Source organism: Reichenbachiella sp. (assembly GCF_039969095.1).
GTDB lineage: Bacteria > Bacteroidota > Bacteroidia > Cytophagales > Cyclobacteriaceae > Reichenbachiella.
In genome coordinates, this window is sequence record NZ_JBDVOL010000010.1 from 403,699 (window position 1) to 519,041 (window position 115,343).

Sequence of the window (115,343 nt, forward strand, 5' to 3'; positions counted from 1 at the left end):
GTAGGTTGGTGTTGTAGGAGTATGCAGGATTTGGGAAGATGGATACTTCGATTCCTTGCTGAAAGGAATCGTTGTTGACGTTGACTGGCTTAAATACCGCTCTAGTACCATCAAAATCTACTTGAGCAAGTCGATAATAAGAGATCCCAAAATAAGGTTGGTCATCCACGAAATCATAATCGATCCTTTCGTTTACTGTACCTTGACCAGCTACTTTCCCGATTACTTCATATTCGATGCCATCTGTAGACCTTTCTATTTCAAAATAATCATTATTGAGTTCTGACGAAGTAGTCCAATACAGTTCTACTTTTTTATCATTTAATGAAGCAGTGAACTCAACTAATTCTACTGGAAGGGCAGTTTCGGATTGTCCACCGAGAGTGAAAAAGCTGAGACTGATTGTAGTTGGGTTTGTAGTAATAATCCCTCCTGAAGCTGAAGCTCCTGATGAGAGGCCTTCACGTCCAGCATCAAACCAGTTGTCGTCATCATCGACACCATTGCCTCCACCCACATTGTCCTCAATCTGAACTACAGTAGTTTCATCAGGAGTTACTACTCCTGATTGGGAGCCATAGGTTAAACTAATGTTTGCAGATTGGTTTATAGAAGAGGGGTAGATCACCCAAAATTCGCTTGCAGAAACTTCCGTTTCTCCAAGATTGTCATAGTTATTACTTAGATAAGTAGTAGGGTTGGTTCTTTGATATCTAGCGGTCCAGTTTACGCCGCCAGTGTTGTCTTCTTGTATATTCACTGGTGCATATGTAGACTCATCTCCTGTGGGGAATGTAAAACTGGTATTAGCTGGCAGATTGTTTTTTGTAACTACTCCGTCAATGAAACTGGCAGAGCTTCCTCCAGTATATGTGGCTGCTGAACTAAAAACTAACTCGTTGGAGATCGTAAATGAACCGCTCCTGAAATCCGTGTTATCTGAAAGAATTACACCATCGAGTAGTTGAATGTTGTTACTTATCTCTAATTGGGTTCCACCAGTTAAATTAATCGCTGGATTAGCTGCTGTATTATTGATGACTACATTTTCTAAAACAATATCTCCAGTGATGTCTTGGGTGGTACTACCAATAAAACTGATCTGACCAGGACTACCAGCGGATGGAACTATCGTGGTGCTAGTTTTTGTCAAATTACCCAATAATTCCACATCACTATTGTCAGCACCAGTAAAGGTGCCTCCTAATAGACTTGTATTTCCTTCTATTCTAATCACTCCATCATTAGCCATATTGAAAGCTCCGTCATTCAGCGTCATGTCATTACCCACGGTAAGTTGACGTTCATCTGCCAGATCTAACGTTCCAGCATTGATGATTAAATTTTCACAAACATCAATATCACTATTAGATACAAAAGCTTTTGCTCCGTTTCCGCTGAGCGTAAGTTGCCTTACCTCATTAGACTCCACCATGATTGTATAGTCGCCATCACCTCCGTATTCCAGAGCCCCTCCTGAGCAGTCGAAGAAGTTTAAATAATCACCTGCAGGTAGTGCAGCAGTACTTCCGTCACTGTTTATTCGAATAGTTCCAGTTCCGCTCACCTGACCTAATATGTGTCCATTTGAGCCATCTATTTCCAGTACTCCGTCAGAAGGAATAATCAATCTACTGAAACTGACATTATTGACGTTCAGCGACATCGTAGTAGAGGAGGCTATTTCGATGGCACCTCCAATCACTGAATTCAAATCTGATTGTCTAATATCGCCACCTGAAAAGTCACCACTATCGTCATTGTCATAATAATAGTTATTGGCGTGGTCATAGTTGTTATTGTCAATTCCATCAAATATTAAGGCCTCAAAAGAATCAGGAATGCTTAGAGGATCTCCGGCGAAATATTCACCTGAGAAGTCACTTTCTCCAGGGATAGGGAAGGTAATGGTATTGTTTACATCATCGACAAAATCACCTGCACTTGGAAAAGGATTTTCCACAGCTAGATCAGGGTCAGAAAAAATAGCTCTTGCTCCCCGATATGTGCTTTCTGAATCTGTCCCAATTACATCATCGTCATAACTAGCAATTAGGTCAGCGTCGAATGAAGTAAATCCTGTTCCGTTGACCAACCAATGATATTGTAGTATGGCATCTTGGGTAGATTGATCTTCACTGAGCATGATTGGAGCTACTGCATTTCTTGGTCTGATTCTTAATCTACCAACGGTGGAACCAGAGTTTCCAGAACTAAAATCAACTTTGACTGGGGTGTAGCGATTTCCTTCTCCAACAGGGAATACAAAGTCCGAAGTCTCACTTATCGAAAACTCTTTCTCCATTCCAAAATCAATAATGGAACTGTTCGTCTGAATCTGATTCTCTTCTCCGAAATGTGTCAGTTCCGAGCCGTTTCCGTCGCCGTTGGTAATCGTTCCAGTAGAAGTAAATAATAGGAGAGCGGGACCAATATCTAAAATACCCTCTTCCAGTGTCAGGTTGTTGACTATTTGAAATTCTTGATTAGCGTCTGGTAATGATACTCCGTCATTGTTGTTGATGGTAAGGTTGCCAAAAACTCCTTCTGCGGCTGTTGATAACACCTGCTCACCATTGGTTCTATTGAATCTGATGCCGGCATCAACCAGATTACTTGTGGATGAGTGAGTGGCATTATTAGTCATACTCTGTCCTAAAAAGTCAATGAGATTGTCATTGTCAGCAAGGGTGCCTTCGGATAATTTAAATGTAGCACCTGCGATTTCAATATCTTTGCTAATACTCAAGGTTCCTTCATCTGACTTTTCAAAATTATAGAATTCAATAGCATCCGTATTGGTGCCATTTAAAAGAGCGGTTTCGCTATTGGGCACCTCAAAAGTTGTCGTATTGATACCTGCACTGTATGATGCATTATCATTGATCGTCATATCACCATTTAGGGTCAGGTCTAAATTGTTAGATCTAAACTCTACGTCGTTGCTCAGGATCAGATCACCACCAATGGTGAGATCTCGTGTTTTTAAACTAACTACTTCGCTTTCTACGCCAGAAGTACTTTGTATAGTGAGGTTATTTATAGCTATAGCAGAATTGATGCTAAAATTATCGTCATCTGCTTCATTGAGGTCGATCTCAATTGTTGACCCTGTTAAATCATAAGTTTCTGGCTCCAAAAGGAGAGATGCTTTGAGTGCATCTGTTGCTGAAGCTCCATTTTGATTCAAGAATCTAAGCGTACCTCCAGTATGGATAAAATTACTTCCTGTGTTGGTTACTTCGAGCATTCCTCTTCTGTAGTCACCATTGGTAGAAGCTCCAATTTCAACTGTTCCATCTGTGATCGATAGATCTAATATCCCTGATTCAGAGTAAAAGCCTCTTCTAATCTGTGAGCCTACTGACAGGGTAGAGGAGGCATTGTTTACTTCTATGATCGCATAGCCTGTAGCGGAGTATTCGATAAAATTGTTGCCGTTGCCAGCGCCAGAAGACATATCTAGATTACCCCCGCTTAAAATCAATGAACCGTCTAAAATCAACGCTGTATCATCACCTTCTATTTTTACAGTCCCCTGCATGAGTTCAAGACCAGCAGAGCCTGAGGAAGCGTCTGTGTAATTGAAATTTGGAATGCTAAAATCTCCAGTGTTCGCATCTGCCATCATTAAGTCGATTCCAGCATTGTCAAGTATCAATAAGCCTCGAACTAAATCAATGGGGTGCTCGATCGAAATGGTGATGTCTGGAAATGTGATTTCATCCTGTACAGTGACTGAATAGGTCTGATTGTCTTCTTTATCAATGATTAATTTGTTTAAAGTAATGTTTGTATTGAAGTCAGGAATAGAAGAATTTACCTCACCAACAAAAGTTAAATCAGCTTTTGTATTGGTATCCGAGTTATAAAAATTGATGACAGAGGCATTGGTATTGTTGACAACACTACCTGATAAGATTAAACTGTGTTCAAGGGAGCTAGCAGCATTTTCTACTCTGAGTTGATTGGAAGATGAATTGTCTCTAAAATCTATATTTCCTTCAACGGTGAGGGTTCTAGAAGTTCCAGTAGCCTGAAATTCAATAACATTAGTGCCACTACTGAATTCTAAATCACCTTTAATAAGCACATCTCCACCACTGGCGGAGGTGTTGAATTTTATACTGTTGGAGCCAATAAAATGCCTAATATCACCATTTACTACAATATCCACATCAGGGAGAGTGATATATCTATTGGTTCCACCAATACTACTTCCGCTGGCGTCGAATTGCAAGTTTGGATATTCGGTGACTGAATTGCTTATGGTATATCCATCGAAGTTGACGTTCCCAACGTTTCCACCAGCCATATCACTAATATTTACTGTGGTGCCTGGGAATTGTCTTGCATAGGTCCATATTGTGTTTGGAGCACTGACAAATTCACCAAAATCTCCATCAGGTAGCCCAGCTCCTACAAATTTAAGCTTTGATCCATGACCGCTTGTACTTGTAGGATCGCCAGCATCTGGGTCTTGGTTGGTTACGAAGCCCAAATTATGTAGTGATCTTTGTGCTTCACTATCTCCAAAAGTTACTAGCGAACTTTCTCCTGAATGATATCTCAGCACAACTAATTGTGCAATATTTATTACTCCATAGTTGGTATTGTCAGGGTCAACGGCAACAAGTCTGTTTGCTCCACCTGCACTTGAGCCCAGAATTACGATGTCTCCTTCTTGTGGCAATTCAGAAGCTAAAGTGAGTGCTGGTGAACCATTTGAATTTTCCGACCAAGTGTTTGGATCATGCCATTGTCCATTTTTCCGAGCATAAATTCTTCGTGGCGTGCCAGTAAATCGAGCAGCATCTCCAGCAGTAAAGTTGTAGTCACCCAAGGTGAGCCCGCCACCATCACCATTAAAGAGAATGGAATAATCGGTCGTTTCAAAATCTGGACTGGCTGTAGTAGCTACTGTATTGGCTTCAGAGCTTCTGGTGAAAGCTCCCCCGTCGAGCACTTTTCCAGATACATAAGTAGCTAGATTGGCTCCGCTGGAAGGATCATCATCATCATTTCCAAAAAATGTAATAGAGTTTATTTCTGGCTCTGTGTCGAATCCTTCGGTGCGTACTCTCCAATAAAAATCCAATACTTCAGTCGCTCCTACGTTGGTGGTTTGAAGAGCACCTTGCACAGGGTTTATAGTAATATAAGCTTCACCATCCGCTCCCAGATCCCCTACATCAGAAATACTTAGTAGGGCAGGCGTATATTTTGACGTGGCATCATCCAATCCAGTTAAACCTATTCCTATTGGAAACAAGAAATCATCATCATCCAAATTGTCAATGATTGTATTGCCGTTTAGGTTATTGGCTGAGCCGCCAGTAGGATTAGTTGCACTGGTTATTTTAAGGGTAAGACCTCCGTCAGAGCTATTGCCGTCAGTTACGATCATGTCTTCTACAGAAAAACAGCCATTACAATTCGAAAAATCGGCCTGTCCATTAAGCGATACATCTAATTCATCTACGGTTAGATTATGTGATCCGATATATAATCTTCCGTGTAAAATTTGTAGTCTTCGAATGACAACATCATTATCGAGTGAAATGATTTGATCTTGACAGTTCAATCTGAAGTTTCCAAATTCCGACCCTGGTTCAGTTTCAATCGTAAATGTGACAGGTCTAAATTTTAATAAAGCACCTATGTCAGTCACACCTGGTTCGAAAACCCCCAATTTTGCTGCGTTGTATACATTTCCGTAAAACCGAATAGTCCTTCTTCCTTGATCCAGCGTGCCTGATTCCATTCTGAAATTACTATTGTCTCCAGTTCTGAGAGAGTTCGAAACATTATTGTCTCCTGTATCTACATCTTTATTTGGAGCGTCTAGTAATAAGGTAGATTCATTCTCTTTCGCTACAGTGATATTGAAGAATACCTGTTCATTATTTTCTGTTCCATTACCTACAGAAGCTAAACTTACATTTAAGTTGGCCATAGTCAAAGTACCATCAATAGTGCCATCAAATATGGTTGTATTTTGATGTGATACTGGAACTGGAGTAGTATTCGAATTGGTAATATTTTCAGGTAATAAATTTTCATCTCCAAAAAAGTATTCGCCATCAAGGTTAATGGTGAAATTTCTACCAATAGTCACATCTTGTCCCAAATGATCAAACCGGACGGGGTTTGTACCATCTCCAATGGTCAAGTCATTTAATACGACTAAAGGTTGTGCAGTCATGATTTTATCAGCGCCAGATCCATCACCTGATTGTCCTCCTGCCAAGAATACAATATTGTCATCAGTGGTTTGAATGTTCACGGTAGTTTGGCCATCACCATCACTAATAGCAGCTCCAGCAGAGTTGGTCATTATCACATCATAAAATGGTGCTCTGGAAGTGACTTTGAAAGGAACCGTATTGTCCATATTCATAATCACTGTTCCTCCAGTTACTTCTATGTTTTGTGGATCCGAGTTAATGAAAATACCACCACCTAAATCATCTGTCGCGTCTTCATCGTTTGGCGTGCCAGTTGAGCTTGTTGTATTATAATTAGACCTTTGGATTTCGAGGGTTCCTCCAGACATTCTAAATACATTTTCTTCTTCTGGTAGGCAAAAAACGAAATAATCCTGTTGAGTACCACCTCCAAAAGTTCCGCTTGGACCTGTACCGCTACCACCATTCACGTACACATAACCGCCTGACTGTATATAACTTCCAATGTCATCTGTGGCTTGAATAGAGGTTCGAATTTGATTTGCATATAAGCTTCCACCTAATACTTCTATGACTCCAGCGTCTCTAATTGTTATTCCACTTGAAACCAGAAACTCAGCAATTCCAGAAGAAATTTTAAACGTACCATATGGCACTAATGCAGAGCCATTAGATTTAATTATTTCACCACCGTCAACCCACAATTGTGCAAGGGATGATATAGAATAGTTTCCACCATGGTTTAAAGTGAATTTCACATTGCTACCAAGCTTGGCTGTACCAGTTACCAGGGCAAAAGCATTGTTGTTGGTGCCACCATACCCTAGGTCAGAATCAATGGTATAATTAGCTCGTCCATATAGGTTGAAATTCCCATCCGAACTGGCGTCAATCGATAATGTATAGGCAGAAGATTCTTTGTCAATTTTAATTCTGTAAAAATTAGCTTGTGCATTACAACTTAATGTTTGGTCGGAAGTAGTATTTAAAAAATTCAGGTCTATAATTCCATCTGTCGCATCAGCGGTGAGGTTTGCTGCTACACGTTGTGTAAAGTTTGCTGTACCATTAATTGTAAAGTTTCCATAACTATTGAATTGATGCCTTTGATTTTCAGTTCCTGTGACTAGACTAGCATTTGCGGAGATGGTTACATTATTCACCACTTCAATAGTTAAATCGCTATTTACGAATGTGATATCGCTGTATGTTTCTAGATTATTACCATGAACTTGGAGTAGACCTTGTGTGATGTTTAAGTTTCTTGTAAGGAATAGATTTCTATGAAGAATAACCTTATCATCTGTATCACCCATGTTGATGGTCATATTCCTTGATATGGCTCCATTTGGGTCTGTAATGATATTACCACTTAGGTCTTGATTTAATACTAAAGGCACATCATTAGTGGCGGTATTGACTGTTAGTGTTCCTCCTAATAATTGATCCGCAAAGTCTGAGTAATCACCATCAGGAATATTTTCTATATAGGCAGTATTGCCAGTATTGGGATATCCTTGGATGGCCAAAGTCCCTGCACCTGAAATGTTGCCTAAATCATGCCCTATTGAGGTTAGCAGATTGAGTCTGCCTGAAGTTCTAATAGTCAAGTCTTGTATAATTACATCATCAAGAATTGTTGAATTATCGGATTCGTACATATTAACTGTACGTCCTGAGGTTATGACTACATTATCTCCTGCTCCTGGAATTTCGCTATCATCATTATCAAAAAGGGGTGTAGTAGCGCCGTCTAAGGTCCAAGTATTGGGGTCAGCCCACGATCCAGCCTGAAAAGAATACCAAGTTTGTTGAATGTCACCAAGAGGGCTTACACCATTGTCTAATGTAGCGAGTGTATAAAATTCACCGTCAGTTACAGAAATGTTAGCAAACGATATGGTATTCTCAGTGTCGTTAATAGTTGGGACAGTGGCTTCAACTGTCCAAGTGCCATTAGATGCAGTTGATCGTCTGATTAGCTTGTAGTTTGAGGCAGTTGCTAATGAAGCATCCTGCAATTCAGCATCATCCAAATCAAACGTAATATTAGTAGTTAGTGCTGTAGATGCGTCAGTTTGATCCAAAAACCACATGCGTTTCATTCTTGCCGGTTCAGTACCTGTTATTCCTGTGATATCATTATCTATAACAGCGTTATTAATATATCTGTGTCCAGCAAACAGATAATCTCCATCGTCAAGTCCTGCACTAGCCTCAAGTTGAATACCTTCATTGTTCGCAATGCTCACGAATTCGGTTCCCGAAAATTGACCAATGCCGAAAACTCCTTCAATGTGATTTTGATTGATATCCAAATCACCGGCATAAAAATCGTTTGGGGTGCTGAGTCCATATCTTGCGTTGAAATAATTTTGAATAATGATGTACTGTGCACTATCTATTTCTGTGTTGAAGACAAACATTTCTGCTATTTCTCCATCGTAGTACTGCCCTGACCCGTTACTACCTAGTCTGGAAACTTCGTCTCCATCCTCACCTTCGTAAGAAATTTGATTGCCAATTGTAACAGATTCAATTTCTTCATTATTATCAAATAACCAAAAATGTTCCGTGGTGGGATTGAAGCCAAATCGAGCCAAGTGAAAATTATCTACAGTAAAATTATCAGTCTTAGTACCTTCAGAAGATAATTTAGACCATGCAGGAGTAGATTCTCTGATAAATAGTTGAATGTCATTTAGTTGACCATTATCAGCGGGTGTGCCATTCCCTGCATTGGATACCATTGTAAGGAATGAACTATTTCCAGATACTCGTGGAAACTGAACAACATACCCAGAGTTAGATAAAGGTTGTTTGAAGACAACGAATATATCTCCTGTTATGGTAGGCTCACTCGCAGTATTTCCAAAGAAATCTTGGGTGGTTGCGCCAGTCAGGAATGTGCTTGAAGAAGAAACGAAGTCAATAGAAGGTTGTTCATTGATGTCCGTAGAAGCTGAATTGAAAGAAGGTCTGTTATTGGCATTTGACTGGGTCATGTCTCTACCATTTCCACTTAAATCTGACCAAGTTTGAACCTTATTATCTATTGTTGAAACACCTTGATCGGCTCTCAACCAAAGTTCAAGAGATGAAAGGCCATCTGTAGATCCAATCCCAGCTGGTCCACTTTGGCCGTATGTACTAACTCCATGACAAACTGCTATGCAGATTGCAATAATCAATTTTTTGCTGCTCATTATTCTTATCAAGTAATTCTCCTCACAAAACAAATCAATATTTTGTTCTATAACATCAGTAAAGTGTCCTAACTGCAAAAAAACAGGTATTCCCCTAAGTCTTAGGGGTATTTCCTAATTATGAATCAGGTTCTCCAGTTTGGAATTGTGAAAATTGAATTTTATTAAGAAAGAATAATTAAAAAAGGCTCAATTATTGGATTGTTAGATTATAGCCGTACTGAAGAAAAATTGATTTATTCTTTGGGTCTACTAGAAAATCCTGAAAAATATTGGATGTTTGATTTTCATTTTTAATTCTACTTAGGGTGTGAATCAAATCAGAATCATATTCAATTGAATACCAATATTGAGGAACAGAAGATTCAAGAATAAATTGAGAACTAAGAGAGGTGATTACAATATTGGCTCCACGTGTATGAATGTATTGGTTAGCGATGGATACATTCAAGGCATAGACTAGCTTAGTTTTAATATGATTCAATATTCCGATATCAGTTAGAAAGGCTTCTGCCGCATCTCCATAGGGTGCTAGGTTGGGTTGAGCCATGGCAATTGTCTGCACTCTAGGCTTTTGTAGATATTCTATTAGGCTTTTGAAATTATCTGAAGATGAAATATCCAATGGAGTGTCTGACCATATGACTAGTGAACCCTTGATAAAATTTATTGGCTGACCTGTTAGCAGTCCTTTCTCAAACAAAAGTTGACTGTATTTTTTATTGGCTGAAATAAACACATCAAAGGGTGCCCCATGCATGATCTGATTAGTTAGTGTGCCTGAAGCTCCAGGAATTAGTTCAAGGTTGATATCATATTTTGATTCGAATGAATTTTGAATTTCTTGCATTGCAGGCAAGAGGCTAGAAGCAAAGGCCACTCGTAGTTTTTGATTTTGAGCAGTGACAGATGAACCATAAAATAAAAGAATGCAAAGAAGAATACGAAGTGGAAATCCCATAGGGATAAACATAAAAAAAAACGAGGAAAACCAAAACCTCGTTTTTTTTATTATGAGAAAAATTACTGATTGAATTTCGTTTAACCCAATCATGTAATGGATGCTAGATTTTCTCAAATGTTAGCAATAGAAAAACTAGCAAATTGGATGTTAAATGTTTGGATTCTTTCTTTGTAAGACTGCGACACTTATAAGCTCGCGTGGCTATTGTCAGATACATCTTCTATGTATCAACAAATCGAGAATTTAACCTTTAACACACCCAAAACAGTCGATGGAAATAATCCCCCTACTATTTTATTTACCCTTATTTTTACATTTTTAGGCTGTTTTTGATCGTGCTGTTCGATTTGCCAATTAAATATTATGAGTTTTGAAATAGGCAAAATATTATTGCTGAAAAGAGATGGATTGCGAATCAATTCGGCATTAAATATTGAAAAATAATAGTGTCTTTTTCCCGACAAATTCAAGTTAATTTTTAAAACAAAATTATATTTTGCGAATTGAGTAAAACACAACTTTAAATCTGATGAAAATGGGTTGGATTTTCATTCATCTTATTAGGTTATTCTTTGATATCGGCTTGGGCTGGGATTATTTTCTGAGTTTTTAGTTTTTATGATATGGATCATTCCGATACAATGAGTTCATGATTAGTTTTGCCCAACTTGAACGAAAAATTATGTATTGGGAAAAGTATAGCAGACAAAAAATTAGAGATGTAGTCTTTAATGCCTTAGGAAAAAATTTGAATTACCGAGATTCTCCACCCATAGGTTTACCCGCTTCTTACTTAGATCCAAAGGTTTTTTATTCTGATGCACCATTTCTTAGCGAAGCACCATTTATGAGTACGATGGTTGCAAATCCAAATCATATTGGATGTCACACCTTAGGGGATTCGGAGCCTGTTTTTGGTGGTACACAAGAGTTGGAACGAGAGCTTATCGAATTGTGCGCTACTCAAATTTTTGATGCTTCTCCAGATTCTGTAGATGGATATGTGGCGTCAGGTGGAACAGAGGCTAATATTCAAGCGTTTTGGGTGATGAGAAATTACTTCATTGAAGAGCATCATGCGGATCATGAAGAAATCGCAATGGTGTATTCACAGGATGCACATTATTCTATGCCGAAGGGTGTCAACCTATTGAATATAAAATCCATAACTGCAGAAGTTCACGGTGAAAATCGGCAAATAGACCTGGATGGTTTAGAGAAGAAGCTGATCGAAGCAAAAAAAGAAGGGATTAAATATTTTATTGTTGTCATGAATATGTCTACTACCATGTTTGGTTCCGTAGATGATATGGCAGCGAGCATTGCATTATTTGAATCTTTGGAGTTGAATTTTAAGATCCATGTGGATGGGGCTTATGGAGGATTTATTTACCCATTTTCGGCGCGAGACCCCTTGTATTCCTTTAAGAATGAAGATGTATTTTCATTTTCTCTTGATGCGCACAAGATGCTATTGTCTCCTTATGGCACTGGAATAGCTTTAATCAGAAAGGGCTTTATTAAATATGCAATGACTAAAGAGGCTAACTACGTAAAAGGGAAGGATTATACGTTGGTTGGGAGTCGTTCTGGTGCCAATGCAGTTGCTATTTGGATGATTTTGAGAGCTTATGGTTCGAAAGGATGGACTTCCAAAATTCAAGAACTCTTGGATAGAACAGACTGGCTTTGTGAACAACTCAAGAAGCGGGGTATACAATTTTTCAGACATCCAAAAATGAATATTATCACGCTCAAACCCGATCGAATAGATCATGAATTGGCTGATAAATACTTTTTAGTTCCTGATGATCATGAGTCACCTTCTTGGTGGAAAATTGTAGTGATGGATCATGTGACGGAAGGTGTTCTTGATCGCTTCCTTTTAGACTTGGACAAATCTTTAGAAAATGAATAGAAATGCGTTGCTTTTGGGAGCGGGATTAGGAATGTTATCTGTGATGATAGGTGCATTCGGAGCTCATGGATTGAAAGATATTCTGATTGCAAATGAAAGGGTGGAAGTTTTTGAAACTGCTGTCAAGTACCAGTTTTATCACGCATTTGCTTTGTTGATAGCTGGGATACTTGCCGGAAATTTGCAAGGCCAATGGATGAAAAAGGCTGTTTATTGTTTTTCAATTGGTGTTTTCATATTCAGTGGCTCACTCTATATTTTGAGCTTGACTAATATAGGTTGGTTAGGCGCAATTACGCCGATAGGGGGAATATTTCTGATTGGAGGTTGGGTCTCACTGCTGATTGGTGTCTATAAACAAAAAGAGTCAGAGCTTTAGCCCTGACTCTTTTAAGATGCATAAGCAGATTATACATCCACATTCGCATATTTAGCATTCTTTTCTATAAACTCTCTTCGAGGTGCCACTTCATCACCCATCAATACTGAGAACAAGTGATCCGCTTCGGCAGCAGATTCAATAGTTACTTGTTTCAAACTTCTATGTTCTGGATTCATGGTAGTAGTCCAAAGCTGTTCGGGGTTCATTTCACCAAGACCTTTATATCGTTGTAGTCCTACAGATTCTTCTTTGCCATCACCAGCCAATTCCTTGGTCACTCTTTCTCTATCATCTTCCGACCAGGCATAACGTTCTTGCTTTCCTTTTTTCAATAAATAAAGAGGAGGAAGAGCAATGTATAAATAGCCATTGTCAATCAAATCTCTCATATACCTGAAAAAGAAAGTCAAAATCAAAGTACGAATGTGACTTCCGTCGATATCAGCATCCGTCATGATGATAATTTTGTGATATCTCAATTTCTCCATGTTCAATGCCTTTGGGTCTTCTTCGGTACCGAATTTCACTCCAAGTGCAGTGATCATATTTTTGATTTCTTCGTTTTCGTAGATTCTGTGCTCTTGTGCTTTTTCTACATTGAGGATTTTTCCTCTTAGTGGTAGAATTGCTTGGAACTTTCTGTCACGACCTTGTTTTGCTGATCCTCCAGCAGAATCTCCCTCAACCAAATAAAGCTCACATTCAGCAGCATCTCTAGAAGAGCAATCAGCTAGTTTTCCTGGTAATCCAGATCCAGACATCACGTTTTTACGCTGAACCATCTCCCGAGCTTTTCGAGCCGCTTGTCTGGCTTGCGCAGCCAGAATCACCTTTTGTACTATGGCTCGAGCTTCTTTTGGGTTCTCCTCTAAGTAATTGTTTAATATTTCACTTACACTAGTATCAACAGCACCCATGGCGTCAGAATTGCCCAGTTTTGTTTTGGTCTGTCCCTCAAATTGTGGCTCTTGTACTTTCACAGAAATGATAGCCGTCAGTCCTTCTCTAAAGTCATCCCCAACGATTTCCACTTTCGCTTTTTCGAGCAAGCCAGATTTGTCGGCGTAAGATTTCAAAGTTCGAGTCAAAGCTCTTCTAAACCCAGCTACATGAGTACCACCTTCTATGGTGTTGATATTGTTCACATAAGAAACTACATTCTCCGTGTATGAAGTGTTGTATGTAAGCGCAACCTGGACAGGAATGTCTCCTTTTTCCCCTTCCATATATACAGGCTCAGGAATTAATTTTTCACGAGAGCCGTCCAGGTAATTAACAAACTCTATCAAACCGCCCTCAGAAAAGAATTCTTCTCCAATGAAGTTTCCTTCTTCGTCTTTTTCTCTTTTGTCGGTAAGCTGAATTGTGATTCCAGCATTCAAGAACGAAAGTTCTCTTAATCTTGAAGCAACTGTTTCGTATTTGTATTCACTAACAGTAAAAATTTCGGTATCTGGTAAGAAATGAACGAAAGTACCTGTGATATCTGTTTTACCAGTTTCTTTTACAGAATACTTTGGAATACCCTTTGAATATTCTTGTTTAAATATTTTGCCGCCTCTATGAACGTTTACTTCGAGCATCGAAGACAAGGCGTTTACACAAGATACGCCTACACCATGAAGTCCACCTGAAACTTTGTATGTGTCTTTGTCAAATTTTCCACCAGCGTGAAGAACAGTCATGACAACCTCCAACGCAGATCGTTTCTCTTTCTCATGCATGTCCGTTGGAATACCACGACCATTATCTGATACAGAGATCGAATTGTCTTCGTTGATGGTAACTGTAATGGTATCACAGTGGCCAGCTAAAGCTTCATCAATGGAATTGTCTACTACTTCCCAGACCATGTGGTGAAGCCCTTTGAATCCAACATCGCCAATGTACATGGCTGGTCGTTTTCTTACTGCTTCTAATCCCTCAAGTACGGTGATATTACTGGCTGAGTAGTCGCCTTTTTGTGCTCCGCTCGTTTTCTTCTTTTCTTCGCTCATTTCACGTGTTTATTAATCTTTTTTCAGGAATTTATGAGAATAAAAAAAGCTACTTTTTTGTAGCCGAGTCAATCCCCGAAATGGGGACACAAATTACCCGAATAAAATCTGCCAAAAATACAAAAAATTACCTCCCCAAACCGTTGTATTTGGAACATTTTTAAGAGAATTTGTGAGATAAATTTTTTGGTTAGGTAAATTACGCGAGTGAAATATTTTTTTCTGGCTTAGCAATCATTCATGCCCCACATTTTAAAGCAGACATCACTAAAAAAATTCAACACTTTTGGAATAGATTCAGTTGCTAGCCAATTGGTTGAAGTATCTAATAATCAGGAAATTAAAGAAGCAATTAGGCTAGGGAGGGAGTTGAATTTAACCCCGTTTATTTTAGGAGGGGGTTCTAATGTTTTGCTCACTCTACCCTCTTATCCTTTTGTCATTTTGAATAAACTCAAAGGAATCAAAAAAATAGCCGAAGATGATGATTTTGTTTGGATTAAGGTTGGTGCAGGTGAGGTATGGCATGACATGGTGCTGCATTGTATAGATCGAGGATGGGGAGGAGTTGAAAATTTATCATTGATACCTGGTACAGTAGGGGCAGCACCCATGCAAAATATAGGAGCTTATGGTGTGGAAATTAAGGATATTTTTGAGTCACTAGAGGCTATCGATTTGGAGTCATTGGAAGAAAAAGATTTTTCTAATTCGGATTGTAAGTTTGGATATAGAGAAAGTGTCTTTAAAAATGAATTAAAAGGAAAGTACTTTATTACTTCAGTGCAGTTGAAATTAGCTAAAAAGCATGTAGTTAATACAAATTATGGTGCCATATCAGAGGTGCTAAATTCGGAAGGCATTGGTATCCCCACAATCAAACAAGTAAGTGATGCAGTCATTAAAATCCGACAATCCAAGTTGCCAGATCCAAAGGATATTGGAAATGCGGGTAGTTTTTTTAAGAATCCTGTGATTGATGTAGACCACTTCGTTGAATTGAAAAAAAGCTATCCAGATTTGCCAAGTTACGCGCAACCAGATGGAAGAGTAAAGGTGCCTGCTGGCTGGTTGATCGAACAGTGCGGATGGAAAGGCTGTAAGGAAGGAGAAATTGGGGTGCACAAGAATCAGGCACTTGTGTTGGTCAATTACGGACAAGCTACGGGTGATGAAATTGCCAATTTGTCAAGTCGAGTCAAGGCTTCTGTGATGGAGAAATTCAAAATTGAAATTTCTGCTGAAGTAAATATCATTTGATTTATAATAATTTTTGAACCTTACAATCATCGCTCCGTATAGTGACTGAGTAATCACTCAGTATGTCAAAGAAAGAAAAAATTATTCGGTCGGCCATTCATCTATTTTGTTCACTTGGCTTTCAGAATACCTCTACAACTAAAATTACAAAAGAGGCTGGGGTAGGTACAGGTACCTTGTTTTTGTATTTTAAGTCGAAGGACGAATTGGTTAATTCCATTTATAAAGAAATCAAAAGAGAAATGATGGTCTTTCATCAGGTTTTTGCTGATAATTCTCTTTCGTTTCAAGATCAGTTAAATGCTTTTTGGGTAGATGTGGTGAATTGGGGAGTGAAAAACCCTGATAAGTTTAAATTTTTAATGCAGTTTAAAAACTCGCCTTACATCTCTCAAATCACAGTGCAAGAACTTCAAGAGGAGCATCGATTTGTAGAAATGGTCATGAATAGAGCCATTCAGGAGAAAATCATTATTGATCAACCTTTCGAATTTTTAATTACAGTGTTTACCAGTCAATTCAGTGCCATCATTCAGTACCTAACTACGCAAGATCTTGGATCGCATGACGAGTTGATTCGTGCTTCTTTTGATGTGTTGTGGAATGGGATAAAAAATAATTGAAATGTTTAAAATATTAAAAATGACCTTATTAACTATTGTATTGGCTGTTTTAGCCATCGTAATATTAGTGGTAGTATTCTTTAAGACTGCTCCTCAAATTGGAGAATCTCCGACTGGAAAGCGCTTGGATGAAGTGAAAGTTTCTCCTCAGCATAGGGATGGAAAATTTTATAATTCCGTACCAACTGATACAGAATTTCCAATCTCCAAATACATTGAAATGATGTACAAATTTGCGACCAATACTAAAGGAAGGGAACCTGAAGAAAAAATTGAAACCTTCGCTTTTGACACCCAAAAATGGGAAACTCGAAACGAAGACGAAATCATGTTGAGTTGGTTTGGACATTCTTCTATGATGGTCAAAATGGATGGAAAGACTATTTTGGCTGACCCCGTTTTTGGGGAACGTGCATCTATGTTTTCATTTATGGGGCCAAAAAAATTTGATTACAGTCATCACATGAATGTAGATCAGTTGCCAGAAGTGGACTTAGTGATCATATCACACGATCATTATGATCATTTGGACTATTCTACGATTTCACAATTAAAAGACAGAGTCAAATTGTTCTATGTTCCATTAGGCGTGGCTTCCCATTTGGAAAGCTGGGGGGTGCCTGCTGAAAATATTAAGACATTTGATTGGTGGGATGAGTCTAACCTTGATGATAATATTAAACTGACTTTTGCTCCTACTCGACATTTTTCAGGAAGAGGGTTGACGGATAAATTCACCACTTTATGGGGTTCTTGGGTGATAGAAGGCCAATCTCAGAAAGTGTATTTTAGTGGAGATTCTGGTTATTTTCCAGGCTTCAAAGAAATTGGAGATAAATTCGGTGAGTTTGATTTGGCTTTAATAGAGTGCGGAGCTTATAACAAAGAAAATTGGCCTGATATTCACATGATGCCGGAACAATCTGTTCAAGCCGCAATAGATGTAAATGCAAAGATTGCTATGCCAATTCACTGGGGTAAGTTTAATTTAGGATTGCATCTTTGGAAGGATCCCATTCAGCGGTTTGTAAAAGCAGCTTCCAACAATAATTTACCAACACACACGCCAATAGTTGGAGATGTATTGATTATTCCTACTGAAACTAAAAATGCTCATTGGTGGAAATATTATAAATAGGTGTGAAATAATTCTTCAGATCAATTGAGCCCAAAAAAATATAAGGGTAAGCCGATTGGATAGTCAAATTTTACACTTTTTTTGAGTAATTTTTAGACTATAAATTATTTACCCTAGCTATGAGATTGAGCAGCCTGCTGTTGATTGTATTTTGTGTATTGTTTGCTAATCCCAGTTCTGGGAGCGTGATTATTCTATCCCAGTCCGATTATCTCGAACAAGCGGATTCATGTGCTAAGAAACTGAATTATGATTGTGCTATTGATTTGTACACTAAGGCTTTGTCTTTCCAGCAGGGAGACAGTACGCTCAATACTTTCCTTTCCATTCATAATCAAATTGGTGATATATATTACAAGCAGGGATATTTCAATAAGGCCAATAGAAGTTATCAATTAGTTCTGAGATATGCTCAGCAGTATGGGGAATTCAATGAAAAAGCTCAAGCACTCATGGGTCAATCTCATATCTTGTGGAGGTATGGGGATAATGTAAATTCTATTCAAAACATTCTTGAAAGTATTGATCTTTTTAGATCCTTGGAGGATACATCGGATTTGGTTAGTGCATCAAATATCTTAGCTGGAATTTATGTGAGTACAGGCGAGCTCAAAAAAGCAAGTAATATATATGAAGAAACTCTGACGATCGCCATAGCTGGAAAAGACTCCATAGGTATGGCAAGTTCTTATGAATATAAAGGAGTTGTTAAGTCATTTAAGGGTCAATATTCAGATGCTATTAAGTTTTATCTCAAGTCATTATCAATTAATCTAAAAATTGGAAATGAATTGGATGCTGGTATTACATATGCAAATATTGGAGAGGCCTATTTGAGACTCTCAGATTACAAAAATGCTTTGGAATACCTTTCAATATCCGAAGAAATACTAAGAAGACATAACTTTAATTCAGGACTTATTTTTGTCAATTATTGCGGAGGTGAAAGTTATATGAGACTGGAGCAATTTTCCCGTGCTCACAACCATTTCGATGAAAGTCTTGATCTTATAGAACTGACGGGGGAATCCAGAGAAAAGCCAACAGTGTTGGCTTTAAAAGCTGAATGCTATGCACTCGAAGGTAAATTCAAGGATGCATATAGTATGCATAGAATATATGCTAGTGCCAAAGATTCATTAAATACATCTAATCAGAATGATCAACTCATGCAAATCATGGGGCAATATGAATTTGAAAAACAAGAACAAGAAAACCTTTTTCTTCAACAGGAAAATGAAATAAAAGAGAAGGAACTGGAATCACAACAATCTATCATCCAATTACAATATGTGATAGGTGGGATTATGTTTCTTTTTTTAGCCGTGGTAATCTATCTATTCGTCAAATTATATAAGAATAAGGTGCTCTTAGATTATGCCAATCAGGCTAAAAACAGACTCTTTGGTTTTGTAGCTCATGATATCAAATCGCCACTGGGCAATCTTCAAATGCTTGTCCACATGTTGAATGAAAATTTTTTTAAGGATAAAAAAGAACAAACTCGACTACTTTCTGAGTTAAGCAATTGTGCGTATTCAGTAGAGCAACTAACAGATGATTTAATCGCCTGGTCTGTGGCTCAACAAAGTGGATTACATTTTAACCCAGAAAACGTATTAATCGGCGAAGTGGTCAAAGATTGCTTAGAACTATTCCACTATCAAATAGATTTCAAAAAAGTAGTGATAGAAGATAAAGTCCCGCCCTATCTGGAGGTTTATGCTGATCGAAAGGCATTGATGTCAATTGTTAGAAATATAATTTCAAATGCCATCAAATTTTCTGATACAGGTGGATTTATCGAATTGAATGCCAATGAGTCTAAAGAAAAAAAATCGGGCAAAGCAATGATCGAATTGAAATGTAAAGACGAAGGGATTGGGATGACCAAAGAAAAGTCTTTGTCATTAGTATCAAAAAGAGAAGTTGAGACTACAAGAGGTACGGCAAACGAAAAAGGAAATGGCTTAGGGTTGAATTTGGTTAAGGAATTTGTGAAAAAATCTCATGGTTACATCAAAATCAAAAGCAAGCCTAATGTGGGCACAAAATTTTCAGTTTTTCTTCCTGCAGCTGTTCATTAAAATCAAATGAAGATCAATCTTGTAATACATTGCTGACAAAAGTCGATTTCAGCATCATCCAGAGTAAAAAGAAAACAATGGCCCATTTCAGATAAATAGGATAGAAGTCCGTAGTATCTCGAAAGCGATTTTCTTTGATCTCTGCTTTCTCGTATTTATCAATTAATTTAAAAACACTTTCCAAAGCCTTATTATCCGACACACGATAAAATTCACCATGACCAATTTCTGCAATTTTGCGCAGTGTAGTTTCGTCTAGCGTATTCTCTACATATCGAGTACGACCGAAAAAGTCCTTGCCGAAAGGTACTTTACCTTCTTTGCCAATGGCGATTGTATAGATTTTGATGTCATAGGCGCTGGCTAATTCTGCAGCTGTGATTGGGTCTATATTTCCTGCGGTATTATCTCCATCACTAAGCAAGATCATAACCTTTGATTTAGAATCGGACTCTCTCATTCTATTGGTTGCTACTGCAAGCGAGCTGCCGATAGCAGTACCACCTTTTTCGATCAAATCAAATGAAATACCGTCGATATACTCGCCTAACAAATCATAATCTGAAGTTAAAGGAGAACGAGAGTAGGCTTCTCCTGAAAATACGACCAATCCAATTCTGTCCTGAAACCTTCCAGCGATGAATTTTCTTGCCACGTCCTTAGCTGCTTCCAATCGGTTGGGTTTGAAATCTTCAATTTGCATGGATTCTGAAATATCTATCACCAGCATGATGTCAATTCCTTCTGTCCATTGTTCTACTTTTTCATTGGTCTTTTGTGGTCTGGCCAATGCGACGATGATCAACGAAACAAAAATTAAAAAAATAAAACTCGGAATATGTCTGAGTAGGGAAGATGGACTCCACTTAATATCTTTTTTGATCAAGGCAATAGCCAAATTCTTCTTTTTGCTCAGACTCCAAACCCACCAGACCAAAACGAACAATGGAATCAGTACAAAGGCATAAAAGAGAATAGGATTTTCCCATTGAAAATTAGAAAAGGTCGCAGGTTTGAACCAATTCCACGAAAACCAATCAGCCATATTTCCTTGTTGCTCACCCATGCTTCACCTCCTTAATTTTGGTTTGATATCGTTCTAAAGTGAAGTCTTCCAAAGCTTCAAAATTCTTGTGCATTTCTTCATCACCAATCGCTCCATAGATGGACCTATCGATGGTTTGCAGTACGGTTTTTAGTTCTTTTTCGAATCCAACCCTCAGTATTTCTTTTGAAGTATATTTTGTGAATGGTCGATCTTCGATTTTTTCCATGTATTTTTTCCAAGTCACTAGTATTTCCTCAATCAACTGAGCATTCGTCTCGCTTTGTTTGATTTTGATGATACCTCTTTCAAATTCAAGAGAAAACTTTTCGTATGCCTTGCGCATGCGGTACAACTTGATCTTTCTACGGATTGTATTTCCAAAAATGAAGTAATTACCAATCAATAATACTAGAAACACACCCAATCCTATCATCAGGTAAGGATAATTGAACGCATAATGCACTTCTTGATAGTCTACATTTTCTATGAATTGTAGGGAATCTGGCATCACAGTAACTAATTCTTTCAAAAAGACAGAATCAGGATTAGCAAGTATGGTAGTACTATCTTTTCCATTTAGTAAATAGATAGGGGCTTGAAGCCGTTGTACCAAGTCTACTTCGAAGGAGGAGAATGTATATACTGCACTGTCAAATGCATGTGTACTGTCCGTTCTGGTAGGAAAAAATGTTTTGTTATAATATTCAAATGGACCAAAATTGTTGGTGGAGTCTGGGAATACCACATACCAGTCCAACGGATACTTTACAGAAAGTGAATATTGCACTTCTTCTCCAACCATAATGCTATCCTTAAGGAATTTCCCGTATGGGGAAATTTCCTGGGCAGATGCAATCGAAAATATAAAGCTTATTAGTATGCCGAAAGAAATGCTTTTACCCACTTTTTCTCATTTTATTTCTGACTTTAAACAATCTGATGAGTTTAGGTACATAGTCCTCATCGGTACGGATATTGGTATAGTTTGCTTGATTTCTTAGGCAGAATTTTTCAAGTTCATTTTGTCGCTCTCCATAAGTTTGATTCAATAGTTTTCTGAAGGTTCCAGATGAAGTGTTTTTCCAAACGGTTCTACCACTTTCTTGATCTTGCAATGGGATAATCCCCAAGTTTGGAAAAGAAGTCTCTCTTTTGTCAGAAATCTGAATAGCAACGAGGTCGTGGGCTCGAGCCAGCGCCTTGAGATTATGCTCGTAATTTTCATCTACAAAATCAGAAATCAGTATAACAACACTTTTTCGTTTGAGAAGATTTAGAGTAAAATGAATCCCCTTGGCCAAATCAGTTTGCTTTGATTTAGGTTTTAAATCGAAAACATTCGAAATGATATTGAAAGAATGTTTTAAGCCTTTCCCAGGTTTGACATATTTTTCTTTTTGGTCAGAGAAGCAAATTAGCCCTACCTGACTATTTTCTTTGATGGCTGATATAGAAAGCAAAGCGCAAATTTCCTTTCCGATGTCTATTTTTTGCTGACCTTCTTTCCCTATGTTTTGAGAAGCACTTACATCCAAAATGAAAAATACATTTTGCTCCTTTTCTTCTTTGAAGGTTTTAACAAAAGTGCCATGACCTTTTGCCGAAACATTCCAATCAATGGTTCGTACATCATCACCATATTGGTAGGAACGAACATCGTCAAATTCTAATCCTGATCCTTTGAAAATAGAATGAAAATCACCTTGCATCTGGGAGTTGATGGCCTTCCTGATTCTGATTTCGTATTTTCTAAGCTTCTTGAGGATGTCCTTCATTCATTGTACTTTTGAGGCGCTAAAATTAAGCCATTACTTAATAATTTGGGTTTGTGAAAAAATATTTTTTGTTAATAAATGTTATCGTAGGATTTAGCTGTACTACTTCGGTTGAACAGAAGAAGCTGATTCCATCATCACAGATGGTGGAACTGTTGATAGATATTCATATACTCGAAGCCAGAGTGGATAAGCTGAGGATAAATAATGACTCTTCCTATACTGTATATAATACATTGGAAAAGGAAATATTTGATAAATATGGAGTCACAAAGAGTCTCTATGAAGATAGTTACCAATATTATCTAACCAATTCTAAAAAGCTTGATCACATTTATAGCATAGTAGTGGACAGTCTAAATGTGATTCAAAAAAGAGGTTATCAAAAAAAATCTGAGCTGGTAGAACTGGATAGTGCAATTGTCAATAGTGAGGTGAAAAAAAATAAGTCTCAGGATGTAGTTAATTCAGAACAGGAGGGTGGATCAAAGTCTACAATTAAAAGGAATATAAAAAAGGAGGAGATTGAAGCCAGTCAAAAAAGACCAGATGCCGAAATTGAAAGCATTTCACTTCCAGAAAAAAGAGTCAGATCTTTATCCAAAGATTCATTGCGATTCAGAAAAGAAACTATTGAAATAAAGAAGAATAGAAAAGACTCTCTCAAATAAATTGAATTATTACCCTAAAGATATAGAAGTCAAATTAGGTTTTGACAAAGTCCGACAGTTAGTCAAAGATCGATGTTTGAGTACATTGGGAGAAGATTTTGTAGATAAACTATCTCTGATCACAAATACCTCCAAGATCAATGATTGGATGGATCAAACCCGAGAATTCACTCATATTTTAACGAGTGGCTCCTCATTTCCTCAATCCAACTATACCGATATTTCCCCCGCACTCAAAAGGTCGGAAGTCCCAGGGAGCTTTTTGGATGAAGAAGATTTTTTTGACGTCAAATTGGTGTTGGATACCTTGTTGAAAATGCTGGATTTTTTTGAGCAGCACAAAGAAGACTATCCGGTGTTGGTAAGCCGAGTATCACACATAGTATTGGATGATGCGCTATACCTTTCGTTGGATAGGAAGATAGATGAAAAGGGACAGCTGAGGGATGACGCGAGTCAAGAATTGATGTCTATTCGTAGTAGTATTTCCAAAAGTCAGGTTAGAGCAAGAACTTCCGTAAATAAAATACTAAAAGAAGCCAATAAGAACGGCTATTGCCCCGAATCAGCAGCATTGACCATCAGAGAAGGTAGAATGGTGATACCAGTGCTCGCCGAACATAAGCGTCACATCAAAGGCTTTGTTCATGATGAATCTGCGACAGGTCAAACGGTCTTTTTGGAGCCTGCAGAAGCACTTGAGATTAACAATGAAATTCGGGAATTGAAGTATGCTGAACGACGAGAAATAGTTAAGATTTTGACTGTGCTTACGGATCAGCTCCGTGAGAATTTGCCTGAAGTCCGAAAAGCCATTAAGGTGCTGGGTGTTATGGATTTTATACGTGCCAAAGCACGATTTGGGATTGATTTCAATTGTACTTGTCCAGAGCTTTCTAAGTCACAAAAGATCAATTGGCAGCAAGCACGCCATCCGATATTGGAAGCAGCACTAAAAGATCAGAACAAGAAAATCATACCGTTGAACCTTTCTCTTTCTAGAGACAAAAGAATCATGCTGATTTCAGGTCCGAATGCTGGCGGTAAATCAGTCTGTATCAAAACCATCGGATTGCTGCAATATATGGCCCAGTGTGGTCTACCCGTTTCAGTTTCAGAAAGCTCAGAGTTTGGCACTTTTTCTTCTATTTTCATTGATATTGGTGATGAGCAGTCTATCGAAAATGACTTGAGTACTTACAGTTCGCATCTGACGAACATGAAGCACTTTCTAGAGCAATCGTCTAGAAATACACTATTTCTTATAGATGAATTTGGGACAGGCACAGAGCCACAGTTTGGTGGAGCTATTGCGGAGGTTGTATTGCTGGAGCTGAACAAGGCACAAGCCTTCGGAGCCATCACCACACATTATGGCAATCTCAAAAAAGTGGCCGATAAAGAGAAGGGCATTGTAAATGCCGCAATGAAATTCGATGTCAAAAAACTCGAACCGATGTATGAACTTGAAATCGGTAAACCGGGTAGTTCTTTCGCATTGGAGATTGCTGGCAAAATTGGTTTGAATCCTGAAATGCTCAATCGTGCAAAAAAGAAAGCAGGAATCTCTCATGTGCAATTCGATCGATTGCTAAGTGAATTGGAATCTGAGAAGAATCAAATAGCCAAAGAAAAGAAATCTTTAGATGCTAAAAATGCTAGACTTACAGAAGCCATTAAAGATTACGATGATTTAAAAAAATACCTGGAAAAGGAAAAAACAAAAGTCATCAAAGAGGCAAAAGAAGAAGCCGCAAGAGTCATTCAGTCGTCAAATAAGAAAATTGAAGCGACGATTAAAGCTATCAAAGAATCTAAAGCTGATCAAAAGCGAACGGCACAAGCAAGAGAAGCATTGAAAGATCATGCGGATAAGGTGGTAAAACCCAAAACCGAAAAAGTGACTCAAAAAACGGTTGATACCAGTCCTATTGAAGTGGGAGATAAAGTACAGCTGAAATCGGGCGCAGTGGGCGAAGTAGAAAGCATCAAAGGAAAGCAAGTTGAATTGCTGCTCGGAGGGTTGAAATCAAGAGTCAAACTTAACGATATTACTAAGATCTCTTCGAAGGAGTTCAAAAAGTCGACAGATCAGCGGGTGAAACAAATGACAGGCATCAATCTGAATGATAAAATGGCTGGATTTAGCACCACACTGGATATCCGAGGAGTGAGGGCCGAAGAGGCCATTGGAAAAGTGGAATATTATATCGACGATGCGCTGATGTTGGGACAAATAGAAGTGAAGATTTTGCATGGTAAAGGACACGGGATATTGCGAGAACTCGTCCGTAACGTGCTTCGCGAAAACCCAAAAGTCACCAGTGCAAAAGACGAACACGTAGAACACGGTGGAGCAGGTATTACCGTAGTCACACTAGACAACTAATGAGTCTGCCCAATTACACTCGTCAACAACTCGCCCTACGAAACGGTCAGGACCGAGATGAAATCTGGGTGGCATTCGAAGGCAACATCTATGACGTATCCAAGTCCCGACTTTGGAGGGATGGCAAGCACTACGAACACTGGGCAGGACAAGATCTCACTCCTGAACTAGTGGACGCCCCGCATACCGCTAAAGTTTTTGAAAAATTTGAAGTAATTGGGCGATTGGTTGAATAAATATTCAATAATTGACCACTTACTCAGCGAATCTTCAATTATTTGTTATTTTCGAATCTGGCATTAGAGAGAAAGGTGCCTCAAGATCAGGAAAAGTATGATTCTAATAGCAGAAAGCGGCTCTACTAAGACAGAATGGAGAATCATTGATTCTAAACAGAATGTTTTCCATGCTCGTTCTGGCGGAATCAATCCCTATTATTTGGATGCCTCAGGCATTTTGGAAGTGATGCGAATGGGGTTGATAGAGTACATTGAGACACCATTCACAGAAGTGTATTTCTATGGAGCTGGCTGTTCGTCTGCCAGAAACAAACAGACCATTCGAGATTGTTTCATGCAATTGTTTCCTAAGGCCAAGATTGAAATCAATCATGATATGTTGGCCGCTGCACGTTCGCTCTGTGGAATCGAATATGGCATTGCTTGTATTCTCGGTACTGGCTCTAATTCTTGTTTGTACGACGGCATTGGTATCATCGAAAATGTACGATCTCTAGGTTATATTTTGGGAGATGAGGGTAGTGGCAATTATTTAGGTAAACAATTTCTCAAGCATTATTTCAAGAAAGAATTACCCCAAGAGATCAGAAATCAATTTGATGAAGAGTTTGGCTTGGAAGCACCGGATATTTTGAACAATATCTACCATCACCACATGCCTATTTTATACTTATCTAGTTTTTCAAAATTCATCCATAAGTTCTTAAAGGATAAAATGATCTATCAGATGGTTTATGACGCTTTTAAAAAGTTTCTCGAACTCAATGTGATGAAGTACACGAATTATCAAAATGTACCCGTGCATTTTACTGGTTCAGTGGCTTTTTATTATGAAGATATTCTTCGTAAAGTAGGAGCAGACTTAGGTATCAATATCAAAGATATTGTTGTTGGCCCCATAGATGGTTTGACGCAGTATCATCAGCCGAAGAAATAGACTCAAAAGAATAAAGTCAAATTCCTTCCCATTCACGTACGAATCCTTCAATTTTGAAGCATGAGCAGTACCACGGAATCCCCATCGAATTATAACGATCTACAGCACATGTCGGTCTCCGAGTTGTTGACTAACATCAACAAAGAAGATCAAACGGTACCCCAAGCGGTAGAAAAAGTGATTCCCAACATTGAAGCCTTGGTTGTTCAGGTAGTGAATAAAATGTCAGCTGGTGGTCGATTGTTTTATATCGGAGCAGGCACCAGTGGGAGACTCGGTGTAGTAGATGCCTCTGAAATCCCACCCACTTATGGATTGCCTCACGGTCATGTAGTTGGCGTGATTGCGGGTGGGGATGGTGCCATTCGGAAATCAGTAGAGCATGCAGAAGATGATCCGGATCAAGCTTGGAAAGATCTGAAGGAGTTTAACATCTCAAGTCAAGATGTTTTAATAGGAATTGCCGCTTCTGGACGAACGCCTTACGTGATTGGCGGTTTAGCTAAAGCAAATGAAGAAGGGCTGGTTACCGGATGTATCACCTGCAATGCAAGCAGTCAACTAGCTGAGACTGCACAGTTCCCCATCGAAGTGGTGGTAGGCCCAGAATTCGTAACGGGCAGTACGCGCATGAAGGCAGGAACCGCGCAGAAATTGGTGCTGAACATGATCTCCACAGCGGTCATGATTCAACTAGGACATGTGCAGGGCAACAAAATGGTGGATATGCAGCTGAGTAATGAAAAGCTGGTAGACCGTGCCGTCCGAATGGTTATGGAGGAAACGGGAGTGAACAGGGAAAAGGCCGAGACTTTGGTCGCTTCGCAAGGCTCTGTACGAAGAGCGATAGATCACCACAACAACGAAGATGCATAACATCGAACCTTATAGCGGTTGGTTGAAATACTATGACTCAGCGAGTGATACATTGTCGCCATTTCATGGCAAAGAGTACAACTATGATTTGTATTCTGATACTATTTATGGCTATTACATCGATCCAGGATGGGATTTTATAGGTTCAGAGACTTTGTATGTGAAGATGTTATACGTGGACTATGATCATGGCTATGCCGTGCTCGAATTCATAGGTGAGTGGAATGATGCGGTGCACAACGACGTCATGTTTCTCAAAAGAAATTTGGTAGACGAAATCCAGCTCGAAGGGATCAACAAATACATTCTGATAGGTGAAAATGTCTTAAATTTTCACGGCTCAGATGACAGCTACTATGAAGAATGGCTCGAAGATGTAGAGGATGGCTGGATTGTAGGCATGGGCTTTCGTGATTTTGTCATAGAAGAAATGAACAACTACAATGTAGACGGCTACATTAATTTTGGTGGGCCATTAGAAATCACCAACTGGCGTACACTAAAGCCATTGACACTTTGCCAAAGAGTGGATGAATTGGTAGTTAGACGACTGGGGATTTGACGTCCCATATACGGCACGTACTTATTATTTGTGAAACATAGACAATCACTGAGAATTACGGAAACTAGTTAAGCTATTAGATACTGCTTTTCCATCACTTATTGCGATTTAAACGTTTTAATACTAAAGTTATTTAGTAAAGGAGATAGTCTTGCAGCCAAATATGGGACAGTCAATACATTAGGAGTCTTTCCAATGTCCTTCAATAGGGAATCACAATACGGTTTAAATTGTGAGCTTATGGAGTGTTGTAATTCAAGCTCCTCAATTTGCAAATCAATTTCGGAATGAATCCGAGCTAAATATCCTTGTTCTAATTTTCTATCTACTTTATCTGAGTTCCAGGAATCAATCTGAAGTGCATCAAAATCCCAACAATTACCAGCAGAGTTTCACCAAAAACGTATGAAAAATATTTGCGTGTTTTACCCATCTGGAGAAGGCTATTTCGCTTTTTTCTTAAAAAATTGCTCATACATTCTGAATTTAAGTCAGCACCACAATTAAAAAGAAATTTTCCTATAGGTCGCTCGCCTCATGCACCATGTAATTGCCGGTCTTATTTCTTTTCTTCTCGCAAGATCTTCTCCATTTTACGACCTTTTGCCAATTCATCTATTAGCTTATCCATTTGTCTACATTGCTTATACAATTCAAATTCTTCGTCTATTTCTTCAATTCGATATCCACAAACCACTCCTTTAATTAGGTGTGCATTGGGATGAATTTTTGCTTTTTCAAAAAACGTTCTAAATGTTACTTTCTCAGCAATAAGTGTTTGTAGTTGATCTTCATCAAATCCAGTTAACCACTCTATTACTTGATGGAATTCTTCTTTTGTTCTACCATTTTTCTCCAATCTATCCCAATACAAAGGATAAATAGATGCAAAGATCATATTGGCAACTTTCTCATTTTTTTCAGCTGTAACCTTCATTTTTGTGATTTTGTAGTGAAGCAACGCCACTATATTAATTGTGGCTATTTTAAAGTTACTAAAGTTTGCAGTTTGTTTCTTAACTAATCCTATAGATTGGCTCGTAAATTTCTCATTCGAAAAATTCGTTGGGCATTCAACTTGAAGGGAGTTTATTCCACTAATAGGGAAGATTAAAGCGCACTATGCAAACCGAAGTTTGTAGTAATTAGAAGCAAAGCCATCTGTTCAATTGAATAGAGAAAAAAAATTACTATATTGAATTAGTACCATTCGTATGCCAGCATGAGATTATTGAAGCATTTGAGTATTGCCTTCTTAATTATTATTCCGTTTTTTAATTCTCATTCCCAAACTCCAGAGTTGGATAGCCTCGAGCAAAAGTTATCCACTTCCAATATTCAAAACATAGAAAAAGTCGACTTACTCTTAGAAATCTCGCTAAAATCCAATAGGTACGATCTTGAAAAAACTTATGTATATAGCAAAAATGCGCTTGAAATTGCTGATTCTTTGGATTATACCAATGGTCAAGCAGAAAGCTTGAGAATGATTGCCGAATACTATATGAGAAGATCCGAGTCTGATAAGGACACAGCCCTGGTATTATTAAATGATGCACTGGTTCGATATCAGTCAGTGGATAACCAAAGAGGAATAGGTAAGGTGTATCGTAGCTTAGGTACTTGCTATTTTTTCATGAATAAATATCCTCAATCTTTGGAGTATTCTCATCTCTCTTTGGAGATTCTAGAGAGTCTAGAGTTGCAAGAAGAGATCGCCAATATTTTGACAAATATAGGCTCGATGCATTTGATTCAGCACAATTATAATCAGGCGCTCAAATACTATCTGCGAGCCTTGCCCATTTTTGAAGAACTGAAGGATAAGTTTAAGTTGGCCGTGTGTACTTACAATATCGCAGACGCCTATCTCACAATCGAAAATGATGAAAAAGCATTGGATTATTTGTCTCAATCCATGGAGCTCCTACGTGAATTGAATCTTATCACTATGATCCCAAGTGGTTTGACTAGCATGGGAAAAATATATACCATGCAATCAGACTATAAAAAAGCGCTAAACTTTTACATGGATTCAATGGAGCAATGTGAAGCACAGGGGCTACTTTCTACGCAATGCGATAATTTGATAGGGCTGGCAGAAGTGTATTTTAGAATGGGTCAGCTAAGCCAGGCGAGTAAGTATGGGGAAGAAGCTGTAGCGCTTGCTGGCAAAGTGAATATTGCTGAAAGACGGCGATTGATTTATGAACTGATGTCGAAAATATATGAGGGCCAAGGGCAGTATGAAAAAGCATATCAATATCATGTTGGATTTAAAACCATAAGCGACAGTTTGTTCAATGAAAAAAGTGTGACTAAAATCGCTGGATTGGAATATCAATATGAGTTTGACAAGGAAAAGCAAGCATTGCTTTTAGCACAGAAAGAAAAAGATTCCATTCAGCAAGCTGCCATTCACAGAGGTGTAATTATAAGGAATGTTTGGATTGCTGGTTTTGTATTAGTATTGATATTTGGGTTAGTCCTATATCGTAACCTGAAAGAAAAGAGAGCAGCCAACCGGGAGTTGAAAGCGATCAATAAATCCAAAGATGATATTTTTGCCATTATTTCGCATGACCTTAAAGCTCCTGTAGGAAATATCAAATCGTTTCTAGAGTTGATCGTGTCTAACCCTTCACAATTTGATCAGAAAGAAATCATCAAGGTGCTAGAGAAACTGGGTTCTCAAAGTGCGCTGGTATTCAATATCCTTGAGAATTTATTGATATGGGCAAAAAGTCAGAGACAAGGCATTGTCCTTGATTTAGAAAATCATCCTATTCATGCCGTTATTGTTGACAATATCTTGCTGCTTCAGGAAACAGCAAAAGCGAAACAAATTGAGATAGAGAATGAGGTCAAAGAGGATTTGAATATTAAATTTGACCAGACACTTATTTCCACGGTTATTCGGAATTTATTAACAAACGCAATCAAATTTTCTCGAGAAAATGGCAAAATATTAATCAGTGCAAAGACAATAGAAAATGGAGTGCAAATATCGGTTTTGGACCAAGGAGTAGGAATGGAATCTGACCAGCTAGAACATCTGTTTGACAACCAATCTTATAACTCTTCTATTGGAACTCACGAAGAACAAGGGTCTGGTTTAGGATTAAAACTTTGCAAGGATTTTATAGAAATGCACGATGGAACTATTTGGATGGAAAGTGAAAAAGGAGAGGGGAGTACATGCCATTTTACGCTTTTGGAGAAGAGTTAGTTTACAATTCTTGTTTGTATTGCTCCATTCTTAATGACAGTTTCTATTGACAAGCTGTTGCTGATAGATGTCAAAGGGTTCTTTTCAAGCACTACCATATCGGCCAATTTACCCACTTCTATAGAACCCAATTCTTTGTCAGCTTTCATCATTTTAGCTGCATTTAATGTTCCCATTTTGATGATCTCTAGTGGAGTCATACCGCCTAGTTCAAGCAGTTGCATTTCCTCATGAAGCGCATAACCGGGCAAAATAAAGGCATTCCCTGTGTCTGTACCTAAAACCATGTTTACGCCATTGGCGCTCAGCGTTAAAATGTCTTCTACCTGAAATTCCACTGATTGCTGTAGGGTCAGGTTATCGATACCCAAATAGTCCTTCATATAATTAATGTAATCATGGGCTCTGAATAGATAACCAGGATGGTCCATACCGCTATAGTCTGTAGAGTCGAAAACACCGTTGACGGCCGCGGTTTGTGTCCACTCCGGATTTAGAGGATACTGAAAGCTTTTGTCCAACATCAAGGTCGTTACCCAGTTGATGTTGTTCGCATATATTTTGGATAGGAGGCTAGAATCGTGTTCAAAATCCAGCTCAACTCCTGTGAAATGAACTAGGTTTTTGATATTCGCATTTAGCACCATTTCTAGCTCTATGTTGTCACTTACGTGCGCATAAACTTCGATTCCGTTCTTGTCGGCTTCAACTTGTACTTTGTTGATATAGGCCTGAGGCATGCGTTCTACCATGGGTGGGTGAGGGCCATCTTCTACAGTGAGCTTTATACCCAAAATGGGCTGTGAAGCCACTTCTTTGACTAGGTTTTCGATCTGGAGGGTGTCACGCAGAAAATAGACCGTTTTGCCTTCTACCCATCTGGATGAACCATAGGTCTTGACCGGGTGACGGCCTTCCATGGTAAAGTGCTGACTGGTATGAAAAACTCTAGGTGCTGGAATGGAATCTTGATTTCCAAGAGCTCTCATCTCAGCGAAGTATTCATTTGTACACGACCCGCCTCCCGTCACAAATATAGAAGTAACCCCAAAATGGGTAAACTTAGGGAAGTCTACTTTATATTCTGTGTGAACATGACAATCAAATAACCCTGGAATCACGTATTTTCCAGTGCCGTCTATAATCTGACCTGCTTGACCGACCTTGACACTATCAATCTTAGAAATTTTAGAATCCTTGACATAAATATTCACGCCTTGTTGAAGATCCGATCCGGTTCCATCGATCAGGTTTACATTGGTTATGATCAGATCATAAACGATTGTTTCTTTATCTGAACAGCCTAGAAACAAGCATAAAACCAAGAAGTAGGGGGATAATTTATTCATCGCAATAGGTTTTTGTTGGGTAGAAAGTTGAATGCGTGCATGCGCAAGTCTTCATCCTACTATTACGAATTTAATTAATCAGAGGGACATTTCATTTGTTTAAGTGTGATTCTCAGGTAGTAGAAGGGCCTGTCACTTTAACCCTACTTATACCTGAGATACTTTCATTACCGAAATAGACTGTTCTTAGTTTTTATCGAATTCAATACTCGAAAGCCCGTTTTTGAATTTTATATCAGTCCAAGAGACGTTGATCCACGGGTCGTCACTCACTTCTGCCTCCCAAGTGGATTTTTTGTATTGTCGTTTGCTGGGTATCATGAGGCCATCTATTGATTCATATTTTACCTGCATGAGCAATGGGGTCTCCACCATATTGAAATCTACCACTGTAAATAGAAACTGATCTATAAGTGCCGTTTCCTGGTTGATATAAACTTGATAAATATCCGTTGGCTTGCCATCGGGAGATTCAAAAGTGACTTTTACGATGTCGTAATTTTTGTCTTCCATTGTTTTTTCGCCAAGGTGTTCGTAGTTCAAACCTGGATCAAGCAGCTTTTGGAACATGGCAAACCAGTAGAAGTTGGTTTTTCTATTGAATTGAGTTCTTTTTAGATAATCTTCATTATCCAAATATTCGCCATTGTGCTTAAACCAAAAGTCTGTTCCATTGAATCCTTGGGTAAATGAGCCATCCAATTGAGCCAAAGTTCTTTCGTGCTTGAGGTAGGTGCCTTTGGATAACTCGCCATCAAAAATGTATTGCTCTGTAGAAACATCAGTTTTGCCATCGGGTGTTTGATACGTGTAGGTATACACCACATCTTTCTTATTCAACAGGTCTTGATAGCTACCAGCTTTCTGGACCATATTATAAATCAATTCATGTCCTTTGTTTTGAAATTGCTCAGATGTTTCTTCATCAGTGTTTGATGGTTTGTTTTGTTGACAAGAAAACAAAGTACTTGCAAAAAGGAGGAAAATGTAAATGGTGTATTTCATTGTATAATTTTATGCTTAGTTGAATAGTTACAAACCATATTGATCCAGATAAGTTCCAGATATTCTGTCAATAAAAAAATATTTTGCAGAAGGATAGTTTGGTCATTTACTACAAGTGAGTCTCAGAGGAGAATTCTAACGCCTGGCTAAGAAACGTAGGGGAGTTTGAAATGCTGCCCTTTCGGTTTGCTCATTAGCCAAGCCAAATATTTTTATAATTTACTTTACTTTTTTCATTATCAAAATTTTGGATTGGCGGACTATCGAAAAGCTCTGAACTTCCGAATACCACCGAACCCCTATGTTTTCTTAGCCCTTGTTGTATGCCTGTGCTATTTTCTTTTTCTCGCAGGCCGTTTCGGTTTACCACCGTGCGTTCGGCAGACATACTCTTTGACAAGTTTTGGCATGTGTGGTTGGTTTTTGAGCGACTTGGCAATGTGTATGGTTGCTTGGGTTGGCAATTAATACCTATACCTTCCATCATTTCCCTTTTCTGATTTTCTCCGCTACCTCTTTATCATATCCAATTTGCCAAAAATACATATCCAGTATTTTCATGACCGGATAGTGGCTCTTTGTCTTATCCTTTATTAGCTTTTGAGCATCTATGATTTCGGTTTTGTTATCCTCAATAAAATTGTACAGCTGATTTAATGAATCTTGATTAAAACTTTTATGCTTCATTTTCATTTCCTTCAATCCATCAATGAAGTATCTATCGTATGCCGGAACACAACCCAATGTGCCTAGCATGATTTTACTCAGTAGCGTATCAGTTGGTGAAATGGGCTTGGATTCGCCTGAACCTTTGGTGAAGGAGATGCTTTTGTAATGCTTTGCCAGTTTTGATTTCAGTTCGAGGACTGCCTCAATGTTTGCCTTTGAGATTTCCCTATTCTTGCTGCATCTCAATTTTTGGCTGGAAAGTATGATGTCAACCGCTCCCTGATGTATCAAATGATTCTTTTGAAGTAATCCACTTGAACCACGATACATACCCCAACTGGCTAGATAAAAAGCTAGTTCCAGAGTCTTGGTATCTGTAGAGTTAGAGGTACTGAATGCTTTATAGCAATTGTCCCATGACTTATATCTATGGAATTCATCTGAAGTGATTTCAGAGATGTATTTTTCAATTACGGCTGTTATACTCTTTTGCATAACTATGTTATTAAGGAGGAGAGAGGTTGGTTATTTTCTTCTTGGTATAAATCACTCCAGAAGGTAGACATGGGTACTTTATTTTCATCTCCCTGTCCCAATAAATGGTTCAATTTATTATTATAAAAACTTATAATTCTTAAAGGATTAGTTCCGTTTAGAGCCCAATTAACTTGTCGGATTTTGCCATTCTGCGTCCATTCGTAGCACTGAATAGCTGCATTTAGCAACAGGTTCCCATCAACAGACTTTATCCATCTCAGGTTTTCCTGAAGCTCAATTTTGTATTCCCTTGTTTGTCCTGAACCATCGTCAAATCGGAATAAGAGTTTTCCCCCAGCTTCCAAAAGCACATTAAATTGAAAATCCTCCAGCTTATAAACAAGCGATTTAGCTAAATCCAATTCTCGCTTAAAAATTGGTGTTCCGATATTGTCATGAGAAAATGGGTTGAAATACCAATCTTTTAAGTTCTTAAGATCCTCTAACTCCGAAGCATTAATTCCATGCTCGTCACAGTATGAAATGAATTTCTCCAAGTACTGATTTAAAGTTCTCAATTTTTTAATTTCAGTTACACCAGTTTCATGATCTGGGTATTCAGCATAGTGTCTATTTGATGGTAATAAGTCCTTTAGTCGTTGTTCTATTGCTTTTCGTAAATGATTTGCACAAGATGTATGATCATGTTTTTTGTAATAGAGTTCTGCCTTTTGCAGATAATTCAGAGAGGAGTAGAGAAGAGGGGTATTGAATGAGAGGGTTGATTTTCGGTTGGCAAACAACTCTAAAAAACACCACTTCTCTTTGGATTTGGTCTCTAGGAAATTCCTTGCCACACTAAACCAAAACCTGTCATAGGTTGAAATGAATATTTGGTAGGTTTTGAAAAATGGCTCGGGTTCAGTCTGAACTATACCACCAACAACCGATACTCTTTCTACAATAGCATTATCATTTTGATCATCAACAAATTGCTCAATAATAGGCTTCTTGAAATTTTTCAATATTTCGAGTAGAGGCAACCTATTACTCATGTCTAGTCCAATGAAAATATCATCTAGGAAGAGAATCTTAAAATCAAAGTTGTCTTGTGGAGTATTTATTAAAGATGCTAGATAGATAGAAATAGCTAAGGCTGATAACCGAGCTTCATTTAGGACAGTTAGATGGTTTTCTTCATCATTATCCGTGTTTGCTCCAAATAATGATACTTCAAGATCAATTTCACAGGCTGGATACTTACCCCATCTATCCATTCTGGGAGAATGATATTTTTCAATTTCACTCTTACTTACAACAATTTGAGTCTGAAAATCTGATTCAAAATATTGTAGAATTGTGGGAAGTAATAGGTTGATCTTCTGTACCTCTGAATTAAGACCAAGGTTGAATTTTTCAAGAGTATCTTCTTTATACCATGCTCTTGGGATGTGAAGATCTTCCCAAGAACGTTGAAAGGTTCTTTGAGTAACAGTATTTATCTGTTTTGATAGAATTACTTCAATGAGCAATTGAGCAAACTTTAATCGAAATTCTTTCCGATCCTTAGGGTTCTCCATTAGGTAGGTTCTCAAAAGTTCTCGATATGAAAGAAAACCATTAAGGAGATTTGACTTTGAAATGTAGTTTACACCTTGTGTGTTGGATGTTGGTACTCCAAATACTTTGGTTTCACTTCCTGCAGTATCCGTAAAAGTGACTTTTACTGAAACTTCATTTGATACCTCAGTTCCATTATCATCCCGTGTTTTCGCAACGGCAAGGTGCCGTGATGGAGCCACATCAGCGGTGCTGTCTGAGCTACTGATGAATTGCTTTAACCCTTCGTAAATACTGGACTTACCACTACCATTTTCTCCATAAAGCAAGACGCTTTTCCCATCAGGAATGGTAATCTTATTATCACTGCCAGTATCATAAAAGGCTTTGTAGTTCACGAATTCTATCTTAGTGATCCGCTTCATGGCAAGTCACTATTCATGATTAATTCAATCTGTGGAATAGCTAACATGCTAAACGTTCCTTGTTTTAATGGATGATGTTGTTGATTGATGCCAACATAAATCTTACGGAGCTGAGGTAATGCCTTTTCATTTTTATCCAAGTCGGGCAATTCAGAAACGTGCTTGGCAATCACCAGTTCTTTTGACAGGAATTCTTCCTGAAAATAGAGCTCGAAAACCAAAGCATTTGCAATCTGTTCGAAGTACACATACATCAATTGATCATTTGGCTCTGTAGATTTCTCCTTCTTCAGCGCTACGAGATAATCGACAATTTTGGTGAAAGGTATTTCTTCCTTATCCGTTATTCGCTTCACTGGGATTTTCTCAATGAAAACCTTTCTCAGTTCTCTTGATCCACCTTGCAGTTCGGGAAAATTATCTAGAAAGCAATACTTGAAAATTTTAGAATTTAAGAAGCACGTGAGATACTTTAACCTCTCGCCTGATAAAATGAAGTTTTTATTGTTTGCATAAAAGTGATCCTCCTCGTCATAAATAAAAGGAATGTATTTGGTGATCTCAGGATATAAAATTTTTGGCTTATCGAAATCCTCTAAATATGCACAGTTTCTTAGGTTAGTCCAGTGATCTCCTTTATCCCTTCTTTTTATTAATTGAGATTTAAAATTGCTAAGCCATTCATATATAGCAGGATAATCTATTTCTATATTTAGACGATTAATATTCTTCTGCTTGACTCCATTATGGGCATTGATTAACCAAAGATTTTTGTAATCTGGATACCATGCTGTTAGATCTTTCCCTCTCAACAGTGGCATAATAATTTCTGCACTATTCCGATCTTTTTCTATTAACAGCTCTCTCGTATCGTCTGTAATAATGAAAGCTTCATTTAGTCCTGTTTTTAATCCGTAGTTAATAACTATATTCCAATTCCCCAATGGTTCTCCTTGCTGTTCAACAACCTCTTTTATATTATAAATATCCCTTTCACCTATTACCCATGCATTATGACTTAGAGAGGTGAGATCATATCCATTATCGTGAACATATTCTTGTAAACTCTGCTCATCTATATTGAAATCATTAGTAATACGAACAGCATATGTAGCTTTTATTTCGTGCCTCCATGCCTTTGGCTTGTTCTGTAAAATAAGAATGTTGGTATCTACTGTTGCCGTATCAAATACCTGAACATTGCCAAAATCTATGACCAACAGCGGATGAGTTTTTTCTGCAAAAAACTGTCGCGTACTAGTACCATAGTTAGCTCTCATCCATTTGTTGGAAGTTATATAGCAGAGTACTCCTTTCTCTTTGAGCAATTCTACACCTCGCTCATAAAAGATCGAATAGATATCGCCTGTTCGCTCAAAAGTGTCATAATTATGAGGTTGATATAGTTTCGCCAACTTACCCCCATCTTTTTGTAACTGCCTGTAGGGAGGATTCCCAATTACAATATCAAAACCATCCTTAACCCCAAACATCCACCACGAATCAAACCATGAACAAGGAGCAGCTTCAAAATCGAAAGGGTTGAAGCCGTATAGCTTGGTATAAATTTCATAGTTTTCTTTAGTGGTTAATTCCCGAAGATTCAATAGGTCATTCTGTATTTTCTTGAATTGCCGTTCTAGCTTTAGTTTGTTATCGCTGCTCACTTTAAAAAAGTCATGACGCAGTTTTTCCAATTCCTTTACGGCCAGACTTGCTTTAGCTTCCATATCGAATCCACTCAGTTCTCCTAATGGAATCAATGTGTTGGCACATATTATTTTGAAATCCAGATTAGGCAAGGGCTGTGGTTCTGGTTCGTCCACCACTAGGCTTAACCAAAATCGTAAGCGGGCAATATCCACAGCTCCAGCATCTATATCTACTCCGTAAATGCTTTCCTCAATGATGTGCTTTTTGATATCAGCATCTGACACACCTTTTTTGAAGCCTTTCAGTTCTTGCAAAAAGATTTGTGCATTAAATATTTCCTGAAGTAAGCCCATTGGGAAGGCCCCTGAGCCAATGGCAGGATCACAAATCTTTACTTGATCAAGTGCATCGATGATTTTGTAAGCATGCTTCTCCGCAAATTGCTTTTCTGTACTGGTTAGTTCAAGTTGATGAATAATCTTATCCAGCGTTGAATTCCCTAGATCATCAACTGCAAAAAGCTGCTCGTCATGTGCAATCAAGTAGGCTTTCAGACTTTCTTTGCTCATGTAGTGAACGATCTCTTTAGGAGTGTAGAAGGCTCCTTTGTCTTGGTTATCCTCCAAGAGATTTTCGAAAATGTGACCCAACATCTCCGGATCTACAGCCACCGTGTGTTCATCCGGTGCATCCTCGTACACAGTGAAGTTGAAATTGTTGAACGTTTCAAATAGGTTCTCAAAAACTTCTTCTGGTAAATGCAGTTTGTGAAAGTTTCGGTCGTGGCTGTCATCGAACAGACCTCCATTCAAATAGGGAAATCGTTCCGCTCTAGCCTCATTTTCAGAGTCTTCATTATTAAGCCGGTTGAAAAACAAGGGAACAAGTTCACTAGCGTAGAAGTCGTCTTTAGCTTTTGACCTTTTAAAAAGATCAAACAAATAGTCTGGATTGCCTTCACCCCATTTTTTGTCTTGTGTCACAGAGAGCCAGCCTTTCTTTTGGATGAAATATAAGAACACAATGCGTCCCATCATTCGTTTACAAAAATCGCGAGCTTGTTTTTCGTCTTTGCCAAATAAAGCAGTGAGTTGCCAATCAGGCTCATGGATTACCTGCTCAGTATATTTATTACCTTTTTTGGCATAGCGTTTTCCTGTAAGGAATTGAACAAAATCTTCGTAGCTGTCTTTGTAGTTTTTGAAAAATTCTTTACCAAGTTTCTCAACCGAGAAAGCCTCTTCAAAATCATCGAGATTTAGAAACTGAAAGATGTTTTCTTTCTGCTTTTGAATAAGTTTATCAAATCGGATAGCAGCAGTTAGTGCTTTTTCATTTTTACCGAATAAGTACGTGTAACGTTTAGGAGCGGTTTCTTTGTCTTCTATTTCATTGGTGTCCTTATTCTTTACTTTTCTTTTACTGATGTAACTAAAACGCCATTTGTCACCTTGTACAAATACCACCATGGCACCTGCTACCTGTTTAGTTATATCCTTCGTAAGATTTCTAAGTGCAACACGGTTACGAGTGATGTTGACTTTTTCGTTCAGCTCTACTTCGAAGATTCCAATCTTAGTGTATTCGTTGATCTCGTAATTACCAAGACTCAAACAATGCTTGCTGATGGTATTATCAGAAAGTGATAGCTTTTGTTCGCTACCATACATTTTATTGTTAGTGAACTGTGTTTGAATGAAGTTTGACCAAACCTTACGGTCATATGGGCTTTCAAGGATATTTCTTATTTCTGTTATCGTCATTCGTCAGTTCGTTTAGGAAACAAAAGTTTCAGAGATGATAATTTTTGGTTCCAATGGTTCCAATGGTTCCACTTCCTTTTTTACCTTACGCTTTATTTTGGAAGTATACTTTCTAGAAAGCCGGATAAGTTCTATTTCTAGCTTTGTAGGGTTAGTCTCATTTCTCAATTTGTACACTTCATTAGTCAAATTGGTATATGTACCATACTTAAGCAAAGGCATTAGATTTGAGCCCGCTTCGATAGCTTCCGGAGAAGAGATCACCTGATTCGCCATCCAGTTATTCAAATCATTCAAAGCCTTGTTTGATCTCACATCAAGCTTATCCTCTGATCCACCGATCATTTCTGGAGTGGTGATGTCACTTTCAAATTGGTCAACAATGTTGTTGATATGATTATAATGCACATCAGGAACAGGTAAAATACCTTCTTCTGATTTTGAAGCTTCAAATATTTTTACAGCTTGTTCAAATGGAATGGCAGATGATTTTTTTCCATCGAACAAATAGATATTCTTGTATTCACCATTTTTCACAAAGGCTAGACTAGATTCTGCGTTCGTAGTTTTTCTGATACAGCGAACTTTAAGTGGCATTTTGCGAATGGTATTGAAATGTTCAGGGTTTTGTTCGCGGAACTTTCGTAACCATTCCAAATATTCAGTTCTTAAGTCCTTATCATTCTCCTTTTCCTCAAACATTTGGAACTGGTCAATGATTTCTTCTAATGTATAGATCTTATTATCTTCTCCAAAAGCACTGTGGCTACTTTGTAGTTTTACCAAAGACTTTTGACGAAGGTTAATTCGATTGTCTCCGTGCTCAGAAGGGTAGAAGTTATAATTATAGATATATTGAGCTTTTGTACCAATTCGATTGATACGACCCAAGCGCTGAATGAGTTTAGTAGGGTTCCAGGGTGTATCGTAGTTTACGATCACATTGGCTCTATGGAGGTTAATACCCTCAGCCAATACATCTGTGGTAAGAATGATGTCATAATCGTTTCTGAAAGTTCCTTCAAAGTTGGCGTCAAAATTTTCGCGAATGGTTTCAAAGGATTTGTTCCTGTTTTTAGATGTAATACTTAAAACCTTATAGTTAGTTTCTTTACTTAATCGATCAGTTAGGTAACTTAAAGTATCGGCTGATTCAGTGAAGATGACAAGTTTACCCAACTCATTTTTGTCCTTATCAAAGTACTCATTTTTGAGTAAATCAATGAATACATTCCATTTCGGATCATTGTGTTCTTCCACAGCTTGCCATCTTTCATTAAGGGCAAACAAATGCTCATAGTCGTTTCTAAGTCCTTGTATGAATCCTTTTTTGAATTCGGACTGTTTGAATTTCTTATTCTTGGGTTTTTCATCGTCAATTTTCAAGATCTCGATTTCAATCTCTTCGTCTGTATAACCCTTGTTAATCAAATCAGAAATGTCCAAATCCGGGGCAATGAAAACACTGTCCCTTTCATACATTTCAATCATTTGCTTAGTTGATGCGGTTATCTTCCCTAATGAGTTCTTAAAAGCATGAAAACTACTTTCCAAACGCTTGATTAATTGCGTTTGCATGATGAAGGCAAGTGAACGTGAAATTGTCTGAGCACTTTGGTATAGCCCGTTATTGGCTTCATCTGTTAGATATGCAATAGCTTGATAACGGAAAAAGTCAATTTTGTCCTTATCAATAATGCTGTTTGCTGTATCCATAAAAAGACTTGCCAAGTCATTCGGTAATTCATATTCATTCGCAAAAGGGTCTGCTACATCTGGAAAAGAAATTCCTTGCTCTTTTAAGTCTTTCTGATAGCGTTCATTTTTTACTAAATCAGTTCTTGTTCTTCGGATGGTAATGTCTTTGATGACTTTGTCTTTGATATCAGTGAAAATATCTTGAATCGCCTGTAAATCAAGAGGTGATTGTTTAATAAGCATTTTGTACTGAATAATATGGGGGTAGAAATATTTCTGCAAATTCGGTTCGTTCAGGTTACTGTTTCTGATGTCCTGAAATAACGAAATCAAATAGTAAAGATCCTCTGGCTTATTATTTAAAGGAGTGGCTGATATAAGTACCACCTTTTTTTCAAAGCCTTCAACACCTCCAATATACTCTCGGCCTGATTTACAGATGATTTGCAAATTCTCGAATTGCTGACTTCTATGATTTCTGAACTTATGTGCTTCATCAACCAGAATCAAATCATAGCGTTCTTTATCTGCATAATTATGGTCGCCATCTACAATCTTTAGAAGACTACCGTTAGAAATGAAATCGCACTTCTCTTCAATCCTGAATTCTTTAAATGTGCTTTTCCAGTTCTTCTCTATTGCTGGAGGATAAACGATTAGAATTCTGGTTTTCGGGCCATTATTAATAATGAATTTCTTAGCGAGTAAAGCTGCCATGACTGTTTTGCCAGTACCAACCACATCAGCCAAAAAGAAGCCATTGTGCTTTTGTAGTAATTCATACCCTTGATTTACAGCATCAATCTGATAACTCAATTTCTTGAATTTTTTCAGAGGTATGTCACTAATGCTGTCTGGGTCATATTCAATATTTTTCCCGAAAAATTCTATTAGGAATTTCACATATAATTCAAATGGCGTGGGAGTAGCATCGAGGTAGGTTTTCTTAAGTAATGATGGCGCATCAACTGGAAGAATAGGTGTGCTGTGCTCCCAAAGTTTTTCGAATTCTGTGTTAGCATATTTTACATTATCATAATCTCGTAGTTCAACATTCATTTCATAGTTGAACTGCACGGCTTCTAGCCCCAAACCTTGAGCAGATAGGTTTGATGACCCCATAATCACCATTCCGTTAGGATTGTGCTCATTGAAGTTGGGTGATAGAAAAATATAGAATTTGGAATGCAGCTTTTTTGAATTGTGAGCTCTTATTTCAATTCGCCCTTCAGCTATATCACTTATTAACTGTAAAATTCCCTCTTCGATATTCTTACCGTATTTGGCATTAATTATATCTTCTTGAATGGATTGAATAAATGTTTCTTTGGTATCTTTGGCATTGAGATTAAATAGAAGTCCTTGTTTCTGAGCCAATGCAATAAAAGGGTCAACATTTATTCCTGCAATGATTTTTACTTTTAGATCTTCTGGAAAATGTTGACGAATAGCGAAATACCCTGAAGCTCTAAAATAGCCTATGACTGACTTGAAATATTCAATGTTTTGCATGTGCTCAAATACGCCTACAAATTTTTTGTAGAGTGTATTCTCGCCTTGGTTTGTAAAGAAGTTTGTTGCCATTTCTATTTCACTTTTCAGCTCCGTCCGATTTTAAAAGTTCCTTTGGATCAACACCAAGAATTTTGGCTATATCAAAGAGGATTTCCAACCTTGGTTGCTGTCTGTTTTGCACATATCCATTCACCATATTGTAACTCTTACCTAGCTTTTCAGCCAGCCAAGTCTGCTTAATTCCCTTCTCGTCAAGTACTTCCTTTATTCGGTTCATATCCGTCTAAAATTATCCAGCCAAGATAGTATTTAAATTTTATATATCTCGTTTTTCAATATAAAAATAGTTCGGATTACTATCGTCCACCGAGCGCGGGCTGATTTTAGCTCTTTTGGTTTTTTTGGGTGGGTTTTGTGCGGTGGCAAAAACCAAATGTGCTAAAATGTGCGGTGGGTTTTTACTCTACACTCATGGCATACAACGTAGTGATATGTAGACAAAGGTGACTATATATCTATTATGTCTTGCTCAAATCTAAGTTATCTGCAATTACTTTCTGTTATTCCACTTCAGATCCTTCCACTTTTTTTGTTGTTCTTTCGATAGGAAAGTCCATGTCACGATGCGGCTGGACTTGTTGCCTTGTCCCATAGGGATGGTGTGGACGATCGTGGCTTTGGCTTTGTCGAGGGCTTCATAAATGCTTTTGAGATTGCTCTGTTTGGATACGAGCGAGGAGTACCAAAAGCAGGATTCGGGGAAGTTGCTGCTCTGGCGAACCATCTCTCTGATGAATTTATTTTCTCCACCGTCGCACCAGAGTTCGTTGCTTTGTCCGCCAAAGTTGAGTGTTGCTTTTTTGGATTTTTCTTTATTGAGATGGTTTACTTTTCGGAGTGAACCTTTTTGAGCTTCTTCCGCGGAAGCGTGAAAAGGAGGGTTGCAAATAGACAAGTCCACTCTATCTTCTTTGGACAGAATACCATAGATGATGTCTTTGGGGTCGGGTTGCCGTCTGAATGCTATTTTGCCCTTGAGGCTGGGGTTCTGATCTACAATCTTTTGTGAGGAGGCCAGTGACTTTTCGTCGATATCCGAGGCGATAAACTGCCAACCATATTCCTTCTGACCAATGATCGGATAGATGCAGCTGGCACCCACACCAATGTCCAAACAAGTGATCTTTTGGCCAGTAGGAATCCGACCGTAGTTATGACTACAAAGCCAATCTGCCATGTGATGGATGTAATCCGCTCGCCCAGGAATCGGTGGGCACAGATAGCCTTCTGGTAGGTCCCAGCTATCTATCTGATATTGGAGCTTGAGTAGTGCTTTGTTGAGCACTTTCACACTTTCTGGATTAGCGAAGTCGACAGAATCGTCGCCATGCAGGTTGGGGCGGACATGCTCCACAAGTGCTGGAAGTGCTGCTTTCAGTGCCTCGAAATCGTACCTTCCTGTGTGTTTGTTTCGAACATGCAGCGTAGGCCTTGATTTTTCTTGTTTCTTTTTGCCTCCCATTTTTTTATAAGCTTTTGTTTGTCATTTCGCAGCGCAGCGGAGAAATTTCATTAGCGTCTTGTAGGTATGTTAAGATTTCTCCCTTCAGTCGAAATGACAACTGAATGGTGTTTACCCCTGCTGCTCTCTAAGGTACGTCGCCAACAACTTCTCTAGTAGTTCTTCTTTCGACAAATGATTCAATTGATTTTTGAATTCTTGTTTCGTCGCTGCATCCAGTTTATCGCCGACGGGTTTTGATTTGGCTATTTTTTGTGCCCAAACCATCGCTTTACCGACCAGTTGATCCTTGTGGCTCGGTACCGGCATGGTTTTGAATTTCAAACTTAGCCCTTTTTGAATTTCATCCCACTTTTCTCTTTCCTCTGGGAAAATGAAAGTTAAACTGATGCCAGTTTTTCCGGCACGTGAAGTTCTACCACTGCGGTGAGTGTAGGATTCTTTTGTGTCAGGCACGTGGTATTGAAAAACAATACCCACACTTTCGATATCCACGCCACGAGAAGCCACATCCGTCGCAATCAAAGTTTTGATACTGCCGGCCTTGAATTGTTCCATGACTTTGTTTCGAAGACCCTGTGGTAAATCACCGTGGATGGCTCCGCAGCTAAATTTATTGGCCGAAAGCTGCTTGTAAAGTTTCTGTACGCCAGATTTGGTTCTGCAAAAAATGATACACTTCTCAGCACTGTATCGCTGTAGATATTGTAATAGGGCATCCAGTTTTTGTTCCGCCGCTAATTCAATGAGCTGATGTTGAATGCCTGCATTTGGAGTTTCCGCTTTACCTACCAAGACTTTGATTAAGTCTTTATGCAAATACTTCTTGATCAAACTGTTGACTTCATCTGGCATGGTAGCCGAAAACAACCAAGTAGAATACGTTCGATTGGCGGTAGCCAAAATCTTATCTATATCAGTTTGAAATCCTTTGAATAGCATCTCGTCAGCTTCATCAAAAACCACGTATTTCAAAGTTTCGAGATGCACGACTTTTCTATTGACTAAATCCATCAATCGCCCTGGCGTAGCGACTACGATATGGGTGCCATTGCTTAAATCATGGATTTGAGTTTTTAATGAAACGCCACCATAGATAGATTCTGTTTTGAGGTTGGGTATGTATTTGGACAAAAAAGATAATTCCTTGCCGACCTGCTCACAGAGCTCACGAGTGGGCACGAGTACTACGGCTTGTACCTTGCCCATGGCAGGGTCTATTTTGGACAAAAGGGGTGCACCGTAAGCATAGGTTTTGCCAGTGCCAGTAGCTGATCGTCCTATGAAATCACCTTCGTGCGTCATCAAAACGGGGATTGTTTTGGCTTGAATCTCACTGGGTATTTCGATGCCTTTTTCTGCTAAGGCTTTTTTTATGTTGAGATGCAGATTACTTGAAGAGAACTTTTCCATGGGTGTTGAAATTTGAGGTGCAAAGCTAGCGATATAATTGGTAGAACCACTGACAGCGTATCAGGTACTTAGGAATTGTATTTTATAAAAATTAAGTGCCATTTATGGTTCATTTCGGCAGATGAACTTTTCCAAAGTTTCACCTACAGTCATTTCCTAAAACGTCAAAACATTTGAGGTCATTGAATATAATAACTTTGGAAAAGCTGGAGGCTGTTCTAAATTCTGTTGCTTTGAAAATCAGCCATGACTAGTTGGCTATTTTTTGCGACAAGAACAAAGAAAAAGTTATCTTGTCGAGTTTTAAGATTTGGGTGATCCCGCAACTATTAACCATCGCTAAATGGAAGGATTTATTATACTGCTTTTAGTTATTCTCTTGATCATGATTGTCCGACTGATGGACCGTGTAGATAAAATTGATAGAAGAGTCAAACAGATACATGATGATGTAATTGGTGAAGAGAAGGTTAAATCCATAGCACCAGTCAAAAGAGCGGTAGTAGAAAAACCAAAACCAGCTCCAGAACCTCCAAAAGAAGAAGTGAAAGAGCAAGTGCCTGATCATGTCAAGGAATTGATTGCGCAATCTCAAAAACCAAAAGCGACGCCAGTTGCGCCTAAAAAGAAAGTAGTAAGCAAACCGCCTCGTCCATCTTTTATGGAACGAAATCCCGATTTGGAGAAGTTCATTGGTGAAAACCTTCTGAGTAAAGTCGGTATCGTAATTTTCGTTATTGGGATGGGATTTCTGGTGAAGCTGGGAATCGACAATGAAGTGATCACTGAAGCGATGCGCGTAGCCATTGGCGTGTTGATTGGAGGAGGGATGATCGGATTGGCGCATTATATGCGAACCTCGTTTGCCAAGTTCAGTTCCATCTTAGTTGGTGGTGCTTTAGCTGTGCTGTATTTCACGATAGCACTGGCCTTTCACGAATACGCGTTGATTCCTCAGACGGCGGCTTTCGTAATAATGGTTTTTATTACCGCTTTCGGTGTGCTATTGTCTATCGCTTATGATAGAAAAGAATTGGCGGTATTGGCGATCATTGGTGGATTTGGGACTCCGTTTTTTGTGAGCACGGGCTCGGGCAATTTCAGCGTATTGCTTACTTATATATTAATTCTGGATATTGGAATGCTGACTTTGGTCTATTTCAAAAAATGGAATGTGATCAATTACCTGGCGTATGGATTTACTTATTTGCTCTTTCTCGGGGTTTACTTTACCAAGTTTATAGACAATCAGGACGAGACGAGACTGCCTTTGTTTTTATTCCTTACCGCTTTCTATTTGATCTTCTATTTGATGACGATCATCTACAATGTCAAAAATTCAAGGAAGTTCAAATATCCAGAAATTATGATGTTGTTGACTAATTCGAGTTTGTACTTTGGTCTTGGGCTAGGGTTGGTTCAAGGATATAGCGAAGGCTTGTTGAGCGGATTATTTGCAGGGCTCGTAGCTCTATTCAATTTTGGATTTGTTTTTGCGCTTTATAAGCGTAAGGACATTGACAAGAATCTACTGTTCTTGTTGATCGGACTGGTACTGACTTTTGTGAGTTTGATTGCGCCTATCCAGTTAGATGGCAATTATATTACTCTATTCTGGTCGTTGGAGGCTGTATTGTTGTTATGGCTTTCGCAAAAATCTGGTATCCAGCTGATGAAAGCAGCTTCAGTGATCATTACCTTATTAATGCTGATTAGTCTATCTATCGATTGGCAACAAAACTACTATCCTAAGTATGATTACATCGTTCTTAGTTTGTTTATGAACAAAGCTTTTATGGCTTCTTTCGTAGCCATTGTCTCTTTGATTGGTTCTATGACTTTAATGAAAATGGACGAGACTTTTGAATTCAGAGGAATCAAAATCACTTGGAAGAAGTCCAATTTCAGTGTGCTTTTTGCCATCGTGTTTTACTTGGGTTTTCTTTTAGAACTCAATTATCAGTTTCTTCGATTCGATTTTGAATATTCAAGAAGGATGATTCTTTTGGGCGTGTACAATTATGTCTATGTATTATTAATAGCTGCAGCTTCTAAAATCAGACCAAACGAGATGGTTAAGAAAGCAAGTTTTGCCCTTTCTGTTCTTGCCATTGGGTCATATCTCACCTTTTATCTGAATGAAATCACCTTCTCAAGGAGCTATTATTTGCTAGAAGAAGGGGTAAATACAGGATTTTACTGGCATTATGTGATGTTGATACTTTTTGTATTCATTGTGATACATTGTTACCAGTATATTCAAAAGACGCATGGCTTTCAGTCCAAATTCGGAAATATCTCCTTATGGGTTTTGGCCTTTATTGGAGTTTTCGTGAGTTCGGTAGAGGTGGGGCATTTGTCTATGCTCTACCAGTTTGGTTCAGGTAAGGAAGAGTATGAAGCATTTGATGGCGCAGTCAGATCGGTTTATCCAGTGGTTTGGGCTTTGTCTGCATTGGTTTTGATGATCGTCGGAATGAAACTCAGAATGAAACCTTTGAGATTGGCCTCATTGGTGGTGTTTTCTGTCACTATTGTTAAGTTGTTTTTCTATGATTTGGCTGGCAACTCAACGGGTAAAATCATCTCTTTTATCTTATTAGGTGTAATTTTATTATTGATTTCGTTCCTGTACCAAAAATTAAAATTTATTATTCAAGATGATGAAAAGTAAGATCGTTGGCGTAGTTGTCTTGCTTTGGAGCACTTTAGCTTTTGGACAAGAATTTAAATTTACAGCAGACTTACCAGTTGTTGCTGATTCTGGATACTATCGCGTGCTACTTTCTCCAGAATTACTTGGTCGAACAGCCAACGATTGGAGCGATCTCAGAGTGTTTGATAATGAAGGAGAAGAGCAAGCTTATATCAAAAGAAACGAATCAAAAGCTTCTACCCGTTCCTTATTTAAGGAATATGAGATCACGGATAAGGCCTACAAGCAAGATGCGATTTCTCATTTGATTTTTAGCAACCCCACTAAGGAGCCTATTGACAATATAAGCTTCTTGGTGAAAAACACAGATGTAAAAAAACGAGCCAGGTTAAGCGGAAGCGATGATTTGGAGAATTGGTATGTGATTAAGGATAATTACTTGTTGCATGCCATGCAAAGCGAAGAGAAGACTTCTGAAATGAAAATGCTGAACTTTCCATTAAGCGATTATGGCTATTTCAAATTAGAGATCAATGACAATTGGAAGCTGCCTATAAACATCCTGAAAGTGGGCTATTATGATACGCAACAAGTCAAAGGCCTCTCTACCCGTTTCAATTGCCCAATTATTTCCCAAAGGGATAGTTTGAAGCAGTCGACTATTCACATCAAATTTCCTGAGCCTAGATATCTCGAAGAGCTTCAATTGGTATTGAGTGGAGAAGAGTTTTATTTAAGACAGGCTCATGTTTTAGTGAAAAGAGAAGGAGTGGATCGTAAGAAAAATAAGTATGAATACTTTCATTCCATTGGTTTGTTTGAATTGAATTCGAATAGTGAAAATAAAATGGCTTTTAGAGGTACAGTAGCTCAAGAGCTACAAATTCAAATTGACAATCGAGACAATCATCCGCTCAAAGTGGAATCTGTTTCTGCTTCCTATCTGAACAAGTATTTGGTGGTAGAATTATTGCCGTCCATGACTTATTCGATGAAATTGGGGGATAAGTCTTTGGTGAAACCAGATTATGATCTCAAAGCATTTGCAAGTCAGATACCAGCCAATATCCCATTAATCAGCCATGGTGTAATAGAAAATATAGCTTCAATAGAAGACCCTGTTCAAAAGGGCTTTTGGAATAATAAGTATTTGGTCTGGTTTGTCATTGCAGTGGTAGGCTTCGCGTTGATCTATATTTCTTTGAAAATGGTGAAGGAGATTGGGAAATAAGTACTCAGAGTTCTCTTCGAGTAACTCTGAGTGAAATTGAACCGATAATATTAATTTTTCCCTTTTCGTTCTGGTCCTTTGTGCGCTTTGAATTCTTCCAAGCTCACAAAACCATCGTTGTCCACATCCATTTTCTCAAATAACTCATCTGGAGAAGGAGGTGCTGGTCTTTCACTTCTTGCGTTACTCATTTTTTCAAATTCATCAAACTCGATAGCCCCACTTTTATCTGAGTCCATTTTATCAAAGGCTTTTCTGGGGTCACGAGAATCTTTTTTCTCCTCTCTGAGCTTCTTGCCTCCAGATTTGAATTCGTTTTTGTCTAGTTGACCATCTTTGCTCACATCCAATTTGGCAAAGATCTCTTCCTTGTCTGGTCGATCTTGTTTTGCTTGGATTTGAAAACTGATAAGTACTGCAAGTGCTACAGCGCTCATCTTTAACATTAATACTTTCATTTTATTAGAATTTTTGATTTAAAGCCTATTAGACTTTAGAAGGATCAAAAGGTTTATTCTTAATGAAAAAAATGTATTGATTAATCTTAAATTTCGAGCATTCCTTGAAGAACTATTTTAGCATTGCTTCTGACTTCAAGGGTTGAGTCATCAATGATTTTGAGGTTTAAGTATCCACCTCGATCAGAAAGTTGAAAAGCTGATAATTCTTGCTTATTCAGTTTTTGACCCCAGTATTTGGCCAAAACTGAATGTGAAGCACCGGTCACAGGATCTTCATCGATTCCGATCCAAGGGCAAAAGCATCGGGAATAGAAATTGTAATTTTGATCGTCAGATTTAGCTGTAATTACTAATTCTTTAATCTTATTCGAACTCTTGATTGCTTCGTGAAAGTCTGGTTTGATTGCCAGTAGGGCTTCTTTGCTTTCGACTTCAATTACTAGCATATCGAGTGATTCGGCAAATTGAACAGAAATTGGTTTACTAATACCAAAAGCATTCAGTAATCTTTGATTAGGTTGATCTTCAATGGTGTCGTATAATGGAAACTGCATTACAACTGATTCACCTTCTTTCATTGCGTTAAGTTCTAAGTCTTTATATGTTGTAAAGGATACGATGTCTTGATTAGACTCTTTCAATAGAACTTTAGAAGCAGCTAATGTAGCATGTCCACAAAAATCAACTTCCACAGTAGGAGTAAAATATCTGATATGATAGTGGTTGTCTTTCTGATTTGACCTCTGAACAAATGCCGTTTCTGAAAGGTTGAATTCAGTAGCGACAGCCTGCATAAGACTTTCATCTAATGAATGATCTAGAATACATACCCCTGCAGGGTTTCCTTTAAAGAGTTCATTCGTGAAAGAATCGACAATAAATGCTTTGAGCCCCATAGTATTCTTGCTAATATGTTTAAGCTAAATTAAAAAACCGCCTTCGCGATCTTTTGAACACTAGAAGATTTGCCCATGGAGTAATAGTGCAATACAGGAACACCATGATCTTTCAACTCCTGAGATTGTTTAATTCCCCATTCAATTCCCACTTGCTGAACCTCTTTGTTGTCTTTACACTTTTCAACCGCATCTACCAGATCATCCGGTAAGTCTATTTTAAAGAAACTTGGCAGTACGCTCAATTGGTTTTTGGTTTTGAATGGCTTCAGACCCGGAATAATTGGGACATTAATCCCGATCTCCCTGCATTTTTTTTCGAAATCAAAAAACTTCTGATTGTCGAAGAACATCTGAGTAACAATGTATTCGGCACCAGCATCCACTTTTTGCTTCAGATATTTCAAGTCTGAATTTAAACTTGGTGCTTCGAAGTGCTTTTCTGGATAACCAGCCACGCCAATACAAAAATCAGTAGGGTTGGCATTTTCCATTTCATCATCCAAATAATTCCCTTCATTCATGCCTTTTACCTGATGAAGTAGGTCGATGGCATAGTCGTTGCCTTCAGGTTCAGGAGTGAATTTAGATTCAGATTTGATGGCATCTCCGCGAAGCACTAATACATTGTCAATTCCCAAGAAATTCAGATCAATCAATGCATTTTCAGTCTCTTCCTTATTGAATCCACCACAAATGATATGAGGCACAGGATCTACATTGTACCTATGTTTTAATGCCGCACAAATCCCTACTGTCCCTGGTCTTTTCCGAGTCGTCTTTTTTTCTAAAAGTCCGTTCGGATGTTTTTTATAAACGTACTCCTCACGATGATAGGTCACATCAATAAACGGCGGTTTGAATTCCATCAAAGGATCGAGGTGATCAAATATGTTCTGAATATTTTCCCCTTTCCTTGGCGGAATGATTTCCAATGAGAAAAGGGTATTACCCTTGGCGTTTGTGATATGTTCGGTTACTTTCATTTGTCTCTTTTAGTCTATGGACCAATAGCCTATAGTGTTTGCCTTTTATTTCAGGTTTTTTGTAAAGCAAGGAAAAGAGATGGACAAAGCTGTCCATCTCTTTTGTTCTTTTAATTCAAATTTGGTTGAGGAGTCAGTCTCAAATAAGGTTTTACTTCCTTGTGACCTTTCGGGAATAAAGATGGAATATCTTCATTGGCCACTGCTGGTACAATCACACAATCGTCGCCATTGTTCCAGTTGGCTGGTGTGGCTACTTTGTGGTAGGCAGTCAACTGTAGTGAGTCGATTACCCTCAGCAGCTCGTCGAAATTTCTGCCAGTAGAAGCAGGGTAGGTGATGATCAATTTGACCTTTTTGTCAGCTCCAATTACGAATACAGACCTTACGGTTAATTTGTCATTTGCATTTGGGTGAATCATGTCGTACAGCGTAGACACGTTTCTGTCTTCATCTGCAATAATTGGAAAATTGACTGTAGTGTCCTGTGTTTCGTTGATGTCTTTCACCCATCCGTTATGAGATTCTAATCCATCCACACTTAGCGCTGCTACTTTTACATTTCTTTTGTCAAACTCAGGTTTGTACTTAGCCACGGTACCTAGTTCAGTGGTGCACACTGGTGTATAGTCTGCAGGGTGCGAAAATAAGATCCCCCAACTGTCCCCCAGCCATTCGTGAAAATTGATATCTCCTGCAGTGGATTGTGCCGTAAAGTTTGGTGCTTCGTCACCTAATCGTATCGTACTCATGATATTAATGTTTAAGTATATAAGTTTATTTGGTTATGTCTGTTATATTCAAACTCAACCATGCTATTAATTATAATTCAAGTTTGGAGAGAGCCACTTTTCAGTTTCTTCCAATGTCATTCCTTTTCTTCGGGCGTATTCTTCTACTTGGTCTTTTGCTATTTTGCCTAATCCAAAGTACTTGGATTCAGCATTCGCGAAATAGAAACCACTGACGGAAGCAGCAGGATACATGGCATTCGACTCAGTGAGTATAATACCCGTTTCATTTTCTGCATCCAGTAGGTTGAATAAGATCGGCTTCTCGGTATGATCTGGACAGGCTGGATAACCTGGTGCTGGTCTGATACCGGCATATTTTTCACTGATTAGATGTTCATTGTCAAAAGTTTCATCCGAAGCATAGCCCCAAAGTTCTTTTCTGACTTTTTCATGCATCAGTTCAGCAAAAGCTTCCGCCAACCGATCAGCTATTGCCTTGATCATTATCGCATGGTAATCATCATGTTCTTTTTCGTATTTTTCAATCAATTTTTCAATACCGAGGCCTGCGGTTACGGCGAACCCACCCATGTAGTCTTGCTTGCTCGATGACTCAGGTGCTACAAAATCGGCTAAAGACATATTGGCGATGTTGGTTCCTTTTTTTCCTTGTTGACGAAGGAAATGGAAGGTGGTCAATTCCTTGCCTGAACGGTCTGAAATTTTGATGTCATCCCCATTTGTATTGTTGGCAGGGTAGATGCCAATGACGCCATTGGCCTGAAGGCTTCTTTTGGCGATCACTTCATCCAGCATTTTGTTGGCATCGTTGTATAGCTCCGTGGCTTGTTCGCCAATGACTTCATCCTGTAGGATCTTGGGGTATTTGCCTTTGAGCATCCAAGTCTGAAAAAACGGCGTCCAATCAATATACTTTCTAATTTCTTCCAGAGGGAAGTTGTTGAAAGTCTTGTTACCTATGAAATTTGGCTTTTTGATTTCACTAGTTCCCCAGTCTATTTTAAATGAGTTGGCTTTCGCTTCTTCAAAAGGGATGTAATTTTTTGCTTTAGTCCTGCCAGCGTGATTTTCTCTTGCTTCCTGATACTCTTTCTTAGTCTTTGCCACGAAGGCATCCTTTTTAGAATTCAATAAATCACCAGCTACGGGCACACTTCTCGAAGCATCCAATACATGGATGACAGGCCCACTGTAGCACGGATCGACTTTCACTGCCGTATGAATTCTTGAAGTGGTAGCTCCACCTATGAGCAAAGGAAAAGTGGCTTTTTCTTTTTCCAATAATTTGGCGAAATCTACCATTTCGTCCAACGAAGGTGTGATCAATCCACTGAGACCGATAACATCTGCATTTACCTCTCTGGCTTTTTCTAATATTTTCTCATTGGGCACCATCACGCCCATATCAACTATTTCGTAGTTATTACATGCCATTACTACGCCCACGATATTTTTCCCAATATCATGTACGTCACCTTTCACAGTAGCTAATAGTACGGTGCCTGCATTCTGAGCTGCGCCTTCGGATTTTTCTGCTTCGAGATAGGGCGTCAGGTAAGCCACCGCCTTTTTCATCACTCGGGCACTTTTTACTACTTGTGGCAAGAACATTTTGCCTTCCCCAAATAGGTCTCCAACGACATTCATGCCGTCCATCAGCGGACCTTCTATGACATGAAGTGGCCTTTCAAAACTTTGTCGTGCTTCTTCTGTGTCCTCATCTATAAATTCTACAATGCCTTTTACTAAAGCATGTTCTATCCTTTTAGCAACAGGAAGTGCTCTCCACTCATCGTTTTTCTTTTCAACTTTACCGCTACCTTTTACAGTTTCCGCAAAGTCCAGCAAACGTTCGGTGGCGTCGTCTCTGCGGTCGAACAATACATCTTCCACATGCTCCAACAGGTCTTTAGGAATGTCGTCATACACTTCCAGCATAGCAGGATTTACGATGCCCATGTCCATGCCTTGACCAATGGCGTGATACAAGAAAGCAGAGTGCATCGCTTCCCTTACTGGATTGTTTCCTCTGAAAGAGAAAGACACATTACTTACGCCGCCGCTCACGTGTGCAGCTGGTAGGTTTTCGCGCACCCATCGGGTAGCCTGGAAGAAGTCAAGTGCATTTTTTCTATGCTCTTCCATTCCTGTGGCCACCGGAAAAATGTTCAAATCGAAGATGATGTCTTCTGGTTTGAAATTGATTTTAGGACCTGTCATAAGCTCATAGGAGCGCTTGACGATTTCTATTCTTCTTTCGTAGTTGTCGGCTTGGCCATCTTCATCAAATGCCATCACGATTACTGCTGCGCCGTATTGTTTGATGAGTTTGGCTTGTCGTATGAATTCTTCTTCGCCCACTTTCAAACTGATGGAATTGACTACTGACTTTCCTTGTGTGCATTTGAGCCCTGCCTCAATGATTTCCCATTTGGATGAATCTATCATCACAGGAATTCTGGCAATGTCTGGTTCAGCTGCCATCAAATTGAGGAACTTGGTCATGGTTTCAACACCATCGAGCATGCCCTCATCCATATTCACATCAATGATTTGTGCTCCACCTTCCACTTGATTTCTAGCTACTTCAAGTGCTTCCTCATGCTTTTCTTCTTTGATCAGTCTAAGGAATTTTCTTGACCCAGTGACATTGGTTCTTTCACCGACATTGATAAAGTTCATGTCTGGCGTTACTATCAGTGGTTCTAATCCACTTAATTTCATTGGATCATGAGCATGCCACTTGTATTCGTATCTTCCTGGATATTCTGGATGTATATTCATGATTTAGGCTACTCGAGGTTTGTAATTGGACGCCAGCTCAGCAATGGCCTTGATATGATCTGGAGTAGTACCACAGCACCCTCCAATGATGTTGATCAATCCATCATCTAAAAATTCTTTGATCTGATCTACCATGTCTTCAGGAGTTTCATCATACTCACCAAATTCGTTGGGTAAGCCTGCATTCGGATGGGCACTAATATTGAATTTCGACTTGTTCGAAAGCGTACTTAGATACGGTTTCAATTCTCTTGCTCCCAATGCACAATTCAAACCGATACTCATTAATTCTAAATGAGACACAGAGATCAGGAAGGCTTCCGTATTTTGTCCAGACAATATTCTTCCACTGGCATCAGTGATCGTACCGGATACCATAATTGGTATGCGGATACCTCTTTCTTCAGCGATTTGGTCGATGGCCATTAAGGCTGCTTTCGAATTCAGTGTATCTGTGATGGTTTCTACCAACAAAATGTCAGCACCGCCATCGAGTAGAGCTTTGGCCTGATTGCCAAAAGCTTCAAGCAACTGATCAAAAGTGATGGCTCTGTAGCCAGGGTCATTTACGTTGGGGGACATGGAAGCCAAACGGTTAGTCGGACCCATAGATCCAGCTACAAATCGTGGCTTATCAGGGTTTTGACTTGTAAATTCCTCAGCTACTTCTTTAGCAATTTTTGCTGATTCGTAGTTAATTCTGTAGACCCAGTCTTCCAGTTTATAATCAGCTTGAGCCACCCACGTACTGCCAAAAGTATTCGTTTCAATGATGTCTGCTCCAGCTGTGAAGTAAGCCGCATGGATTTCTTTAATTACATCAGGACGTGTAACGGAAAGCAAATCATTATTCCCTTTTAATGGAATTTCGTGATCTTTCAATTCTTCATTTCTGAAGTCTTTTTCTTCCAATCCATATCGTTGGATCATGGTTCCCATGGCACCGTCCAAGACTAATATTCTCTCCTTTAGAATATCTAGAATATTCATATTCTTCAAATATTTAAAATTTGAATAGCGAATGCTTTTGAGCCAAATGCTATTTCTGTCTGTATGGGAATTTTTCCTACACAGTACTTATCAAAAAAGAAATCTTATAGAGATAACCTATCTTTTTCTAAATGATGATTCATTCAGAATGGGAGTTGGCACAACATCCAGTATTGCGGCTTTGGATATGTTGCCAAGACGTCAACGGGCCCAGTCCCTCGGTCTTTCTTGATAAGTGAAGCAAAGATAGCTGAATCTTAGGTGTGAACAAGATTTTAGCGAATATTTAGAAATTTGTTAGTGAATACAGGAGTTTGTTGAAAAATTCGAACTGTATGGAAAGATGAGAATCTTATAATGTATTACGTCTGAAGTTAAATACTTCGGTTTTTACACTGCCATCTTTCTGTTTCAATTTCAAAGAGACTTTCAAGTAGTTTGGATCTACCAATTCGTAGGTGAGTCCTTTGAAAACAGCCTTATTTGGTTCAATAGATTGCAAGGTAAAAGTCACATACTTGTCTTTTTCTTCCCACCCAGTCATATCTGGATTGAAATGCTTTAACCGTAATCTGATGGTATCGTTGACAGTAGAAATATCCATAAACTCCATAAAAGTGGTTTGGTCATCTGTCATGTGTTTATAGATGCCATTCATGCGACCGAGTGAAGCGGGCATCCAGACTTCTTCAGAAACCCCACCAAATCCATCACCGACCCAGTATCCCCGCATAAAGTTCAAATCTTCTATGGTTGGTTTTTGATCTTGGGCGTTCAGCTGAATACTGAGGACAAAAAGAAAGGGAATGAGTAGTTTTTTCATTCCCTTAATTTACCTAATAAATACGGTTTCCAGATAGATTTAATCTTCGATTTTATAGGAAATGAAGACTTGGTCGGTGATTGTCAAATCTTTGGCCTCGAAATTAGAAACATCACTTTCTGCGAAACTTTTCATCATGCCCATACTAGCTGATTGAGGGCGAGGGGTATGAGTAGAGCCTCCATAATTGATTTCATTGATTCCCATTAAGGTGTATCCCGTGGCTTCAGCTAGAATTTCTGCTTTCGCTTTGGCATCGGCTACTGCCATTTTCATGAGTTGCTTCTTTACCATTTCTTCCTGCTCATCAGACATGCCAAAAGTAATAGAAACTGAAGGTGCGGATTCGTCCGAAGCTGTTTTATTCAACACCTCGAGTAAACGTTTGGTTGAATGATCAAACCTAACCTCAAGCGTTTGGGATGCAACATATTCTTCTCCTTTAGGTTCTCCCTGTCGGTATTTTCGATTTTGACGGATATTGAAATTGGCCGTTTTAATATCTTCTTTTTTGAAACCAATTTTAGTAAGAGAAGCAGTCAATGCATCTATTCTTTTGGTCATCAATGATATGGCTTCGTCATAGCTGTCTTTCGTTTCATTAATGGAATAGGTAATTATGGTACGCTCTGGCTGTACTGAAATGGAAGCATTTCCAACCACATTAAGTTGTGCGGATGCCGTAACAACAGCAAGAAAGTAAATAGGAATTAGGATTAACTTTTTCATGTGTATTTCATTTTAATTTATTGAGCATTTGCAAAAATTAGCCCAAAGTTGATTTAGATCATAAGTTTTATTTCTGAAGGACTTCAAACGGGCTAAAAAAATTTACCGATCTTTGTCACAAAAAATAGGGTAATCTTGTCCTAAGAGTAACAAACAATTGTATTAGTATTTTATGAGTGACATTGAAATAAAAGCATTTGCGAAGGAGATGATGACGACGCTGCAGAAATACAAGCAGACGTCTTACAGGAAGGCAATATGGCAAATTTGCAATTCGATGATTCCATTCGTGGCGATTTGGATTGCTATGTATTGGGCGTTTTCTTACAACCTGTTCTTGTTTTTTGGTTTAGGTGTGATCAACGCTTTTTTCCTGGTAAGAATATTCATTATTCAGCATGACTGCGGCCATCATTCCTTTGTGAAATCAAAAAAGTGGAGAGATGCCATCGGTTTTGTATGCAGTATTTTTAGCGCCATGCCCTACAAATATTGGGCAGATGCTCATGCCTTTCACCACAATCACAACGGCAAATTAGAGACTAGAGATATAGGTGATATCAACACTTTGACTGTCAAAGAATATCAGGAGATGGGTACATGGGATAGAGTGAAATATCAAATATTCAGATTCCCAGTGGTGACTTTTATGATTGGTCCTATCATCTATTTTATTAGAAATATGAGATTGCCTTTGGTGGTACTTGAGAACAAAAAAAGTCGAGCTTTCTGGAGTGTCATGATCAATAATGTGGTCGTGATCGGCGGGGTCGTAGCGCTTTGTTTGATATTCGAATGGCAAGCCATTCTAGCAACTTATTTGACTGTGCTGTATTTGTTTTCGATTATAGCTATTTGGTTTTTCTTTGTACAGCATCAGCATGAAGATGGATATAAAAGATGGGAAAATAATTGGGATCACTTCGTGTCAGCAGTGAAAGGTAGTACATACTACAAATTACCTGGTTTGGTCAACTGGCTTACGGGTAACATTGGCGTACATCATATCCATCATTTGTATTCGGCTATTCCGAATTACAACTTGGTAAAATGCATCAAAGAAAATCCTCAGTTCAGCAAGTACACGACGGTCATTGGCTTTTGGGAAAGTCTGAAATACATGAATCACAAATTGTGGGATGAAGATACACAGCGAATGATCACTTTTGGTGAATATAAGCGACTCTATAAAGTGGCAGCTTAAATAGTGCTACTTAATTTGAACAGAGGCTATCTCACAAGCTGACCGTCATTGTGAACTTCTTGAAGCAATCTTAAAATAAGATTTGCAATCAAACTTTAAGATCACTTCGTTTCACTCGTGATGACGAATTGAGGGCTTGTGAGATAGTCTTTTTTGATTCTGTTATATCCTACAAATCCCTTTTCTTCAGTATCCAGTAGCTCAAACTGATATTGGCTACTAGCCAGCCCAAAGCAATTGAAAATTCTCTCCATGATACATAATCCTGGATCTCCTGAAAGAAATACTTCATATAAGGAATGTGAATCAGATTGTTCATGGCTGTGACCGGGAGATAATCTTTCAAAAAGCGAATTTCATCCCAAAGCGGAGGAAAGTGCTCGAGCAATTTCGAAGCTACTGGGTCAAATATCAAAGTGTACATTAATAGCCCAACGATGACCAGTCCAGCTTTTCTCACGAATAAAGCAATCATCATTGCAAAAGTGAGATAACAAAAAACCTCAAATCCATAAGCAAACAAAAACTGTAAGTCGGAGAATACATATTTCCATCCCCAAACGTGCGAATATAGGCTTCCAGTAGTTAGACCAATGAAAAACAGCAACAGCATGGCTCCGAGAGAGAGGATACCAATGATTAATAGTTTGGTCATCAGGAATTCTTTTTTACTCAATCCATCGATGATGTTTTGACGCATGGTTCGGTAGGAGGCCTCGTTGGCGATAGAAATAACCATAATGAATCCCAGTAGCACCTTGAAAAAGGTGGCCATGTAAGCGATGTTGTGCCATACATCCGGAAAGTCGTAGAACGGGATGATCGTGGGGTCGATGCCATTGAAATCTGCGCCTTTGCTTTTTAAGTATTGCAGTGCGATCATGACGCTTGAGCAAATGATGATTACCCCTGCAGTATACATGCCGATCAGTATCCAAAAGGCTCGGTTGTAGCGTAATTTGAGCCATTCTATTTGTAAGAGTCTAGTCATTTTCGTTGAGTATTTTGAGAAATTGTTTTTCAAGGCTGCCGCCTTTTTTGACCAGGTGAGTGGCGGTCATGCCTTTTTCAAAAAGGAAGGTGTTGATGGCTTCTGGTGAGATTCCATTGTCTGTCGTCAGGGATAAAGCGTCGGGCATTATTTCGATCTTAGAAACGCCTTCCAATCCTTGAAGGGTTTCTTCTAGCTTAGACATATTAGATGCCGCTACCTCGATTGTTTTTTGGTCAGACAATGCTTCTTCTACACTTCCCTGATAGAGTTTTTCACCTTTTCGCAATACGCAGAAATGGGTGCATACTTTTTGCACTTCGTCGAGCAAATGACTCGCTAATATGATCGTTTTGCCTGAAGAGGCAATCTGCTGAATGATCTCTCTAATTTCTACGATGCCTTGCGGATCTAGTCCATTGGTAGGCTCATCCAAAATCAATACCGGAGGATCCGCCAAGAGGGCAGAGGCTATGGCCAATCGCTGTTTCATGCCGAGTGAATAGGTTTTGAAAGAATCATCTTTGCGCTCATACAAGCCGACTTGCTTTATCACTTCATCGATTCTTGATTCTGGGCACTCTTTGATTTTGGCTATGATTCTCAAGTTTCTTACCGCTGATAGATAGGGGTAGAAGCAAGGCGTTTCCAATATGGCACCTATTCTTTTTCGACTATCCGCACTAGGTGCTTCATCAAACCAGGAGTAACTACCGCTGGTAGGTTTGGTGACGTCGAGAATCATGCCTAGGGTAGTGGTTTTGCCACTGCCATTAGGTCCCAATAGTCCGAAGACCATGCCTGGTTCTATGGTTAGATTGAGTTGATCTAACGCAGTGAGCTTGCCATACTTTTTGGTGAGCCCTTTGGTTTCGAGTATGTATTTCAATGTTTGAGTTTTTTAGTCCGCTATGTCATCGCCCATTTCCATCAGTCCTAGAATGGATGAAAACTTATTTTGAAACGTAGAGTCATTTTCCGATATGTATTGATACAACTTAGGAAGCTCTTTGAGTTCGAGACTGCCAGCCACGTCGAATACATAATGCTCATTGTCCAATAAAGCAATGCCTACCGTTTCCGTAGGTTTTTCTCTGCCCAACAGATAGAATTTTTTCGTGGGACCCTCCACGACTACATATTCTTCGAAATCTTCGTTCGACTGGAGTTGATTCACCAAATTGTATAGGTCAATATTCTCGAACTTACCATTCATCTTGAAGAAAATGAGTTTTTCGATATCCTGAATGAGTCGGTTAAACTCTTCATTGTTGTCGAGATTGACCATGCGGAGTGTACTTGGATAAAAATGCAAATCCATGCTGGTCAGTCTTTCCTTTTTCAAGTCTGTGATTGTGCTACTCTGTGCATAAGAGATGATAGACATGAACAGCAGCGCAAGAGAGAGCAGTAAAACTCTGCCCTTTGGATAAAGAGCAGAGTAATTGAGTATTTGACCTATGTTGATATCAATCATTATCGTTGTCTAATGCTTTGAGATGATCCATGCCTTTCATTTTCATGACTCTAGAGAGCTTAGCGATTTGTTTCAAATCGATTTCTCCAAAGAGACTCATGATTAAAAATTCATCATCGCCCGATACGATCATGAGCAATTCGTTGATGACACTGCCTTGGTCTCGAACCATGAACTTGATGTTCTCATCGCTGCCTTCTACCGACATCAGTACTTCGTAACTTTTGTCTTTGTCGATAGATTTGATCGCATTAGCGTAAAGTGCTTTGGAATCTTTGGGGTCTTCATTGATCAATGCCTTGATTCCTTTCAATTTGCTCAATGCTTCAAGTACTTCTTTTTCCGCCTCGTCTTCTCCTTCAATTTCTGTGAATAGCGAGAACATTTTACTGGTCACAGTCACTTTCGTGAATGAGGTATCAGCGGAAAAACTTGTGAAGTATTTGCTTATTGCATTGTCTTGCGCCATGCTGGAAAAACTCCCCGCTACCGCTATCATGATGATTATTAACTTTTTCATATTCTTAATTGTTGAAATTCTGAGTTTTAATTTTCTGATGGGTTTCTTCAAATTTCTTCAAGCCATCTATTGTGTATTGATTGCCTTGATTCATTTTATCAGAAACCATAAAAAGGGCACTTTTTGCTATTTCGAAAGCGGCTCTTGCTTCTTGCTGACGAGCTAACTGTTTGGTTTTATAAGTATGAAAACCTCCAGCCATGCCAATCAGTAGTACCACGGATGCCGCTAGTTGAAACCATTTTTGATGAAAGAATGGAATCGTTTGACGTTCCGATTCAATGTTTTTAAAAAACTGATCATCAAAGTTGTCATCGAGTTTTACCGAAGAGAACTGCTCCAAAGTCTTGAAATACTCGACCTCCTGCGGATCCAAAGGATCGTTGGAGGATGTGATGTTTTTTCTGAGTTGTTTTTCCTCTTCTATTGTCGTGTCAGCTTTCCAATACTTATCAGACAGCTGCTTGATTTGTTTCCACTCCATAGTTCAATATTTTACTCAATGATGCCCTTACTTTTTGTCTTGCCCTGAACAAGTACACTTTCACCTGAGTGTCGTCCAAGCCCATGATCTCTTCGATCTCCTGATTGGAGTAGCCCAGTAATTCCCGCAGCCGAAAAATCTCTCTTTGTTTTTCGGGTAGCAGCTCCAGCGTAGATTCGATTTTTTCCATCAAATCATTGTTGATGCTGAGGTGGTCTGAAATATCATGACCAGATATTTGATATTTGGCCTCTGATAGATCCACCACATGCATTTTCTTTTTCCTCAATTTGTCTAAACACTGATTTCGGGTAATCGTCATACTCCATGCTTCAATGTTTTTGATGTCCTTGAGTTTTTCTCGCTGGTTCCAAAGCTTCATGAACACTTCTTGTACGATATCTTCTGCCAACTCCATTTCGCACACAATACTCAGGGCGTATCGATACAGCTTGTTTTTGACTGTTAAGACTTCGGTTTTAAATTGTTCTGTGGTCATGTTGCTTAGGAGACGCGGGGTTATACGCTCGGTTACAATGAGTTTAAAATATTTTTCATATTGGTGAGTCAAATGGAATATTTATTACAAGGTAAGAGAGAATGCAACCTTAGAATCCGTTAGGTGTCTTCTAGGAAGATTTGATTTTTTGTCATTATTCTTGTCTTATACATGTCGATATCGAGAGACACATATAATCAAAATCGGGCCATCAAAGCAGTATTGATAGTAGCGACACTTTGTTTGGTATTCTTTTCCAACTTTCTGGATGTAGGAGCAGTTCTTGGGGGGGTGATTGTCAGCAGAGTTTGGTTCAATCAATTCATAAATTTTAAGGTTAGAAAGGTGTGGTACCCTTTCAAACTTCTGTTGTTAATTACGCTAGTTAGTTTACTGTCAGGAGTTTTATATCTATTTTTTGTTCTAATCTCTGAACCAGATATAAGAGAACCATTTTCTTATTTATATCTGGGGCGATTAATTCTCTTTGCTGTCATTGGGGCAATGGTATTGATTGGTATAAAGTACCGAAGTGATACTGGCGAATCACGCAATTTTTGTAAGCAGTCCTTTGTTGCGATTTTTTTGATTGTATTTTTATTTTATTTCGGAAGTCCAGATCGATTTCAGTACGTCAGCTTTCCTTTCGACGACTTAATGGACTTGATGTATTATGTTTTTACCATTCTTTTTTATTGGACGTTATACTTAATCATTTCTTTTTGGGTCAATAGGTTTTCGAGCAAATATGATCACATGGTTTTTGTGATGGGCCGAACACTTCTGTTGATCGTGGTCTTCTTGCCGTTGGATTATTTGTTGCTAAACGTGTATCTGCAAAGTTTGTATCAAACCACCGTTTATGCGGATTATTGGGTGTTAGAGATGCCTTTGAAATTGATTTTGATTGTAATTGTTGGTTATTTCTCTAGTCGGAGAAAACAAGAAAACCTGGAGCCTGAAACAATCAAATTTCAGGTAAAAGCTGGAAAAGCTACCAAGCTCATCTCCGTAAATGAAGTTTTGTTTTTTCAAGTTCAATATCAAAACACCTATGCGATTACCACCGATCACGAAAAGGTAGTGATGGAAGAGTCTCTTTCAGATTTAGAAAATGTTCTTGATTCTTCAGATTTTTTCAGATTGAATAGGCAGGTGTTAGTAAAAAAAGAAGTGGTTAAAAGCTATGAGCCTTTAGCCAATAAAAAACTAAAAGTACAACTAACTCAAGTACTTGATCTCCCTCAATTTTATGAAATCAGTAGATTGAAAGCACCAGACTTTAGACGCTGGTACACGCAGTAGTTGACTCATTTCAACCTGATTTTTGGTACACTTCAGCATCAATCCTGCTCGATTTTCTGCCGGATGTAGCTTGTCAGCGTAGTATAGCGATAGAATTTAAAATTGCTATGAAAAGAATTGTATATCTAAGTTGTTGGATTATAGTCATGCAAATGACGTTTGGTTGTGCATCAAAAACCGAATCGAAGCGCGAGACCGTATCGATTGACAGTTTAGCGCTGAGCTCTGATTTAAGTCAATATGTTGGACGCCTGATGGAAGCGTATCAAATTGGAGGTGCCATAGCTATTGGCATTGTGAAGGATGGGGAGGTTGTTGCTGAGGAAGTTTATGGTTATGCAGATTATGAAAATCAAAAGAAGGCGGATTTAGAGACCACATTTTATATCGCTTCTATGACTAAGTCATTTGTGGGTACGCTGATGAAGTTGATGGAAGAACGAGGAGCATTGGATTTGAAATCTCCAATGAACGATCATCTTAATTTAAATTTTCCAACTGGTGTTGAAGCAAACAATATTACCCTTGAGGATTTGCTCATTCATACCTCCGGACTCAACAATCCTACTGTTGCGATTAAGACCGCATATACCGGAAATTTTTCCGCTCAAGAACTCATCAGCGATTTTGAAACCTCCTCTCACCAAATGGGACAAGGAAGTTACGACTACACCAATCTAGGTTATATTCTTAGTGGCTTGGTGCTGGAGAACCTGACTCATAAAAGTTGGAAGGAGCTGTTGGAGAAGGAAATATTCTTGCCTTTGGATATGAAACATACCAGTGCTTATTTAAATCCACAAGGAAAAGCTGAGTTAGCCAGTCAGCTGGCATTACCTCATTCCTTTGGTGGTGATAGTATCAGAACTGGCAGCTTCATGAAACGAAATGATACCATGCATGCAGCCGGGGGATTGATTACTACTGTTTCTGATATGAATAAATGGCTGATGGCACATTTGGATACGTCGTCGAACGCCTATTTATCTCAGGAGACATTAGATGAAATCCACACCGATCGAATTGATTTTTATGATAAGCAGGCAGGGATAAATAATTATGGCTATGGATTGGGCTGGGAGCAGGGCGATTGGCATGAGTATGACATCTCCTGGCACGGTGGAGGTTACCCCGGGTATGTGTCTGTTCATGCCTTGGTGCGAGAAGAGAATCTGGGCGTAGTGATCATGATGAGCCAGCAAAGTCGAGTGATTGAATTGATCTTGAATTATATCCTATCGGATCAACTAGATATAGATATGACCAACGAATTAGTTGAAATGGAGTCTGCCGTTCAAACGAGAATAGAACGATTTCGTCACTATAAGGACAGTATTTTTCAATTGAGTAAAACAGATGGAGAGGAAAATGTAGCATTGGAGAAGTATACCGGTAATTATCAGGGTGATCAATTCAATCAATTGGTAGTAAAGGCAGAAAAAGATCAGCTCGTGCTGCAATTGGGGAACCTGCTTTTCTTTGGAGAATATATTGGAGATGATAAATTTCTAATCAAATCTGAAGTAGATGACACCTTTGATACGGTGGATTTTTACCATCTCCATTCAGCCAATCGGAAACCCTATGTGGAAATGTTCGGTGAAAAATTTTATAAAGGTTAAAACAATTAATTACTCAAATTTCAAAAACTTATGAAACTCAAAATAATAGTATTTATATCCTGCTTTTTTCTTGTCCAGCATGCTTGGTCGCAGTCGGATGAATATCTTTCTATTTCAAGTAAAATTCAAAATGAACAAGGACAGCCCGTCTCATTTGCTCACCTAGCTGTGAAAGGAAAAAATCTGGGAGGCATCACCAATGAAAACGGGTTTTTCAGCTACAAAATTCCAGCTGAGTATATGGAGGATACGCTGGTAGTTTCCTCAGTAGGATTGGCTTCGCTGGAGCTACTGATCTCAAACTTAACCAGCGCAGAAACGCCTGTACACGTGATGGTCGAACAGGCCATAGAACTAGAAGGGATTACCATATATGCTCCGGCCAAATTGCTTCAACAGGCATTTGAGAACTTTTCTTCCAACATGCCTGAAACACCCTATTACAAATGCTCAGGTATTTATACACTTACTTCTGAGGAAAACGAACAATATACCCTATTCGAGCAACTAGCTTTTGAGGCCTATTATCGAGGGGAGCAGGATGAACCAGGTGTTGATATTTTAGGCCATCGGAGGAGTGTGGACTATAGCCAGTTTCCTGCGCTATATTCTCAAAAAGCACAATCGCATCATTTTGGTGTATCCCGTGAAATACTCGGATCGACAGTATATAAAATGGTGGAGCGCAATCAGAATCGACTGGAAGAGCTAGAGTTGAAGATTACCGATATAGAAGAGATAGATGGCAAGAAAATATATGTGATTACAGAATTGCGCCGCTCGGCGAATGACTTTGTAAGTAAGTACTACAACTACTATGTCTCTGAGGAAGATTATGAGTTGATTAAAATTTCTGAGCAGATTAGCAATTTTTCTCTAAGACCCAATGAGCGAATGACCAACGCCGGGAAGTATAATACGGACCTCTTCGAAATTAGTCATGCGTACACGATATCGACAATAGAAGGTCAAATTCGGGTGACTCAGGCAGAACGCGTGTTCAAATCCCTCAATGTTGAACGACTGACCGGTCACTTGCTGAAAGTGCATAAACAGACTGCTAGTGCCAGATTATTTGACTTTCAAAATTTAACCGAGCAGCCTGAGAAGTTTCCTTCCAGATTGAAGCTACCAGATGATACACCTTACGATGAGGCCTTCTGGAATCAGTGGGAAGCAAATGATCAGACCAACGAGAAAATAATTAAAGACATGACACGGACTAGTCCGCTCAAAACTCAGTTTGCCACCACCAATGGTTTGATCGTTTTGAAAAATAGTATCAGGGAAGAGACCTTTGATAAAAAAGACCAAAGACGGCAGTCAAAGGTCACGGATGTGGATGTGTTTATTGAAAAACTAATCTCCAATAACTACAACTCTGACTTCGCCCCCAATTTGTCCTGGGAAGATATTCCAGCTTTGATCGAAATCGCCAATTCGAAAAGGATACTCACCAATTTCCCGAGAAATATCTTAGGCAGGTATTACATTGATCAATGCCAAGCTGGAATTATTGCCATGTGGCTGATAGACTCCATTCGAAAAAATGAAGGGAAGAAACCAAGAAAGGCGTGGTACATATCTCCATTCCCAATCCTTCAAAGCGATGAAGATACCAGGCAAATCAAGGAAATGAGAAGCCAAGGAAGCAACGCCAATGTAATGATCAAAAACACAGATGAAAAACTCGCTAAAGCCTATGAATCCTTCGAAGACTGGTGGAGTGTGGCTCAGCAGATGAATTCCAACAAAGCCAAAAGAATGAACCCTTTGGCTGATACAGATTTGAAATGGATGGGGCTGTAACGTTTAGTATATGAAAAGTAGGCGATTAAAAAGCTCCAAACTTTCGGTTAAGCACAAAGTTTGATTCGAGCCAAAAGCCTTGAATTTACTACTGTTTCGCCTATTTTTTGTATACATTGTTACCTGCTGGCTTTTCTAATTTTTCATTCACTATATATTCGATTTTACCTTTCCCAATTAATGTCGAACCTTCCCTTAATTCAAACTCCATTCCTTCAGTCAAGGTATACGCAAAATGGTCTGGTGAAAAAATCTTTATTTTCGCTATTACATTCTCTCCTGGATTTACCAATTCTTTATTAATAAAAGTCTGTTGACCCGAAGTCTGCATTTCATCAAAATCGAATTTCACTTGTGGTCTGAAACCTGATTTCGCGGGTGTTTTTCGTCCGCCTTGTTCAGTCGTCAAATATTGAATTTCGGCAATAAAGTCAACCTTGTTAAATTCCTTGTTATAATAGTTGAGAATATTATCTATGATTTTATCAAACTCCGATTCATTACAAAACTGGGTAGAAATGTCTATCAAGTCGGCAATTGAACTTCCTGCCTCCAATTGCCAAGCATTTTGTCCGTTGAATTTATTGGAGTCTAACTTCTCAATGGTCAACGGTTCACCAAAATAGTTTTTAAGTTCTCCTATAAAATCTGAAATCAGAGTTTGATTCATAGTTGGCCAATCATTCATTGCATTTAAAAACAAAGTCGTAATGTCCTTAACCTTATGATTTTCTGCGTCAAGGTCAACTAAACTCCAAAGAGTGTTATATGTTTCTATTTTATCATCCACTTCGTTTTTTCAGTATGCACCTATCTGATGTTATATACCTGTTCCCCACTGTTTTTTTAATGAGTTATTAATGGCCTTACTTGCTTCTATAAGTTCTATCCTGAGATTCTGTGTATTAAATGCACATGTCTTTATAGAATCTGAAAGTTGTATTAAGTCTTGAACAGATATATCTTCAAATTTAAAATCAAGGCCTTTTTTCTCCTTTGCTGTTGTTTTTATTCTCGTTATATGTTCCTTAGTTTTTCCAACTGCCCAAACGGAATGAATAATGTTATTCCTAGTAGCTTCAAGTTCTCCCGATTCATTCATGAGCTTTTTTAACTTTTCGTAATCAGAATCTTTACCATGGCGTTCAATGTAAAGGCTAAGTAAAAGGGCTCTTAGATTTCTAAATGATAATTCTGCCGTAATAATTTGTCCTATCCGTTGATGTTCTATAATCATGGAGCCAATTAATGACTGTATATTCATTTCAAGAACAGCAAAAGAAACAGTAATCTCACCAATCTGAGTTAAGTGTGCTTTAGGTACAGGATGTTGATGTTTCATATGGTATATCGTCCATGTATGAGGCGTGTGCTCACACTTTGTGGACAGCACTAAAATAGTGAAGGCTGTCGGTGCTCACAACTTTTCAGATACCGCCACGCCTTGCAAATCAAAATCTCCCGCGAGCTGAAGTCTCCAAACAGCTCAAAACTTTCTTGGCGGCAGACTCACGGGCGAGTTCCGATGCTGCGTGTAGAAAGCACTTATGCACATGCCTTATACATATTGTTATGTGTTTTATGATTTCAGTACTTATTCTGCAAATATTGAAAATTCAAATATTCTGGTTTCTCCAGCAGTTATTTGGAAGAAGCCAATGTTACTACCTCCATTATACCAAGTGTAATTACCTGGGTTAAGGTTAGAAACGATAACTTCTCCATTATCAGCTGCGAGATTTCGAATTAATGGTTGTGCTCTAATTAGTTCACTTACTGTGAAAACTGTTTCTGGATAAATATCTATTTCTAAATTTTCTATATTTCCAGCGAAGACTAGCGTTGCGTTACCAGTTAAATCCTCTTCCTTACAAGCGTTTAATAAAAGTATTAGAAGAAGTAAAAATGAATACTTAGTGATTTTTTTCATAGCTTCAATTACACATAACGCACAGCTATGATGAGTGGGGATTAGAAAGCACTAACCTCTCGTCTCGCACATAGCCACGCCTTGATTTAAATTTAAAACTTGTGGCGGACTTTCCAATCCCCGCGAAAATATCTTGACCAATAAAAACCCCATTCATTCATAGCATTTGTTACCAGCTTTATTTGATCCAGTTATATTTTACCATGGATTTGTATTCATCCCCACAATAGTTGATTGTTGACTTGATTCTGCCATCCTCAAAATATTGAGTTGTGTATCGATCATAACAGACAAAATCATAGCTGTAACCATACCCATCATAGCCAGTTTGTGTAATAGTTCTTTCGATTTCCCTGTTTTGAGAGTCGTATTTAAATTTTTCGGTTAGAAGGGGTTCTCCATTAACATTACTAATAGTTCGCTTGATGATATTGTTGTTTCTATCAAATATCTGGGTTTCCATTCCAGTAAGCCTTCCATTAATGTAATATGAAATTGAGCAATTCTCTTGTTCGTATTTGTAGAGCTTTTCTCTAACTGAATTGCCCATTTCAGTAATAGAATCTTTGAAATTTGCAGAATTTGGTTCAAAAGCACTGAATGATATAACTCCTGGTTGTTCAAATTCTCGTACTTCTTCTCTTATTATTCTATTCTGCTGATCATAAGAGTAGTCAATCTGCATGGAAAGAAAATCTCCATCATCAAGCCAAGATAGACGGCTCACCTTGTCATCTTGTACTTGGTAGGTTATTTTGTAGGTTAGAGAGGTACTATCCCAAGCATATGGATCAAATCCGTAAGTGGAATATCTTGTTAGTGTATCAAGCCTTTCATTCGTATATGAAAAAAGGACTCTACCTCTTACTCTTCCAAGAGAGTCTAACCCTTCATTTTTATAATTTCTTCCTTCTGCGTCAAAAGAGTATTTGTAGAAAGGGGTTTCTTTTTCGTTCGTTAGAAGAACATATTTGACACCATAAATTCTGGTCAAAGTATCGGGAACAATATTGTGCTGTGCAAATGCTGTATTTGTGAAAATTATTACTGTTAGAAGTGTTAGGATCTTGTTCATCAAATTTTATGCTTCAGTTTACTTCTATCAATCCATTAAGACCTTAAAAGTCACAATTCAACTTGCAGAAATTGCTGGTAACGTAGTGATATAGTGACAAAGGTGACTATATATCCCTTATGTCAATCCTATTTTATTGATTTTATCAAAATACTGAAAGGTCTATTGGGTGCTGATGCCAATAGTTGCCCGAATATAGCGTCAATTGACATATTATACAATTGCGCTCGTATAGATTCTTGACATTTTCGGAATCAATTGGCGACCTTTGCTGTTGTAGTCGAAAAGTAAAAAGAACAAATGATAGAAGACCCAATGAACTGTGAAGATGGTGCTTGCGAAGTGCCAGCAGTAGAAAGTAAGGAAATTGCAGCTGCGCCGGAGAAGAACGGTGATCGATTGATTTATGTGGGAGATCCCATGTGCTCCTGGTGCTGGGGGATCACCAATCATTTGGAAAAGTTGAAACTAGAGTATGCTAATCAGTTTGATTTCGAGTTGATACTAGGTGGATTGAGACCTGGTGGAGGGGAAGAGTGGACCGAAGACTTTCGTGCGATGATCCGTTCGCACTGGGAGCATGTGCAGGAAGCCTCTGGTCAGCCTTTTGATTACAGCTTTTTCGATCGCGAACAGTTCAACTATGACACCGAACCGTCCGCTAGAGCGGTTAGAGTGATTCGCGATGTAGATGCTTCGAAGGAGTGGGAGTTTTATAAGAGACTGCAACAGGCGTTTTATGCCGAGAATAAAGATGTGCATGACCTGGAGACGTATAAAAAACTCTGTGAGGAGCTGGATTTGAATTATTCGACATTCGAATCGCTATTTCTTTCGCAAGGCTACAAGCAGCTGGTGTATCAGGATTTTGCGAAGGCTCAGCAATTAGGAGTCCGTGGTTTTCCAGCGGTGGTACTCAAAAAAGGAGAGGAGTATTTTGCAGTGAGCATGGGCTACTCAGATTATGATAAAATGAAAGCCACACTTAAAAGCATACTTGCGTAATTGATTATATTATTAAAAAATTGTACAGATGAAGAATCAAGTCTTTTCCATACTACTTGCTTTGCTGTTGGTCGGTAGTTGTAGCCAAGCATCCAATCAATCAGAAAAGCAAACACTCGAAAATCTAAGACAAGACCCTAAATTGAAGAAAGCCTATTTTGCTTCGGGTTGTTTTTGGTGTGTGGAAGCCATTTATGAAAGTGTAAAAGGAGTGGAGGAATCGATTTCCGGCTATGCTGGTGGACACACCAAGAATCCCACCTATGAGGCTTCGAATACGGGCAGAACTGGTCATGCGGAAGCAGTGGAGATATACTATGATCCAGAGATCGTGAGTTTTGCTACATTGGTAGAGGTGTATTTCGGCTCACAAAATGTGACTCAGGTCAATGGACAAGGCCCTGATCATGGGTCTCAATATCGATCGATCATTTTCTATCAATCCCCTGAAGAAAAACAGATTATTGACGCTAAAATCAAGGCGCTCAATGCTGAGTTGGCCCCACAAAAAGTAGCCGCTGAGGTGATGTCATTTGAGAAATTCTGGGTAGGAGAGGACTATCATCAGAACTATGAAAGATTGCACCCCAATCAGGGTTATATCAGAGCGGTTTCTATTCCTCGTTTAAACAGATTCAAAGAAAAATTCCCTGAATTGATCAAAGTAGATCATTGAGATCTGATCGACTTATAAGTCGATCACCATACCCTCGTTCACAACATTAAAACCCTTTTTCAAAACCTGATTGCGTTCAGGCGAATCGAAAAGTGCAGGATTGGTATGGTTGAAATGAATGAAGTGCACTTTAGATTTTTCCTTGGTTGGTAGGCCTTTAAGCAATTCCATCGTTTCTGTGGTGAATGGATGAGGAATCTTACTCATGTCTCGTCCCGGCAATTCGCCATCTGCAAAGAAAGCAGCATCCAATAAGGCATAATTCACCTGACTGATTTCACTGGCTAAATTCTTATTCCACGTTTCCCATTTGTTGATGTCTGGAATGAATAGGATCGTTTGATTGGGTCCAGCAATATGATAGCCCACTGTTTCCGAGTATTCATCCCGATGGGGCACCAGAATAGGGGTGACCTTGGCCATGCCATTCAGCATAATGGCTTCTTCGTTTTTCAATTCTTTCAGTGCAATATTATTGAGTGAAACCAACTGACTCCAGGGGCCATTCGCCTCCAAAAAGTTTTTCATTTTCGGCATGACATAAACGGGGATGTTGTTGGTGCCCATCACTTCTCGTCCCAGATGGATCAAACCAGCGTAGTGACCAATATGCGCATGGGTCAAAAAAATGCCAGCCACTTGATAACCTAAGGTATCCAAGGCATGCCATTGTGCTTTGATGTCAGGCGTAGCTTCGAATAACCAAGCTTCTTTGGATTGGTTGTTCAATAGTGCCAGACAGGTAGCATGTTGCTTTGGGTTTTCACCTGTCCAATAGGCTTCGCAACAGGACTTCTTACAGCCAGCTTGTGGGTATCCTGCGTCCTGTGCCATGCCTAGCACGATGACTTGCCAATCCGCTTTTTGAGCCTGAGAACTTGAGTAGATTAGAATAATTACGAAAAGTGTTACCAAACCTTTCATATCTTAATTATTTTCTAACGGTAGGATGATTTTGAATGTTGATCCTTTGCCTTCTTCAGAGACAACATCAACAGTTGCATCTATTTTTTGCAACGTTTCTTTGACTACATAAAGACCTAGGCCTGAACCTATGCTATTGTCATTGGCTCTGAAAAACATGTCGAATACACGATCTAATACATTTCTGGAAATACCTTGGCCATTATCAATAACTGATAATTCAAGATTGTTATTGTTATGACGAAGCATTATTTTAACAAACGGAGTTCGCTTGTTTATATCGAAAAAAATCACAGCATTATGAATTAAATTTCTTAGAATAACTTTAATTCTGGTCTCATCTCCAAGTATTTTGTCATTATTGGACATGTCCTGTTCAAGTGTAATGAAATTTCTTCCGACTAAGTCTTGTCCTGGTTCTTACTGTGGAATCGTTTGAAACTCTACGGGTGTTTCGTTGTCTTTGAAAGACGCTCTTGGCTTCAGGTTCAATGTCTGGAACATTTGTTTGTCCATGTCTTCTTCTGGATTAGGAGTAGTCAATAATTTGTCACCAGCGAATATGGAATTGGCACCGGCTAAGAAACAAAGTGCCTGTTCTTCGATATTCATTCTTACTCTACCAGCAGATAGTCGTACCATAGCATTTGGCATGATGATTCTGGCGGTGGCGATCATTCGGATCATCTCCCAAATAGAAACTCTAGGCTGGTCTTCTAGCGGTGTTCCTTCTACTGGCACCAAGGCATTGACAGGAACTGACTCTGGGTGCTCTTCCAATGTCGCCAAAGTATGAAGCATTCCTACTCTGTCGTTATGGCTTTCGCCCATGCCAATGATACCACCCGAACAAACCGAAATCTTTGCTTTTCTTACGTTGTTCAAGGTATCTAAACGATCATCATAAGTTCTGGTAGAGATAATCTCATCGTAATGCTCCTCACTGGTGTCCAGGTTGTGGTTGTAGGCATACAATCCAGCGTCTTTCAATTTGTCAGCTTGCTCTTCAGAAAGCATGCCTAGCGTACAGCATACTTCCATGCCCATGCCATTCACACCCTTTACCATTTCGAGCACTTTATCAAAATCTTTATTGTCACGAACTTCTCTCCACGCTGCACCCATACAAAACCTGGTGCTCCCATTTTCTTTGGCTGATTTTGCAGAATCCAATACTTCATCGACTTCCATCAATTTATGTACTTTGACATCTGTATGATATCTGGCCGCTTGTGGGCAATATGCACAGTCTTCCGGACAACCACCAGTTTTAACAGAAAGCAAGGTACAAACCTGGACTTCATTAGGATCGTGGTAGGCGCGGTGCACGGTAGCTGCGCGATAGACCAAATCCATGACGGGTGTATTGTATATTTCAGTAATCTCTTCTCTGGTCCAGTCGTTTCGAATGATCATGCTCTAAAATCTTTTATTAAGGAGTTAATATTTTGGAATCGCTAAATTAGAATATTTTGGTAATTTCAACCCACACCAAGCAGGATTCATTCTGAACAATTGTGTGCATTTAGAGAGCTTCGATTCTATCAAAATCCATAAATTGCCATCATGATAGCAACTTTTGGAGAGATACTTTTAAGACTGACTCCGCCGGACAATGGCATGATTCAGCAAATGGGTTCATATGACGCTAACTTTGGTGGATCAGAAGCTAATGTTGCCATTTCCCTAGCCAATTTTAAAATTCCAACCAGATTCATATCGGCTTTACCAGATAATGATTTGGGAAAGGCCGCCATATTTGAATTATCAAAATACAAGGTCGACACCAATCATGTGAAAATCAAAGGCCAGAAGATGGGACTCTATTTTGTTGAGAAGGGTTCTTCTATCCGCGGAAGCAAGGTGATTTATGATCGGGAAAATTCTTCATTCGCAAGGATGCAGTCATCAGACTTGGATTGGGATAAAGTATTTGAAGGCGTGGAGAGATTCCATTGGTCTGGAATTGCACCAGCCGTTTCTCAAAACTGTGCTGCTGTGACTTTGGAAGCAGTGAGACAAGCAGCCAAAGCAGGTATAGAAATATCCACAGACCTCAACTTTAGATCGTCACTTTGGGGATATGGCAAACAGGCGGGCGAGATTATGCCACAACTGCTTGAGCATACGTCACTCATGCTGGGAGACCCAAAATCCTTGGAGATTATGACTGGCATAAAGAATCCATTTGAGGGAGATATCAAACAGCAGTTGGATGAACTGCCAGCGTATTATGATACGGTGTTTGCCAAATTTCCGAATTTGAAATGGATTGCTACTTCATTGCGTACCATCGTGAACGATACGCATCATCGCTGGATGGGCGTGATTTATGATGGAAACACTTTGTATCAATCAGTGGAGTATGATTTGTATCCACTGGTAGATCGAGTAGGGGGTGGCGATGCTTTTATGGCGGGGCTCATATATGGTAGAGCCATATATAACGACCCTCAAAAAACAATCGATTTTGCTACAGCAGCTTCAGGTATCAAGCACACCATTTCAGGTGATTTCAATCTGGTTTCAGTGGATGATATCAATGCCCTGTTGGCTCGCGGAGGAGCTGGGAATATTAGTAGGTAGAAAGTGAGATATGCAGATATGCTGTTTTATACCAATTCAATAACTGCGGTGAGAATAATTCTTTAATCACTTTGCTAAGTCTGTACTTTTTGGTTAACATAAAGATTGAAGCTCTTTTTTTAGTTTTTCCATGGTAATAGGTTTGATTAAATAATTATTTACTTTTTTGTAGTTGCGAGCCCTTTTGATATCCACTGGATTGTTTGAGCTTGAAACCAGATAAATGATGATTTCTTTGTCTATTGGGATCTGAGTAAACTCATCTAGAAAGTCCCATCCATCCCAAATAGGCATATTGATATCAAGTAAAATTAAGTCGGGTAAATTTTCTTTAGAAAGTATGCATACTTTGAGTTTTTCATAAGTTTCCTTACCATTTTCGAAATGCCAAACGGTTTTGCTCCAACTGGCCGATTCAAGGGCTTTTTTTGTGACGAACACATAAATGGGATCATCGTCAATTATGCAAATAATATCAATCCTTTTCATATTGAAAATAGATGCTAAATGTGGTGCCAATATTGACTTTGCTTGCCACTTCAATAAGTCCTCCCATAGACTCTACTTGATTTTTTGTAATGAACAAGCCGACTCCACGAGCATCATCATGTTCATGAAAAGTCTTATACATGCCAAATAATCTGTGGCCATGTTTCTCCAAATCTATTCCTTGACCGTTGTCTTCCACATGCAAGACTAAAAACCCTTGATCATAACTTGTCGACAGCTTAATAAAGGAATTTCTTTCTTCGGACCGATACTTTATACCATTGGTAAGAAAGTTAAGTACAACGCTCTCTATATAGGCCGGTATTCCAAGTACTCGGGTAGAATCGGGTACTTGATTAATTATGCTTAGGTCGGCTTTTTGAGATAAAGCTGATACATTTTCGATTGCCTTTTTAACCACTTTTGAGAGATCAATTGAAGATAAATTCTTTTGTTCATTAGTATTGAGCATAGCTACTTCAGACAAGTGCTCTATGGTCTCTTTTAAGTTCTCGGCTGCTTTTTTCATGAGTTGCGGTACTTGCAAATCTTTTAACTGAGGTTGCTCTTCAAACAAGAAGGTCAACAAGCTGTTGAGGTTGCTGGAGTGGCTTCTCAAATTGTGTGAAACAATATGCGCAAAATTATTAAGCCTTTGGTTTTGATTTTTGGTCAAATCCAGTACCAATTTCAACTCTTCTTGAGCCTTTTTTAGTGGACGAATATCTGTGGCTAGTCCCAAATATCCTGATATTTCGTTGCCTGTGAAAATTGGGGTTACAATCAGCAATACAGGAAAATGTTCGCCATTTTTATGAATGTAAGTCCACTCTCTTAATTCACCTCCTTCTTTCCTAGCTTTTGCAATAAACGTTTCAAAACCTTCGATGGGTTTGCCTAATTCAGTGGTGAGCTCTTTACTGCGTGTTTCAATTTCTGCTGGGAAATGAATGATCTGTGGCGTATGCTTAAAAACTACTTCTTCCGATTTATATCCAAGTAGATTTTCTGCTCCTTTATTGAAGGTTTGGATGATACCCTTGAGATCTGTTTCTATAATAGCTACCTGCGTACTAGCATCTAATATGGCTTGGTTTTTTGATAGTGTATGCGCGAGTTTTAATTCTGCTTCTTTACGAAGTGTGATATCAATTATTTGAGAAATGAAATGCAAAATTATTCCATTGACATCTTTCACAGTTGATACAGACAAAATGGTAAAGACAATTTTTCCATTTTTATGGATATATCTTTTTTCCATTTGGTAATGAGATATTTTACCTTCTTTCAACTCATTTAAATATCTTAAATCTTGTTCTAAATCATCTGGATGGGTAACATCTTGAAAAGTTAGTTTTAACATTTCTTTTTCAGTATAACCGAGCTTCAGGCAAAGTCTTTGATTTACTTTGAGCCACTCTCCATTCAAACCTACCAAGGCCATGCCTATACCTGCATATTCGAAATTGCCTCTAAAAGCTCTTTCGCTTATCATCAGTTTCTCTTCAATTCTCTTTTTTGAAGTGATGTCTTCTGAAAACATAAGTAGTCCACCAATTTGACCAGTTTCATTGTACCAGGGTTTTACTTCCCATTTGAGCCAATGGGTTCCTCCATGAGAAGTTTGAAAACTATCTTCATCCTTTTTTATCGTCTCTCCTTTTAGGCACCTTTGATGGATTATTTTCCAATCCATACTTATATTGGGAAATATATCATAATGTGACCGTCCAATAATATCGACATTACTTAAATGGTAATCATCAATCCATTTTTGAGAGGCAGCTATATATTGAACTTCATTGTCAAACATAGCCATGGAAGAGGGGGCTTGAGCAATAAAATGTTCTTGCTGCTGCGTTGCTGATTTGCTTTTCGTTATATCCTGTAAAGTACCATAGAGTCGGGTATATTGGCCATTGTTGAATTCTGCTTTGCCCATGGCTCTTACCCACAGTTCATTTCCTTTAGCTGTAATAAACTGCACTTCTACGTCATAAGGCTCTCCTTTTTCTATGGCTAGATTGACAAGTCTTGCGATGGTTTCGCGACTTTCTCCTTCTTTAAAAAAGTTAATTCCAGATTCGAGGTCTGGTGAGTAATCCATTGGTACTTCATGGATTTCTTTGGTGACTTCAGACCAATCAATGGTATGGTTTATCAAATCTACTTCCCACGCACCAACACGAGACATTTCGCCCGCCTGCACGAGCAAATCCTGAGTTTTAATCAGTTGTTTTTCTACTTCCTTTCTTTCGGTAATTAGGTATCGAATGGCGATATACTTATCTATTTTACCTTTTTCATTTAGTATAGGGTGGATCACTGTGTCTACCCAATAGAGTGCGCCATCCTTGGAAACATTACAAACTTCATCTCTCCAAAGGTTCCCTTTGGTAATCGTTTTCCACATGTTGACCCAAAAAGACTTAGGGTGATATCCAGAGTTGATAATGCTGTGATTTTTACCTATAAGTTCGTCTTCTGTATAGCCGGATACCTGACAGAATACGCTATTTGCGTGTACAATATTTCCTTTAAGATCGGCAGTCGAAACAATGGTGTTTTTATTCAAAGATGCCATGATCGCTTCATTTCGTGCAGCTAAATCATGGAACTGCCTTCTTTCATTGAGAATATCTGTAAGATCACGACCTGAGGCATATACGATGCCCTCATCTGGGTAAGCACGCCATTCGATGGTTTTTGGAATTCCACTTTTGGTAAGAAATCGATTTTTGAAATTTGAAATTTCTTCATTTGATGCGAGATTAGATAACGCCTCTTGTGATGCGTGGACGTCATCTGGATGAATAAATGCTATCACATTTCTTCCTAGTATTTCTTCGGCATTGTATTCAAACAAATCCAACCAACGATCATTGGCTTTAAGTAAACTTCCGTCGGTCTTAACTATAAGTGAAAGGTCAAGGTTTTTTTCAAAGAACTTTTCAGCTTGATCTTTGTGTTTAGCAGATTCAAATTTACTTTTTCGGAGCTCAAGAAGATTGACCACCTGTCTGCTTAGTGCCTTCAGAGATGCGATTTGATTAGGCTTCAGTGTCTGGGGTTTATTGTCGATGGCACAGAGGGTACCTATCGCATAGCCTGAGTTTGTGACCAAAGGTACGCCGGCATAGAAAATCACATTTGGTTTATTTTTGACGATAGGGTTGTCTTTGAAGCGAACATCTTTGGTCGCATCGGGGATCAGCATCACTTCATTGGGAGTCTGGATGGCGTGCGCACAAAAAGCATATTTGCGATGCGTTTCACGTACATTCAAACCGTGGTGTGATTTAAACCACTGACGATCCTGGTCGACAAGACTGATCAGAGAAATTTTAGTATTACAAATTTCAGAAGCCATTCGGGTAATGAAATCGTAGTCTTCTTCTTCTATGGTATCTAGTATTTCGAAAGACTCCAACTCCTTGATTCTCTCTTCTTCGCTTTTGGAAATATTTTCTTTGTTCATCTTGAATGCGGCAATAAGCTAGGTTTTTGAAAGGCATAGCTGTTCTATGATAAACAACGCTGCTTATTAAATTTAACCAACTTTTTCTCAAGATGTTAATTGGTAATACACAACTATCCCTCAAAGGAAAGTTCCAAATAAATTTGTGACGGGGTGAATTACTAGAAATGATTCCTTTCAGATAAGCAATTGATTCGCCTGAATGGAATAATTTACAATGATAACAACGAAATTTTGAAATCGTTCATGTTAGGCATTGTTTTTTTGACGCACTAGTGATTCTTTTGAATTGAAGTAGCAATTTTTAATTACTACTTCAATTTTTTGATAGCTATATTAATGGGGGCGGATTTAAAATCTGCACTAGGTTAGGGAGTCCAAGAATAGCTATGCTTTGAACTCAGTATCACAATCATTACAAGTGAAATTAACAATCAAATTACCTATCGGTGCTGCCAGGAAAATTCCGATAAAGAAGATTTTAACACTCTCCAAAAATGATTTATTCTTATTGGTAATGTTTTCAGATTCGCAATTAGGACACTTTAACCTGCCATCCGAAATTTGTAAAACTTCCTTGGCTTGCTCAGAAAACTCATCTGGAATCATTACTCTGACTCCACTGCCTAGGAGGTTGTAATAATGAGGCATGAGATTAGTGAAGTTTTCATTGTTTAGAAAACAAGGTATACCTTCATGTTCTAACTTGATTCTAATCAGATTGGCGTCTATCGAATTGTCGCAGGTTGTAAGTAAGACTACTTTCATGCGGATGGTTTATTATTGGCTTAGCATGAGTAACCTAGTTAATGAATTTTATCTAATTTCCACTTCAAAAGGCATTCTCGCTTGTACGCCCTGATATTTCTCTAACTCTTTGATGGCGTCGATGTATTTGGCCATTTCTCCATAGTTGGCGTGGAAGATTCGGGTTTCGGTTTCTTCAAGTACCGTACTGAAGATTTCTTCCCATTTGGATTTCAAATCAGGATAATATTTCACTGCATAGTCATCTGATATACCAGCTTTTTCAGCGGCTAGAGACACGGCGTCATTGTAAGTGCCTAAGATGTCTACCAATCCTCTTTCTTTGGCTTGACTGCCTGTCCAGACTCGACCAGAAGCAATTTCTTTGATGTCGTCTTGTGTCATGCCTCGACCTTCTGCCGCTTTACTAGTGAAGGTTTCATATCCTCGCTCCACAGAAGTCTGGATGATAGCTTTCTCTTGTGGATTCAGTGCGCTGGATACTCTGTAGAGATCAGAGAATTGCCCGGTGCTTACCCCGTCGTTTGTGATGCCTAGCTTGTTTTCTAAGAAGCCACCCAAGTTTGGAATCATGCCGAAAATACCTATCGAGCCTGTGATGGTCATCGGCTGTGCAACTATCGTATCACATGGCATCGCCATGTAGTAGCCTCCAGAAGCTGCCATATTCGACATAGATGCTATCACGGGTTTTTCCTTCTTGGTCAACATGATTTCATTCCACATCACATCTGAGGCAACCATAGAACCGCCTGGAGAGTTGATGCGAATCACGACTGCTTTTACTCTTTTGCTCTCTCTCGCGGTTTTGATAGCTTTCATAAATTTCTCCGAACCGACAGATTCTAAGTCACCATTGCCTGACACGATTTCGCCATCAGCTACGATTACTGCTACTTTGTTGGAAGAGTAATCAGAATCGACGGTCTTCATATAGCTTCTCAAGTTGATAAACTTGATTTTGTCATCTTGAGCCAGATCCATTCTGGTTCGGATCATATCCTTCACCTGATTTTCATAAGCGACCTTAGTGATCAACCCAAACTCAGCTGCGTCTTCGGCTTTTCTCACCAACATCTGATCTGAGATTTCGCGTAAGCGACTCAATTCTATGTCTCTGGATACACTTACATTTTTTAGAATGTTGTCATATATGTCATTCACAAATGAAGTCATCTGCTCTTTGTTGGCTTCACTCATATCTTTTCTAAAGAAAGGCTCTACGGCGCTTTTGTAAGTTCCTACTCGAAAGATCTGCGCTTCTATGTCCAATTTCTCAAATAATCCTTTGAAGAAAGTAACGCTGGCATTCAATCCATTAAATTCCAAGGATCCAATTGGATTCAAAATAATCTCATCTGCTACGGAAGCCACATAATAATTCCCTTCTGAAATGAATTCACCATACGTGTAAATGAACTTCCCTGAACTTTTGAAGTCTTCTAGTGCCAGTCTGATTTCATCCAGAGCGGCATATCCGCCACTGATGTATCCATGTTCCATATAGATGCCTTCTATATTGCTGTCGTACTTGGCAGCTTCAATTGTGGCCAAAGTTTTCAAGAGTGGAAGTTGAGTGTCTCCTTCGTCTGGAAAAATTTCTGCAAACGGGTCTTCTGCCACACGCTCGGATATTAAACCGCTCAGGTTGATGTAGAGCACGGAATTTTCTTCTACAACAGGTGCGTCTTCTGCTCCAATGGCTGCGAATACGCCAATAATGGCTGGAATAAAGATGAATAAAAAGATGACACAGAAAATGATCAGTGCAGTGATTGTCGATAAGACAGATTTAAAGAAGGACATAGACTTAGATTTCTTTTATTTTCTATTATTGCAAAACTATTAATTTCAGCTATAGGCTGACTCAGTTTCAAATTTATTTTATGAGCCAATGCTACTTGCTTTTGGGTACCAACATAGGTGACAAAAAGCGCAATTTATTACAAGCAAGGGACGCGATTGTTGAACGCATTGGTAAAATCACTAATCCGTCGGCTATCTATCAAACTTCTGCCTGGGGGAAAGAAGATCAGGATGACTTCTTGAATCAGGTGTTGGAGGTAGAAACGGCTCTAAATCCAGAGCAATTATTAGCAATTTGCCTTGAGATAGAAAAGGATTTGGGTAGGGTACGATTCGAACACTGGGGAGAGCGACTGATTGATATTGACATCTTGTATTATGAAGATCAAGTGATCACGAGCCAGCGATTGACAGTGCCACATCCTGAAATTCAAAATAGAAAATTTACATTGATACCTTTGGTGGAATTGGCACCAGACTTCATACACCCAAAAATGAACCAAACCAACAAGGACTTGTTGGGGCTTTGTACTGATCCACTGGAAGTGGTAAAAATCGAATAGAAATGGAGTATTACGAATACTTATTGATCTTTGGTTCTGGGTTGATCGCCGGTTTTATCAACGTAGTAGCGGGAGGAGGCTCTTTGCTCACTTTACCGATTTTAATTTTCTTAGGCTTGCCACCTGCCATGGCCAATGGGACTAATCGGGTTGGTATTTTTCTTCAGAATATTTTTGCTGTTAGTGGCTTCAAAAGTAAAGGAGTCTCTTCATTTCGATTTTCTATTTGGTTGTCGATATCAGCGCTGATTGGTGCGATTTTAGGAGCGAAAATAGCCGTGGATATTAGTGGCGAGCTGTTCAATCGAATTTTGGCTATCGTGATGATGATGGTGATTTTGCTTACGGTTTTCAAACGAAAAAATAAAAATGCGGACGGCGTAGAACGGATGAGCAAAGGCAGGCAGACAACCAGTATTATAGCTTTTTTCTTTGTAGGAATTTATGGTGGATTTATTCAGGCGGGAGTGGGCTTTATCATCATTGCTGCACTTACGGGGATCAATCATTTGTCATTGGTGAAAACCAATAGTATCAAAGTTTTTGTGGCATTGATCTACACACTTTTCGCTTTGGCCGTATTCACTTGGGAAGGCCAAGTGGATTGGGTGCTTGGCTTGACATTGGCAGCTGGCACCTCTATAGGGGGGTGGTTTGCGAGTCGATGGTCAGTAGACAAAGGCGACCAATGGATCCGTTATTTCTTGATCGTTACGGTTTCGATTATGGCGGTGAAGCTTTGGTTTTTCTAATCACCAATTAGTTGTTTTATAATGACTGGTTCTTCTTCGAGTAAAATAGGAGCAGTTCCTGTACCCTTGATTTCCCAATGATGCTCATAAACGGATGAGTAACGAATGACAACTGTCGCATCTTCAGACCAAAAAAGTTTGGTGATCGGATGATTTCTTACGGAGTCTGTGCTAATATTTATTGGCCAAATATTAATACCAGGTTCTACGACTCTTCCAGCCTTTAGAGAAGAGGTACTTAAAGGAAGAATGTCTTGAATCGTATCTTTATAAATTTTAGCAAAGCTTGCTGGATCCATATCATAGATAGAATCTTTGAATTCCACTTGAATACTTTCTAGAATAGCGGGACCCATTCCCGTATTTTTTAATTCCAATTGATAACGCGAGTCTCCGATATTGTGCCATAATTCCAATTTTGGAAATGAAGTTTTCTCTTGATGCTCACGCATAATTTTGGATTGATATACCAAAGTCGCTAGAGTGGCTACACTGATAATAAAAGCCGAAACACTAAATATTTTATCGCTATCCCATTTAGACATGACTCAGAGTATTTTTAGTTTTCGTGAAATTAACTAATTCTTTAAAAACCGACTGAGCTATTTCAGCAGCGCCAAATCCTTAGGCGTATCTATATCCACTTGCGCTTCTGGGTAAGAAATGATTTGAGTGTTTTTGAAGTGTTTTTGAATGATCTTTTTGGCTCCTTGCTCACCATGGAGGTTGAGTAAATCGAGAAATGTCTTTCTATTGAAAATGGCAGGCACGCCGTATGATTTGTCATATCCAGAGGCCGTGATTATATGATCTGATTCTTCGTGAAAGAAGATCAACTCAGTTAACATCTGTTTGGTCACGTGAAGCTGATCGCATAATAGAATCAAAACGTCCTTTGTGTATCTGTTCTTGTTCAGGATTTGCTGAATCCCGAAGGAAATGGAGCTTCCCATGCCCTGTTGCCATTCTTCAAAATAGGCTATGGTTGCTGAGGTGTGTGGAATGACAGGTGCAATTTGCTCATGGTTGCTACCGAGGATGACAAAAACGTTATCGGATAGTGCAGATGCTGTCTTTACTACATTTTCGATTAAAGTTTTTCCTTTATAGTGCAGCAGTTGTTTGGGTTGTCCTAATCGACTAGAACTACCTGCGGCTAAGATCAATATTGTTGGACAGTTGCTAATTGGATTTTTGTTTGGGGAAGAAGTTTTTTAGATATACTTGTCGGAATACCTGATCCTCTTTGCCATCTCTATGATGAATGGGACCTGTTCTGTATTTGATGAATCCCCCAGATCGATTAGAAAATTTGGCTTGAATTTCACTGATGATCGATACTGCTATTTCGTCTGGCGTCTCAGCACCAATATCCAGTCCAATGGGTGCATGGATACGATCCATCTGTTCTGAGGTAATTTCAATATGGTATTTGTCTTTCAGTGTTTTAAATATTTTATCCGCTCTTTTCTTTGGGCCAAGGATGCCAATGTAAGGCGTTTGACTTCCAATGATTTGACGCATCACTTCTACGTCATATTTCAAATTGTGAGACATCAAAACTACTGCTGTGAATGGTGTGATTTTGATTTCCTTCTCTACAAATTCTCTTTTGCAGGACTTTAGTTCATTAGCCAAAGGGAAGTTGATTGGGACTAGATGAGCCACGCATTCATCCGTTACTCTCACATTCCAACCCAAAACATGCGCCAGCTCAGTGACTGGCTTGGCATCGAAACCGCCACCGAAAATCAGAAGGTCAATGCCCGGTTGAATCAGTTCTAAAAATACTTTGAAAGACTCATTGTCAATGTTGTATTCTTTGATAATTGGTTTCCGATTTTCGACCACAGTTTTTAGGTCTGTTGTTAATTGTTTAGGAATTTCATTGATATCACTGACCCACTCATTTTTGTTATTGAAGCTAATCTTCGTACCTACTGGGATATTCTTGGCTGAAGATTCGAAAACGATCGCATGGGCACCTGCATTCTCGTACTTCAAAAATGTTTCTAACTGTGCAATAGGATTGAATTCACTTTCTGGAAGGATAGGTTCGATGAGTATATCAATAATTCCATTACAGCCTAATCCAATACCGAGTTGATTGTCATCGTCATTGGAGGTATCATAAGTTACTGTTCTGGGCTTACCATTAAGTATCACCTGACGAGCTTTTCTGAGCGCATCTCCTTCCAAACATCCACCGCTGATAGAACCGACCCATCTTCCATTGTCCAACATGAGCATGCGTGCACCTGGACTACGGTAAGAAGAACCTTTTACTTGAACAACCGTAGCGAGTGCTGCTTTTCGTTCAGTGAAATCTATCTTTTGATAGGCTTCTAGTATGGTTTTGAATTCTTTCAATGTATTAACGGTTTTTGAATTACTAATAACTTTTCTAAAGTTTCAAACTTTAGAAAAGTTGGTTTTATTGACTCTTTTTTTTCATTGCTTGAATTTCTGCAGCTTTGAGCTCTTCAGCTTTTCCGCCCCAACTATTTCGAATGTAGTTCAAAACATCTGCCACTTCCTGATCGGATAAAGATACAGGATCCATGACGCCATAATAGGTCATTTCATTGACTTCTAATTCTCCTTCAAGACCATTTAAAATCGCGACGACTGCTTTAGACACATCATTTTGAAAGTAGTCAGAATTTGCAAGTGGAGGGAAGGCACCTGCTATGCCCTCACCATTTTCCATGTGGCAAGTCATGCACTCGTTCGTATAAATTTGTTTTCCTCTTACCATACTATCTTGTAAGGATTGGCCATGGGTTTGTATGGCCAATAAGCAAAAAGAGATGACTGCAAAACAAAGTTTCAAAACTCCTTCTCTAAATTGTTTTTCCAAGTTTATTGATCTTGATCATGAATAATTATCAACATAAATATAAGGAAAAGAGGAGGTAAATTTATTCCTTCGTGATAGACGACCGTATCGACCATATCAACGGCAATTGAATGCTTCTAAAAAACTAAATACAAATGACCATAAACTGGAACCAAATAAGAGCCAATTATCAGTTAGCTAGAGAAAAAGTTTATTTTGAAACCCCATATTTTGGGGCCATGTCAGATGCAACTGTGGAAGCACAAGTGCAATGTTTAAATAACCTCCAGTCTATGGGTAGCACAAAGTATAGTGAAACAATAAGGAAGGCAGAGGAAATCAGGCAAAAGCTGCTTGAAATCACCAATGCTCAAGATCACCAGGCTGCCTTAATAAGTGATGTGAGTACGGCCATGACACATTTAGCCGAAATGCTATCAGATAAAAAGATAGCTCTACTTGACCATGATTTTCCGTCTGTTACCGCTCCTTGGATAGGGCGAAAATGTGAAATTCATTGGGTTGAACGATCTGGTTTGAATTATTCATTGGAGAAAATTGAGGAACAGCTAAAAAATGGAGCACAGGTTTTGGCTCTGAGTTGGGTGATGTACAATTCAGGATTGAAATTGGACTTGAAAGTAATTAGTGAAATGTGCCAAAAGCATGGAGTTCTATTGATTGTAGATGCCACACAAGGATTAGGTGCTCACTCCATAGATCTAACAGAGATTCCCATTGATGTGCTGATAGCAACAGGATACAAATGGTTTCTTGCAGGCTATGGAACGGGTATAGCCATTGCCAGAAAGGATTTTGAGGAAAAATATGAATTTCAGATGGCTGGTCAATCTTCCATCATTGATGGAAAAAAGAACATCGAGGATCTAAATAATTACGTTTCTGGAATCAAACGTTTTGAGCTTGGTCATATCAAAACACAGCAAGTCTTCGCCTTTCATCAGTCACTTTCAGAATTGTCGACTATAGGGTTTGAGAATATTCAAAAAAGAACAAAAGAATTGCACACTTTATTGGTCGATGAATTGAATAAAATCAATATAGAAATCTTAACACCAAGCCCAATGAGTTCAAATATTCTGATGATTGATGGGTCTGAATCTAGATTCAAATCTCTCACAGCCGCAAATGTGGCTTTTACTCATCGGCATGGATTGATTCGACTAGGTGTTTATTTTTATAATAATGAAAAGGATATTGAACGATTAATTCATGCCTTGAAATAGGATTTAAATACATTTGAGCTAATATTACCTTCAGAAAATTCAAGAACCCAGCACTTCACCAGATTTATGCTAAACCTCAATTTTAAGAATGACTTTTTGCCACATGCAGTAGCGATCGCTATTTTTTGTCTGGCCACTGTTTTATTTTTTGCACCGGTATTTTTCGAAGGAAAAACTTTGCCACAACATGACATTACACAATGGGAGGGTGGTGCTAAAGAGCTGATTGACTTCAGGGAAAAAACTGGTGAAGAAGGTCTCTGGACTAATTCTATGTTTAGCGGAATGCCTGGTTATCTCATTAACGTTAGGTTCTCTGGAGATTTGATGAAGTATGTTCATAGAGCTTATGGATTATTCCTGACCTATCCAATGTCAACCATTTTCGTGAGTTGTCTTTCCTGCTACATATTATTATTGGTGATGGGAGTGAGGTCTTGGCTAGCAATTGCCGGGGGACTCGCTTATGGTTTTACGGCGTTTTCAATCATTGGTCTCATGGCTGGCCATAATTCCAAAATATCTGCGGTGTCCACCATGCCTTTGGTATTGGCGGGAATTCATTTGGCTTTCAAAGGAAATAGAATTTGGGGCTTTGTTGTGACTTCTATTGGACTAGCCATACACTTACGCCCGAATCATTTGCAGATCACTTATTATTTACTCCTCATAGTGGTAGCTTATGGAATCATGCAGTTAATTTCGGCCATAAAAGAAAAGGCATTTCCTGAATTTGCGAAGACTAGTGCGGTATTAATTGTGGCTGCATTATTAGCTGTTGGAGCTAATTTCGGGTCGTTGATTACCACAATAGAATATAGTAAATACTCGATTCGAGGCAAATCTGAGTTGACAGAGGTAGGAGGAGCTGAAGCTAAAGCTGGCTTAGATACGGACTACGCTTTTCAGTACAGCAACGGGATTTTAGAGCCGCTTTTTCTCTTTATTCCTAATTTTTATGGAGGATCGGCCAGAGAGGATTTAGGAAAAGATTCTAATCTTGAACAAGCACTCAAAAAAAATGGAGCGAACAGACAACAAATCAAACAGCAAGTGTCCGCTGCACCAGCATATTGGGGAGATCAACCCTTGACAGCACCTTACTATGCAGGTGCGATTGTGGTATTTCTTTTTGTGTTGGGTATGATTTTGCTTGACAACAAGTATAGAATTTGGTTGGGCGGATTGGTGCTATTTGCACTTGTTTTAAGCTGGGGTAGTAACTTCAGTCTCAACTATTTTATTTTTGATTATTTACCAGGGTACAGCAAATTCAGATCAGTGACTTTTGCTATTATCATTGTTGTATTTGCAATGATTTTAGGTGGTTTTATGGGATTGGAAAAACTTTTGTCTTCCGACTTCAATAAACAAACACAGAAGAAATTATTAATGGCGATTGGAGGCGTAGCAGGTTTCGCTCTACTATGTGTGCTTTTTGCAGGTATGGGGAGCTATAGAGGTGCTATAGATGCACAATTGGCTAATTACCCCGATTGGTATTTGAATGCTTTACGAGCGGATAGAGCTACCTTGTTGAGAATGGACGCCTTGCGTAGTTTGGTTTTTGTACTTCTGTTTGTGGGTGTAGTTTGGGCACTGATAAAACAGAAGTTATCAAAAGGCATAGCGTACAGCTTACTCATTCTTTTTGTTTTCATTGACCTGTTTGGAATTTCCAAGCGATTTATCAACTCAGATTCTTTTGTGAGAAAATCCCGTCAATCAGAGTTTCAGCTGACAGAAGCGGATAAAAAGGTTTTGCAGGATGATGATCCAAACTATCGTGTAATGAATCTAATGAATCCATTTAATGATGCAAAGACTTCTTATCATCATAAATCCATAGGCGGATATCATGGTGCAAAATTGGGCCGCTATCAGGAATTGATCGAGCGCTGCATTGCACCCGAACAATCCAAAGTCATTACTGCATTGCAGGCTGGATCTTTTGAATTTGGAAACATCGGAGTGCTCAATATGCTCAATACCAAATATTTTTTAGCCGGTTCATCAGCAAATGCAGTTTTGCCTAACATTAAAGCCAATGGCGGTGCCTGGTTTGTGAGTGATCTAATAGAAGTGACTAGTGCAGATGAGGAGATCAGCGAATTGACTAAAATTGACACGAAAACTACTGCGGTCATTGATGAGTCTAAATTTACTATTTCAGATCAGGTTTCTTCAATAGATGGACAAATCGAGTTGATGGAGTACAAACCGAATTATCTAAAATATACTTCGAGTAATTTGGGTTACGGACTTGGGGTATTTTCAGAAATTTATTATCCAGAAGGTTGGGTGGCAACAATCGATGGAAATGAAGCAACAATTTTGAGGGTCAATTATGTATTGAGGGCTTTGGAAATACCTGAAGGAGATCATATTATTGAATTCAAGTTTGAGCCGAAGTCTTATACCATCGGCAATACGGTGACCCTGATATCTAGCAGTCTTTTGATTTTACTTTTGATTGGAACAATTGGTTATTCTTTAATGAGTAAGCCAAAATTGGCATCAGCATAAAGTATTGTAAAAGGTCTTCCCAAAATCACTGGAATTGTAATTGTATTTTTCTTGTATGGATTTTTCACCATTCAATCCAAGTCGAGTTCGTAGTTCGGTGTCAGCATACAGCTTCTTCAATTGTTTTGCAAAATCGGCTGAATCATTTGCTTGATGAATAAGTCCCCAAGATTCACTTTCAATAAGGTTTTTCTGCGCCGTGCTGTCACTTGCCAGAATAGGTTTGCCTAGCATGGCGTATTGAAAAAGCTTGTTGGCATAAGTGGTATCATGATGGAGATTCCTCAATAAGGGACAAATACCAACATCGCAGAGGTGTACATAATCAGGTAGGATATTTTCTGATTGCCACCCTTCTAGTGAGACGTAGTTTTCAACACCTTCATTTTTAATGAGTTTGATAAGTTCGTTGTCGTTGCTGCTGGATCCGACAATGATTAGGTTAAGATTGGGGACGTTATCGGTCAATTTAGGAATGGCTTTAATGACAGACTCTAAACCTCTTCTAACTCCAGTATCTCCAATGTATAGGACATTGAATTTGTCTGTAAAACGTTCAGCGAGTGTTTTATCGTATGTTGGTTTCTTAAATGAATCATTGGTGAAATTGGGTAATACCAAAATCTTGTCTGAAGCAATACCTACACGCGATTCAATTTCTTCTTTTGCATCATTTGTGACAACAATGACTCGATCTGACTTTCGAATAAAATCTTCTTCCTTTTTTTTCCATTGGGATGGCTTGATGAGAAGTTTACCTAGGCCACTTTGGAGATGAGGATAAAACTTCATGATTTCAGGCACATTTTCATGCAGGTCGAGAACAATCGGCAGATTGTATTTTTTATTCAGATGAAAAACAGCTTGAGCCAAATTCATATTATGAACGTGAAGAATGTCTGCTTGGCTGGATGCAATAAAAGATTTCAAATGTGATTGCATCAACCAATGATAAAACGGAATTGTATAAGCCAATGCAGATAATTTATACATCCATCTCGGAAGGTAATATCGATGAATATGGATGCCTTTATAATTTTCTTCCAGCGTATCCATCTGGTTGTAGGTTACACAAAATAGATGTATTTCCATGCCTTCGGAGATCAAATGCAAAGCTTGATTTTCGATTCGGGGGTGTGTTGGATACTCCCCATGAAAGACCATACCTATAACGGGCTTTTTCATTGGATTAAGCTACAGAAGAATTTCCTTTATTGAACTTTTTGTGGGACTGAATATAATTCAAAACCCTTTCAGAAGACTTGCCATCTTGATATTGATGGAATTTATCTCTAGTAGCGTTTCTGTGGTTTTTGTACTTATCAGTTCCGTTGATCAAATTTTCAATCTCTTTCATGAAATGAGCCGTGTCATACACTTTGGCTCCTGGGGTGTTTTCTTCATAGTCAAATAAGAAACCAGGTTTTTCACCAAATTGATCTATGTCATATGGTGCGAAAATCATGGGTCTGTCCAGAAGTAAAAAATCAAAGTAGATCCCGGAGTAGTCTGTCATTAAGATATCAATATGGGGAAGGAGCTCCTGCACTTCTTCATATTCACCTTGCCCCGCTTTGAAGATTCGATTGCAGTTGGCCAGCTCATCATATCCCATGGCTTTTTGATAATACCATTCTCGGTGATGTTTTCTAATTAATAGATTGGTGTCATTTTTTTCCAAAAAAGCATCAAGTGCTACAAGATCAAAGTCGTTAAATGGTAGAAGATTCGTTATGCCTTTGTTTCTGAAAGTTGGACAATAGAGAATGGTTCTTTTTTTGAGTTCAGGATTTTTTATAGCCAAATTTTCATTTGGTATTTCTTTGATCAAATAGTCGTTTCTTGGAGTGCCAGAGACGAGGATTTTTTCTGAACTAAGACCAAAACAATCAAATAATGAATGGCCTTCAATTTCAGAGCTTGCCACAAAAGCATCGATAAGCTCCATTTCTTTTTTCAACTTCAGCTGATGAATTTTGCTCATTCCAGCAGCGAGACCCAATTTTTTGATAGAAATACTATGCCATAAGTTGATCACCAATTTACTGCGCTCTACTTGATAGGGGTGAAAGTCCCAGTCTGCATAGGCATAAACAAGGCATGAAGATTTTAAATATTGTACAAACGCACGCAACGAATAGGCAAATAATATTTTTGAACCATAAATCTGTTGCAGTTGATCAAATACATCTTTTCTATTGACCATGTAATAGCAATTGATATTTTGCTCATACATGTACTGGAATAAAAATCTCGAATTATCTGCAAAGCGAAAACCTTGAGGAGCTGCTATGAAAATGGCGTCAGTTTTTTTGATATATAAACCTCCCAGTTTCTGTAAAAGAAACATTAAGGACCTTAATACATAACCGACACCTGGCTTTCTAAACCAACTAATTGGACTCATAAATCAAAAAGGATCTGAAGGTATTGAGTGATATCTTTAAATTATTGGGTATCAAAGATAGAAATTGACTTAAGTAATAACTAATAGATTGATATCTTCGCCACTTTAATTATTGATCTATGAGTGATAAAGAATTTTGGGAGGACTTTTATTCAAATAAAAAGGGCACACTTGAACCATCTCCATTTGCAACATTTGTTTTTTATGAAATAGGAATCAAAGGAACCATAGTAGAATTAGGTTGTGGCAATGGAAGAGATAGTTTGTTCTTTTCAGATGAAGGCTTGAATGTATTTGGTATTGATCAATGCCAAACCACCATCTCAAGACTCAATGATTTAGGGCGAAAAAATAGCCGGTTTGAAGTTAAAGACTTTACTTCCTTGGGTGATCTTGGGCAATTTGATAATGTCTATTCTCGATTCACGCTTCACTCAGTTTCCAAGAATCAAGCTACTGATACACTAAACTGGGCATATAGTGCTTTAAAGGTTGGTGGTAAATTTTGCATAGAAGTTAGAAGTATAAATGACGAGCTTTTTGGTCAAGGGACTGAAGTTGAAAAGGACGCCTTCGTTACTGATCATTATAGAAGATTTGTCAGACTAGACGAAATGGTCGATGAGCTGAACAGTATAGGCTTCAAAATTGAGTTTTCCACTGAATCAAAAGGTCTCGCCGTATATAAAGACGAGGACCCTTCAGTCATTAGAATAATTGCGAGTAAGTAATATCACTCACTTCTTATAGCATCCACAGGATTAGAAGTAGCGGCGAGAAAACTGTGGTAGAACACAGTAACAAATCCAATAGCCATAGCTCCAAATCCAGTAATGACAAAAATATCCCACCCGATGGAAATGGTGTAAGCATAATTTTGCAACCATTTACTGAAAGCGATATAAGCGATAGGTGTAATGATGATATTAGCGATTAGGATCAAACTGACAAATTTCCATGACAGATTTCTAACAATCTGACTGACGTCGGCACCCAAAATTTTTCGAATACCAATTTCCTTGTATTTTCTTTCTACCAAAAAGGCAGTAAGGCCGAGTAAACCCAAGCATCCAATAATGATACTCAGTCCAGTAAATAAAAGTAGTAAGTCCGCCGTGCGTTTTTCGCTTTGATATAATCGGTCCAGTTCATTTACTAAAAATGTAGGCTCGATAGAGCTTCCAGGTACGATTTGTTCAAAAGTATTGTAGATATGCTCCATGGCAGCAGATGCTTGGTTTTCATTGACTCTCACATACAGATTGCTGATTTCATGGTCGATATAGGTTAATACCACGGGTCCTATTTTTTGGTGAAGAGAAGTAAAATGAAAGTCTTCTACCACACCAATCAATTTACCAAATGGCATAGGTGTCATTCTGAAATCTTTGCCAATGGCTTCTTCTGGAGTCCAACCTAAATTGCTGATTAGCTTGCGATTGACAATGTAATGCCAGACCGAGTCATTTTCAGACGTTTTAGTGAAATCTGAGCCAGCGATCAATTCAAGTCCCATGGTGGAAATACCATTTCTATCTATAGAAAACCCGGTGCAATTGTTATTCTCTTTGTTGATTAGACCTTCAGCATCAAATCCATAACCTGCTCGTACATTGCCTAATACCTCCGAAGCTTTGGCAGTTTTCTGAATAGTTGGATGATTGATGAGAGCGGCTTCGATGGCGTCCACTTTGTCAAAAGAGGCTTGATCCGCCAATGGAATGACAATGATTTGTTCTTGGTCGAATCCTAGTTTCTTTTCGCTACCGTACATCACTTGCTTGTAGATAATGACTGTTCCCAGAATTAAGAATATAGAAATGGAGAATTGAAAGACAACTAAAGCTTTTCTGAACTTATCACCAGATTGTGCGGAAAGAAAAGAGCCTTTCAGAACTGAAACAGGTTGAAAAGAAGATAGATACAAGGCAGGATAACTTCCCGCTAATGCTGTGATGATTACACCTAGCCCTATTAAAAAGACGAGCCATCGCCAACTATTCGTGACTTCAAATGGAATGTCAGAACCTATCACCTGATTGATGTAGGGTGTTGAGATTTCCGCGATGACAACAGCCAAAATAATAGATAGAAATGTGAGCACTGCAGTCTCCCCTAAAAATCTATTGATCAGTGATTTTCTACTGCTTCCTAGTACTTTTCGTATACCGACTTCTTTAGATTTTTTCTCAGATTGAGCAGTAGTGAGGTTGATGTAATTGATACAGGCGATGACTAAAATGAACATACCAATAAATACAAAGGCGAGTGTGTTATTCTTGTCTCCTCGTTTTCCTACATCGGAGTTGATGCCTTCTTGCATGTGTATTTCAGACAAGGGTTGTAAACTAAAATCAACATTGGCGGCTTCTGTGGCTAATTCACCAGTGAATTCCGTCTTCACTTTGTCAAGAAAAACGTTCTTCACTTTTTTGGTGTCGGCGCCTTTTGTTAGCTGTAGAAAAGTGATAAAGTTCATTGGAAACCATTCTACCCCATATCGACTTTCCAGTCGTTTAAATGATGCCAACGCTCCAATAGGAAAGGATGAATTTCGGGGCGGATTAATCATGACACCTGTAACTAGCATCTCGACGTCGCCATTCACAGTGATAGTTTTACCCATTGGGTCGTCATCCCCAAAATATTTTGCCGCTATCTCTTCGGTTAAAATGATTGTATTTGGCTCATTTAAGGCTGTATTTGAGTCTCCTGATTTGAGTTTAAAATCAAAAATTTTAAGAAAGGAAGGGTCGGCATATGCAAAGTCAGTTTCCTGAAATACTTTATCTCCCACTTTCATGGAAAAATGTACTCTAGAACCTATCGGAAAGTATTTGGCAACTTCTTGTACTTCAGGTATTTCGTTGCCAGCAATGTGCGAAATTTTAGTTCCCGTCACCACCAGCTTTTCCATGCGATCACTACCAGACCAGTGTGTCAATACACGATAAATATTATCTCTCTTAGTATGAAAATTATCAAAACTAAATTCGAAAATAGAATATGAAATGATAACAATAGTGGTGGCAATGCCAAGTGAAAGTCCAAGGATGTTAAGGAGAGTGAAAAATTTATCCTTTTTGAATCTACGAAGACTAATGAGCAGAAATTGATATAGCATAGTAGTTGGGATTTAGGTTTACAATATATTGAATTGCCAAGATTAATGCCAAAGTAAAAATCTATGACTGATGTGAATAGGAGCGGTTTGGATATAAGTTCTATGTTCGATATTGTAACAAATTGTGTCGATTATGTACAATTAAACCCATTGACGTATCTTTAATTTATGGATTTCAGTATCATCATCCCAACGCTTAATGAAGCCAATTATATTGAGGAAACAGTTGCGAAAATAAGAACTTGTCAATCTGGTACATTAGCGCTAGAAATAATCATTATTGATGCTGGGAGTAAAGACGATACAGTAGAATTGATCGATGAAAAAGTAGATGTAGTTTATCGGGATTCAACATTGACTGGTGCTAAGTATAAATCGCTGAACAAAGGAGCTCAAATGGCTAAAGGTGAGATCCTTCTTTTTTTGGATGCGGATACCCTTTTGCCTTCCAATTTTGATTTACTTATTAAAAATGCATTATTGAAAAAAGGCGTAGTGGGTGGTGCATTTGAGTTTCAAATAGATGGAAATGGCATAATTTATAGACTCATTGAATGGATCAATAGAGTTCGATATCGAGTAGATCGGCGATATTTTGGCGATCAGGCTATGTTTTGTAGCAAAAAGTCTTTTGAGCAGGTGGGTGGTTATCCTAAAGAACCTATAATGGAAGCGGCATATTTCTGTCAAACTTTGCGGAAAATCGGAAAACTCGCCTTGATTACCTCCCCAATTCTCACCTCTGCTCGTAGATTCGAACAAGGTAAAGTCTTAAAAGTGTTTTTTAAAGACACCTGGATTTGGATTCAGTTTACCTTGGGATTGAATATCAAAAGGTATGCTTTGGCCTATTGGAAAGAAAATGAAAGTGGGGATAACTTCTCATGAATTATTTTTGAAAGCTTTTGAAAATTGTAGTACTTGTGCCTGTAAAAAATTTACTATCCACCGATCCCAATATGGAAGTGAATTTTCAATCAACTATGCAAAATTAATGAGTGAGGAGACGATCAAAGAAGTTTTTGATATCATCGTCAATATGGAAGTGGTAAAGGCACAAAAGGAGCTGCCTGAATTTGATGAAGAAGATGCCAGCGCTTCCATTGTAGATGCACTTAATATTGTAACTGTCGCACTCGAAGACAGACAAGCCGAGGTAGACAATCTAAAAGAAACCAATAAGGAACTCTTGCTCTCTTTGCAAGAAGTTAGTCGCTATCAATCTGCGCTAGACATTTCTTCTATAGTCAGTATTGGTGATGAAAAAGGAAATATCATTTATGTAAATGATATGTTTTGTCAATTGTCTGGATATGAAAAGGACGAACTCATTGGTAAAAATCACAACATTTTAAAGTCTGATCAGCATAAAAGAATTTTCTGGGATGGTATGTGGCAGATCATTAGCCAAGGCAATATTTGGCATAATGAAATTATGAATCTCAACAAGGAGGGGATAGGCTATTGGGTGGATACTACGATCGTTCCTTTTTTTAATAGCAAGGGTGAAATCGTCAGCTATTTGTCCATGGGACACGACATTACCAAAAGGAAGCTACAAGAAGAAGAAGCCAAGGAATATCATTTGCAATTAGAAAGTATCAACAAAAACTTAGAAGATTTTGCGCATACGGTTTCCCATGATTTGAAATCACCACTTAATAATGCAAAAGGTTTAGTGTCGATCATTGAAGCTTCGCTTGGGGATGATCAACCAGCAGAAGTGAGCGAATATCTCTCTTTACTCAATCAGACGAATGACAAAATGCGGTCGTTGATTGATGGAATCTTGCAGTATTCCAAAGCTAGTGGTAGAGACGCTAAATTGGATAGAATCCTCCTTGAGCCTTTTATTCAAGAAGTATCAGATACATTGACTGAAAAGGGTAAGGCCAAGTTGATATTCAAAAATACGTTGCCAGAAATCAGCTACAACGAAACGGTATTGAGGCAGGTAGTTTCAAACTTAATGAGTAATGCGATTAAGTTCAATGATAAAGAACAGTGCGTGATTGAGTTTGCTAGCAGCATGGATGACAATTATTATCACATCAGCATTTCGGATAACGGACCAGGGGTAGCCAAAGAATATCAAGAAGATATGTTCAAGTTGTTCAATAAAGTGAATAAGGATGAATCTAAAGATAGCTCAGGGGTAGGATTGGCTACGGTCAAGAAAATTATCAATGAAGCAGGTGGTAATATTTGGGTGGATTCTGCCCTTGGTCAAGGGACTAAATTCACTTTTACTGTACGAATCAAACCAAAGGTTCATTGGTAAAATTTCACATCGTCGATCCAGAATCGGCGTGTGCCACCGCCAGTCTGGTAGTCTACCCAGCCGATCATGAGTGCTTCAAAAACGGGAAAGATCCATTTGTCATCTAAATCATGCGATACACAACCTTGACCTTCTCCTAAGACGGTTAGGTCTTTAATTAACTCATCATTAAGCCAAAATTTCATTATTTGATTCGTGCCGTCAAATTGCCAACCGATTTTAACCCATTCTTTCTCTGGTATGGCAGTAGCCGAATGATGCCAACAGTCTGTCTTCTTTCCTTTGGTATCGTAGTTGGCCATGAAACGCTTTTCGTGCTGACCGCCGTATCGAATTTCACTTTGAAAGCCTTGATTCGGTACAGGTCCAGCTGCTTGGACCATTGTCCAATGAATACCATCAGGCGAAGCTTCATCAAGCCATATAAAAAATGAGCCTGTAATTCGATTGTACATGAATGGAAAAAGTGGTGTGCCTTCTAGTCTCAGAAAAGCTCGGTTTTTAAACCCTTCACCCGATTCAAAATAGACCGATTGATTTCCTGTATGGCTTTTAGTAGTGTCTACTCTTACGATTCCATCGCCAGCCGTGCTCCAGGGTCCAAGAGGTGCAACTCCCTTGTCGTAGAATTCAAAACTATCGTGAAATGTCAAGTCTCCATCAGACTTACAACTCATAAATAAAACTAGTGTGAAGCAAAGTCCTATGGAAAGGATCTTGAATCCAGAGACTTGAGTCTTAAATCTGAGACTCATCCTTTCTTACTTGCGTTGAACAACTTTTGCTTTTCTTCCTTGCTCAAGCTTTCGTAGCCGGATTGTGATATTTTGTCCAATATTTTATCGATCTCTGCCTGATCTGCAATGTTACTTGCCGTGGAGGATGATTTAGTACTGCTGGCCGTAGAATAGCTCTTGGTTCTTTTCTGATTGCTACTTACTTTCATTTTAGGCTGTGAGACAAAAAAGCTCTTAAAGAATCGCATCACAGCACCAACCCAAGCCCCCCAATCTGTTCCTGATTGGAGTTGTTTGATATATACATAACCCATCAATGCTCCACCAAGGTGGGCAATATTGCCACCAGCATTTCCACCTACAGAGCCAAGGAATGAAATTACAATATAGAATCCAGCAATATATTTTATTTTGACAGGCCCAAAAAACAAAAGGAAGAAAGTGTAATTAGGTGCTAATGTTGCTGCAGCTACTGTGATAGCGTACACTGCAGCGGAGGCTCCAACCATGCCATGAAAATTCGAGTTTTCGGCATAAAAAGGAACAAAATTGTAAACGAATAAATACAATAGTCCACCCGCCAAAGCACCTACAACATATAGATTGATCAATTTTTGATTGCCGATGTATTCAACAATAAGTTTTCCAAACCAATAGAGCACTAACATGTTAAAAAGAATGTGGAAGATACTACTCAAGCTATGTGCAAATGCATAAGTGATCAGTGTCCAAGGTCTCAGAATAAAATCTGCAAATAAGGGTGGAATGGAAAATTGATCATATACAAAATCTGAAATAACAGAGAACCCAAAGATTTTACCGAAGACGTTAAGAACGGCTAATACCAAGAAAACGATCACATTAATGATAATGATCTGTGGTAGTGCATTGTTTGGTCTGCGCCAAGCATCTTTAAACTCATGTAAAAAATTGTCCATCATATATACTGCTGTCTTTAAAGTTAGTTTACAACTTCTGAATTATGAATTAATTACTTTCAATGATTTCAAATTGGCCAGGAGACACCTTGATTGGCCCAGGAAAACCTTTACCCAACACTTTCATCTCATCATCATTCAGGCCATCAGAGTTCTTAAAACCTTCATTTACCACTTGTTCAAAAGCTTCCTTAGAAGCCCAAACTACAATATTGACAAAATTAAATTGGTTGTCTGGGTTTATAGACTTATAGAAAGTAGAACTAACGTAACCAGGTTTAGACTTAAAATATTCAATGTACTTGTTTCGAATTAATATGGCTGTATTTTCCCAGCCTTTTGGGGCTTCAATAGAATTGATTACCGTTATGGTTTTATTTGTATCCATATGAATTAATAAAAATTACCGCGTTGTCTTTGCCAATATTTGAGAATGATAAAAGCAATAAGCATACCACTCAAATGAGTGAAGTGAGCCACGTTGTCACCTCCAGTTCTATTGATCTCTGAATAGAGCTCATATGCACCATAGAAAAACACCAGATACTTGGCCTTAATAGGTATCGGTGGAAACAGCAGCATCAATTCTGTATTGGGGAAAAGCATCGCAAAGGCCAGTAGCACACCAAAGACTGCACCTGAAGCACCGATCATTGGGATATTACTGATGTCATTGTAAATCGTTTTTACCACATCTACTGCTTGGCTGGCATAGCTAGGATTGTCATAATACTCATCATTGAAATCTTCAATTCTGAGCATGTCAAATCTTCTAGATTTATAAGTATGTGTATAAATGTAGAAATCGTCGGGGTTTGGATTGGCAATGAAAGCTTCAGTGTCTTCACTCAAGTTGCCTTTTCCAATAGTATCTACAACCCCATACAATACACCTGCGCCAATTCCAGTAATCAAGTAGAAGGTCAAAAACCGCTTAGAACCCCAGACTCGCTCAAGCATTGGGCCAAAGACAAGGACTGCAAACATATTGCTCAGTAAATGCCAAAATCCACCATGCAGCCACATATAAGTGACATATTGGAAAATATAAAAATGGTCAGAAAACAAATAATGCACTCCAAATATAGGAGACAGATTTACATTCAAAAATGTTTCAATAGCCAGAAGTACGGCATTGATGATTAGTATATTCTTGACGATAGGTGTCAGTTGAAACATGTGCTATTGATTAAAAAACTCTGCAATTTTTTCAAGTCCCAATATAATAAATGTTGGGGTGCCGTTTGGCGTATAGTTCGGTTGGTGACAAGCAAACAGTCGGTCTATCAAAGTCCTTAGTTCTATACTGTCATTTGAAATTTTTGTTTTGCTCGCTGATCTTTTTGCAATCGATCGAGCCATATTTTCTTGGGTACTTAGTGAAAGTTCAGATTTATTGAACTTGAATTGTTCTAATAAGCCTTCGAACAATTCTCTCTCATTGATGTTTTTGATATCAGCAGGTATACCATTGATGGCGATAGTGTTTTTACCAAATTCTTCAAACTCAAAACCCAAAGCACTGATTTCTTCTTGTAAATCCATGACCAGTGAGTAGTCAGCAGGGTTCATTTCAAAAGTGACTGGAAACAGGCTTCGTTGTGAAGCACCTGATTTTTTATGTAAGGTTTCTAGATATTTTTCATATAAAATACGCTCGTGGGCTAATATCACATCCACGATCATGACACCCTTTTTTACTTGTTTGAGCACGTACTTGTCGTGCATCAATATCGGTTTGGCGTTGGATTCTTCTACTTCCAGATCTACAGATTGCTGGGAATTTACTTCACTCTGAAAGATCATTTGTGGTGTATCTAAACCTGCCAATTCCTCCTGTCTAATCTCAGCAGGAGAGGGTCTGGATTCGTCGATGGCTTGCTCATACATTTCGTCCCATCGGGTGCTCTTGCCCTGCTTGTCCAAAGATTTAAAGCTGCCGTAGTTGCCTTCGTTTCGTGTGGGTGCATTGAAGTGTGAATTGTCAATGGCCAAATTTTTAAAATTCACATCCGACCCAAAATCCAAGCTTGGGGTCACATTATGCGTGCCTAATGCTTGTTTTACTGCTGCTTTGATAATGCCATAGACACTGCGCTCGTCATCGAATTTTACTTCCGTTTTAGTCGGATGTACGTTGATGTCAATATGCACTGGATCCATTTCAATAAACAAAGCATAGAAAGGAAATTGACCTTCTTGAATCATACTCTCGTACGCACCTTGAATGGCATGGTTGAGGTAACTGCTTTTGATAAAACGGTTGTTGATAAAGAAGAACTGTTCTCCTCTGGTTTTTTTACAAAACTCTGGAGTGCCAATATAACCTTCTACTTTCAGCCAATGGGTTTCTTCCTGACAAGTGATCAACTGTTTCTGATAATTTTTCCCGAATAGAGAAACGATTCTTTGACTCAATTTACCAGCCGGCAATTGATAAATCTCCTTATCGTTTTGTAAGAGCAAAAAACTAATGGTAGGGTTAGATAAGGCCACTCGATGAAATTCATCTAAGATATGACGCATCTCCACAGGGTTGCTTTTCAAGAAATTTCGTCTCGCTGGAACATTGTAGAATAAGTTTTTAACTGCTATGGAGGTTCCTTGATTGGCCGAAACAGGTTCTTGTTTTTTGAATTCGGAGGCTTCGATATGTATGAAAGTAGCCAATTCAGCCTCTGCTGTTTTGGATTTTAGTTCTACTCTTGCCACGGCAGCAATAGAGGCTAGTGCTTCTCCACGGAAGCCCATTGTTTTGATTTTGAATAGATCTTCGGAAGTAGAAATTTTGGAAGTAGCATGCCGTTCGAAGCACATGCGTGCATCAGTCTCTGACATACCCATTCCGTTGTCAATAACTTGAATCAATACTTTGCCAGCGTCATTGATAAGGAGCTGAATATGAGTTGCGCCAGCATCCACACTGTTTTCTAGCAATTCTTTGACTACTGAAGCGGGTCGTTGTACTACTTCGCCTGCTGCTATTTGATTGGCGATAGCATCTGGTAGCAGATTGATAATGTCTGGCATTAATCTTTAGATTTATTTCTTCCTTTTAATCTAAAATAGAAGTAGAGTGGAGAAAGTAATAAATAGATATAAAAGACGTCATTGCCATAAAATACCCAACCCACAAATGTGACTAGCATGACAGCTGCTATTAGCATTTGCATCACTGATGCCTGGCTAGACTTTCTTTCTCTTTTACGAAAAGCCGCACTAATGCTAGACGTATATTCGTTTGAGTTAGAATCCTTGTTTTGGTTGGCTCTAGCGGCTTTCAATTTGCCTTCAATTTCCTCTTTGATGGGATCGTAGTAGCGGGGTTCGTAATGAAACTGACTAAATTTACTTGTACGGATCAATGAGGGAAATTTCATTTTTTTGTATTTTGAAAACTCAACAAATCAAATCATAATTTACCATTGATGAAAAAAAATGGCACTCTTTATGTATGCTATGCGTTGGATAAATAATATATGAATAATTTTCAGCTTAACTACTTCCATCCACCTGTAGTAATACTTTGATTATTCTGTATGCAAACTTACTTAGTTTCTATTTTATTACGGACAATTACAGGTAGAGTTGGCCTTCTTTTTTGCCTGGTGTTGACAGTTTTTACTTGTTCGGGGGCTATTAGCAATTCTATGAACCCTGTCGAGAAAGACAGTTTGTATGCTCAGTGGAGCAAGTCCAAAACCACTTTGCCCACACTTTTTTATTCGTTGAGTGATTTTAATGACTTTTCTGATCGTGTAGAAGCAGAAAGCTTAATACGGATGTATGGTGTTGGAGGAGTTATTGTCCCAAATGGAAATTCCCAAGAGGTTGGAGCGTGGATTAATAAAAATAAAAATTGGCGCTCAGAGCCTTTGATACATGTCGCGTCCATCAAAAATATATTTGAATTCCCTTTTGAAACGGAAACAAAATACCCAAGTCAGTTATCAGTGGAATGTTTCAACTATGACAGTTTAGCTTATTGGTTAGGGCAAGCACATGCTTATGATTTTAAAAAATTGGGGATTGGGCTTGTTCAAATTCGAACTTTACCCTCGAATTATTCAAAACATGAATTGAAAAAAGTAGACCTGTATCTTCAGGGACTTGAATCAGGTCATATAGCTTTCTTTTTCGGAGATGAAGCCACTTTGTTGGCAATGAAACAACCACTTTTAGATCTTACAAAATCTGAGTTTATAACTATTAATCAAATTGATCAAAAGGACTTTTTAGAAAAGAAAACGCTAAAAAAATATAGAAAAGAAACAAGAGATAAAAGAATAGTTTGGAGCCTATCTAATCAGATTGAAAATGATGTGCAGCAAATTGAACGAGGCGTTGGGATTATGATGGTATCAAGACAAGCCAAGCCTCAGTCGCTGATAAATACTATTTTGAATGAAAAACTACCAACTAAAGGAGCTTATAAACAACAAGCCAAAGATTATTTTAGGCTATTGAGTGACATTGAGACAAACCTAGCGCTACCAATGGATGAGAAAAAAAATTGGGCGAGGATCAAAGGTGATTATGAATTTCAAGAGATAACCTTAATTCAGAATCCTAATGATTTAGTGCCAGTCAGTCACTTGGAGCAGAAACGAATTTTTACCATCTCCGAAAATGAAGAGTTTAGATTTCGAATCGATAAATATTTGGCCAGCACTCATTTATCAATTCAAACGATTGATCAGGGTTTCGATTCTTTAATGAAAAAACTCCCCTCTGACGCTTTGGTGATAGCTGACTTGACGGCGTTAAAAAATTCTCAGGCATTAGAATCAGCTTTGATTTTATTTGATTCATTGAGTCAAAACCGATCTGTGATCGTCATGCTGCATGGAAATGAAGAAATTATTAAAAACCGAAAGGGGCGAAGTGCTATGATATGGAACCCTAATCCATCTGATCTGAATATGGATGTGATGGTCGAAATGGTTTTTGGGGCTAGAAGTATTTCTGGCGCATTACCTGGATATTATAGTCAAGAAGGTAGTAGGAAAGGAATCAGTGTATGGTCAAATGGTCGATTATCTTATATGCCCAAAAAAGAACTACAAATCGATCAAAATATCTTAAACCAAATAGATACATTGATTGAACATGCAATTCGAGAAGAAATGATGCCTGGATGCCAGATCATGATGGTGAAAGATGGACAAGTGGTTTACGATAAAAATTTTGGTTTTCTAACTTACGATAGCCTAACACCTGTGCAGTGGGATCATGTCTATGACATTGCTTCTGTCACAAAAACAGTTGCCACCGTGCCCGCACTCATGCATAGAATGGACAAAGGAAAGGTGAAACTCAATGGGTCTTTAGGTGAGTATTTATCCAATATAGATACGACCAAAGCTCAACTGGTTGTAGATGATATATTGACACATCAATCAGGTTTAAAATCTTATATCCCTTTTTGGAGAAACGCTAAATATTTTACAGATAGCGCTAAATTCTTATATAAGAAACGCAAATGGAGGAGAAGTTACACTTATCATCCAATCAATTGGAATGATTCCATACAGTCTTGGATCTCGAAGTCTTCTTACAACAGTTTATCTAATCAGGATGGAACATATAGATACCTCTATAGCGATTTGGGTTTTATATTGATGAAGGATTTGGTTGAAGAAAATTGTGATTGTGCATTTGATCAATCCTTAGATGATTTAGTCTACAAACCCATGGGAATGAATTTTACCACTTTCAATCCGTTAACAAGAATGAGCAAAGAACGGATTGCTCCTACAGAAAAAGACAAGTACTTTAGGTCTGAACTCTTGAGAGGAGTGGTGCATGACAAAAATGCGGCCCTATTGGGTGGAGTAAGTGGTCATGCAGGATTATTTTCCAACGCTAACGATTTGGCTAAGTACATGCAAATGTTACTACAGGGCGGGTATTATGGAGGTGTAAGATATTTCTCTGATTCTGTAGTTCGAATATTCACCACAAAAAAGAACATCAATGATAGAAGAGCGATGGGGTGGGACAAACCCTATCACTCCGTGGGAAATGCGTCCAAATACGCATCAGAGGAGTCTTTTGGGCACTCTGGTTTCACAGGGACATTGGTTTGGGCAGATCCTAAATATAATCTAGTGTATATATTCCTTTCAAACAGGATTTATCCCGACCCTCAAAATTATAAACTTATAGAAAGTAATACTCGTACTAAAATCCACGACCTAATGTATGAGTCGTTTTTGAATTTAGCAAAGGAATCGAACTCAGGGAGCTAATATTCTGTTGGGATGTGAGTTTGGTAATGATGAGCAACCTATTTTCGCAAAACCAGAGCCTAACATGAACAAAATTTTAAGTAATACATGAATATAGGAGTTGTTTGTTATCCGACCTATGGCGGATCAGGAGTAGTTGCGACCGAGCTGGGTAAGGCCATGGCGGCAGAAGGCCATAAGGTTCATTTTATCACCTATTCACAGCCGACTCGACTGGATTTTTTTAGTGAAAATCTATTTTACCACGAAGTTGATATCAAACCGTATCCACTTTTTCAGTATCCTCCATACGAGATTGCATTAGCGAGTAAAATGGTGGATGTAGCCAAAAAGGAGAAATTAGACCTTTTTCATGTGCACTATGCGGTTCCTCATGCTTCAGCTGCATACATGGCTAGGGAGATATTAAAGGTGGAAGATTTGCATATTCCATTTATCACAACACTGCATGGTACGGATATTACGATAGTGGGTAAAGATGCCTCTTTAGAGCCAGTAGTTACTTTTTCTATCAATCAGTCTGACGGTATTACATCGGTTTCTAGTGATCTGAGCAAGGATACTTACGACCATTTTAAGATTACCAAAGAGATTAAAGTCATACCTAATTTTATTGATTTAGGCCGATTTAAGAAACAAAAGAAGGATCATTTCAAAAAGGCGATTTGTCCGAATGGAGAAATGCTCATCGTGCACACTTCCAATTTCAGAAAGGTAAAAAGGGTGCAAGATGTCGTCAAAGTTTTTAATGAGGTTAGAAAGACCGTGCCAGCTAAATTACTTTTGGTAGGCGATGGGCCTGAACGATCAGCTATTGAAAAATTGGCTGAACAGTCTTGTAGTATGGACGATGTCCGTTTTTTAGGAAAACTAGAAGCAGTTGAAGAAGTATTGAGTGTTTCGGATTTATTTTTGATGACTTCTGAAAAAGAAAGCTTTGGATTGGCTGCCTTAGAAGCAATGGCATGCGAAGTGCCTTTGATATCGACTAATGCAGGAGGTCTTCCTGAATTAAATATTGATGGAGAAACTGGTTATTTGTGTGATGTCGGAGATATATCGGATATGGCAGCAAAAGCGTTACAAATTTTAGACAAGGACAATTTGCCTAGATTTAAAGCAGCTGCTTTAAAAAGAGCCAAAGAATTTGAATTGTCTAACATACTACCTATGTATGAAAATTTTTATCGACAGGTAGTAGCTGAATTCAAAGAAAAAATTACCGTAAATTAGTTTGATGACATTTGTCATCTTAAAATGAATTGCTCGTTATTGCATTTATTTTAGGTTTATGGATATGTTTGCAGTACAAAACTTGATTTAAATTGTTATTCTAATTGCTTCATGGAGAACAAAGCAAAAAATTCTGGATCTGGGCAAGTTTTTAAGAACCCAATCTTAGAAAAATTGACCAAAACTCACATTTCAATGCCCTTAATCGCTTTTTCAGCGGTTTCCTCGTATTTAATTTATACAGGTTCAACGGAATATGGTTTAAATGCAGTAACCATTGTTTTATTGTTTTTGGCAGGAACGCTTGCATTTACATTTGTTGAATACCTGATGCATAGATTTTTGTTTCACATGCCTGAAACTACTCCGGCTAGAAAGAAAGTTGTTTATACTATGCATGGTGTGCACCATGATCACCCTAAAGACAAAGACAGATTGGCTATGCCAGTACCTCTGAGCTTGACCATTTCATTTTTGTTTTTTTGGTTGTTTAGATTTTTAATGGGTGAAATGGTATGGGGATTTCTGCCAGGATTTTTAATGGGTTATGCAGGATATCTTTGGATTCATTTTATGATTCATGCCTTCCAGCCACCAAAGAACTTTTTTAAATTTTTCTGGGTACACCACGGAATCCATCATTATAAACAGCCCGAGCGAGCTTTTGGTGTTACTACTCCGATTTGGGATTTGGTATTCAGAACCATGCCTAATAAATAAATTAGGCTATTCTCGTTTTTTATCTTTCTTCGGTTTTTTGGGCTTAGGTTCCAGAATCATTTTGAACGTAGCGTCTCTGATGAAGAGAATCGTGTCCTGCACTAGAGTGGCTAATATGGGTCTACGTCCCGGCATTTGTCTTTGCTAAATTTTAGTTGGAAGCAAGCCTCATTAAATTTATTAAAATTATACCAACATTAAGTGGTTTATCCAGTTTAATGTTACGAGTTTTAATAAGAAAAAAAGGAGGATGATAGGCTATAGGTTTACTGAATATATACCAGAAAAAAAGGAGTCTAGTGACACCTTTGACAATCTGTGGAATATTTTTAGAGAGTTGTTGCTCATCACATCTGGTGATCCCAATGAGGCATTGAGTTGGTTGACGAACCTTGACAAACAGCACAATATTTCAAGTGATAGTTATGGTATCGGAGATTTCATAGAAGAATTGAGAGAAAAGGGCTACTTGGATGAAGAACGACAAACAGGTAAACTGAAAATCACAGCGAAAACCGAAAACGACTTTCGGAAAAGTGCTTTAGAAGAGATTTTCGGGAAACTAAGAAAGTCAGGTAGAGGAGATCATAACACATTTACATCTGGAAGAGGAGAGGAGAAAGGTGTAGATATTCGTGATTTCCAGTTTGGTGACTCGCCTGATAATATTTCCGTTACTGACAGTTTAAGAAATGCGCAGATCAATCATGGATTTAACGATTTCATGTTGACTGAAAATGACCTGGAGGTAGTAGAGAATGAATATAAAACGCAGACTTCCACGGTATTGATGATTGACATCAGTCATTCGATGATTTTATATGGCGAAGACCGCATTACACCAGCCAAAAAAGTAGCCATGGCTCTTTCAGAACTTATTCTGAGTAAATACAAAAAGGATACACTGGATGTAATCGTGTTTGGAAATGATGCTTGGCAGATCAGCATAAAAGATTTACCCTATTTGAATGTGGGACCCTATCACACGAATACCGTTGCAGGTTTGGAATTGGCCATGGATATTCTACGAAAGAGGAAAAATCAAAATAAACAGATATTTATGATAACTGATGGTAAACCTACCTGTATGAAAGTTGGCATCAAGTATTATAAAAATAGTTTTGGGCTCGACCCCAAAATACTAAAGAAGACGATGAACTTGGGTGCTGCTTGCCGTAGGTTGAATATCCCAATTACTACATTCATGATAGCTTCTGACCCTTACCTGAAACAATTCGTGAAGGAATTTACGGCTGTCAATAATGGCAATGCTTATTATAGTGATCTAAAGGGTTTGGGTCATCTGGTATTTGAAGATTTTAAAAATAATAGAAGAAAGAATTTATAAATGACGAATGCATACACCAGCCTGAGTGCTGATGAAAAATTGGCAATAACAACGTTGGGTCAACTCAAAGCTTCGGGCTATGAACCCCAATCAATTAAAGATGAATTAAGAAGTAATCTCATATCTGCTATTCAATCCAGTGAAAATGTATTTGAAGGTATCTGGGGATATGAGGATACGGTAATTCCTGATATAGAACGCGCCATTTTATCCAGACACAATATTAATTTGCTCGGACTTCGTGGACAGGCAAAAACTCGGATAGCCAGAATGATGGTCGGTCTATTAGACGAATGGGTGCCCTATGTGCATGGTAGTGATTTGAATGATGATCCTTTGCAGCCATTGTCAAGGTTTGCTATTGATGTAATTGCAGAAAAAGGTGACGATACGCCGGTGAACTGGCTCAATCGCGAAGATCGTTTTACAGAAAAACTCGCTACTCCAGATGTGTCAATTGCCGATTTGATCGGAGATGTTGATCCTATCAAAGCGGCCACATTGAAGCTGCCATATTCCGACGAGCGAGTGATTCATTATGGCTTGGTGCCTCGTTCTCACCGTGGTATATTTGTCATCAATGAGTTGCCAGATTTACAACCTAGAATTCAGGTAGCCTTGTTCAATATTCTTCAAGAAGGAGATATTCAAATCAGAGGATTTAAACTCAGACTACCTTTAGATATTCAGTTCGTATTTACCGCGAATCCAGAAGATTATACAAACCGAGGAAGTATAGTGACTCCGCTGAAAGATCGCTTGGGTAGCCAGATTATTACGCATTATCCAAAGACGGTTGAGACTGGTTTGAAAATCACGCAACAAGAAGCAGCAGTGGCCAAAAATACTTCCGGTAAAATTGTAATAAATGAATTGGCGAAGCTACTGATAGAACAAATTGCGATAGAAGCTAGATCTAGTGAATATGTAGATGTGAAAAGTGGTGTATCCGCTCGATTGACAATTTCAAGTTATGAGAATCTAGTCAGTGCAGTGGAGCGCAGAATACTGAAAAACAATGAGCCTGAAGGTCACGGACGAATAGCAGATTTCATTGGAATTGTACCTTCTATTACAGGAAAAATAGAATTGGTATATGAGGGGGAACAAGAAGGATCAGGGATAGTTGCTCAGAATTTGATAGGAAAGGCAATTAGATCATTGTTTACGGACTATTTTACTGACCCTGATCAAGTGAGAAAGAATCGTGAAATGAAAGATCCTTATAAGCCTATTGCTGATTGGTTTGGTAATAGCAATATGATTGATTTACTGCACGATTATTCTCAAAAGGAATATAAAAGTGAATTAAATAAAGTCTCTGGTTTAGCAGAATTGGTGAAGAACCAAATCAAAGACAATAAAGATGAAAATTTTAAGCTTTTTTTGATGGAGTTCCTGCTGTTTGGACTAGTAGAATATAGTTATTTAAGCAAGCACCCATTAGATAAAGGAATGAGAATTGACGACTTACTTGGAAGTATGATTTCGGGTTTTACTGACCCGGAAGAAGATCTTGAAGATCCATCGTAACGGAATTGAAAGTAAATCGTCTTAATGAAAATAAAAAACATGTCTGAAATAATCAAGACTACGGAAATAGCTAGAAAATACGTGATGGGTGCTGAAACGATCCATGCACTAAAGTCTATTAGTATTTCAATTAAAAAAGGAGAGTATGTGGCTTTTATGGGGCCTTCGGGTTCTGGTAAATCTACCTTGATGAATATCATTGGTTGTTTGGATACGCCGAGTGCAGGTACTTATATTCTCAATGATCATGATGTGTCTGACCTGGATGAAAATGAATTAGCAGAGATCAGAAATAAAGAGATTGGCTTTGTATTTCAAACTTTCAATTTGTTGCCCCGATCTACTGCTCTTGAAAATGTGGCCTTACCTTTAGTATACGCAGGTATGGGTAAATTTGATAGAGAGGAGCGTGCTCATGAAGTGTTAGACGGAGTGGGGCTGTCGGATCGAGCACTGCACAAACCAAATGAACTATCTGGTGGACAAAGACAACGAGTAGCTATAGCTAGAGCCTTGGTGAACAATCCTAGTATCATTCTGGCTGATGAGCCTACTGGAAACTTAGATACCAAAACTTCATATGACATCATGGAGTTATTCGAACAGCTACATGCTCAGGGCAATACTATCATTATGGTAACTCACGAAGAAGATATTGCTCAGTACGCACATCGAGTTATTCGTTTAAGAGATGGTTTAATTGAGAGTGATGAATTCAACAAGGATATCAGAAGAGTCCAAGCTGTTGAATCTTAAGTGAATCAATAGTTAGGTTTCTATCTAAGGGAGAAGCTTATTTGGAGTGTTTTTAAGTGGAATAAAGCTTAATTACATGAACAAGCTAATCTTAATAATCTGCTTATTAATCATTTCCAAGACTGAAATACTAGCTCAAAATGAAGAGCTCAAAAAACTAGACTTCTTTATTGGGGAATGGGAACTAGTAACTAAGGCCAGTCGATCAGATGGGTCTTCCATGATAGGAAAAGCCAGAACAAAGGCATATTATATCTTAGACCAAACAGCCATTCAAGATGACTTTTATGCACTTGATCCCTCTGGCAATGTAGTGTTTAGAGGCACCAGCATCCGTAGCTTCAATAGTCAGAGTGGTAAATATCAAATTGTTTGGCTAATGCCAGGTATTGATGGTATAACTGAAATTTCAGGGGTTTTGTGCAAAGGAAAATTGGTCACCACAGGAAAAGGATATGACGCTAATGGAGCTTTTATTGAGCGATTTGAGTATTATGATATTCAACCAGACAGTTACTCTTTCAAAATGGATAGATCTTATGATGAGGGCAAAACCTGGATACTAAACTTCTCAAGTTTTGACGCAAAAAAAGTGAAGTAGCAACGCCACTTCACTTATACCTTTTTCTACTTGCTACTGACTCAGAGCGCTTCTCCTAATGAAGCCAAACGTTTACTAGGAATCATTCCTTTGATAGAAATTGACTGCTCATTCATAATGTACCTTAGTTTTCCTTCTGCTATATACACTACTGCATTTGCCCCTTTCTGAATATGAGCTTTATCCTCACTGACGAGTAGAACGCTTTTATCGTACAAACTAGCATACAATGGCTTGATCAAACCGCCTTGTGCTTCAGATAAATACACCAAATGACAATTTTGAGCATCGCTAGTATTGTTTAATTTAACTACCTCCAAGTTTTCTTTACGTGAGGCAAATCGAACCAATTCTGCATAAATAGGTGAGTTGCCCATAACGCCAACTTTGATAATTCCTGGCTCATTAGGCCAAACGATGTATTCGGTAAATTTATAAACAAGTAAAGCCTTGAATTTGTCTGATTCATCTGAAAAGGCAGAATGGTTCAAAGTCATGCAAAGTGCTGCAACTACAAATAATTTCATCTCATGGAATTTTAGCTGTTGACGGAGATTAGTTTTTTACTAATTTCCACCTGGCAAAGGTGAGTAGATATAAGTCCCCTATCAATAGGGTATTCTCTGATTTTTGTAGGGTATATGCTTAAATTCACTTGCTTCGCATAAACCAAAGCGTGATTCCTTCGCTTATGTAGTTCCAAGTGTGATAGACTTCAAAGCCATAACGTTCATATACGCGTTTGTTTTTTGCAATTGATGTCTCTAGATATATAGGTAGGTTTTCCTTTTTAGCTTCTTCAAAAATCGCTTTTTGTAGTTCATGTGCAGCACCTTGTCCTTTGCCTTCATCACTTACACCAAAAAACCAGAAGTACATAAAATCTCCGGTTTTAGGTCTTTGTTTCTTTACATAATTATCGCGCTTCAATACTTTGAAAATGCGTTCAATTCCAATGGCTGAAATGGCCAATACCATCTGATTCCAATAATCAATTAAAATTTCTTTATGACCATTAAACCGGTAGCATATTGCAACTCCAGTTCGGTCTGTTGACAGAAATATAGCATTCCTTCTGAGTGCCGTTTTAAAAACATATCTAGCCAAAGCACGCATGCGCTGTGGCTCCTTTTTATCATTTTTTAAAATAGATAGTACACTGGGGTTGTAAGGAAAAGATTCAGCTATTATATCTACAACTAGAGATTGGTCGGCTTTGGTGGCTTTTTGCATAAAAGAATGTGTCAGTACCGCTAAATTAGTTGTTAGGTTGGAAATACCTAAAATTAAAAAGCCATCGCAAGTCTGCGATGGCTTTTACCCCTCAATTCATCCCACAATTTTTAATCTATAAACTATTGAAAATTATAATTCAACCCTAGTCCAAACATGGCTCCGATTTGACTACGTGTGACATTGAATACTGGCTTACTATTGGCTTCAATGCCTTCGTTGAAAATATCATTTCCAAATACGTAAGTAGTCAATTGATTATCCAGCCACTTCTTCTCAATTCTAAGATTTATGATTGTTCGATCATTGTCTGGTGCAATTGAAACCGTGTTTGGCTCCGAAATTGCAATGTTTTCAAATCGCTCTTGATTGACCAAATAATTTCCTTGCGTATTGAATTTAGTACCATAAATCATACTCACACTCAAATTGATTTGCTCAGGAAGTTCAAAGTCACCTTTGAATCTAAATACATGAGAAGGTACTTTGGAAACTTCTGGTGTATGATCTGTATCTATAGATGGATCATTTATATCAAAATCAGGATTTTCTTGTAGTTCCCAAGTTGATTTCAAATAGGAGTGTGTCAACTCAAATGTGATTCCATGTACTGGAATTATCCTTACTGTACTTTCTGTGCCTAAGGTAGTTCCTTTCACATAGTTACCATATAAGTAATAAGTAGCAAATCTTCCTGGGTTAGTCGGTGACTCTGCATTGAACTGAGCAGCTGCGTCCGGAGAGATTCCTATTCCAT

Annotated in this window: 94 protein-coding genes and 1 riboswitch (2 of these 95 only partly in view); of the genes, 36 read left to right on the forward strand and 58 right to left on the reverse strand. The window is 38.6% G+C overall.

All coding sequences use genetic code 11. From position 1 onward, the window contains the following. Together ABJH98_RS05015 and modA are read right to left on the reverse strand one after the other, a co-directional pair. A protein-coding gene (locus ABJH98_RS05015; RefSeq protein ID WP_348306534.1) for a T9SS type A sorting domain-containing protein crosses the window boundary here: on the reverse strand, positions 1–9,394 show its 5' portion. It extends 206 nt beyond the left edge of the window; the window shows 9,394 of its 9,600 coding nt (coding positions 1–9,394); its start codon is at positions 9,392–9,394; its stop codon lies beyond the left edge, outside the window. Between the two features lie 193 nt (positions 9,395–9,587). Continuing rightward, positions 9,588–10,355, reverse strand: coding sequence for a molybdate ABC transporter substrate-binding protein (gene modA, locus ABJH98_RS05020; RefSeq protein WP_348306535.1), 768 nt, complete (start codon positions 10,353–10,355; stop codon positions 9,588–9,590). A 685-nt stretch (positions 10,356–11,040) separates the two neighbouring features. Between modA and ABJH98_RS05025 the strand changes: the two genes are divergently transcribed. Continuing rightward, positions 11,041–12,276 (forward strand): pyridoxal-dependent decarboxylase, encoded by a 1,236-nt coding sequence (locus ABJH98_RS05025; RefSeq protein WP_348306536.1) that lies wholly within the window; start codon positions 11,041–11,043, stop codon positions 12,274–12,276. Beyond that, positions 12,269–12,655 (forward strand): DUF423 domain-containing protein, encoded by a 387-nt coding sequence (locus tag ABJH98_RS05030; RefSeq protein ID WP_348306537.1) that lies wholly within the window; start codon positions 12,269–12,271, stop codon positions 12,653–12,655. Before ABJH98_RS05025 ends, ABJH98_RS05030 begins: the two co-directional genes overlap by 8 nt. Before the next feature lie 29 nt (positions 12,656–12,684). Here ABJH98_RS05030 and gyrB read toward each other — a convergent pair whose 3' ends face one another. Continuing rightward, on the reverse strand, positions 12,685–14,655 hold the full coding sequence (gene gyrB / locus ABJH98_RS05035; protein ID WP_348306538.1) for a DNA topoisomerase (ATP-hydrolyzing) subunit B: 1,971 nt from the start codon (positions 14,653–14,655) through the stop codon (positions 12,685–12,687). A 240-nt stretch (positions 14,656–14,895) separates the two neighbouring features. Here gyrB and murB point away from each other — a divergent pair, with 240 nt between their 5' ends. From murB to ABJH98_RS05055, 4 genes are all read left to right on the forward strand, one after another. Continuing rightward, complete coding sequence (murB, locus tag ABJH98_RS05040; RefSeq protein WP_348306539.1) at positions 14,896–15,915, forward strand: UDP-N-acetylmuramate dehydrogenase; 1,020 nt, start codon at positions 14,896–14,898, stop codon at positions 15,913–15,915. Positions 15,916–15,977: 62 nt separating this feature from the next. Further along, on the forward strand, positions 15,978–16,538 hold the full coding sequence (locus tag ABJH98_RS05045; protein WP_348306540.1) for a TetR/AcrR family transcriptional regulator: 561 nt from the start codon (positions 15,978–15,980) through the stop codon (positions 16,536–16,538). A 1-nt stretch (position 16,539) separates the two neighbouring features. Beyond that, complete coding sequence (locus ABJH98_RS05050) at positions 16,540–17,676, forward strand: MBL fold metallo-hydrolase (RefSeq protein ID WP_348306541.1); 1,137 nt, start codon at positions 16,540–16,542, stop codon at positions 17,674–17,676. 119 nt (positions 17,677–17,795) lie between these two features. Continuing rightward, on the forward strand, positions 17,796–19,763 hold the full coding sequence (locus ABJH98_RS05055; protein ID WP_348306542.1) for a tetratricopeptide repeat-containing sensor histidine kinase: 1,968 nt from the start codon (positions 17,796–17,798) through the stop codon (positions 19,761–19,763). A 13-nt stretch (positions 19,764–19,776) separates the two neighbouring features. On the opposite strand, the gene ABJH98_RS05060 is transcribed toward ABJH98_RS05055, so the two are convergent. Genes ABJH98_RS05060 through ABJH98_RS05070 form a run of 3 tightly spaced genes read right to left on the reverse strand, consistent with a single transcriptional unit; the run spans position 19,777 to position 22,586 of the window. Continuing rightward, positions 19,777–20,829, reverse strand: a complete 1,053-nt coding sequence (locus tag ABJH98_RS05060; RefSeq protein ID WP_348306543.1) for a VWA domain-containing protein — start codon at positions 20,827–20,829, stop codon at positions 19,777–19,779. Further along, a complete protein-coding gene (locus ABJH98_RS05065; RefSeq protein ID WP_348306544.1) occupies positions 20,822–21,715 on the reverse strand; it encodes a hypothetical protein in 894 nt (297 codons plus the stop codon). The genes ABJH98_RS05060 and ABJH98_RS05065 overlap by 8 nt, the downstream gene beginning before the upstream one ends. Next, on the reverse strand, positions 21,708–22,586 hold the full coding sequence (locus ABJH98_RS05070) for a DUF58 domain-containing protein (protein WP_348306545.1): 879 nt from the start codon (positions 22,584–22,586) through the stop codon (positions 21,708–21,710). The genes ABJH98_RS05065 and ABJH98_RS05070 overlap by 8 nt, the downstream gene beginning before the upstream one ends. Positions 22,587–22,639: 53 nt before the next feature. Between ABJH98_RS05070 and ABJH98_RS05075 the strand changes: the two genes are divergently transcribed. From ABJH98_RS05075 to ABJH98_RS05100, 6 genes are all read left to right on the forward strand, one after another. Beyond that, positions 22,640–23,257, forward strand: a complete 618-nt coding sequence (locus ABJH98_RS05075) for a DUF4296 domain-containing protein (protein WP_348306546.1) — start codon at positions 22,640–22,642, stop codon at positions 23,255–23,257. Position 23,258: 1 nt separating this feature from the next. Next, positions 23,259–25,646, forward strand: coding sequence for an endonuclease MutS2 (locus tag ABJH98_RS05080; RefSeq protein ID WP_348306547.1), 2,388 nt, complete (start codon positions 23,259–23,261; stop codon positions 25,644–25,646). After that, positions 25,646–25,882 carry a cytochrome b5 domain-containing protein gene (locus ABJH98_RS05085; protein ID WP_348306548.1) on the forward strand — a complete coding sequence of 79 codons (237 nt, stop codon included), beginning with the start codon at positions 25,646–25,648 and terminating at the stop codon, positions 25,880–25,882. The genes ABJH98_RS05080 and ABJH98_RS05085 overlap by 1 nt, the downstream gene beginning before the upstream one ends. Before the next feature lie 97 nt (positions 25,883–25,979). Further along, a complete protein-coding gene (locus ABJH98_RS05090; RefSeq protein WP_348306549.1) occupies positions 25,980–26,822 on the forward strand; it encodes an N-acetylglucosamine kinase in 843 nt (280 codons plus the stop codon). A 60-nt stretch (positions 26,823–26,882) separates the two neighbouring features. Beyond that, positions 26,883–27,698 carry an N-acetylmuramic acid 6-phosphate etherase gene (murQ, locus tag ABJH98_RS05095; RefSeq protein ID WP_348306550.1) on the forward strand — a complete coding sequence of 272 codons (816 nt, stop codon included), beginning with the start codon at positions 26,883–26,885 and terminating at the stop codon, positions 27,696–27,698. Then, positions 27,691–28,260: a hypothetical protein gene (locus tag ABJH98_RS05100; protein WP_348306551.1), complete on the forward strand. Its 570-nt coding sequence runs from the start codon at positions 27,691–27,693 to the stop codon at positions 28,258–28,260. Before murQ ends, ABJH98_RS05100 begins: the two co-directional genes overlap by 8 nt. Positions 28,261–28,819: 559 nt before the next feature. On the opposite strand, the gene ABJH98_RS05105 is transcribed toward ABJH98_RS05100, so the two are convergent. Then, the gene (locus tag ABJH98_RS05105; protein ID WP_348306552.1) at positions 28,820–29,197 is read right to left on the reverse strand and encodes a DUF2200 domain-containing protein; all 378 of its coding nucleotides are present in this window, start codon (positions 29,195–29,197) and stop codon (positions 28,820–28,822) included. 285 nt (positions 29,198–29,482) lie between these two features. On the opposite strand from ABJH98_RS05105, the gene ABJH98_RS05110 reads away from it, so the two are divergent. Beyond that, positions 29,483–31,489, forward strand: a complete 2,007-nt coding sequence (locus ABJH98_RS05110; protein WP_348306553.1) for a tetratricopeptide repeat-containing sensor histidine kinase — start codon at positions 29,483–29,485, stop codon at positions 31,487–31,489. Here ABJH98_RS05110 and ABJH98_RS05115 read toward each other — a convergent pair. From ABJH98_RS05115 to ABJH98_RS05160, 10 genes are all read right to left on the reverse strand, one after another. Then, positions 31,486–32,838: an amidohydrolase family protein gene (locus ABJH98_RS05115; protein ID WP_348306554.1), complete on the reverse strand. Its 1,353-nt coding sequence runs from the start codon at positions 32,836–32,838 to the stop codon at positions 31,486–31,488. The two genes, ABJH98_RS05110 and ABJH98_RS05115, sit on opposite strands and share 4 nt — an antisense overlap. A 186-nt stretch (positions 32,839–33,024) precedes the next feature. Continuing rightward, positions 33,025–33,843, reverse strand: a complete 819-nt coding sequence (locus ABJH98_RS05120; protein WP_348306555.1) for a DUF6503 family protein — start codon at positions 33,841–33,843, stop codon at positions 33,025–33,027. 193 nt (positions 33,844–34,036) lie between these two features. Beyond that, entirely contained in the window at positions 34,037–34,330 is a 294-nt protein-coding gene (locus ABJH98_RS05125) for a hypothetical protein (RefSeq protein ID WP_348306556.1), read from the reverse strand. Beyond that, complete coding sequence (locus ABJH98_RS05130; RefSeq protein WP_348306557.1) at positions 34,327–35,007, reverse strand: hypothetical protein; 681 nt, start codon at positions 35,005–35,007, stop codon at positions 34,327–34,329. Before ABJH98_RS05130 ends, ABJH98_RS05125 begins: the two co-directional genes overlap by 4 nt. A gap of 2 nt (positions 35,008–35,009) precedes the next feature. Then, positions 35,010–36,974, reverse strand: coding sequence for an AAA family ATPase (locus ABJH98_RS05135; protein WP_348306558.1), 1,965 nt, complete (start codon positions 36,972–36,974; stop codon positions 35,010–35,012). Continuing rightward, the gene (locus ABJH98_RS05140; protein WP_348306559.1) at positions 36,971–40,390 is read right to left on the reverse strand and encodes an Eco57I restriction-modification methylase domain-containing protein; all 3,420 of its coding nucleotides are present in this window, start codon (positions 40,388–40,390) and stop codon (positions 36,971–36,973) included. The genes ABJH98_RS05135 and ABJH98_RS05140 overlap by 4 nt, the downstream gene beginning before the upstream one ends. Positions 40,391–40,402: 12 nt before the next feature. Beyond that, positions 40,403–43,672: a helicase-related protein gene (locus ABJH98_RS05145; protein ID WP_348306560.1), complete on the reverse strand. Its 3,270-nt coding sequence runs from the start codon at positions 43,670–43,672 to the stop codon at positions 40,403–40,405. 7 nt (positions 43,673–43,679) lie between these two features. Next, complete coding sequence (locus tag ABJH98_RS05150; RefSeq protein ID WP_348306561.1) at positions 43,680–43,880, reverse strand: helix-turn-helix transcriptional regulator; 201 nt, start codon at positions 43,878–43,880, stop codon at positions 43,680–43,682. 273 nt (positions 43,881–44,153) lie between these two features. After that, positions 44,154–45,125, reverse strand: coding sequence for a 23S rRNA (adenine(1618)-N(6))-methyltransferase RlmF (gene rlmF / locus ABJH98_RS05155; protein WP_348306562.1), 972 nt, complete (start codon positions 45,123–45,125; stop codon positions 44,154–44,156). Between the two features lie 111 nt (positions 45,126–45,236). After that, positions 45,237–46,538 carry a DEAD/DEAH box helicase gene (locus tag ABJH98_RS05160; RefSeq protein WP_348306563.1) on the reverse strand — a complete coding sequence of 434 codons (1,302 nt, stop codon included), beginning with the start codon at positions 46,536–46,538 and terminating at the stop codon, positions 45,237–45,239. Between the two features lie 343 nt (positions 46,539–46,881). On the opposite strand from ABJH98_RS05160, the gene ABJH98_RS05165 reads away from it, so the two are divergent. Next, positions 46,882–49,212 carry a DUF2339 domain-containing protein gene (locus ABJH98_RS05165; RefSeq protein WP_348306564.1) on the forward strand — a complete coding sequence of 777 codons (2,331 nt, stop codon included), beginning with the start codon at positions 46,882–46,884 and terminating at the stop codon, positions 49,210–49,212. Continuing rightward, positions 49,199–50,425, forward strand: a complete 1,227-nt coding sequence (locus ABJH98_RS05170) for a hypothetical protein (protein WP_348306565.1) — start codon at positions 49,199–49,201, stop codon at positions 50,423–50,425. The genes ABJH98_RS05165 and ABJH98_RS05170 overlap by 14 nt, the downstream gene beginning before the upstream one ends. 50 nt (positions 50,426–50,475) lie before the next feature. Here ABJH98_RS05170 and ABJH98_RS05175 read toward each other — a convergent pair whose 3' ends face one another. The 8 genes from ABJH98_RS05175 to ABJH98_RS05210 form a co-directional block, all read right to left on the reverse strand. After that, positions 50,476–50,883 (reverse strand): EF-hand domain-containing protein, encoded by a 408-nt coding sequence (locus ABJH98_RS05175; RefSeq protein WP_348306566.1) that lies wholly within the window; start codon positions 50,881–50,883, stop codon positions 50,476–50,478. A gap of 86 nt (positions 50,884–50,969) precedes the next feature. Continuing rightward, positions 50,970–51,782, reverse strand: a complete 813-nt coding sequence (locus ABJH98_RS05180) for a PhzF family phenazine biosynthesis protein (protein ID WP_348306567.1) — start codon at positions 51,780–51,782, stop codon at positions 50,970–50,972. A 29-nt stretch (positions 51,783–51,811) separates the two neighbouring features. Next, positions 51,812–52,768, reverse strand: coding sequence for a methylenetetrahydrofolate reductase [NAD(P)H] (metF, locus tag ABJH98_RS05185; protein ID WP_348306568.1), 957 nt, complete (start codon positions 52,766–52,768; stop codon positions 51,812–51,814). Between the two features lie 110 nt (positions 52,769–52,878). Then, positions 52,879–53,520 (reverse strand): peroxiredoxin, encoded by a 642-nt coding sequence (locus ABJH98_RS05190; RefSeq protein ID WP_348306569.1) that lies wholly within the window; start codon positions 53,518–53,520, stop codon positions 52,879–52,881. Positions 53,521–53,586: 66 nt separating this feature from the next. Further along, entirely contained in the window at positions 53,587–56,307 is a 2,721-nt protein-coding gene (gene metH / locus ABJH98_RS05195; protein ID WP_348306570.1) for a methionine synthase, read from the reverse strand. 3 nt (positions 56,308–56,310) lie between these two features. Next, positions 56,311–57,297 carry a homocysteine S-methyltransferase family protein gene (locus ABJH98_RS05200; protein WP_348306571.1) on the reverse strand — a complete coding sequence of 329 codons (987 nt, stop codon included), beginning with the start codon at positions 57,295–57,297 and terminating at the stop codon, positions 56,311–56,313. 114 nt (positions 57,298–57,411) lie between these two features. After that, a riboswitch (SAM riboswitch) is annotated at positions 57,412–57,535 on the reverse strand. A 114-nt stretch (positions 57,536–57,649) separates the two neighbouring features. Further along, positions 57,650–58,120: a DUF6265 family protein gene (locus ABJH98_RS05205; protein WP_348306572.1), complete on the reverse strand. Its 471-nt coding sequence runs from the start codon at positions 58,118–58,120 to the stop codon at positions 57,650–57,652. A gap of 39 nt (positions 58,121–58,159) precedes the next feature. Next, positions 58,160–58,849: an SIMPL domain-containing protein gene (locus ABJH98_RS05210; RefSeq protein ID WP_348306573.1), complete on the reverse strand. Its 690-nt coding sequence runs from the start codon at positions 58,847–58,849 to the stop codon at positions 58,160–58,162. Between the two features lie 172 nt (positions 58,850–59,021). Here ABJH98_RS05210 and ABJH98_RS05215 point away from each other — a divergent pair, with 172 nt between their 5' ends. Beyond that, a complete protein-coding gene (locus tag ABJH98_RS05215; protein WP_348306574.1) occupies positions 59,022–60,053 on the forward strand; it encodes a fatty acid desaturase in 1,032 nt (343 codons plus the stop codon). Between the two features lie 169 nt (positions 60,054–60,222). On the opposite strand, the gene ABJH98_RS05220 is transcribed toward ABJH98_RS05215, so the two are convergent. Genes ABJH98_RS05220 through ABJH98_RS05245 form a run of 6 tightly spaced genes read right to left on the reverse strand, consistent with a single transcriptional unit; the run spans position 60,223 to position 64,024 of the window. After that, complete coding sequence (locus ABJH98_RS05220; protein WP_348306575.1) at positions 60,223–61,044, reverse strand: ABC transporter permease subunit; 822 nt, start codon at positions 61,042–61,044, stop codon at positions 60,223–60,225. Continuing rightward, positions 61,037–61,933, reverse strand: a complete 897-nt coding sequence (locus ABJH98_RS05225; protein WP_348306576.1) for an ATP-binding cassette domain-containing protein — start codon at positions 61,931–61,933, stop codon at positions 61,037–61,039. The genes ABJH98_RS05220 and ABJH98_RS05225 overlap by 8 nt, the downstream gene beginning before the upstream one ends. A 12-nt stretch (positions 61,934–61,945) precedes the next feature. Further along, on the reverse strand, positions 61,946–62,521 hold the full coding sequence (locus ABJH98_RS05230) for a DUF4252 domain-containing protein (protein WP_348306577.1): 576 nt from the start codon (positions 62,519–62,521) through the stop codon (positions 61,946–61,948). After that, positions 62,514–63,041 carry a DUF4252 domain-containing protein gene (locus ABJH98_RS05235; RefSeq protein ID WP_348306578.1) on the reverse strand — a complete coding sequence of 176 codons (528 nt, stop codon included), beginning with the start codon at positions 63,039–63,041 and terminating at the stop codon, positions 62,514–62,516. Before ABJH98_RS05235 ends, ABJH98_RS05230 begins: the two co-directional genes overlap by 8 nt. Before the next feature lie 4 nt (positions 63,042–63,045). Further along, positions 63,046–63,525 (reverse strand): hypothetical protein, encoded by a 480-nt coding sequence (locus ABJH98_RS05240; protein ID WP_348306579.1) that lies wholly within the window; start codon positions 63,523–63,525, stop codon positions 63,046–63,048. Beyond that, positions 63,494–64,024, reverse strand: a complete 531-nt coding sequence (locus ABJH98_RS05245) for an RNA polymerase sigma factor (RefSeq protein WP_348306580.1) — start codon at positions 64,022–64,024, stop codon at positions 63,494–63,496. Before ABJH98_RS05245 ends, ABJH98_RS05240 begins: the two co-directional genes overlap by 32 nt. A 171-nt stretch (positions 64,025–64,195) precedes the next feature. Here ABJH98_RS05245 and ABJH98_RS05250 point away from each other — a divergent pair, with 171 nt between their 5' ends. The 3 genes from ABJH98_RS05250 (at position 64,196) to ABJH98_RS05260 (ending at position 68,760) form a co-directional block, all read left to right on the forward strand. Next, positions 64,196–65,329: a LytTR family DNA-binding domain-containing protein gene (locus ABJH98_RS05250; protein ID WP_348306581.1), complete on the forward strand. Its 1,134-nt coding sequence runs from the start codon at positions 64,196–64,198 to the stop codon at positions 65,327–65,329. 107 nt (positions 65,330–65,436) lie between these two features. After that, entirely contained in the window at positions 65,437–66,951 is a 1,515-nt protein-coding gene (locus ABJH98_RS05255) for a serine hydrolase domain-containing protein (RefSeq protein WP_348306582.1), read from the forward strand. A gap of 30 nt (positions 66,952–66,981) precedes the next feature. After that, positions 66,982–68,760, forward strand: a complete 1,779-nt coding sequence (locus ABJH98_RS05260; protein WP_348306583.1) for a carboxypeptidase-like regulatory domain-containing protein — start codon at positions 66,982–66,984, stop codon at positions 68,758–68,760. A 100-nt stretch (positions 68,761–68,860) separates the two neighbouring features. Here ABJH98_RS05260 and ABJH98_RS05265 read toward each other — a convergent pair whose 3' ends face one another. From ABJH98_RS05265 to ABJH98_RS05280, 4 genes are all read right to left on the reverse strand, one after another. Continuing rightward, a complete protein-coding gene (locus tag ABJH98_RS05265) occupies positions 68,861–69,550 on the reverse strand; it encodes a hypothetical protein (protein ID WP_348306584.1) in 690 nt (229 codons plus the stop codon). A 30-nt stretch (positions 69,551–69,580) separates the two neighbouring features. Next, entirely contained in the window at positions 69,581–70,102 is a 522-nt protein-coding gene (locus tag ABJH98_RS05270; RefSeq protein WP_348306585.1) for a hypothetical protein, read from the reverse strand. 252 nt (positions 70,103–70,354) lie between these two features. Beyond that, positions 70,355–70,690, reverse strand: coding sequence for a hypothetical protein (locus ABJH98_RS05275; RefSeq protein ID WP_348306586.1), 336 nt, complete (start codon positions 70,688–70,690; stop codon positions 70,355–70,357). Between the two features lie 178 nt (positions 70,691–70,868). Beyond that, positions 70,869–71,765 carry a hypothetical protein gene (locus tag ABJH98_RS05280; RefSeq protein ID WP_348306587.1) on the reverse strand — a complete coding sequence of 299 codons (897 nt, stop codon included), beginning with the start codon at positions 71,763–71,765 and terminating at the stop codon, positions 70,869–70,871. Between the two features lie 300 nt (positions 71,766–72,065). Here ABJH98_RS05280 and ABJH98_RS05285 point away from each other — a divergent pair, with 300 nt between their 5' ends. Together ABJH98_RS05285 and msrA are read left to right on the forward strand one after the other, a co-directional pair. Continuing rightward, positions 72,066–72,770: a DsbA family protein gene (locus tag ABJH98_RS05285; protein ID WP_348306588.1), complete on the forward strand. Its 705-nt coding sequence runs from the start codon at positions 72,066–72,068 to the stop codon at positions 72,768–72,770. Positions 72,771–72,798: 28 nt separating this feature from the next. Beyond that, positions 72,799–73,446, forward strand: a complete 648-nt coding sequence (gene msrA / locus ABJH98_RS05290) for a peptide-methionine (S)-S-oxide reductase MsrA (RefSeq protein ID WP_348306589.1) — start codon at positions 72,799–72,801, stop codon at positions 73,444–73,446. A 12-nt stretch (positions 73,447–73,458) separates the two neighbouring features. Here msrA and ABJH98_RS05295 read toward each other — a convergent pair whose 3' ends face one another. Genes ABJH98_RS05295 through bioB form a run of 3 tightly spaced genes read right to left on the reverse strand, consistent with a single transcriptional unit; the run spans position 73,459 to position 75,786 of the window. Next, positions 73,459–74,370, reverse strand: a complete 912-nt coding sequence (locus tag ABJH98_RS05295) for an MBL fold metallo-hydrolase (protein ID WP_348306590.1) — start codon at positions 74,368–74,370, stop codon at positions 73,459–73,461. Between the two features lie 3 nt (positions 74,371–74,373). After that, positions 74,374–74,739, reverse strand: a complete 366-nt coding sequence (locus ABJH98_RS05300) for an ATP-binding protein (protein ID WP_348306591.1) — start codon at positions 74,737–74,739, stop codon at positions 74,374–74,376. A gap of 51 nt (positions 74,740–74,790) precedes the next feature. Continuing rightward, positions 74,791–75,786: a biotin synthase BioB gene (gene bioB / locus ABJH98_RS05305; RefSeq protein ID WP_348306592.1), complete on the reverse strand. Its 996-nt coding sequence runs from the start codon at positions 75,784–75,786 to the stop codon at positions 74,791–74,793. A 150-nt stretch (positions 75,787–75,936) separates the two neighbouring features. On the opposite strand from bioB, the gene ABJH98_RS05310 reads away from it, so the two are divergent. Then, complete coding sequence (locus ABJH98_RS05310; protein ID WP_348306593.1) at positions 75,937–76,956, forward strand: sugar kinase; 1,020 nt, start codon at positions 75,937–75,939, stop codon at positions 76,954–76,956. A gap of 93 nt (positions 76,957–77,049) precedes the next feature. Here ABJH98_RS05310 and ABJH98_RS05315 read toward each other — a convergent pair whose 3' ends face one another. From ABJH98_RS05315 to sppA, 4 genes are all read right to left on the reverse strand, one after another. After that, positions 77,050–77,445 carry a response regulator gene (locus tag ABJH98_RS05315; protein ID WP_348306594.1) on the reverse strand — a complete coding sequence of 132 codons (396 nt, stop codon included), beginning with the start codon at positions 77,443–77,445 and terminating at the stop codon, positions 77,050–77,052. Beyond that, entirely contained in the window at positions 77,432–80,923 is a 3,492-nt protein-coding gene (locus ABJH98_RS05320) for a PAS domain S-box protein (protein WP_348306595.1), read from the reverse strand. Before ABJH98_RS05320 ends, ABJH98_RS05315 begins: the two co-directional genes overlap by 14 nt. 387 nt (positions 80,924–81,310) lie before the next feature. Then, positions 81,311–81,691: a DUF2007 domain-containing protein gene (locus ABJH98_RS05325; RefSeq protein WP_348306596.1), complete on the reverse strand. Its 381-nt coding sequence runs from the start codon at positions 81,689–81,691 to the stop codon at positions 81,311–81,313. Positions 81,692–81,739: 48 nt separating this feature from the next. Continuing rightward, positions 81,740–83,497 (reverse strand): signal peptide peptidase SppA, encoded by a 1,758-nt coding sequence (sppA, locus tag ABJH98_RS05330; protein WP_348306597.1) that lies wholly within the window; start codon positions 83,495–83,497, stop codon positions 81,740–81,742. Between the two features lie 80 nt (positions 83,498–83,577). Here sppA and folK point away from each other — a divergent pair, with 80 nt between their 5' ends. Both folK and ABJH98_RS05340 read left to right on the forward strand, forming a co-directional pair. Beyond that, the gene (gene folK / locus ABJH98_RS05335; RefSeq protein WP_348306598.1) at positions 83,578–84,060 is read left to right on the forward strand and encodes a 2-amino-4-hydroxy-6-hydroxymethyldihydropteridine diphosphokinase; all 483 of its coding nucleotides are present in this window, start codon (positions 83,578–83,580) and stop codon (positions 84,058–84,060) included. Positions 84,061–84,062: 2 nt separating this feature from the next. Continuing rightward, positions 84,063–84,812, forward strand: coding sequence for a sulfite exporter TauE/SafE family protein (locus tag ABJH98_RS05340; RefSeq protein WP_348306599.1), 750 nt, complete (start codon positions 84,063–84,065; stop codon positions 84,810–84,812). Here the strand turns inward: ABJH98_RS05340 and ABJH98_RS05345 are convergent. The 4 genes from ABJH98_RS05345 to ABJH98_RS05360 form a co-directional block, all read right to left on the reverse strand. Beyond that, entirely contained in the window at positions 84,809–85,357 is a 549-nt protein-coding gene (locus ABJH98_RS05345) for a hypothetical protein (protein WP_348306600.1), read from the reverse strand. The two genes, ABJH98_RS05340 and ABJH98_RS05345, sit on opposite strands and share 4 nt — an antisense overlap. A 57-nt stretch (positions 85,358–85,414) precedes the next feature. Then, positions 85,415–85,978 carry a nucleotidyltransferase family protein gene (locus ABJH98_RS05350; RefSeq protein WP_348306601.1) on the reverse strand — a complete coding sequence of 188 codons (564 nt, stop codon included), beginning with the start codon at positions 85,976–85,978 and terminating at the stop codon, positions 85,415–85,417. A gap of 16 nt (positions 85,979–85,994) precedes the next feature. Beyond that, positions 85,995–87,182, reverse strand: a complete 1,188-nt coding sequence (locus tag ABJH98_RS05355; protein ID WP_348306602.1) for an XdhC family protein — start codon at positions 87,180–87,182, stop codon at positions 85,995–85,997. Positions 87,183–87,246: 64 nt separating this feature from the next. After that, the gene (locus ABJH98_RS05360; RefSeq protein ID WP_348306603.1) at positions 87,247–87,672 is read right to left on the reverse strand and encodes a cytochrome c; all 426 of its coding nucleotides are present in this window, start codon (positions 87,670–87,672) and stop codon (positions 87,247–87,249) included. Between the two features lie 134 nt (positions 87,673–87,806). Here ABJH98_RS05360 and ABJH98_RS05365 point away from each other — a divergent pair, with 134 nt between their 5' ends. Both ABJH98_RS05365 and ABJH98_RS05370 read left to right on the forward strand, forming a co-directional pair. Continuing rightward, the gene (locus ABJH98_RS05365) at positions 87,807–88,898 is read left to right on the forward strand and encodes an aminotransferase class V-fold PLP-dependent enzyme (RefSeq protein WP_348306604.1); all 1,092 of its coding nucleotides are present in this window, start codon (positions 87,807–87,809) and stop codon (positions 88,896–88,898) included. 66 nt (positions 88,899–88,964) lie between these two features. After that, positions 88,965–91,424, forward strand: a complete 2,460-nt coding sequence (locus tag ABJH98_RS05370) for a hypothetical protein (RefSeq protein WP_348306605.1) — start codon at positions 88,965–88,967, stop codon at positions 91,422–91,424. Here ABJH98_RS05370 and ABJH98_RS05375 read toward each other — a convergent pair. Beyond that, positions 91,416–92,609, reverse strand: a complete 1,194-nt coding sequence (locus ABJH98_RS05375) for a glycosyltransferase family 4 protein (RefSeq protein ID WP_348306606.1) — start codon at positions 92,607–92,609, stop codon at positions 91,416–91,418. The genes ABJH98_RS05370 and ABJH98_RS05375 overlap by 9 nt on opposite strands. A gap of 4 nt (positions 92,610–92,613) precedes the next feature. Then, positions 92,614–93,831: a CDP-glycerol glycerophosphotransferase family protein gene (locus tag ABJH98_RS05380; protein WP_348306607.1), complete on the reverse strand. Its 1,218-nt coding sequence runs from the start codon at positions 93,829–93,831 to the stop codon at positions 92,614–92,616. A 119-nt stretch (positions 93,832–93,950) separates the two neighbouring features. Between ABJH98_RS05380 and ABJH98_RS05385 the strand changes: the two genes are divergently transcribed. Then, on the forward strand, positions 93,951–94,562 hold the full coding sequence (locus ABJH98_RS05385) for a class I SAM-dependent methyltransferase (RefSeq protein WP_348306608.1): 612 nt from the start codon (positions 93,951–93,953) through the stop codon (positions 94,560–94,562). A gap of 2 nt (positions 94,563–94,564) precedes the next feature. Here ABJH98_RS05385 and ABJH98_RS05390 read toward each other — a convergent pair whose 3' ends face one another. Continuing rightward, on the reverse strand, positions 94,565–96,955 hold the full coding sequence (locus ABJH98_RS05390) for an ABC transporter permease (RefSeq protein WP_348306609.1): 2,391 nt from the start codon (positions 96,953–96,955) through the stop codon (positions 94,565–94,567). Between the two features lie 168 nt (positions 96,956–97,123). On the opposite strand from ABJH98_RS05390, the gene ABJH98_RS05395 reads away from it, so the two are divergent. Both ABJH98_RS05395 and ABJH98_RS05400 read left to right on the forward strand, forming a co-directional pair. Further along, positions 97,124–97,843, forward strand: a complete 720-nt coding sequence (locus tag ABJH98_RS05395) for a TIGR04283 family arsenosugar biosynthesis glycosyltransferase (RefSeq protein ID WP_348306610.1) — start codon at positions 97,124–97,126, stop codon at positions 97,841–97,843. A 106-nt stretch (positions 97,844–97,949) separates the two neighbouring features. Then, positions 97,950–99,236: a PAS domain-containing sensor histidine kinase gene (locus ABJH98_RS05400; protein ID WP_348306611.1), complete on the forward strand. Its 1,287-nt coding sequence runs from the start codon at positions 97,950–97,952 to the stop codon at positions 99,234–99,236. Here ABJH98_RS05400 and ABJH98_RS05405 read toward each other — a convergent pair. From ABJH98_RS05405 to ABJH98_RS05430, 6 genes are read right to left on the reverse strand one after another with little or no spacing between them, the layout of a single operon-like run. Next, positions 99,227–99,991, reverse strand: coding sequence for a hypothetical protein (locus ABJH98_RS05405; RefSeq protein ID WP_348306612.1), 765 nt, complete (start codon positions 99,989–99,991; stop codon positions 99,227–99,229). The two genes, ABJH98_RS05400 and ABJH98_RS05405, sit on opposite strands and share 10 nt — an antisense overlap. After that, positions 99,988–100,914: a rhomboid family intramembrane serine protease gene (locus ABJH98_RS05410; RefSeq protein ID WP_348306613.1), complete on the reverse strand. Its 927-nt coding sequence runs from the start codon at positions 100,912–100,914 to the stop codon at positions 99,988–99,990. The genes ABJH98_RS05405 and ABJH98_RS05410 overlap by 4 nt, the downstream gene beginning before the upstream one ends. A gap of 46 nt (positions 100,915–100,960) precedes the next feature. Beyond that, complete coding sequence (locus ABJH98_RS05415; RefSeq protein ID WP_348306614.1) at positions 100,961–101,299, reverse strand: antibiotic biosynthesis monooxygenase; 339 nt, start codon at positions 101,297–101,299, stop codon at positions 100,961–100,963. 5 nt (positions 101,300–101,304) lie between these two features. Continuing rightward, the gene (locus ABJH98_RS05420) at positions 101,305–102,090 is read right to left on the reverse strand and encodes a rhomboid family intramembrane serine protease (protein ID WP_348306615.1); all 786 of its coding nucleotides are present in this window, start codon (positions 102,088–102,090) and stop codon (positions 101,305–101,307) included. A gap of 3 nt (positions 102,091–102,093) precedes the next feature. Next, the gene (mutL, locus tag ABJH98_RS05425) at positions 102,094–103,941 is read right to left on the reverse strand and encodes a DNA mismatch repair endonuclease MutL (RefSeq protein ID WP_348306616.1); all 1,848 of its coding nucleotides are present in this window, start codon (positions 103,939–103,941) and stop codon (positions 102,094–102,096) included. Next, on the reverse strand, positions 103,941–104,291 hold the full coding sequence (locus ABJH98_RS05430) for a hypothetical protein (RefSeq protein WP_348306617.1): 351 nt from the start codon (positions 104,289–104,291) through the stop codon (positions 103,941–103,943). Before ABJH98_RS05430 ends, mutL begins: the two co-directional genes overlap by 1 nt. A 270-nt stretch (positions 104,292–104,561) precedes the next feature. On the opposite strand from ABJH98_RS05430, the gene ABJH98_RS05435 reads away from it, so the two are divergent. The 7 genes from ABJH98_RS05435 (at position 104,562) to ABJH98_RS05465 (ending at position 113,353) form a co-directional block, all read left to right on the forward strand. Next, positions 104,562–107,162, forward strand: a complete 2,601-nt coding sequence (locus ABJH98_RS05435) for a serine hydrolase (RefSeq protein WP_348306618.1) — start codon at positions 104,562–104,564, stop codon at positions 107,160–107,162. Between the two features lie 87 nt (positions 107,163–107,249). Then, complete coding sequence (gene bshA / locus ABJH98_RS05440) at positions 107,250–108,395, forward strand: N-acetyl-alpha-D-glucosaminyl L-malate synthase BshA (RefSeq protein WP_348306619.1); 1,146 nt, start codon at positions 107,250–107,252, stop codon at positions 108,393–108,395. Positions 108,396–108,506: 111 nt separating this feature from the next. Beyond that, positions 108,507–109,115: a sterol desaturase family protein gene (locus ABJH98_RS05445; protein WP_348306620.1), complete on the forward strand. Its 609-nt coding sequence runs from the start codon at positions 108,507–108,509 to the stop codon at positions 109,113–109,115. A 250-nt stretch (positions 109,116–109,365) separates the two neighbouring features. Next, entirely contained in the window at positions 109,366–110,463 is a 1,098-nt protein-coding gene (locus tag ABJH98_RS05450) for a hypothetical protein (protein WP_348306621.1), read from the forward strand. Beyond that, the gene (locus ABJH98_RS05455) at positions 110,464–111,996 is read left to right on the forward strand and encodes a sigma 54-interacting transcriptional regulator (protein ID WP_348306622.1); all 1,533 of its coding nucleotides are present in this window, start codon (positions 110,464–110,466) and stop codon (positions 111,994–111,996) included. A 39-nt stretch (positions 111,997–112,035) separates the two neighbouring features. Beyond that, complete coding sequence (locus ABJH98_RS05460) at positions 112,036–112,752, forward strand: ABC transporter ATP-binding protein (RefSeq protein ID WP_348306623.1); 717 nt, start codon at positions 112,036–112,038, stop codon at positions 112,750–112,752. A 76-nt stretch (positions 112,753–112,828) separates the two neighbouring features. Further along, positions 112,829–113,353 (forward strand): hypothetical protein, encoded by a 525-nt coding sequence (locus tag ABJH98_RS05465; protein WP_348306624.1) that lies wholly within the window; start codon positions 112,829–112,831, stop codon positions 113,351–113,353. Positions 113,354–113,394: 41 nt separating this feature from the next. Here ABJH98_RS05465 and ABJH98_RS05470 read toward each other — a convergent pair whose 3' ends face one another. The 3 genes from ABJH98_RS05470 to ABJH98_RS05480 form a co-directional block, all read right to left on the reverse strand. Further along, positions 113,395–113,880, reverse strand: coding sequence for a YfiR family protein (locus tag ABJH98_RS05470; protein WP_348306625.1), 486 nt, complete (start codon positions 113,878–113,880; stop codon positions 113,395–113,397). Positions 113,881–114,004: 124 nt separating this feature from the next. Next, positions 114,005–114,586, reverse strand: a complete 582-nt coding sequence (locus ABJH98_RS05475; protein WP_348306626.1) for a GNAT family N-acetyltransferase — start codon at positions 114,584–114,586, stop codon at positions 114,005–114,007. A 122-nt stretch (positions 114,587–114,708) separates the two neighbouring features. Next, positions 114,709–115,343, reverse strand: partial view of a TonB-dependent receptor gene (locus ABJH98_RS05480; RefSeq protein ID WP_348306627.1) — the 3' portion only. It continues 1,729 nt past the right edge of the window; the window shows 635 of its 2,364 coding nt (coding positions 1,730–2,364); its start codon lies off the right edge, out of view; the stop codon is at positions 114,709–114,711.

What these genes read in the sequence shown, in the direction of transcription:
- modA (WP_348306535.1), bottom strand. Translation starts at nt 10,355, where the DNA reads ATGGGATTTCCACTTCGTATTCTTCTTTGCATTCTTTTATTTTATGGT.
- ABJH98_RS05025 (WP_348306536.1), top strand. Translation starts at nt 11,041, where the DNA reads ATGTATTGGGAAAAGTATAGCAGACAAAAAATTAGAGATGTAGTCTTT.
- ABJH98_RS05030 (WP_348306537.1), top strand. Translation starts at nt 12,269, where the DNA reads ATGAATAGAAATGCGTTGCTTTTGGGAGCGGGATTAGGAATGTTATCT.
- gyrB (WP_348306538.1), bottom strand. Translation starts at nt 14,655, where the DNA reads ATGAGCGAAGAAAAGAAGAAAACGAGCGGAGCACAAAAAGGCGACTAC.
- murB (WP_348306539.1), top strand. Translation starts at nt 14,896, where the DNA reads ATGCCCCACATTTTAAAGCAGACATCACTAAAAAAATTCAACACTTTT.
- ABJH98_RS05045 (WP_348306540.1), top strand. Translation starts at nt 15,978, where the DNA reads ATGTCAAAGAAAGAAAAAATTATTCGGTCGGCCATTCATCTATTTTGT.
- ABJH98_RS05050 (WP_348306541.1), top strand. Translation starts at nt 16,540, where the DNA reads ATGTTTAAAATATTAAAAATGACCTTATTAACTATTGTATTGGCTGTT.
- ABJH98_RS05055 (WP_348306542.1), top strand. Translation starts at nt 17,796, where the DNA reads ATGAGATTGAGCAGCCTGCTGTTGATTGTATTTTGTGTATTGTTTGCT.
- ABJH98_RS05060 (WP_348306543.1), bottom strand. Translation starts at nt 20,829, where the DNA reads ATGGGTGAGCAACAAGGAAATATGGCTGATTGGTTTTCGTGGAATTGG.
- ABJH98_RS05070 (WP_348306545.1), bottom strand. Translation starts at nt 22,586, where the DNA reads ATGAAGGACATCCTCAAGAAGCTTAGAAAATACGAAATCAGAATCAGG.
- ABJH98_RS05085 (WP_348306548.1), top strand. Translation starts at nt 25,646, where the DNA reads ATGAGTCTGCCCAATTACACTCGTCAACAACTCGCCCTACGAAACGGT.
- ABJH98_RS05090 (WP_348306549.1), top strand. Translation starts at nt 25,980, where the DNA reads ATGATTCTAATAGCAGAAAGCGGCTCTACTAAGACAGAATGGAGAATC.
- murQ (WP_348306550.1), top strand. Translation starts at nt 26,883, where the DNA reads ATGAGCAGTACCACGGAATCCCCATCGAATTATAACGATCTACAGCAC.
- ABJH98_RS05100 (WP_348306551.1), top strand. Translation starts at nt 27,691, where the DNA reads ATGCATAACATCGAACCTTATAGCGGTTGGTTGAAATACTATGACTCA.
- ABJH98_RS05105 (WP_348306552.1), bottom strand. Translation starts at nt 29,197, where the DNA reads ATGAAGGTTACAGCTGAAAAAAATGAGAAAGTTGCCAATATGATCTTT.
- ABJH98_RS05110 (WP_348306553.1), top strand. Translation starts at nt 29,483, where the DNA reads ATGAGATTATTGAAGCATTTGAGTATTGCCTTCTTAATTATTATTCCG.
- ABJH98_RS05115 (WP_348306554.1), bottom strand. Translation starts at nt 32,838, where the DNA reads ATGAATAAATTATCCCCCTACTTCTTGGTTTTATGCTTGTTTCTAGGC.
- ABJH98_RS05120 (WP_348306555.1), bottom strand. Translation starts at nt 33,843, where the DNA reads ATGAAATACACCATTTACATTTTCCTCCTTTTTGCAAGTACTTTGTTT.
- ABJH98_RS05125 (WP_348306556.1), bottom strand. Translation starts at nt 34,330, where the DNA reads ATGATGGAAGGTATAGGTATTAATTGCCAACCCAAGCAACCATACACA.
- ABJH98_RS05130 (WP_348306557.1), bottom strand. Translation starts at nt 35,007, where the DNA reads ATGCAAAAGAGTATAACAGCCGTAATTGAAAAATACATCTCTGAAATC.
- ABJH98_RS05135 (WP_348306558.1), bottom strand. Translation starts at nt 36,974, where the DNA reads ATGAAGCGGATCACTAAGATAGAATTCGTGAACTACAAAGCCTTTTAT.
- ABJH98_RS05140 (WP_348306559.1), bottom strand. Translation starts at nt 40,390, where the DNA reads ATGACGATAACAGAAATAAGAAATATCCTTGAAAGCCCATATGACCGT.
- ABJH98_RS05145 (WP_348306560.1), bottom strand. Translation starts at nt 43,672, where the DNA reads ATGGCAACAAACTTCTTTACAAACCAAGGCGAGAATACACTCTACAAA.
- ABJH98_RS05150 (WP_348306561.1), bottom strand. Translation starts at nt 43,880, where the DNA reads ATGAACCGAATAAAGGAAGTACTTGACGAGAAGGGAATTAAGCAGACT.
- rlmF (WP_348306562.1), bottom strand. Translation starts at nt 45,125, where the DNA reads ATGGGAGGCAAAAAGAAACAAGAAAAATCAAGGCCTACGCTGCATGTT.
- ABJH98_RS05160 (WP_348306563.1), bottom strand. Translation starts at nt 46,538, where the DNA reads ATGGAAAAGTTCTCTTCAAGTAATCTGCATCTCAACATAAAAAAAGCC.
- ABJH98_RS05165 (WP_348306564.1), top strand. Translation starts at nt 46,882, where the DNA reads ATGGAAGGATTTATTATACTGCTTTTAGTTATTCTCTTGATCATGATT.
- ABJH98_RS05170 (WP_348306565.1), top strand. Translation starts at nt 49,199, where the DNA reads ATGATGAAAAGTAAGATCGTTGGCGTAGTTGTCTTGCTTTGGAGCACT.
- ABJH98_RS05175 (WP_348306566.1), bottom strand. Translation starts at nt 50,883, where the DNA reads ATGAAAGTATTAATGTTAAAGATGAGCGCTGTAGCACTTGCAGTACTT.
- ABJH98_RS05180 (WP_348306567.1), bottom strand. Translation starts at nt 51,782, where the DNA reads ATGGGGCTCAAAGCATTTATTGTCGATTCTTTCACGAATGAACTCTTT.
- metF (WP_348306568.1), bottom strand. Translation starts at nt 52,768, where the DNA reads ATGAAAGTAACCGAACATATCACAAACGCCAAGGGTAATACCCTTTTC.
- ABJH98_RS05190 (WP_348306569.1), bottom strand. Translation starts at nt 53,520, where the DNA reads ATGAGTACGATACGATTAGGTGACGAAGCACCAAACTTTACGGCACAA.
- metH (WP_348306570.1), bottom strand. Translation starts at nt 56,307, where the DNA reads ATGAATATACATCCAGAATATCCAGGAAGATACGAATACAAGTGGCAT.
- ABJH98_RS05200 (WP_348306571.1), bottom strand. Translation starts at nt 57,297, where the DNA reads ATGAATATTCTAGATATTCTAAAGGAGAGAATATTAGTCTTGGACGGT.
- ABJH98_RS05205 (WP_348306572.1), bottom strand. Translation starts at nt 58,120, where the DNA reads ATGAAAAAACTACTCATTCCCTTTCTTTTTGTCCTCAGTATTCAGCTG.
- ABJH98_RS05210 (WP_348306573.1), bottom strand. Translation starts at nt 58,849, where the DNA reads ATGAAAAAGTTAATCCTAATTCCTATTTACTTTCTTGCTGTTGTTACG.
- ABJH98_RS05215 (WP_348306574.1), top strand. Translation starts at nt 59,022, where the DNA reads ATGAGTGACATTGAAATAAAAGCATTTGCGAAGGAGATGATGACGACG.
- ABJH98_RS05220 (WP_348306575.1), bottom strand. Translation starts at nt 61,044, where the DNA reads ATGACTAGACTCTTACAAATAGAATGGCTCAAATTACGCTACAACCGA.
- ABJH98_RS05230 (WP_348306577.1), bottom strand. Translation starts at nt 62,521, where the DNA reads ATGATTGATATCAACATAGGTCAAATACTCAATTACTCTGCTCTTTAT.
- ABJH98_RS05235 (WP_348306578.1), bottom strand. Translation starts at nt 63,041, where the DNA reads ATGAAAAAGTTAATAATCATCATGATAGCGGTAGCGGGGAGTTTTTCC.
- ABJH98_RS05240 (WP_348306579.1), bottom strand. Translation starts at nt 63,525, where the DNA reads ATGGAGTGGAAACAAATCAAGCAGCTGTCTGATAAGTATTGGAAAGCT.
- ABJH98_RS05245 (WP_348306580.1), bottom strand. Translation starts at nt 64,024, where the DNA reads ATGACCACAGAACAATTTAAAACCGAAGTCTTAACAGTCAAAAACAAG.
- ABJH98_RS05250 (WP_348306581.1), top strand. Translation starts at nt 64,196, where the DNA reads ATGTCGATATCGAGAGACACATATAATCAAAATCGGGCCATCAAAGCA.
- ABJH98_RS05255 (WP_348306582.1), top strand. Translation starts at nt 65,437, where the DNA reads ATGAAAAGAATTGTATATCTAAGTTGTTGGATTATAGTCATGCAAATG.
- ABJH98_RS05260 (WP_348306583.1), top strand. Translation starts at nt 66,982, where the DNA reads ATGAAACTCAAAATAATAGTATTTATATCCTGCTTTTTTCTTGTCCAG.
- ABJH98_RS05270 (WP_348306585.1), bottom strand. Translation starts at nt 70,102, where the DNA reads ATGAAACATCAACATCCTGTACCTAAAGCACACTTAACTCAGATTGGT.
- ABJH98_RS05275 (WP_348306586.1), bottom strand. Translation starts at nt 70,690, where the DNA reads ATGAAAAAAATCACTAAGTATTCATTTTTACTTCTTCTAATACTTTTA.
- ABJH98_RS05280 (WP_348306587.1), bottom strand. Translation starts at nt 71,765, where the DNA reads ATGAACAAGATCCTAACACTTCTAACAGTAATAATTTTCACAAATACA.
- ABJH98_RS05285 (WP_348306588.1), top strand. Translation starts at nt 72,066, where the DNA reads ATGATAGAAGACCCAATGAACTGTGAAGATGGTGCTTGCGAAGTGCCA.
- msrA (WP_348306589.1), top strand. Translation starts at nt 72,799, where the DNA reads ATGAAGAATCAAGTCTTTTCCATACTACTTGCTTTGCTGTTGGTCGGT.
- ABJH98_RS05295 (WP_348306590.1), bottom strand. Translation starts at nt 74,370, where the DNA reads ATGAAAGGTTTGGTAACACTTTTCGTAATTATTCTAATCTACTCAAGT.
- ABJH98_RS05300 (WP_348306591.1), bottom strand. Translation starts at nt 74,739, where the DNA reads ATGTCCAATAATGACAAAATACTTGGAGATGAGACCAGAATTAAAGTT.
- bioB (WP_348306592.1), bottom strand. Translation starts at nt 75,786, where the DNA reads ATGATCATTCGAAACGACTGGACCAGAGAAGAGATTACTGAAATATAC.
- ABJH98_RS05310 (WP_348306593.1), top strand. Translation starts at nt 75,937, where the DNA reads ATGATAGCAACTTTTGGAGAGATACTTTTAAGACTGACTCCGCCGGAC.
- ABJH98_RS05315 (WP_348306594.1), bottom strand. Translation starts at nt 77,445, where the DNA reads ATGAAAAGGATTGATATTATTTGCATAATTGACGATGATCCCATTTAT.
- ABJH98_RS05320 (WP_348306595.1), bottom strand. Translation starts at nt 80,923, where the DNA reads ATGAACAAAGAAAATATTTCCAAAAGCGAAGAAGAGAGAATCAAGGAG.
- ABJH98_RS05325 (WP_348306596.1), bottom strand. Translation starts at nt 81,691, where the DNA reads ATGAAAGTAGTCTTACTTACAACCTGCGACAATTCGATAGACGCCAAT.
- sppA (WP_348306597.1), bottom strand. Translation starts at nt 83,497, where the DNA reads ATGTCCTTCTTTAAATCTGTCTTATCGACAATCACTGCACTGATCATT.
- folK (WP_348306598.1), top strand. Translation starts at nt 83,578, where the DNA reads ATGAGCCAATGCTACTTGCTTTTGGGTACCAACATAGGTGACAAAAAG.
- ABJH98_RS05340 (WP_348306599.1), top strand. Translation starts at nt 84,063, where the DNA reads ATGGAGTATTACGAATACTTATTGATCTTTGGTTCTGGGTTGATCGCC.
- ABJH98_RS05345 (WP_348306600.1), bottom strand. Translation starts at nt 85,357, where the DNA reads ATGTCTAAATGGGATAGCGATAAAATATTTAGTGTTTCGGCTTTTATT.
- ABJH98_RS05365 (WP_348306604.1), top strand. Translation starts at nt 87,807, where the DNA reads ATGACCATAAACTGGAACCAAATAAGAGCCAATTATCAGTTAGCTAGA.
- ABJH98_RS05370 (WP_348306605.1), top strand. Translation starts at nt 88,965, where the DNA reads ATGCTAAACCTCAATTTTAAGAATGACTTTTTGCCACATGCAGTAGCG.
- ABJH98_RS05375 (WP_348306606.1), bottom strand. Translation starts at nt 92,609, where the DNA reads ATGAAAAAGCCCGTTATAGGTATGGTCTTTCATGGGGAGTATCCAACA.
- ABJH98_RS05380 (WP_348306607.1), bottom strand. Translation starts at nt 93,831, where the DNA reads ATGAGTCCAATTAGTTGGTTTAGAAAGCCAGGTGTCGGTTATGTATTA.
- ABJH98_RS05385 (WP_348306608.1), top strand. Translation starts at nt 93,951, where the DNA reads ATGAGTGATAAAGAATTTTGGGAGGACTTTTATTCAAATAAAAAGGGC.
- ABJH98_RS05390 (WP_348306609.1), bottom strand. Translation starts at nt 96,955, where the DNA reads ATGCTATATCAATTTCTGCTCATTAGTCTTCGTAGATTCAAAAAGGAT.
- ABJH98_RS05395 (WP_348306610.1), top strand. Translation starts at nt 97,124, where the DNA reads ATGGATTTCAGTATCATCATCCCAACGCTTAATGAAGCCAATTATATT.
- ABJH98_RS05400 (WP_348306611.1), top strand. Translation starts at nt 97,950, where the DNA reads ATGAGTGAGGAGACGATCAAAGAAGTTTTTGATATCATCGTCAATATG.
- ABJH98_RS05405 (WP_348306612.1), bottom strand. Translation starts at nt 99,991, where the DNA reads ATGAGTCTCAGATTTAAGACTCAAGTCTCTGGATTCAAGATCCTTTCC.
- ABJH98_RS05410 (WP_348306613.1), bottom strand. Translation starts at nt 100,914, where the DNA reads ATGATGGACAATTTTTTACATGAGTTTAAAGATGCTTGGCGCAGACCA.
- ABJH98_RS05415 (WP_348306614.1), bottom strand. Translation starts at nt 101,299, where the DNA reads ATGGATACAAATAAAACCATAACGGTAATCAATTCTATTGAAGCCCCA.
- ABJH98_RS05420 (WP_348306615.1), bottom strand. Translation starts at nt 102,090, where the DNA reads ATGTTTCAACTGACACCTATCGTCAAGAATATACTAATCATCAATGCC.
- mutL (WP_348306616.1), bottom strand. Translation starts at nt 103,941, where the DNA reads ATGCCAGACATTATCAATCTGCTACCAGATGCTATCGCCAATCAAATA.
- ABJH98_RS05430 (WP_348306617.1), bottom strand. Translation starts at nt 104,291, where the DNA reads ATGAAATTTCCCTCATTGATCCGTACAAGTAAATTTAGTCAGTTTCAT.
- ABJH98_RS05435 (WP_348306618.1), top strand. Translation starts at nt 104,562, where the DNA reads ATGAACCCTGTCGAGAAAGACAGTTTGTATGCTCAGTGGAGCAAGTCC.
- bshA (WP_348306619.1), top strand. Translation starts at nt 107,250, where the DNA reads ATGAATATAGGAGTTGTTTGTTATCCGACCTATGGCGGATCAGGAGTA.
- ABJH98_RS05445 (WP_348306620.1), top strand. Translation starts at nt 108,507, where the DNA reads ATGGAGAACAAAGCAAAAAATTCTGGATCTGGGCAAGTTTTTAAGAAC.
- ABJH98_RS05450 (WP_348306621.1), top strand. Translation starts at nt 109,366, where the DNA reads ATGATAGGCTATAGGTTTACTGAATATATACCAGAAAAAAAGGAGTCT.
- ABJH98_RS05455 (WP_348306622.1), top strand. Translation starts at nt 110,464, where the DNA reads ATGACGAATGCATACACCAGCCTGAGTGCTGATGAAAAATTGGCAATA.
- ABJH98_RS05460 (WP_348306623.1), top strand. Translation starts at nt 112,036, where the DNA reads ATGTCTGAAATAATCAAGACTACGGAAATAGCTAGAAAATACGTGATG.
- ABJH98_RS05465 (WP_348306624.1), top strand. Translation starts at nt 112,829, where the DNA reads ATGAACAAGCTAATCTTAATAATCTGCTTATTAATCATTTCCAAGACT.
- ABJH98_RS05470 (WP_348306625.1), bottom strand. Translation starts at nt 113,880, where the DNA reads ATGAAATTATTTGTAGTTGCAGCACTTTGCATGACTTTGAACCATTCT.
- ABJH98_RS05475 (WP_348306626.1), bottom strand. Translation starts at nt 114,586, where the DNA reads ATGCAAAAAGCCACCAAAGCCGACCAATCTCTAGTTGTAGATATAATA.